The sequence below is a fragment of the Acidovorax sp. BL-A-41-H1 genome, assembly GCF_051942715.1.
Genome location: NZ_JBPVJQ010000004.1, coordinates 193,327 through 303,153 on the forward strand (window position 1 = coordinate 193,327; position 109,827 = coordinate 303,153).

Consider the following 109,827-nt stretch of genomic DNA (forward strand, 5'->3'; position numbering starts at 1 on the left):
GGCCAGGGCCACCAGCGCCAGCGGGCCAGCGGCCTGCGCGGGCAGCTGCAGCCACACCAGCACCCAGTACACGGCAAAGTAGGTCAGTACCGATTCGGCAATGCTCTGCACCAGCACCATCGGGTTGTGGCGGAACCAGCGCAGCGGAATGCGCCCGCCACATTCAAACAGCACCAGGGCAATGCCCAGTTCCAGCAGGAACAGGCCGATGCCCTGCAGCGGCCACACGGCCCCGCTGAACCCGGCGAGGCCTGCGGCCGTGCCCACCAGCGAGTAGCCCAGTACCTTGGGCAGGCCCGTGTGGCGCTGCGTCAGGTAGCCGGCCATGGCGGCCACCGCCAGCAGCAGCGACCATTGCACCGTGGGCAGCCCGGCCGAGGGCCGCAGCCATTGCGCCCAGAAGCTCAGGATTTCGTTCATTGGAATGGAACCTCGTATCAGACGGGCTGGCGCCCGTTGGGATTGGCAGGCAGCGCCCGGCCTTCGCAAGAAGGCGGCGTTGCCGGTTGCGCCCAAATTTACAGGTTCAAACACAGCACCCCTGTAGGACAGGGGCGTGGTTTTTCCGCTCAGTGTGCAGGGGTATCCGGCGCGTTGCGCGCGGGAACAAAGAATGACAGGGGCGCGATGCGCATGCGCCGGCGGATGGCTGCGTAGAGTTCTGATCGCTGCACGCCGCTCACGCTGTGCGCCCGCAGTGCCACGCTGAACGCTAGATAAAAGCTCACCGACACGTTGAGCACGCCCAGCAGTGGCAGCGTGGCCACAGCCCACCAGAAGGCCGGCATGTGCAGCGCTTCCATGCCCAGCGATGCCGCGGCCGCGCCCATCTGCCCGGTCGACAGCGTGACGTGGCGCACATCGAGACCCAGCCCGAAGAAGGCGGCAATCGGCGGCACCAGTCCAAGCATGAAGCCCAGCGAGATGTTGGCCGCAAAGCCCGAGATGTTCTCGCGCAGAAAGCGCGCCCAGCGGGCCGCACGCGGCGCACCCAGCAGGCGGGTGATGCGCGGGTTGTAGTGGATGGCCGAATCAAGCCGGTTCAGCACGAACCAGTTTTCCGTCCAGCCCGCGATGATGCTTGACGAGAACAGCAGCACGCCCGTGAAGGCCGCAAAGAGCACGGAGGGGCCCAGCAGGTGCAGCGACTCCAGCACATGCTCGGCCGTGTGGTGGCTGATTGCCGGCCGGTCCAGCGCCAGCGCCATCAGGAGCGACAGGCCCAGCACTGCGGGGAACACCACCAGCACATTGCCCAGCACGGCGGCCACCTGCGAGCGCACCAGGTGGGTGACTTCGTCCACAAACGACTCCACAGCACCGCTGGTGTTCAGGTCCTTGAGCTTGGCGGCCATGGCTGGTGCGGTCATCGCGGGCTGCTTGGTGGCCACCGTGAAGTGCAGCAGCTGGATCAGCACGAACGACACCGCGTAGTTCACACCCGCCCAGAAGCCCCCCCAGAAGGCCGACAGCGCCAGCGTGTACAACCCGAACTTCGCCAGCGTGGTCAGTGCCATCAGGGCGCCGCCGCCAGCGGATTTGCGGAGCATTTCGCGGTATTGGGCGCCGTTGCGGGTGATGTAGTGCTCGCCCGTCTCGGCACTGCGTTCGGCCACCTTGGCGGCCAGCAGCGACGAGTTGGAGGCCATCAGCGCGCGCAGGCTGCGGCGTTCCTGGCCGACCATCACCAGGTGCGACATCAGCAGGGCTGCGGTGACCGCAGGCTGGGGCGACAGCAGGCAGTCCAGCAGTTCGCGCACGCGCAGGATGCGTTCGCGCAGTTGCCGCAGCCGGAACACCAGGCCGACCGAAATGCCGTTGTCTTCAAAGTGCGTGTACACAGTGGCAGCGGCAGCGCGGCAGGCTTCCAGCCGCTCGCGCAGGCGCTGGGCCGCCTCGTTGAGCCGGTCGGGCGTGCGCAGGGCGTGCAGCACCTCCACGCGCAGGCTTTCCACATCGCGGATCAGGGCATGAAATGGCTGCCCTTCGCGCGTGGTCTCGCTCATGCGCAGGCGCAGCTCGGGTGCAAAGCCGGTCGACAGGATCTGGCCCGCGCAGTAGGTGATGGCGTCGAGCAGCGCCCGGTGCCACAGCGTTGCCCCGCCTGCGCTGGCGGCTTCGTTCGGCAGGGCAGGGGGCGACAGCAGGGTGACAAGCTGGTGGAGCTGCGCCTCGGACATGGCCACCAGCCACTGCGCGTCAAAGGCGGTGGGCAGCGCCAGCATGAACAGCTCGGACGCGTCGATGGTTTCGGGGCTGCCGGGCAGCAGCTTCATGCGCAGCCGCTCGGCGATTTCGCTGACCAGTGCTGTGCGGGGGGCAAAGCCGAAGTCGGCCAGCAGCGTGGTGATGTCCACATGGTCCACCAGCGTGGCCCACCAGGCCTGCAGGCGCTGTTGCAGCTCGGGCCGCGCCTGGACGACGTCGAGAAAAAGCTGCACGCGTGCAATGCACTCGGGCACCGATTCCCGTGGGCCCCGCACCCAGTCGAGCAGATGGATGAGCCACAAGTGGCGGTGCGCCAGCCCCGCATCAGGGTCCAGCCGTGCCAGCAGATCGGTCAGCTGGTCTTGCGGTGCAAGGCGCCGGCTCAATGCAGCACCCGGCCGGTCATGGGTTCGCCCGAGGGCCCGTGGCTCAGCGCCTCCAGCACAAACAGGGTTACCGGCGCGGTAAACGGTACGCCTTCCTCGGTCACGCAGTGAAAGGTGCCGTGCATGGTGCCGCTGGCCGTGCGCAGCCGGCAGCCACTGGTGTACTGGAAGGACTCGCCCGGTTTGAGCAGCGGCTGGTGGCCTACCACGCCCAGGCCCTTGACCTGTTCCGTGTGGCCGTGCGAGTCGCTGATGATCCAGTGACGCGAGATCAGCTGCGCCGGGCCGTCACCTACATTGGTGATGGTGATGGTGTACGCGAAGCTGAAAACCCCGGTTTCGGGGGATGACTGGTCGGGCAGGTATTCGGGCACCACCTGCACGTCGAACTGGTTCTTGGGCATGTCTCGAATGGTAACCGTGGCGGCACTTTTGTCGCGTATGCCCCCAGGCCGCCAACCCCCAACCGGCGCGCTTTGAGACAATCGGGGGATGAGCCGTATCTACCAAATCGCCCCTTCCATCCTTTCCGCCGACTTTGCCCGCCTGGGCGAAGAGGTGCGCAATGTCATTGCCGCTGGCGCCGACTGGATCCATTTCGACGTGATGGACAACCATTACGTGCCCAACCTGACCTTTGGGCCCATGGTGTGCCAGGCACTCAAGCCCCATGCCAAGACGCCCGACGGCAAGGCCGTTCCCATTGATGTGCACCTGATGATCCAGCCCGTGGACGCCCTGGCCGCTGCGTTTGCAGATGCGGGTGCCGACTACATCAGCTTCCACCCCGACGCATCGGGCCACGTGCACCGCAGCATCCAGGCGATCCGCGCCAAGGGCGTCAAGCCCGGCCTGGTGTTCAACCCCGCCGAGCCGCTGGATGTGCTGGACTGGGTGATCGATGACATCGACCTCATCCTGATCATGAGCGTGAACCCGGGCTTTGGTGGCCAGAGCTTTATCGACTCTGCGCTGCGCAAGATCGAGGCGGTACGCAAGCGCATCGACGCGAGCGGCAAGGACATCCGACTGGAAGTGGATGGCGGCATCAAGACCGACAACATCCGCCGCGTGGCGGATGCTGGGGCGGATACGTTCGTGGCCGGCAGCGCCATTTTCGGCAAGCCCGACTACCGCGGCGTGATCGACGCGATGCGGGCCCAGCTGGCGGGCTAAGACCAAGAAACGCAAGGTCCTCCCGGCCGGGCATGCAGGCGCGGCGGCCTCCGGCGGGGTTATTGCGGAACCGTCACCGTGGTGGTGGATTCGCGCAACACGCCACCGCCCGGAACCGAGCCGCTGGCAGGCGCGTTCTGTACGCGGCGCACGCATTCGGCCTGTTCGGCCGCATCCTTGAACACAGTACAGCGTTGCGTGGCCGCGTCACCGCCCGCCGCGCTGGTGAGCTGGCCCCTGCGTGACGCATCGAGCGCCGCACCGGCCTCGCGCAGACAGGTTGCCTGGCTGTCCTGCGTATTGCTGGTCATGCACTTTTGGCGCTCCTGGGCATAGCGCTCCTCGGCGGTGGATCCGGCGGTTGTCTGGGAAACCGCTGCGAAGGGTGCGAGCAGTGCTGCAGCGGCAAGCGCAGGGGCGGCGAGGCGGATGGCAATCTTCATGGGTGGAACTCCTGATGTAACGGGCGTCAACGGTTGCCCGCAGCGTAGACCGCCAGGGAACGCTTGCGCGTCGGACGGAGCGGACGGCTAACGTCGTCCCCTGGCGCCGACATCGCTTGGCGCACGGTTCAGGCCGATGCCGCTGTTGTCTCGGCAATGCGCTGGAACAGCGTCAGGCTCTGCGCCACCACCTGGTCCATGTTGTAGTACTTGTACGTGCCCAGTCGGCCGGTAAAGGTCACGCCCGGGGTGCGCTCGGCCAGGTCTTCGTAGCGCCGGTAGAGCGCGGCGTTTTCGGGCGCCGGCACGGGGTAGTACGGGTCGCCCTCATCGGTGGGGTATTCGCGGGTAATGCTGGTCTTGGGGTCGCTCTGGCCCGTGAGGTGCTTGTACTCGGTGATGCGCGTGTACGGCACATCCGGCGACGGGTAGTTGACCACCGCCACCGACTGGTACCAGGGGCGCTGCAGCGTTTCGTGCTCGAAGCGCAAGGACCGGTAGGGAAGTTTGCCAAAGCAGAACCCGAAGTATTCATCCACAGGGCCCGAGTAGATGAGGTGCCCGTAGTCCACCAGGCCCCGCACTTGTGCAAAGTCGGTGTGGGGCAGAAACTCGATGTTCGGGTGGTCGATCATCCGCTTGAACATGCGGGTGTAGCCCAGCAGCGGCATGAACTGGTACTTGTCCTGAAAGTAACGGTCGTCCGTGTCGGTGCGTGTGGGCACGCGCGAGGTCACGGCCTTGTCGAGCTCCGACGCATCGCGGCCCCACTGCTTGCGTGTGTAGCCTTCAAAGAACTTGCGGTACAGCTCTTCGCCCACCTGGCTCACGACGACGTCGCGCGACGTGGCGATGGTCTCCAGTGGTGTGGCACGCTCTGCCAGAAACGCCGCCGCGCCCGCAGGGTCGAGGTTCAGGCCGTACAGGCGGTTCAGGGTCGTGAGGTTGATGGGTATCGGCACCAGCTTGTCATCCACCCGGGCCAGCACGCGGTGCTCGTACGGCCGCCACTGCGTGAACTGCGAGAGATAGTCAAACACCTTGGCGGAATTGGTGTGAAAGATGTGCGGCCCGTAGCGGTGGATCATCACGCCCCCAGCGTCCTGGCAGTCGTAGGCGTTGCCGCCGATGTGGTTGCGGCGGTCAATGATCAGGACCCGCTTGTCCAGCTGGGTGGCCAAGCGCTCGGCCAGCACGCAGCCGGCAAATCCGGCCCCGACGATCAGGTAGTCATAACGGCCTTCGCCTGGCGGCTGGCTGTCGGCAAAAAGGTTGCTGGGTGGCGGCATGGGGGAGTGCTTTCGTTCAGGCGGGTTTGTGGTTGGCGCAGGGGCGGTGGCGGGGCCCTGGTATCGCACCGGGCGTCGCAAGGCCTGTCAGGCGGGCGCCACACTGGCGGGGGTTCTGCCGCCCGTGTTGCCCCTCGATGTCGCGAGCAAGGCGGGCAGCGGGTTGGCAGCGGTCGGTATCGCTGTGGTGACGGTTCCGGTGACTGCATCGGAAGCCGACACATGCATCAGCTCGGCCATGGCGCTGGCCGTGCGGTCCCAGGAGGTGCCGGCAATGATCCGGCCTGTTTCTGCAGCCTCGTGCGCCTGCTGGGCGGGCGTGCGCGCCAGGGCTTTTTCGCAGGCGGCGATGAAGGCGTCTGCCGTGTCGGCAATGGCCACGATGCCGCTGTAGGGCGTGACCACATCCCGGATGGGCGTGCTCACCACCGGCTTGCCGGCGGCCAGGTATTCCAGCGTCTTGGTGGGGCTGATGAAGCGCGTGGATTCGTTCAGCGCAAACGGCATGAGGCACACGTCCCAGCCGGCGATCAGGTCGGGCAGGTCGGCATAGTCGCGCTGGCCCAGCCAGTGCAGGTTGGGGCGCTGGGGCAGGCTGGCCGGGTCGATCTTGACGACGGGGCCCACCATCACCACCTGCCAGTCAGCGCGTGCATCGGCCATGGCGGCCACCAGGGGCAGGTCGATGCGCTCGTCGATCACGCCGAAGTAGCCCAGCCGTGGGCCGGGGATGTGGGCCTGCGCGCTGTCGTCCACGTTGCCCGTCGCTGCCCGCGCGTAGTGCGCCGCATCCACACTGCTGGGAAAGCAGTGCACATGCGGGTGTCGGTGGCGCTTGGCTTCGTACAGGCTGTGGCCGCCGGTGAAGACCAGGTCGGCCATCTGAAGCAGTGCCTGTTCGCGCTCGATCATCTGCGCGGGCGCATTGCGAAAGGCCGACAGCTCGTCCATGCAGTCGTACACCACGCCGCCGGGGTGCAGGTCGGCAGCGACCGGCAGTGCCATGGGTGTGTAGAACCATAGCCAGTAGTCGTGAATGCCTTGCTCGCGCAGGTAGCCTTTGAGCATGTGGCGCAGGGCGGGCACATGGTCGTCATGGAACCCCGGCGCATGCCCTGGCAAGTGGGGACGCAGCACTTCCACGCCCTCGCAGGGGTGCATGCGCTCCAGCACGGGGCGGGTGGCATTCAGGATGGGTTCCTCCACAAAGATGACCGGCTGGTGCTTGGCCAGCCTGGAAAGCAGCTGCTGCGGACGCTGGTAGACAAAGTCCCAGCGAAGATGTGAAAACACGATGAGAGTGGTCATGGCGGTGGTCCTGGTGGTGGGATGTGGGAAATGGGGTGGTAATGCGGCCGGGGCTGGCAGAACCTGCATCCAGTGGCGCAGCCGGTGGGCCAGGGGCGTATGCAAAACGCGCGTGGGCGGCTGCTGTGTGCCATCCGGGGCCTGCGGCGCTTGCGTGAGGTCCCACAGGCCGCTACGGTGCCAATGGGCGGGTTCTTCCCAGTCGGGCCGGTCGATCAATGGGTACAGGCAGATACCTTCCAGCGGCACGCCGCGAGCCAGGCAGCGCTGCGTTGCGCGGGCCACGTCATCCAGCCATAAAGCGCGGCCAGCACCCACATGCCCGGTTTCAGAAATGATCAGGGGCCGTCCATAGCGCTCCCAGGCGTTGGCCAGCAGGTCTTCCAGCGGACGGCGCCGCGGGTCGGCGGTATGCCAGGGCAGGGGCTCCTGCGTGGGGTGCAGCCACTGATTGCCGTGGTAGTAGTTCACGCCCACGATGTCGAGGTAGCGCGCTTTGCCCCCCAGCCCGGGTTCGAGGTCGCCGCGCAGCATGTCCCAGGCCTGGAACTGCGCCAGGCGCACTGCGTCAGCCTCGGCGCAAAGGGCGGGGTCTTCGGGTGTGGCTGGCGCCACATGGATCAGCGGGTCGGTGTGCAACATGCGCGCCTGCGGCTCGGTGGCCCAGAGCGCATCGCACCCCCGCAGCACGGCGCCCACCAGATGGCACTTGATGTCGTAGGCGCGCGCAGGGGAGTGCGGTACGTACGGATGCATGAGATGCGTGCAGCCCGCAGCCCAGCTCAGAAACGAGATTTCGTTGACCGGCTGGTACACCGTGGGCCGGTCGGTGCTTCCGCTCAGCACGCGCGCGACAGCATTGCAAAAATCGGCAAAAGCTTCGGCAAGGTTTTCCGATTCGAAACCGAGGCCCTCGGGAAGGCCGTAGTGGTGGAGTGTCCAGATGACCTGGATGCCGTGGCGCTGCGCCACCTCGGCAATGCGGCGCACATGGCGCAGGTCGGTCTGGCCGCATCGGGTGGTGGACAGCCGCCACCCGATGCTTTCGCGCACGGTGCGGATGCCGACGGCCGCTAGCCGCGCGTAGTCGGCATCCAGCGCGCCGGGCGACCAGTGGCCGTTGCTGTGGTTCAGGTGCAGCGGCGTACCGTGGCTGTTGATGTGGTCAGAGCCTTCGAATCCGCCCATCCAGAAGGACTGAAAAATGCCCCCGGCCTGGGCGTGCGGATCGTGCCTGTGCCGCGCGGCTACGGAGTCAGGTGCGAAGGAAGGTGGCATGCGGCAGGATGTGGAGACGGAGGCGTTGTCTCTCATCCATGGCAATCGGCATGCCCGACCGTCGCCGCCCGGCCCTTGGTGGGCCGTGTCGGACTTTCCTGCCTACCCCAGCCGCTGAAACGTCAGCCTGAACTCCACACCATCGCCCGTGTTGCGCGCATGGACGGTGCCACCCATCTTGGTCATGTAGGTGCGCGCTACAAAAAGCCCCTGACCGCGGTGGCTGGCCTGGCCGTCGGCTGGCGCGCTGCCCGGGTCCGATACCCCCAGCTCGAAGATCTGATCGAGCAGCGCCGGCTCGATGGTGGAACCGAGGTTGTGGATGGTGGCGCAAGCAGTGGACTCCGACGCGGTGAGGCCCAGCGTGATCGGGGTGCCTGCGGGGCGATACCGGTCGGCGTTGCGCAGGATGTGGGTGACCACGTCCTCCAGCGCGAATTCGTCGGCGCGCACGATGACCGCCGATGCGGTACCGCTGTACACCACATCGGCGATGCCAGCGAAATGCGCGTTGCCTGCCACGTGGCGCAAAAAGTCGTTCAGGTCCAACCGGCCCTGGGGCATATCTGCCGCCTGCAGGGCCTCGGCTGGTGACGCCGTGCCATACAGCACATGTACCGCCTGCTGCATGCGCTGCACATAGCGGTGGCCGGGGTCGTCCGGTCCGTGCAGCACCATCAGCGACTGCAGGGGCGACATGATCTCGTGGCCCACCGCGTGCCACATGTCGCGTTCCTGCCCGGCGCGTAGTTGCTCGCGGTGCATATCGTCCTTCACGCGCTGCAGCAGGTCGGCCAGGCCGCCCGCCAGAATGCCAAGCTCGTCCGAACCCCGCAGGTCCGATACGTCCAGGTCGCCCAGGCGCGGGCCGGTGTGCCCGGGCTGCACGTTGTACGACACGGCCGCGGCTCGCCGCGTCAGTGCTGTCACGCGGCGGATCAGCCCCACCTCGATCACCAGCCACGCCAGCCCGATGGCCCCGAGCATGGCCCCCAGGTACCACGACAGGCGCGTAGCCACCGCGGCCAGCCCCAGCTCCACGCCGCGCAGGTGGCCGGTGAAAGCCACGGTGTAGGTGCCGGTTGGCGTTTCCAGCAGCTCCTGCCTGGTCGGCGCCGGCGCAGGGGTGGCAGCCGGGCCCACGCCCGCGGCCTCCAGCGGCAGCCAGCGGATGAGGCGCAGCAGCCAGGGGGCTGAAGGCTCGGCCTGCACCTCCAGGCCCTTCAGGGTGACGGGGCCGGTACCGCCACCGCCAACCTTGTCGACCTGCACACGCTCCCCCGGCAGCAGGCTGCGCGAGAGGTCTGCCAGCGACGACGCCAGCTGGGCACCGGGCGCATTGCTGTCAAACAGGGGCTTTGCTTCTTCGCCAGGCGGCAGCATTTCCACACGCAGCCGCATGCTGGCCAGGTCGGCCGGTGGCCAGACGATGCGCTCGTCCCTGCGGAACAGCGCCTCCCGGAAAAGCTCCACGGGCAGGCGGATCGAGTAGTGGGTGCGGCGCTGGCACGTCGCGGCAGCGGCTGTTTCGCCTGCCGTATTGCTGCCAGCCATCGCGGGCGGCACATCGCGGCAGGGGCCGCTCTGCCAGAGCCATCCGCGGAAGTCGCGCACGGGCCGCGCACGCGCGTCCAGCTCTGGCGTGCCGTTGTCGACAAAGCCCGTGAGCCTGCCCCGCACGCCTGCGCTGCCCGCAGGGGGCAGCGCTTCGTAAGGGGCAATCCAGCGGTAGCTGGTGCCGCGCATGTCCAGCGCAATGCGTGCACGGTGCGCGTCTGACGGCACCAGCGCGCCGCGTTCGCGGGGCGTCAGTTCGCCAGCGTAGAAGCTCCCCACCAGGTAGATGAAGCCGCCAGCGTACGGGTTGTTGCCGATCGCGGCGCATACCGAAGCACCATCCAGATACCGCACCGAGCAACCCGCCATCTCCACCGCCTGCTGGGACTTTTGCGGGTCGTCGAAATCAATCGCAGCAAAGGGCAGCAGCAGCGGCGCCAGCGGCGTCACGGCCTGCTCCAGGTGCCCGGCGTTGAGGAGCGCGAGCTGGCCGGATGGGTGGCGCAGCCGTGCCATCACTTCTGCCTGGCTGCGTGCAAAGCCATGCTGATACGCCTGCCACGCGCGGTCTTTCTCGTCCTTGAGCACCACCACGGCCAACGCCACGGTAGCCAGGGCCAGCAGCACGAAAACCCCGCGCACCAGAATGCGCAGGCGGAACGCGGGCAGGCCCAGCCGGGGGATGTCGAGTGCCGGGGGGAGCAGGCGTTTCATTGGGGCAGTACGTGGTGCAAGCGCGTCACACAGACCGTTCGAATCGGGCGCGCGAGCCCACTCAAACGCGTGGTCATCGGCCTGTCCACCGAAAACCGCGCATGGGCACGTTCTCGATGCCTTCGAATCCCGGGTCTACCTCGCGCAGCGCTTCCCGGATGGTGCTCACGTGCTTGCGAACGTTGTCGCGGTTGCGTCCGCTTTTGACCACTTCGAACAGGTCATCGTACGAAACCACTTCGCCGCTGCGCTGGTGCAGTGTCGCCAGGATGCGCTGGGCCGTCAGCGGCAGGTTGATGCGCTCGCCGCGCCAGGTGGGCGTGCGCTGCCACAGCGGGTCCAGCACCAGGGCATCGCCGGGCGCTGGTGCAGCCGATGGAGCGGCAGCCGGCGCCGCACGCTGCGTGGTGCGCAGGATGTCGAGAAAGGTCTCGATGAAATCAGCCTCTTCAAACGTGGTTTTCTGCAGGTAGTCCCACGCATCGAGCGCCTTCATGATGCTGCGGTAGATGGCCGCTGGCATGGCCGACACCACCAGCACCGGCGTGCCATGCCCGAGCTTGTTGATCGCGTTGATCAGCGCGACGCCCGCGTGGCGTTCGCGGCCCAGTTCGATGTCCAGCACCACGGCGTCATAGCGCTCGCGTGCCAGGGCGGCCTCGGCCTCGTCACGCGTGAACCACTGGTCGATGACGATGCCGCTTTTGGCGCTGCGTATCCACCCGGCCAGCTGGTTGCTGGTGGGCAGGTCATCTTCGATCACGGCGATGCGGGTCATGGGCAGCGGGGCAGTGGTGTGGGTCGCTGGATTATCCCGGTCACCCATCCGGTGCGGTGTGAGTTTTTCTTCCGCTGCCGGAAGGCTTGCCCCGTGGTGTGACGGGAGTGGGTGTGGCGCTGCGTTGTTGCTTCCGCGGCGGATTCGAACAATCGGTCCTCAATGAGCCACCCAAGGCGGCGGCTCAGAAACCGACAACAACACCAAACCCAACCGAGAGAGAACCACACCATGAAAGCCACCTGGAACCGCATCGTGAAGACCCTGAAGGGCCGCTCTTCCAGTCCTTTGCCGCAAGCGGATGCAGAGCCCGTGCCGGACGCAGGGCTACAGGACGGTATGCGAGCCGAAGTGCGCGATACCCAAGCCTGCGGTATCGAAGCGCCGCCGCGCCTGAACTGGGCTTACCTGCTGCCCACCGCATCCACCGTGCGCTGGCTGGTGGCCGGTACCGTGGTGGCTGCTGCAGGCCTGATGGTGTATCGCAACCCGCCCGTGCAGCACCTGGCGCAAGGCGATCTGGGCGTGCGGCTGAACCAGTTCACCGGTGCGGTGAGCCTGTGGCGCGATGGCAGCGTGTGGGTGGTGCCCGGCCTGCACACGATGCGGCTGTTCTCCCTGCGTGACCAGAGCTACCGACCAGAGGCCATGCGCCAGGCCACAGGCAGCGCGCCACTGCAGTCGGTGGAAGGCCTCTCGCTGGGGCTGGACCTGAGCGTGCGCTATGCCCTCGACCCCGCCTCGCCCGCCGTCAAGGCTGGCAACCTGCCCGACAATGTGGCCGGAGACATCGTGGAGCCCGCTGTGCAGGGCCTGGTTTACAAGGTGTTTGCCCGCTATACGGTGCGCGAGATCTTCTCGTCCAGGCGTGCCGAGATTGCCCAGATCATCGAGACCGAATTGCGTGCCCGCCTGGCGGCCGATGGCGTCACCCTGCGCAGCCTCCAGATTGGCAAGGTGGACCTGCCCGCTGAATACCGCCGGGGCATGGACAGCCTGCTGGCCGAAGAGCTGGCGTCCGAGAAGATGCGTTACACGCTGGATCTCAAGGACAAGCGCGTGAAGGAGACGGAGCTCGATGCCAGCGCTGACAAGGTGCGCCGCGAGGTGGCTGCCGAGGCCGCGGCCCGCGAGCAGGTGATTGCCGCCAAGGCGCAGGAGGAAGCCATGAAGCACGTGCTGCCCTTCAAGCAGCGCCAGATCGAGCAGCGCCAGCTGGAGGCCGAAGCGGAGAAGGTCTCGCGTATCAAGGCTGCCGAGGGCAACGCCCAGGCCCGCCGCATCGAAGCCAACGGCGAAGCCGATGCCCGCCAGAAGCTGGCCGAGGCCGAGGCCTACCGCATGGACCGCATCGGCAAGGTCAACGCCGAGCAGATGGCGCGCGAAGGCGCGCTGGTGACAAAACACCCCCTGCTCATCCAGAAGACGCTGGCCGACAAGCTCTCGGACAAGATCCAGGTCATCATCGCGCCGCCGCCGACCAACGGCGACTTCATTGGTGCCGCACTGCTGGGCGGCAACCGCCATGCCGGTGCTGCGCCAGCCGCGGCCATGACCGATGACAGCGCTGCAGCCACGACCTCGGAGCAGTGAACATGGACACCACTGTTGCAACCCTGGTGCTCGCTGTGGCGAGCGCAGCCCTCACGGTGGCTGCCGAAGCCGCGCCCCTTCCTCCGGCGGCCAGCCTCGGAAGTGCCATCGTCGTGCAGCACCAGGCCAGCCTGCGTGCTGCCCCGCGCGACGGCGCCCAGCAGCAGGCCAGCCTGTGGCAGGGCGAGGTGCTGGAAGTGCGGGGCGAGCGCCTGGACTACCTGCAGGTGTGGGACCACAAGCGCGAGCGCGGCGGTTTTATCCGCGCAGCGGATGTGCGTCGTGTGGCACTTATGGAAGCCGAGGCGCCCGCGCTGCTGGCCGTGATGCGCTTTGTGCAGGAGACGCCCGGTGCCGAGGCGCTGGGCATCGGCCTTGCGGCCGCATACCTGCAGTCGGCCCCTGCAAAGGTGCTCGCGGGCGAGGAGGGCGCGCAGGCTTTCGATGCGCTGGGCACCTTTGCCGACCGGCTGGCGCGCCGTGCCTCGGTAGCGGTGCCCGGCAAGGCCTCGGGCGCCACGCTGTCGGCCCATCTGGATGTGGCCAGCGGCTATGGCGTGCGCTTTGCCACATACGAAGCCGAGGGCCGCATGCAGGTTTGCTACGAGGGCGAGGCCTTTCGCCGCCTGCTGGCCATGCCGGTGGCCGATGCCGGGCAGCGCGCCCGCGCCGCCCTGGCGCTCACCCGCCCCGAGTGCATCAACCCCGACCTGCCTGCCCACGAACGCGCCAAGGTCATCACCTGGCAGGCCGACGTGCTGGAGCGGGTGGACGTGGCAGGCCTGCCCGGTTACCTGCGCAACCGTGTACAGATGCGCCGCGCCAGCGTGTGGGGTGCCATGGCCTTCCAGCAGGCCCGCAAGAGCGCATCCGACCCCGCCGTGGCCGCTGCCGCCGCGCGAGCCCTGACGGAGTTCAGTGGCGTGAGCAAGGCCGACCTGCCGGATGAAGACCAGAGCGCCTACAACGACGCCGCCATGCGCGTGAGCGCCGTGCGCTGGGCTTTGGTTCCGGCAGCGCCAGCGGCGTCGATAGCAGGGGCGCGCCCCACGGTGCTGACCGAGCCCGGCGCACCGGGTGAAACCTGTGTACTGTTGGTGGATGCCCAGCACGGCGCCAGCGCGCCGCTGCTGCGCCGCTGCAGCTATGGCGTGGTGTGGGCGGCATCGGCCACCACCAACCGCGAAGGCTCGGCCGTGGCGCTGGCGGTGCAGCCGCTGGAAGGCTGGCGCGAGCTGTGGGTGCTGCGCAAGACGGCGGGCGGCTGGCTGGCCGATGTGTTGCCACCCGCCGCCGCCACGCCCGAAACCGGTGTGGCCGAGTGGGCTGGCTGGGTGCCTGGCGGGCAGCAGATGCTGGTGGCCCGCGAAGCCCGGGGCCAGGGCCGCTACCGCAAGAGCTTTGAGGTGGTGCGGCTGGAGGGCCTGGCCACCGAGCGGGTCACGGGCGATGTGGCGGCGCTGCCCCTGTTCCAGCGCTGGCAGGACCCGGCGTGGAAGCGGCAGACGCTGAGCCTGCGCTGAAGGAACATCGCTCGGGTTGGACCATGGCCGTGCGTGCGCGCGGCTACACTCGGCCGCCTTTTCTACGCAGCATTTCTCAGAGCCCCGACATGACAACATCCACCGAACTGACCTCCCTGCTGTCCCGTGTGGATGCCGTCATCGTGGACCTGGACGGCACCATGGTCGACACCATGGGTGACTTCAGCGCGGCCCTCAACCGCATGCTGGGTGAACTGGCGCTGCCCGGCATTGCCGCGGCAGAGGTCGAGCGCATGGTCGGCAAAGGGTCCGAGCACCTGATCAGATCCGTGCTCAATCACGTCTTGGTGCATGAATCCATTGCCGATATTGCTATCAAAACAGAAGCATTGTTCCCGGCGGCCTGGGCCAGCTACCAGCGCCACTATCTGGATATCAACGGCAGCTGCTCGGCGGTGTACCCCGGGGTGGTGCAGGGGCTGGATGCCTTGCGGGGTGCCGGCCTGCCGCTGGCGTGCCTGACCAACAAGCCCGTGGCGTTCGCGCTGCCGCTGTTGCAGGCCAAGGGGCTTGATGGCTATTTCAGCCAGGTGTTCGGTGGCGACAGCTTCGAGCGCAAGAAGCCCGACCCGCTGCCGCTCGTGCGCACCTGCGAGGCGCTGGGCACCGCACCTGCACGCACGCTGATGCTGGGCGACTCCAGCAACGACGCCCAGGCCGCCCGGGCCGCTGGCTGCCCCGTGGTGCTGGTCACCTACGGGTACAACCACGGGCAGCCCGTGCGTGGGGTCGACGCCGATGGATTCGTCGATTCGCTGGCAGAGTTGGCAGAGCTGGTGGCGTTACCGCGCCAGTAGGCGGGGCGCACCGGTACTGCCGCTGCGCGCATTGCCCAGCGAGGGCGTGTTGCGGGCTGACGGGCTCGCGCCGGCCATCGCATTGCTGCCGGTGGCCAGGCGAAACACCGCCACCGCCTCGACCAGTTGGGCGGCCTGCGATTTCAGGCTGTCGGCCGCGGCCGCGCTCTCTTCCACCAGGGCAGCGTTCTGCTGCGTGGTCTGGTCCATGTGGGTGATGGCCTCGGCCACCTGCGCCACACCCTGACTCTGCTCGCCGCTGGCGGCGCTGATCTCGCCCATGATGTCCGTCACGCGGCGGATCGAGCTCACCACTTCGCTCATGGTGACGCCGGCCTTGTCCACCAGCTGAGTGCCGCGCTCCACGCGCTCCACGCTGGCCATGATGAGACTCTTGATCTCCTTGGCGGCTTCGGCGCTGCGGCCGGCCAGGCTGCGCACTTCGCTGGCCACCACCGCAAAGCCACGGCCCTGCTCGCCCGCACGGGCGGCCTCCACGGCAGCGTTCAGCGCCAGGATGTTGGTCTGGAAGGCAATGCCGTCAATCACGCTGATGATGTCGGCAATCTTGTTGCTGCTGGCGTTGATGCCCTTCATGGTCTCGACCACCTCGGCCACCACATCGCCGCCCTGCACCGCAACGCTGGACGCTGTCATGGCCAGCTGGTTGGCCGTGCGCGCGTTGTCGGCGTTCAGGCGCACGGTAGAGCCCAGTTCCTCCATGGATGCGGCGGTTTCTTCCAGTGCGCCAGCCTGCTGTTCGGTACGGGCCGACAGGTCGTTGTTGCCCGAGGCAATCTCGGCGCTGGCGGCGGCCACGCCTTCGGCCCCCAGGCGCACGTTGCCCACGATGTTGGCCAGGCGCTGCTGCATGGCGGCCAGGGCCTGCAGCAATTGTGCGGCCTCGTCGGTACCCTGCACCGCAATCGGGTGGGTCAGGTCACCGTCGGCAATGCGTTCTGCAGCCTGCTTGCCCTGCAGCACCGGCTGCACGATGGAGCGTGTCACCATCCACGCCAGCAGCGCCCCCAGTGCCACCGCCACCAGCGTCGCAATGCCCAGCAGCATCCGGCTGCCCTGGGCCAGCGACGAGGCTTCCTGCTGGCCCTGCGCCAGCTGCGCGGCCATGGTGCCCCGCAGCACATCCAGAGACTGCAGGTACTGGTCGGCCAATGGGCGCAGGTCCTTGTCCACCATGGTCGGCACATTGGGTTCGCCGCCGCGGTGCAACTCGCGGATCTCGGCCACCTTGTCGTCGTAGGCCTTGCTGGCCTGCGCGATGGCGGCCAGCTGGCTGCGGGCCTTGTCGCTTTGCACCAGGGCCTCGATGCGCTTCACCTTCTCCTGTGTCTTCTTGGCTGTGGCCTGTGTGTCGGTGGTAAGTTTTTCCATGTAGGCCGGATCGATGGCCTTGAGGAAGGCTTCGGTACGCACCCAGTTCAGACGGATGTCCGACGCCCAGTCTTCCACCAGCGTCTGCTGCTCAATCTCCTGCGTCGCCACGCGCTCGCTTGCGGCCTGCAGGTTGCCAATGCGCCATATCCCGGTGATGGCGATCAACACGGTGATGAGCAGGATGATGACAAAGGAAATGCCGAGGCGCAGGCCCACGGAAAGGCGGCTGATATGCATGGTGTGAAGCGCGGTAAGCGGTCTGGGAAGCGGTTACAAAAACGAGGGAGCAGACGGCTCGCTTGGCTGCGCGGATAACGCATTCAATGCCGTGGCAACTGTGCAGCGGTGCTGGCACAGTGCCTTTTCGGAAGCTTAGGGTGGGCAGGTGCCGCAGGCTGTCCGTGCGGCGACAGCAGCGCCCGGCGCTGGTCGCCGGGCACGGTCGCAGGCGGGGCAACGCTCAGGCCGGCTTGCCCAGCATGGCGTCCTTAAGCTTCCAGTCGGCGGGCGCGTTGCCCAGCCAGATCCCCAGCAGCGCGTTGAAAAACTCGGGTTCCTTGAAGGGCTCGCCCTGCGGCTTGCCCTTGACGGTGATGATGGTGCCGGTGCCGGGCACCCAGTCAATCATGAACTGATCGCCTGCGGCCAGTTTCTTGTGGTCCGAGAAGATCTGGCTCATCCGCAGCACGCCCGGGATGAGTTTGGAGAATGCTGCCCGGTCCATGTTGTCCTCCATGCCGCGCGAAAACAGCTTGCCCAGCTCGGTCGAATCGATCTCGCGCAGCATGGTGATGCTGAGGCGCTTGGGTCCCCTGAGCGCCATCACCTCGGCGGTGGTGCCGGCTTTCTTTTCCAGGTACAGCCCGGCGGTGTAGACCTTGAACACCGCCTTGTAGCGCACGCCCGCGCCGTTGAGCTGCAGGGTGGAGTCAGCCACCTGCAGGGTTTCGGCGTACTTCACATCCGCCACGGTCATGGGTTGCGCCAGGGCCCCGGTGGCCAGCAGGCAGGCACCGGCCAGCAAGACGCTTCGCTGGATGAGGTTCATTGGAAGGCTCCTGATAAAAAAGAACGGTCGTGCGTTTCTGATTGTTAACTCAACCCGACGTGCTCGCAACAGGGTTTTCGAGGGTTTTGTCCCCACGGAGGGTCCGGGATGTGCGGGACCCGGTCGCGGCTTGCTGCAGATCAAGGGCGCCGGGGTGCGGTTGGTTGACTGCGCGACGCTGGCCCTGCGGTGCCCCGGGCAAGCTTTGCTACACTTTGCCCCCATGTTCATTCACCACGTGTTCATCACAGGTTGCAGCGACCGGGGAGCCTGGCCCTGGCGGTCGCCTGTCGCTTTGAACACCTGATGGCACCGGGGCCGGCAACGCCCCAGCGTGCACCACCCGTGGCCTCCTCCCTCGTTGATGCGGAGAGGCCGATTGAATGGACCGCAGCGCCCCTGATCCACTGCACAGGGATGCGCGTTGCGACAGCTGGGAGCTATCCCCGTGATCACAGAACTTGAATTCAAAAGCCTGGCCGGCGAAGGCTACAACCGCATTCCGCTGATGGCCGAGGCCTTTGCGGACCTGGAAACCCCGCTTTCGCTGTACCTGAAGCTGGCGCACACCAAGGACGGCGGCAAGCACAGCTTCCTGCTGGAATCCGTGGTGGGCGGCGAGCGCTTCGGGCGCTACAGCTTCATCGGTCTTCCCGCACGCACCCTGCTGCGCGCCAGCGGCTTTGGCGCTGCGGCGCGCACCGAGGTCGTCACCGACGGCCAGGTGGTCGAAACCGACGAGGGCAATCCGCTGGACTTCATCGAGGCGTACCAGAAGCGCTTCAAGGTGGCCTTGCGCCCCGGCCTGCCGCGCTTTTGCGGAGGCCTGGCAGGCTACTTCGGCTACGACGCGGTGCGCTACATCGAGAAAAAGCTGGAGGCCACCTGCCCGCCCGACACCCTGGGCTGCCCCGACATCCTGCTGCTGCAGTGCGAGGAACTGGCGGTCATCGACAACCTGTCGGGCAAGCTCTACCTCATCGTCTACGCCGACCCGGCCCAGCCCGAGGCCTACGCGAAAGCCAAGAAGCGCCTGCGCGACCTGAAGGACCAGCTGAAATACTCGGTCAGTGCGCCCGTGGTCAAGGCCACCGAAAGCCACCCCGCCCAGCGCGACTTTGCCAAGGCCGACTACCTGGCCGCCGTAGACCGCGCCAAAGAGCTGATTGCCGCGGGTGACTTCATGCAGGTCCAGGTAGGCCAGCGCATCCACAAGCGCTACACCGAATCGCCGCTGTCGCTGTACCGCGCGCTGCGTTCGCTGAACCCATCGCCGTACATGTACTTCTACGACTTTGGCGACTTCCATGTGGTGGGCGCCAGCCCCGAAATTCTGGTGCGGCAGGAGAAGACCGACGAAGGCACCAAGGTCACCATCCGCCCGCTGGCCGGCACCCGCCCGCGCGGGGCGACGCCCGAGAAGGACAAGGCCACCGAGGTCGAACTCATCAACGACCCCAAGGAACGCGCCGAGCACGTGATGCTGATCGACCTGGCGCGCAACGACATCGGCCGCATCGCCAAGACTGGTACCGTGAAAGTGACCGAAGCGTTTGCGGTGGAGCGCTACAGCCATGTGATGCACATCGTGAGCAATGTGGAAGGCATCCTGCACGACGGCATGACCAGCATGGACGTGCTCAAGGCCACCTTCCCCGCGGGCACGCTGACGGGCGCGCCCAAGGTGCATGCGATGGAGCTCATCGACCAGCTAGAACCCACCAAACGCGGCTTGTACGGCGGCGCCTGTGGCTACCTGAGCTACGCGGGCGACATGGATGTGGCCATTGCCATCCGCACCGGCATCATCAAGAACGGCACGCTCTATGTGCAGGCGGCTGCCGGTGTGGTGGCCGATTCGGTGCCCGAGCTGGAGTGGAAGGAAACCGAACACAAGGCCCGCGCCCTGCTGCGCGCCGCCGAGCTGGTGGAGGAGGGCCTGGAATGACGGACCACCGCACCCCCGCCATCGACCTCGTGCAGCCCTGCACCACCATGGCCGATGTGCGCCGCCACATCGATGCGCTGGACGACATCCTCGTGCCGCTGCTGGTGCAGCGCACCGGCTACATGACGCAGGCCGCGCGCATCAAGCCCAGCCCATCGCTGGTGCGCGACGAAGCGCGTATCGAAGCCATTGTGCAGCGCGTGCGCGCGGCCGCCGCCGCCCATGGTGGCCAGCCCGATGTGGTCGAAGCCATGTACCGCAGCCTGATGGAGCATTCCATCGCCTATGAACACCGCGAGTTCGCGCGCCTGCGCGCAGGGCAGGCCGATGCCGCCCAGAACCCGCCAGCGGCCCGTGACGCCGCAGGGAGCGCCGCATGAAACTCTTGATGGTCGACAACTACGACAGCTTCACCTACAACATCGTCCAGTACTTCGGCGAGCTGGGCGCCGATGTGGAGGTGTTCCGCAACGACGAGATCACCGTGGCCCAGATCGAGGCGCGCCTGACGGCCGGGCAGCTGGACCGCCTGGTCATTTCGCCCGGCCCCTGCTCGCCGGCCGAGGCGGGCATCTCGGTGGCCGCGATAAAGCACTTTGCGGGCAAGCTGCCCATCCTGGGCGTGTGCCTGGGCCACCAGGCCATCGGCGCAGCCTTTGGCGGCAACATCATCCGCGCGCAGGAGCTGATGCACGGCAAGACCAGCGTCATCACCACCACCCAAAAGGGCGTATTTGCGGGGCTGCCCGAGCAGTTCACCGTCAACCGCTACCACTCGCTGGCCATCGAGCGCGCCACTTGCCCGGATGTGCTGGAGGTGACGGCGTGGACCGATGACGGCGAGATCATGGGTGTGCGCCACAAGACGCTGGCGATTGAAGGCGTGCAGTTCCACCCCGAGAGCATCCTCACCGAACACGGCCACGCCATGCTCAAGAACTTTCTGGAGCTGCGCGCGTGAACTTCATCGACAGCCACCAGCTGGTGATGTTCATCGCCGCAGGCTGGCTGCTGAACCTCACGCCCGGCCCGGATGTGCTCTACATCGTCACCAACGCGCTGCGCTCCGGCACGCGCGCGGGCATCGTGGCGGGGCTGGGCATCACGGCCGGGTGCTTTGTGCACATCTTTGCCGCGGCCGTGGGTGTGGGCGCGTTGCTGGCCACTTCGGCCACGGCGTTCACGGTACTCAAGTGGATCGGCGCGGCGTACCTGATGTGGATGGGTGTGCGCATGCTGCTGGCAAAGCCCGGAGCCGATGGGGGCAACAGTGCAGCGCTGGCGGCTGCGCAGGCGGCCCCTGCGCCGCACACGCCGCTGCGCAAGGTGTTCCTGGGGGGCTTCTGGACCAATGTGCTCAACCCCAAGGTCGCCATCTTCTTCCTGGCCTTTGTGCCGCAGTTCATCGCGCCCGGTGCGGACAACAAGGCGCTGGCCTTTGTGCTGCTGGGCGTGCTGTTCAACATCAACGCCATTCCCGTGAATATGGGCTGGGCGCTGGCCGCGTCGTGGATGGCGCGGCGCGCTGCCGTCATCCAGCGCGGCATGCACTGGCTGGACCGCGTGGCGGGCGCCATGTTCATCGGCTTCGGACTCAAGCTGGCCCTCACAGACCAGCCCACCGTTTAAAAAATCAGGAGACTGTTTCCATGCCCATCACCGCCCAGGAAGCGCTGCAGCGCACCATCGAGCACCGCGAAATCTTCCACGACGAGATGCTGCACCTGATGCGCCTCATCATGCAGGGCGAGCTGTCGCCCGTGATGACGGCGGCCATCATCACCGGCCTGCGCGTGAAGAAGGAAACCATTGGCGAGATCACCGCCGCCGCGCAGGTGATGCGCGAGTTCAGCACCAAGGTCCACGTACCGGACAGCAAGCACCTGGTGGACATCGTGGGCACCGGTGGCGATGGCGCCAACACCTTCAACATCTCCACCTGCTCGATGTTCGTGGCCGCCGCAGCGGGCGCCAAGGTCAGCAAGCACGGCGGTCGTGGTGTGTCGAGCAAAAGCGGCAGCGCCGACGTGATGGAAGCCCTGGGCATCCACATCAACCTCAAGCCCGAGCAGATCGCTCAGTGCATCGCAGAGGTCGGCATCGGTTTCATGTTCGCGCCCAACCACCACCCGGCCATGAAGAACGTGGCCCCGGTGCGCAAGGAACTCGGCGTGCGCACCATCTTCAACATCCTGGGCCCCCTGACCAACCCTGCGGGCGCGCCCAACATCCTGATGGGCGTTTTCCACCCCGACCTCGTGGGCATCCAGGTGCGCGCGCTGCAGCGCCTGGGCGCAGAGCACGCGCTGGTGGTCTATGGCCGCGACGGAATGGACGAAGTGAGCCTGGGCGCCGCCACGCTGGTGGGCGAGCTGAAAAACGGCCAGATCACCGAATATGAAATCCACCCGGAAGACTTTGGGCTGGCCATGTCCAGCAACCGCGCGCTCAAGGTCGAGACGCCCGAGCAGTCGCGCGAGATGCTGATCGGCGTGCTCAAGGGCGAGCCCGGCGCGGCGCAGGACATCGTGTGCCTGAACGCGGGCGTGGCGCTGTATGCGGCCAATGTGGTCGATTCGATCCCGGACGGCATTGCCAAGGCGCGTGCCGCCATTGCATCGGGTGCAGCATTGGCCAGGCTGGAGCAGCTGGTCACGCGTACGCATGCACTCGCTGGCGCTGCTGCGTGAACCCAACAACCAACCAGGTTTTCCCATGAGTGACATCCTCAACAAAATCGTCGCCGTCAAGCACGAAGAAGTGGCCGCCGCCCAAAAGCGCCTGTCGCTGCCGGCCATGCGTGCCGATGCCGAAAGCCGTGTGCTCACGCGCGACTTTGAAGGCGCCATGCGCGCCAAGATCGCCAAGGGCCAGGCGGCGGTGATTGCCGAGATCAAGAAGGCCAGCCCCAGCAAGGGCGTGCTGCGCGCCGACTTCGAGCCCGCCGACATCGCGCAGAGCTACATGGAAGGCGATGGCAAGGTCAGCGCGGCGTGCCTGTCGGTGCTGACCGACCGGCAGTTCTTCCAGGGCCAGCCCGACTACCTCAAGCAGGCGCGGGCCAGCACCTTGCTGCCCGTGCTGCGCAAGGATTTCATGGTGGACGCGTATCAAGTTTATGAGTCGCGGGCCATGGGCGCCGACGCCATTTTGCTGATCGCCGCGTGCCTGGATGATGCGCAGATGGCCGACTTTGAAGCCATTGCGCGCAGCCTCGATATGGCCGTGCTGGTGGAAGTGCACGACCGGCCCGAGCTGGAGCGGGCCCTGAAGCTCAAGACCCCGCTGGTGGGCATCAACAACCGCAACCTGCGCACGTTTGACGTGACGCTGGACACCACGCTCGGCATGTTGAAGGACGTACCGGCTGACCGCCTGCTGGTCACCGAGTCGGGCATCCTGAAACCGCAGGATGTGAAGATCATGCGCGACGCCGGTGTGCACGCTTTCCTGGTGGGCGAGGCCTTCATGCGGGCAGATGACCCCGGGATGGCGCTGGCCCAGCTGTTCGCCTGAAACCACCCCCGGTATTGCTATTAAATTAATAGCTTTCAAGGCAAACAAATCAAGCGCCAGAGGCCATTTTGACCATAAACCCCGCTTCAGGAGCCGCCACGCAGCTTGCCAGCGCACACCCCGCCGACTGGCCGGTGGCGCAGGGCTGGCAGCCGCTGGTGGATGACTTCTTTGCCAGCGCCCGGGGGCAGGGGCTGCTGGCGTTCCTGCAATCGCGGCTCGATGCCGGGGCGGTCATCTTCCCGCCCCGCCCGCTGCGCGCGCTGGAGCTCACGCCGCCTGATGCCGTGCGCGTGGTCATCCTGGGGCAGGACCCGTACCATGGCCGCGGGCAGGCCGAGGGGCTGGCGTTCTCCGTCGCGCCCGGGGTGCAACTGCCGCCTTCGCTGCGCAACATCTTCAAGGAAATCCAGCGCGATCTGGGCACTGCGCCGCCAGCCTGGCCAGAGCCCGGCGGCAGCCTGGTGAAGTGGGCCAAAAACGGTGTGCTGCTGCTCAACACCGGCCTCACGGTGGAAGAGGGCCAGCCCGCCAGCCACGCAGGCAAGGGCTGGGAGCAGCTCACCGACGCTGTCATCCGCCAGGTGGCCGAGGGCCTGCGGCCCGTGGTGTTCATGCTGTGGGGCGCACACGCCCAGGGCAAGCGCGCGCTCATCCCGGCCGACCGCGGGCATCTGGTGCTCATGTCCAACCACCCCTCGCCGCTGTCGGCGCTGCGCCCACCCGTGCCTTTCATCGGCAACGGGCACTTTGGCAAGGCGCGCGAGTTCCGGGTCCAGCACGGGTACTGAACCGCTGTGCCCGGGTGCGTTCGTGTGCCAGCGCATGCAGGCAGGGGGTCTTTCACGCAAGGCGATGCCTTTCCATGACGGATGCAGAAATTGAAGAACGGATCTTTGCGCTGCTGGCGCGTCGCCAGCCCGGGGCGACCATCTGCCCGTCGGAAGTTGCCCGCGCGCTGGCGCCTTCGGGCGGCGCCTGGCGCGAGCACATGCCCCAGGTCCGGTACGTTGCCAACGCACTGGCGCAAAAGGGGCGCCTGCGCGTGACGCGCGGCGGTGTGCCGGTCGATGCGGCCACGCCTGGGGGGCCAATCCGCCTCGGCCTTCCCGGCTCGCAAGCCAGTCCATGATCCGGCCTCCAATGGCGGTGATGAAGGGCGCTGATCAAGGGCGGTAACGCCGGCGACGCGACGGGTGGTTCAGCGCGGCGGCACGACGGGCGCCAGAGCCCGTCGGGTATGCGCCTGGCGCGCTACCCGGGCGCCGGCAACCGTTCCTTGAGCAGTTCCAGAAATGCCTGCGCCGCCCGCGGCAGGCTGCGCCCGGCCAGGGTCTGCACCTCGATGTCCCGAAAATCCATGCCCTGGTCGCTGATGGGCCGCGCGGCAATGGCGCCTTCGGCCACCAGGTGGCGCACAGCGATCTCGCTGGCCACAGACAGCCCGCCGCCATGCAGCACAAAATGCACCACCGTCTTGGCATGGTTGCTGATGAGCACCGGCTGCAGCTGCAGGCCCTGCCGGCTGCAGGCAATGTCGATCATCTGGCGCACGGTGGTTTCAGGCGGGGGCAATGCCAGCGGGTGGCGGGCCAGGTCGGCCAGGGCCACGCCGGGGGCGGCGGCCAGCGGGTGGCCGGGCAGCATCAGCGCCAGCACCGGCGCGCTCTGGCGGTAGGCCACCGCAATGTCGCGCTGCGGCGCGCGGCTGAAGCACAGGCCGATGTCGGCCGCGCCGCTGCGCACTGCGTCGGGCACCTGCGCTGTGGGCAGCGATGCCACGGTGAACTGGATGCCCGCATGGCTGCGCTGGAACTCCACGCACAGGCGCGGCACCAGTTCGTTGGCAAACGCGTCGGATGTGGCCAGCCGCACCTGCCCGGCTCGCAGGCCCTGCAGCGCGCCGATCTCGCCCAGGGCACGCTCGGCGTCCAGCACGCCGCGGCGGGCATGCACCGCCAGGATCTCGCCCGCCGCGGTCAGCACCATGCCGCGCGGGTGGCGTTCGAACAGCGGGGTGCCCAGTTGCGCTTCCAGCCCGGCAATCTGGCGGCTCAGTGCCGACGCCGCCACGTGCAGCCGCGCCGATGCTTCGGTGAGCGAGCCACTCTCGGCCACTTCCAGAAAGTAGCGCAGGGCGGTGTCTTGCAGCAGGTGCGGGCGCATGGTTGGAGCCTGTTCAAAGAGAGGGGTGTTTGCCGTAAACAAGCATAAAGTATCGGCTGGTTTGCTGTAGCGGCAAAGCTGCTTGCCCAAACAGCGGTGGTCAGCGGGCCCCGGCCTTTCTAAGATGAAGCAGTGGGCCATCTACCTGTCCAGCTACCCATCGGCCCGCAGGCGCCACTGCGTCGGGGCGCCATCCGTTTCACCTTTTCAGGAGTGCTTTGTATGCGTCGTTTCTCATGGGGCCGCTGCGCCTTGGGCCTGGCCTGTCTGGTGTCCTGGGTGGCCGGTGCGCACGCGCAGGCCACCTGGCCCGATCGCCCCGTGCGCGTGATCGTGCCGTTTCCGGCCAGCGGCGCCACGGACCTGGTGGCGCGCACCGTCACGCAGCGCGTGGCGGCCGACCTGGGCCAGCAGATGGTGGTGGACAACAAGCCCGGCGCGGGCGGCACCATCGGCACGGCCGAGGCCGCCAAGGCCCCGGCGGATGGCTACACCCTGCTGCTGACCACCAGCAGCACGCACGCGATTTCGCCGCACCTGATGCCCCGCCTGGCGTACGACGCACGCAAGGACTTCACGCCTGTGGTGCACCTGGCCGACGCGCCCAGCGTGGTACTGGTCACCAACTCGCTCCCGGTCAAGACCATGGGCGAGCTGATCGCCTACGGCAAGGCCAACCCCGGCAAGCTCAACTACGCCACCAGCGGCAACGGCACCATCGTGCACCTGAACACCGCTGCGTTCATGGCGCAGGCGGGGGTGGACATGACACACATCCCCTACAAGGGCACGGCGCTGGCCATCCCCGACCTGATTGCCGGGCAGACGCAGGTGCTGTTTGATTCGCTGCCCACCGGCATGCCCCACGCCAAGGCAGGCCGCCTGCGCGCGCTCGCCGTCACCAGCGAAAAGCGCAGCGCGCTGGCGCCCGAACTGCCCACGCTGGCCGAATCGGGCCTGCCCGGCTATTCGTCGGTCACCTGGTTTGGCGTCTACCTGCCTGCCGGTGCACCGCCCGCGCTGGTCGAACGTGTGCATGCAGCGTTTTCCAAGGCCGTGCAGTCGCCCGACGTGGCTGCCAGCCTGGCCAAGCTGGGCGTGGAGCCAGCGGCGCCCAGCACCCCCACTCAGTTTGGTGCGATGGTGCAGGCAGACAGCAATCGCTGGGCGGGGGTCATCCGCCAGCACAAAATAAGTATTGATTAACCCCCCTGAGTCGCCTGCGGCGCCTTCCCCCCAGGGGGACGACACCCTCGGTGCGGGGCGGCCCTTCCTCGGTGTCTCTCGCATGCGGCCGCGCCAGGTTCAAGCAGTCCGCGCCTTGCGGGCGACAGATTGAGAACCCCATGAATACTTCCTGCCTCGACTGGTCCCTTCCCTACGCCTCCCACCGCAGCGCGGTGATGGGGCGCAATGTGGTGTCGGCCTCGCAGCCGCTGGCTGCGCAGGCGGGCTTGCGCATGCTGCTGGCGGGTGGCAATGCGGTGGATGCTGCCATTGCTGCCGCCATGGCGCTCACGGTGGTGGAGCCCACGGGCTGCGGCATTGGCAGCGACGGCTTTGCCATCGTTTGGGATGGCAAGGAATTGCACGGGCTGAACGCCTCGGGCCGCTCGCCCGCGGCGTGGACGCCGGAGTATTTCGAGAAGATCGGCGGCATCCCCGAGATAGGTTGGAACGCCGTCACGGTGCCGGGCGCGGTGTCGTCATGGGTGGCGCTTTCGAAACGGCTGGGCAAGCTGCCGTTCGCGCAGCTGGCGCAGCCTGCCATCGACTACGCGCGCAACGGTTTTCCCGTGTCGCCCACCATCGCGCGGCTGTGGGCGCTGGGCGCTGCCAAGCTGGGCGCACAGCCCGGGTTTGCCGAGTGCTTCATGCCCGGCGGGCGGGCACCGCAGGCGGGCGAGATCTTCCGCAGCGAGGGCCATGCGCGCACGCTGGAGCTGATTGCCGAAACCGAGGGCGAGGCGTTTTACCGCGGCGTGATCGCCGAGCGCATGGTGGCGCACGCGCAGGCCCACGGCGGTGCCATGACCATGGCGGACCTGGCCGCGCACCGGGCCGACTGGGTGGGCACCATCCACCAGCGCTTTGGCGATTCGGTGATCCACGAGATTCCGCCCAACGGCCAGGGCATCGCCGCGCTGATGGCGCTGGGCATGCTCGACGTGCATGGCATTGGCGCGCACCCGCTGGACAGCGTGGAAACGGTGCACGCCAGCATCGAGGCCATGAAGCTCGCGTTTGCCGACCTGCACCAGTACAACGCCGACATCGACGCCATGCACGTCACGCCCGCCGAGCTGCTGCATGCCGATTACATCAAGAGCCGTGCCGCGCTGATCGACCCCGAGCGCGCGGGCGACCCCGGCCACGGCGCGCCGCGCCCCGGCGGCACGGTGTACCTGGCAGCGGCCGACGCCAGCGGCATGATGGTGTCGTTCATCCAGTCCAATTACATGGGGTTTGGCTCGGGCGTGGTGGTGCCGGGCACGGGCATCAGCCTGCAAAACCGGGGCCACAACTTCAACCTGATTCCGGGTCACGCCAACCAGGTGGCACCGGGCAAGCGGCCCTCGCACACCATCATCCCGGCCTTTGCCATGCATGCGGACGGCACGCCGCAGATGGCATTTGGCGTGATGGGCGGCCCCATGCAGAGCCAAGGCCACACCCAGATGTCGCTGCGTGTGCTGCGCTACGGCCAGAACCCGCAGGCCGCGGTGGACGCGCCGCGCTGGCGCATCACCGGCGGCAAGGGTGTGGCGGTGGAGCCTGCCTTCGACCCCGCCGTGGTCGCCGCGCTGCGCGCGCGCGGGCATGAGGTGACGGTGGAAGAGGGCAACGGTGTGTTTGCCTTTGGCGGTGCGCAGCTGGTGCTGCGCCAGGGCGGGCACTACGTGGCAGGCTCTGACCCGCGCAAGGACGGACACGCCGTGGCGTACTGATGTGCTATTAAAACAATAGCTATTTAGGCAATTAAAACCTGGGCTTGAGGCCGGTTTGGCTCAAAAACCAGCTTGGGGGGCTGTTGGCACGCGCTCCAGCAGCATCGCATCGCCGTAGCTGAAGAACCGGTACTGCTGCGCAATCGCATGGCGGTACAGGCCCATGATGTGGGCATAGCCCGCGAAGGCGCTCACCAGCATCATCAGCGTGCTCTTGGGCAGGTGGAAGTTGGTGATGAGCAGGTCCACCACCTTGAAGCCAAAACCCGGCGTGATGAAGATGTTGGTGTCGCCCGTGGCCTGCCCCGACTGCGCCCACGACTCCAGCGTGCGCACGGTGGTGGTGCCCACCGCCACCACGCGGCCGCCGCGCTGGCGGCAGCGCTCCAGGGCGGCCAGGGTGGCCAGCGGCACCTCGTACCACTCGCTGTGCATCTGGTGCTCGGCCAGGTTCTCTGTTTTCACCGGCTGGAAGGTGCCCGCGCCCACATGCAGCGTGACGCTGGCGCGCTCCACACCCCGCGCAGCCAGTGCCGCCAGCACGCCGTCGTCAAAGTGCAGGGCGGCGGTGGGCGCGGCCACGGCGCCAGGCTTGCTGGCAAACACGGTCTGGTAGCGCTCGCTGTCTTCCGCTTCGTCGGGGTCATGGTCGGTGTTTTGCTGGCGCTCGATGTAGGGCGGCAGCGGCAGGTGGCCGTGGCGGTCCATCAGCTCCCACGGCGATTCGCCTGCGGGGCCGTGCAGCGCAAAACGGAACAGCGGGCCGTCTTCGGTAGGCCAGCGCGAGAGCAGCGTGGCGTCAAACCCGCCCGCATGGCGGCCGCCGGCCATGTGCACCGTGCTGCCGGGCAGGGGCTTCTTGCTGACCTTCATGTGGGCCACGACTTCGTTGCCCGTACCGCTTGCGGTACCTCCCGTGTCATTGCCGGCCTCGGCGGGCAGCACGCGTTCGATCAGCAGTTCCAGCTTGCCGCCGCTGGCCTTCTCGCCAAAGATGCGCGCCTTGACCACGCGGGTGTCGTTGAAGACCAGCAAGTCGCCCTCGCGCAGCAGGCCGGGCAGGTCGCGGAAGATGCGGTCCACCGGCTGCATGGCGCGGCCGTCGAGCAGGCGCGAGGCGCTGCGTTCGGCGGCAGGGTGCTGCGCAATGAGTTCGGGGGGCAGCGAGAAGTCGAAGTCGCTGAGGGTGAAGGGGCGCGCTGTGGGGGTAGCGGCGGGGGCGGCGGATGCGCCCGTAGAAAGGTCGGTCATGGTGCTTGAGGGCCGAACAGGCCCGTGCCAAGGGTTGCAGTAAAAAAGGACGGCGATTGTCCCACGGGCAGGGATGGCACTGCAGGCCACGTGCCCTGGGCGTCCCGACGGAAATATGGAGCCCGCAGCAGCGGGATCAGAGCGCCACGGGCGTCGGCACCTGCGCCAACAGCCGGCGCACATCGACCGCAGCCGCCAGCGATGTGCCGGGCGACTGCAGGGCTGCCGCCCCGGCGGCAATGCCCCAGCGCAGGGCCTCTGGCGGGGCGTCACCCCGGTCCAGCGCCCACACCAGCGCCGCCATAAAGCAGTCGCCCGCGCCCGTGGTGCCGTGCTGCGCGCCGGTGGGCAGGGCGGGCGCCTGCCATGTGCCTTCGCGCGTGGCCAGCAGCGCGCCCTGCTCGCCCAGCGACAGGGCCACCACCTCTGCCTGACCCTGCTGCACGAGCACCAGCGCAGCGCGGTGCCAGTCGGCGGGCTCGGTCAGCGGCTGCTGCAGCAGTTCGCGCAGTTCGCGCAGGCTGGGCTTGACCATCGCCACGCCCGCCTGCAGCGCGGCCGCAAGGGCGGGGCCGGACGTATCCAGTGCCAGGCGCACGCCCTGGCGGCGCGCGGTGCGGGCCAGATCGGCATAGGTGGTGTCGGGCAGGCCGGGCGGCAGGCTGCCGCTGGCCACCCACCAGCGCGTGGCGGGTGGCGTTGCGCGCTCTGCGTCGGGCGCAGCCATCAGCGCGGTCAGCGCGGTCAGCAGGGCCTGCCATTCGGAAGGTGCCACCTCCGGCCCGGGCAGCACAAAGCGGAATTCGCGCCCCGTAGAGGTCTCTACCACCGAGAGGTTTTCGCGGGTGTCACCGGCGATGGGTTGCAGGCGCGTGGGCACACCCTCGGCAGCCAGCAGGGCGCCTATCTGCGCGCCCGCTGCACCGCCCGCCAGTGCCCAGGCCTCCACATCAGCGCCCAGCCGGTGCAGGACGCGCGCCACGTTGATGCCGCCGCCCCCGGGAAACCGCTGCACAGGGCCGCAGCGCAGCTTGTGGGTGGGTGCGACCTGCGCCGTGGTGGTGGCCAGGTCCAGTGCCGGGTTGAGCGTGAGGGTGACGATGCCGGCCGGGCGCGTCTGCATCGCCGCTGTCGTCACCATGGCCGTTCGGTGAAGCCTGACCAGAGTTCGTTGAGGTCCGGAAAACGCCACTTGTCGGGGTCTTCGCGGGCCACGATCTTCTCGTTGCAGTCCGGGGCGGCCAGGTTGATGACCTCCGGCGGAATGCGCAGGTCGGCCTTGGTCGAAAAGAAGACCTTGACCATCGGCGTGGTGAGCGCCGTGGGCGATTGCTCGGTCACAACGCCGATGCGCCCTGACGTGAGCCGCACCAGCGAGCCCACGGGGTAGATGCCGATGCTCTTGACGAAGGCCTGGAACAGCCGGGGATCGAAGTGGTCCTTGGTCCACTCGGCCATGCGGCGCAGCGACTCGGCCGGATCCCAGCCGCGCTTGTAGGCGCGGTCGGATGTGATGGCGTCGTAAACGTCGCAGATCGCCGTCATGCGCGCAATGATGCTGATGGCGTCACCCTTGAGCTTGTCGGGGTAGCCCGACCCGTCAATCTTCTCGTGGTGGTGCAGGCAGGCGTCCAGTACGGCATCGGGCACATTGCCGCCCTCGCGCAGCATGTGGTAGCCCTCCACCGGGTGGCTGCGCACCACGTCAAATTCGCTGTCGGTCAGCTTGCCGGGCTTGTTGAGCACCGCCAGCGGTATGGCCGCCTTGCCCAGGTCGTGCAGCAGCCCGGCCATGCCGGCCAGCCGGGTCTGCTCGTCGTTGAGCTTGAGCTGCCGGGCCAGCGCCACCATGAGCGCACACACCGCCACCGAGTGCATGAAGGTGTAGTCGTCGGCCGTCTTCAGGCGCGCCAGGCTGATGAGTGCGCCCGGGTTGCGTGTGACCGAATCCGAGATCTCGGCCACCAGGCTCTGCGCCCCCTCGGAATCCACCGCGCGGCCCATGCGGGCCTCGCTGAACATGGACACCACCGCATCCTTGGACTTGTTGCAGATGGCGGCGGCCATGCGCAGCTCGCTTTGCATGTCGGTAGGGGCCACGTTGCGTACGGGGGGCGGTGGGGGCGGCGGCAGCGTGACCTGCACCGTGGGCAGGTCTTGCAAACGGCTGAAATCCGTGTCGATCTGCGCATCCACCTCCTCGCGCGACACCGTGGTGGTGCCGGCCGCCACGTCCAGTCCCTTGGAGGTGTCGATCCAGCACTCTGGAATGGCCGTGGACTGGATGCGGGCCAGGTCCGCGGGGTCCTTGAGCAGGAACTTGGCCCGCCAGAAGGGATGCTCCATCCACGAGCCACAGAACTCGTGCAGGTACATGCCCAGGGTCAGGTCTTTGATGTGGATACGCTTGAGCATGGTGAAAAAAAGTCGCCGATCGCCTCCGGCCCGCGCAGAATGGGAATCGGTGAGCAATGGTAACCATGGTAGCCTTTTTGATCGCCAGTAGCCGACCGGCGTTCGCGTAATTACCCCAGTCCCCTGCATGCCCGCCGCCTCGCCTTTGCCCCGTACGCCACCGGCTGCCCCTGCAGCGGGTGGGCGCAAGCGCGCAGCGTCTCCTGCCGCGCCCGGCGGCGCCACGGTGGCACAGCAGGCCTTGCACAAGCTCGGCCTGCGCCGCGACATCGACCTGGCCCTGCACCTGCCCCTGCGCTACGAGGATGAAACCCGCATCACCCCCCTGGCGAGCGCCCGCGACGGCCAGATGGTGCAGATCGAGGCCACAGTGACCGCATGCGAGATACAGCTGCGCCCGCGCCGGCAGCTGCTGGTGCAGGTAGAAGACGCCAGCGGCACCTGCGAGCTGCGGTTTTTCAGCTTCTACCCCTCGCACCAGAAGACACTGGCCGTGGGCAACCGCTTGCGCATTCGGGGTGAAGTCAAGGGCGGCTTCTGGGGGCGGCAGATGCTGCACCCGGCCTTTCGCACGGCGGGCGGCGAGCTGCCTGCTGCACTCACGCCCGTGTACCCGACCACCGCGGGCCTGCCGCAGCCCTACCTGCGGCGGGCGGTGGTGGGCGCGCTGGGTCGGGCCGACCTGTCCGATACGCTGCCCGCCGGGGTCGAGCCACCGGTAGGAGTTTCGTATCAAAACGGCCTCAAGCGCTTGTTCAGCCTGCGCGAGGCGCTCACTTTTTTGCACCATCCCACGCCGGATGTAGCGCTCTCGACACTGGAGGACCACAGCCACCCGGCCTGGCAGCGCCTGAAGGCCGAGGAGCTGCTGGCCCAGCAGCTGTCGCAGCAGCAATCGCGCCGCGCGCGCGACATGCTGCGTGCGCCCGTGCTGCGCCCGCAAAAAAATGCTGACGGTGCCCTGCCGCTGCACGAGCAGCTCATGGCCGTGCTGCCGTTTGATCTGACCGCCGCCCAGCGCCGCGTGGGCGAGGAAATCGCCGCCGACCTGGCCCGCCAGGTGCCCATGCACCGCCTGCTGCAGGGCGATGTGGGCTCCGGCAAGACGGTGGTGTCGGCGCTGGCTGCCTGCCTGGCCATGGACGCGGGCTGGCAGTGCGCGCTGATGGCGCCCACCGAAATCCTGGCCGAGCAGCACTTCGCCAAGATGATCGGCTGGCTCGAACCCCTGCTCTCCGAGCGCGGGCGCAAGGTCGCCTGGCTGGTGGGCGGGCAAAAGAAGAAGGAGCGCACCGCCATGCTGGCCCTGGTGGCCAGCGGCGAGGCCGCACTGGTGGTCGGCACCCATGCGGTGATCCAGGAGCAGGTGCAGTTCAGGAACCTGGCGCTGGCCATCATCGACGAGCAGCACCGCTTTGGCGTCGCCCAGCGGCTGGCGCTGCGCAAGAAGCTGGCTGACCACGGGCAAGAGCCCCACATGCTCATGATGAGCGCCACGCCCATCCCGCGCACGCTGGCCATGAGCTACTACGCCGACCTGGATGTGTCCGTCATCGACGAGCTGCCCCCGGGGCGCACGCCCATCGTCACCAAGCTGATTGCCGACAGCCGCAAGGATGAGGTGATCGATCGCATCGGCGCTCAGGTGGCCGCCGGGCGGCAGGTGTACTGGGTGTGCCCGCTGATTGAAGAGAGCGAGGCGCTCGATCTCTCCAACGCCACCGCCACCCATGCAGATTTAAGTGAAGCCCTGCCCGGCTGCATGGTGGGCCTGCTGCACTCGCGCATGCCCACCGCCGAGAAGAAAGCCGTGATGGCACTGTTCACCAGTGGGCAGATGGGCGTGCTGGTGAGCACCACCGTCATCGAGGTGGGTGTGGATGTGCCCAATGCGTCGCTCATGGTGATCGAGCACGCCGAGCGCTTTGGCCTCTCCCAGCTGCACCAGTTGCGCGGCCGGGTGGGGCGGGGCGCCGCGGCATCGGCCTGCGTGCTGCTGTACGCCACCAACGACAGCGGCCGCGTGGGCGAAACCGCCAAGGAGCGCCTGCGCGCCATGGCCGAGACGAACGATGGCTTCGAAATCGCCCGGCGTGACCTGGAAATCCGGGGGCCTGGCGAGTTTCTGGGTGCGCGCCAGTCGGGCGATGCGCTGCTGCGCTTTGCCGATCTGGCCACCGATACCCACCTGCTGGAGTGGGCGCGCGAGCTGGCGCCCGTGATGCTGGACCGGCACCGTGAACTGGCGGATCGGCATGTGGCGCGGTGGCTGGGTGGAAAATCGGACTATCTCAAGGCTTGACATGACCCTCACCGAACTCAAATACATCGTCGCCGTCGCCCGCGAAAAGCATTTCGGCCACGCGGCCGATGCCTGCTATGTCTCGCAGCCCACGCTGTCGGTGGCCATCAAGAAGCTCGAAGAAGAGCTGGACGTCAAGCTGTTCGAGCGCAGCGCGGGAGAGGTCACCGTGACCCCGCTGGGCGAAGAGATCGTGCGCCAGGCGCAGAGCGTGCTGGAGCAGGCGGCCGCCATCAAGGAGATCGCCAAGCGGGGCAAGGACCCGCTGGCCGGCCCGCTCACGCTGGGGGTGATCTACACCATCGGCCCCTACCTGCTGCCCGAGCTGGTGCGCCACTCGATTGCGCGCAACCCGCAGATGCCGCTGATGCTGCAGGAGAACTTCACCGTCAAGCTGCTGGAGATGCTGCGCACCGGCGAGATCGACTGCGCCATCCTGGCCGAGCCGTTTCCGGATACGGGCCTGGCCATGGCGCCGCTGTACGACGAGCCCTTCATGGCGGCGGTACCCAGCACACATCCGCTGGCGGCCAACGACACGGTCACGGCGGCCGAGCTCAAGAGCGAGACCATGCTGCTGCTGGGCGCGGGCCACTGCTTTCGCGACCATGTGCTGGAGGTATGCCCCGAGTTCGCGCGTTTTTCGAGCAATGCCGAGGGCATCCGCAAGTCGTTTGAAGGTTCGTCGCTGGAAACCATCAAGCACATGGTGGCGGCCGGCATGGGCGTGACGCTGGTGCCCCGGCTGTCGGTGCCGCGCGATGCGCTCCAGAAAGGGGTGCGCCGCCGCAAGAGCGACGAAACCTATATCCGCTACCTGCCTATCGAAGAGGCCGATGGCGGCGCTCCGCCCACGCGCCGCGTGGTGCTGGCCTGGCGGCGCAGCTTCACGCGGTACGAGGCCATTGCGGCACTGCGCAATGCCGTGTACTCGTGCGAGCTGCCGGGTGTCACGCGCCTTTCCTGATGCGCATCCCGGTGGTGGCCATTGGCTTGCCGGTAGCGGGCGCATCCTGCTGTCAGGAATTGCCTTGGGTCATCTTGCCAGTGGAGCCCTTGCGCTAAAGTGAAACCACGCCCGCCGTGCGCAAGGCACTGCCAATGCACACGGCGGATTCATCGTTTCGTCTGAGTGAAGGATTTCCCTCCATGGCCAAAGCACCCAAGAGCACCTCGGCACCTGCCATCAACATCGGCATCAGCGACAAGGACCGCGCCGCCATTGCGCAGGGGCTGTCGCGCCTGCTGGCCGACACCTACACGCTGTACCTGACCACCCACAACTTCCACTGGAACGTGACGGGCCCGATGTTCAATACGCTGCACACCATGTTCATGGCGCAGTACACCGAGCTGTGGAACGCGGTGGACCCGGTGGCCGAACGCATCCGCTCGCTGGGCCATGTGGCGCCCGGCTCATACGCGGAGTTCGGCAAGCTCGCCACGGTGCCCGACGCGCCTTCCAAGCCACCCAAGGCCCTGGAGATGGTGCGCATTCTGGTCGAGGGCCACGAAGCCGTGGCGCGCACCGCCCGCAGCCTGTTCCCTCTGGCCGACAAGGCGAGCGACGAGCCCACGGCCGACCTGCTGACGCAGCGGCTGACGGTGCACGAGCAGACCGCGTGGATGCTGCGTTCGCTGCTGGAGGAATGAACGCCCGCCCTGCCACCGGCAGCCTGGCCGGTGGCAGGGCGTTATCGGGTGCCCCCACGGGGCTCTTGTGGACAGCGCCTTGTCCTACACGGCAGCGCGCTGGATGTACGGATCATTCGCTCTTCGGTTGTGCTCTCCACCCTCGCGGGAGCGCCGTTCACCACTCCATCCATGCGAATCCTGTACGTTGAAGACAACGAAGAGCTGCGCGAGACCATCGGCATGCTGATGGAAACCGAGGACCAGACCGTGGTGTCGTGCGCCACAGCCGAAGAGGCGCTGGAACTCGATGCGCAGCAAAAATTTGATGTGCTGGTGTCGGATGTGAGCCTGCCCGGCCTGTCGGGCACCGACCTGGCCCGCAAGCTGCTGGCAGAACGTCCCGATCGCTGGGTGGTGCTCTGTTCGGGCTACGAGCTGGGCGCCTACCCGTTGTCGTGGGGGCCCAACGTGCGCACGCTCATCAAGCCGTTCGAGCTGGATGAACTGGAATCCTTGCTCAGTGATATCCGCCTTGCCGTCAGCGGCTCGCCTGCCTGACAGCGGATCGAGCCGCGGCGCCTGCGCTGGCGCCCGTTAGCGCAAGCTCCTAGCCGGCGCGGCGCTCCCTGCAAACGCGTGGCAGGTTCACCCTGAACTGGGTGATGTCATCAGCGGACGCCACCTCGATGTTACCGCCATGCGCGCGCACGATCTGGTCGGCGATGAAGAGCCCGAGCCCCAGCCCCTGGTGGCGCCCCGGGGGCCTCTCGCGCCCCCGAAACGGGTCGAAAAGATGGGGTAGCAGGTCGGGCGGAATGGTTCCGTGGTTGCGCACCGTAACCGCTACCGTGCCCGCCTGCGTGCCGTCGGCCAGAATGTTCACCGGCTGATCGGCGGCTCCGTGGTGCACGGCATTGCCCACCAGGTTGATGAGCACCTGGCACATGCGTTCGGTGTCCCAAGTGCCCTCCAGGTCACCGTCCAGGTCGGTCACGATCTGGCGGTCCGGAAACCCGGTCTGCAGTTCTTCGGCCGCGCGCTGGACGATGCCATGCATGTCGGCCATGCCCAGCTGCAGCGACAGCCCGCCCGCCTGCCGGATGCGCGTGAGGTCGAGCAGGTCCTCGATCATGCGGCCCATGCGCGAGCTGCTGCGCAACACCCGGTCCACCATGTTGGCTGCCTTGTCGGGCGGCAGGCCCCGCTTGAGCACGCTGGCCGCTGCCGTGATCGACATCAGCGGTGTGCGCAGGTCGTGGCTCAGCACAGCCATGAACATCTCGTTGATGCGCAGGGCTTCGGTGCGCTCCTGCAGCTCTTGTGCCAGCGCCTGCCGGCGGCGGTGCAGCTCGAAGAACACGGTGGCCTTGCTGGTCAGCATGTGCGGGTCGATGGGCTTGTACAGAAAATCCACCGCACCGCTTTCGTAGCCGCGGAACTGCCAGTTCTGCTCACGCGTGCCGGCCGTCATGAAGATCAGCGGAATGTGCCGCGTACGCTCGCTGCCGCGGATCAGCTCGGCCAGCTCGAACCCGTTCATCTCGGGCATCTGCACATCCAGCAGGGCCAGCGCCACATCGCCGTGTTCTAGCAGCAGCTCCAGGGCCTCGCGCCCCGAACTGGCCTTGAGCACCTCGATGTCGTCATGCTGCAGCAGCGCCTCCAGGGCCACAAGGTTCTCTGCAATGTCGTCAACGATCAGGCACTTGATGCGGGCGGTGGGGTGCATGGAGGGCAAGGGCGATGGCATGCCGTGCGCGGGCAGCGCGTCTGTGGCGGGGATAAGCCGGGGTGTGGTCGTCATAACTGCCCCTTGCGGTGCAGGTCGGCCAGCAGTGCGCCCACGGCGGGGGGTGCCAGCACGTGGTGCACCGTGACGCGCGCGAGCCCGGCCAGGGGCATGGCAGGCATGGGGGCGCTGTCGGGCGCCTGGACGATGGTCAGCCCGCCCGCCGCATGCACCGCCGCCAGCCCGCGTGCACCGTCGTCGTTGGCGCCCGACAGCAGCACCGCCACCACGCGGTCGCCGTACAGGTCGGCGGCAGACTCGAACAGCACGTCGATGGACGGGCGCGAGTAGTGCAGGGGCGGGTCGATCGACAGCGCCACGCGGGGCCCGGCATCCACCAGCAGGTGGTAGTCGGGCGGGGCAAAGCAGATGAGGGGCCGGTTCAGCCGCACGCCATCGCTGGCCTCCTGTACCGGCAGCGCGCAGCGCTGGCGAAAGATGTCGGCCAGCAGGCTGCGCCGGTCACGCGGCAGGTGCATCACGACCAGCACGCACGCGTGCAGCGTGGCCGGCAGCGCGGGAAGAATGGCGCCCAGCGCGTCGATGGCGCCCGACGAGCCTCCGATCACGATGGCGTCGTAGGCAGGCACCGCTGCGTGGGCCGACCCGGCACTGCCGCCCTGCGTGGGGCCGGCCTGCAGGCGGGCAGGCGATGGTGGTGGCGGTGCGATGCCGGTGTCTGCCATCACAGCCCTGCCTTCTTGCGGTAGATGCGGTCTTCCACCACGAAGTCCTCGAACGCTTCGGTCTGGTCTGAAAACCGCAGTGACTCCTTGGAGCCCAGCCCCAGAAAGCCGCGGTGGCACAGCGCCTCGCGGAACAGGCCCAGCGCCCGGTTCTGCAGGTCGCGCTCAAAGTAGATCAGCACGTTGCGGCACGACACCAGGTGCATCTCGGCAAACACGCTGTCGGTGGCCAGGCTGTGGTCCGAGAAGACCATGTGCTCGCGCAGCGACTTGTCGAACACCACGCGGCCGTAGCGTGCGGTGTAGTAGTCCGACAGCGAGCTGCGTGCACCCGAGCGTGCGTGGTTTTCGGTAAAGGCCGCCACCCGCGCCATGTCAAAAATGCCCGACTCGGCCGCGCGCAGGGCGTGGGGGTTGATGTCGGTGCCGTAGATCAGCGTGCGTTCCAGCAGGCCTTCTTCGTGCAGCAGGATGGCCAGCGAATACACCTCTTCACCCGCGCTGCAGCCGGCCACCCACACCTTGAGCGACGGGTAGGTGCGCAGCAACGGGACGACCTCGGTGCGCAGTGACTGGAAGTAGCCCGGGTCGCGGAACATGTCGCTCACCTGCACCGTGAGGTATTCGAGCAACGCAGGGAACACCATGGGCTCGTGCAGCACACGGTCCTGCAGCTGCGACAGGGTGCGGCAGTCAAAGCGGATCAGCGCCGCGTTCAACCGCCGCCGCAGCGACGCCTGCGCGTACCCACGAAAGTCGTAGTGGTAGCGGTGGTAGATGGCTTCGATCAGCAGGCGCTGTTCGAGGTCTGCCGTACGCACTTTCCGGTGGCTGGGCGGGGAGGGGGGCTGCATGGCGCTGGGCGGGTACTGCGGTGGGGGCGGGGGCAGGGCGGTGGCTCCGTCGGTCTTGTGGGCTACTTGGGCATCCACACCCGCACCAGCGACAGCAGTTTTTCCACGTCGAGGGGTTTGGAGATGTAGTCGTTGGCGCCGGCTGCCAGGCACTTTTCCTGGTCGTCCTTCATGGCCTTGGCCGTGAGCGCAATGATGGGAAGGCGGCGCCATTCGGGCCGCGCACGGATCTCGCGCATGGCGGTGTAGCCGTCCATCTCCGGCATCATGATGTCCATCAGGACCAGGTCAACGCCAGGGCTGCCGGCGTTCCCCGCGCGGGACAGGGTTTGCAGCGCCTCGCGGCCGTTGCGGGCAATCTCCACCCGGATGCCGGTGGGCTCCAGGATGCTGGAGAGTGCAAACACGTTGCGCACATCGTCTTCCACCACCAGCACGGTGCGGCCTTCCAGGGTACTGTCGCGGCTGCGGGCCTGCTGCAGCATGCGCCGGTGTTCGTCCGACAGCTCGGACTCCACCTGGTGCAGGAACAGCGTGACTTCATCAAGCAATCGCTCGGGCGAGCGCGCGTCCTTGATGATGATGGAGCGCGAGAAGCGGCGCAGCTGCTGTTCCTCGTCGCGCGACAGCGCCCGGCCGGTGTAGACGATGACGGGCGGGAACGACACGCCGTCTTCTTCCGTCATCTCCTGCAGCAGCTCATAGCCGTTCTGGTCGGGCAGGTTCAGGTCCATCACCATGCAATCGAACGTGGAGCCGCGCAGGTGCGTGAGTGCGGCTGCGGCCGTGCCTGCGCAGACGATCTCCACGTCGTCGCGGCTGAGCAGGTGGCGCACGCTTTCGCGCTGGCGTTCGTCGTCTTCCACCACCAGCACCCGGCGCAGGTTCTGCGTGAACTTGGCTTCCAGCCGCTGCAGGGCCTCCACGAGTTCTTCGCGCGCCACGGGTTTGAGCGCATAGCCCACGGCACCGCGGCCCATGGCCTCCTGTGCGTAGTCGGCCACCGACACCACATGCACGGGAATGTGGCGCGTGGCCGGGTTGCGCTTGAGCTGGTCGAGCACGCCCAGGCCCGAGAAATCGGGCAGGTTCACGTCCAGCACGATGGCACTGGGCAGTGTCTGCGCAGCAATGGCCAGGCCATCGGCCGCGTTGGCGGCCAGGTGGCATTCAAAGTCCATCTCGCGCGCAAGGTCCTGCAGGATCTGCGCGAACCGGTAGTCGTCCTCGATGACGAGGATGCTGCGGGCCCCTGCGGGCCGCGGCATGGGATTGCCCGCCACCGCTGCTGCGTAGCCCGCCGGTGCAGGCGCCAGCGCACTGGCCGGGGCTGCGTCGCGAGCGGCAGCCGGGCTCTCCGCCCTGGAGGCGGCTGCTGCAGACAGGGCGGCGCCAGGACCAAAGCCCACGGTGCCCTCTGCGGCTGTGCCGTCCGTTTCCGTCTCGGCCTGCGGTTCCAGCCGCGCCGGGATCACCAGGGTGAACACGCTGCCTTCGCCGGGCGTGCTCTGCACCGATATCTTGCCGCCCAGCAGCTGCGCCAGGTCGCGCGAGATCGACAGCCCCAGCCCCGTGCCTCCGTACTTGCGGTGCGTGCTGCCATCGGCCTGCCGGAAGGCCTCGAAGATCAGGTCCTGCTGGTGCGCCGGGATGCCGATGCCGGTGTCCTTCACGGCAAACGAGAGTGTCTCGTCGGGGTTGCGCGACACATGCAGCGCCACCGTGCCCTTTTCTGTGAACTTTATGGCGTTGGACAGCAGGTTCTTGAGCACCTGGCCCAGGCGCTGGGGGTCGGTTTCCATGCCGGCGGGCACATCGGGCGCCACAGACACGTCGATCACCAGCCCCTTGTCTGCGGCCAGCGGGCGCAGCGGGTCTACCAGCGCCTGCAGCGCCTTGGCAATGTTCACCGGCTCCACCGACACCGTGGCCTGGCCGGCCTCGATCTTGGAGAGGTCCAGGATGTCGTTGATGAGCGCCAGCAGGTCGTTGCCCGCGGCGTAGATGGTCTGCGCGTATTTCACCTGGTCGGCGCTCAGGTTGCCGGCCTTGTTGTCAGCCAGCAGCTTGGCCAGGATGAGCGTGGAGTTCAGCGGGGTGCGCAGCTCGTGGCTCATGTTGGCCAGGAACTCGCTCTTGTATTCGCTGGCCATCTCCAGCTCGCGCGCCTTGTCGGTCAGCGCGCTCTGGGCGCGCAGCATCTGCTCGCGCTGGTACTCGAGCTGCTGGGTCTGCTCTTCCAGGTGGGCGTTGGTCTGCTCCAGCTCGGTCTGCTGCACTTCCATCTGGGCCTGCGATTCCTGCAACACGCGGCTTTGCTGCTCCAGCTCCTCGTTGTTCACGCGCAGCTCTTCCTGCTGGGTCTGCAGCTCTTCGGACTGGCGCTGGGTTTCCTCCAGCAGGTCCTGCAGGCGGTTGCGGTCGATGCCCGAGCGGATGGCCACCGCCAGCATTTCCGATGCCCGCTCCATCAGCGTGCGCTCGGCCTCGCTGATCGGGCGGTTGAAGCCCAGCTCGATCACTGCGAACACTTCGCGGTTCTCGATGGCAGGCGCCACCAGAAGCTCCACTGGCGATGCTTTTCCAGTCCCGGACGACACCGCCAGATAGCCCGCCGGTACGTCGCGTACATGCAAGAGCTGGCGCGAGCGCGCGGCTTGCGCCACCAGGCCCTCGTCGGCCAGCAGCTTGTCGGCCAGGCGCTCGCGCGGCAGGGCGTAGCCGCCAATCAGCGAAAAGCCGCCGCCGCTGTCGGCCACGTAGCCGGCCCCCACGGCCGCCCGGAGGTAGCTGGCCAGGTATTCCAGCGCCAGCGCGCCCGTGTCTTCCAGCCGGTGGTCGCCCTGGATGCGCTGGCCCAGGCCGTTGAGCCCGGCCGATATCCACGACTGGGTGGCCTTGGCGCGGTACTCGCGGGCGGTAAGCCATGCCGAGATGGAGATCAGCGCCAGCAGCAGCAGCGAGCCAACACCCGAGTAGACGTTGGAGTCGGCGGCGGCATCGACCCACTCCTGGCGGCGGTTTTCCAGAAGCAGGTTTTGCTGCGCGCGCAGGTTTTCCACCAGGTCGCGGATGCGCTCGGTGTTGGCCTTGCCGGCTCCACTGTGGATGATGGCCATCGACCCCACGGCGTCGCCGCTTTTGCGCATCCCCGTGGTTTCGGTCAGCTCGCGCTGTTTTTGCCGGGTCAGGTTGTCCAGCTGCACCACCAACGGCCCCATCCCGGGGTATGCGCTGGTGCTGTCCTTGAGGCCCTCAAGGTGCTGCTGCATGGTGGCCAGCGCGGTTTCATAGGGCTGTATGTAGGTTTCGTCACCCGTGAGCAGGTAGTTGCGCTGACCCAGCTCCGCGTCCTTGATGGCGGCACTGAACAGGTTGAGCTGGCGCATGGAATGCGAGGCGCGGTCCATGGCACGCACTGCATCGGCGCGCGCTTCGGCAGCGCGGTAGTTGACGACCGCGATCACAAGGGTGGCAAGCGCGGCCACCAGGAAACCGGCCGCCAGGGTGCGGGGGATGGCGAACCGGGCGGTGCGCCGAAGGCTGGGCGTGGCGGTCATGGGGCGACAGTTCCGGATCAGGCGAAGCGAACGACTGTACCTTTTTGTACCCCCTGGACAGGGCCCCGCGGCCGGTCAGAAGTGCCGCGTTTTGTAACCAACTGCTGCATGGGCGCTGCTACATTCGGGCCCTCGCGCCTTGGCTGTCATGGCGCGCTCTTTTCTTCCTACACGCCTCTTGCCGCCCGCATGCCGACCAACCTGCCCCGCAGCCGCCTTGCCCTGTATCTGGACCTTATCCGCTGGGACCGGCCCGCCGGCTGGCTGGTGTGCCTGTGGCCCACGCTGAGCGCGCTGTGGGTTGCTGCGGACGGGTTTCCGGGGTGGCACCTGCTCATCGTGTTCGTGCTGGGCACCATCCTCATGCGCAGCGCGGGCTGCTGCGTGAACGATGTGGCCGACCGCGACTTCGACAGGCACGTCAAGCGCACGGCGCAGCGACCGGTGACCACCGGCGCCGTGAGCGTGAAGGAGGCGCTGGCGCTGGGGGCGGTGCTGGCGCTGGTGTCCTTCTGTCTGGTGCTCACCACCAACGCCGCGGCCATTGCGTGGTCGGTGCCCGCGGTGCTGGTGGCAATTGCCTACCCGTTCACCAAGCGCATCATTGCCATGCCACAGGCCGTGCTGGGCATTGCTTTCAACTTCGGCATCGTGATTGCGTTCGCCGCGGTGCAGGGCAGCGTGCCCGCAGTGGCCTGGTGGATGTGGCTGGGCAACCTGTTCTGGGTGCTGGCCTATGACACCGAGTACGCCATGGTGGACCGCGACGATGACCTCAAGATCGGCATCAAGACCTCGGCCATCACGCTGGGGCGGCTGGATGTGGCCGCCATCGTGGCCTTTTACCTGCTTTTTCTGGCTATTTGGGCGGTAGCGCTAGAGCCATATGCTCTGGGTGCTATATTTTATATAGCAATTGGGGTGGCCCTGGCCCAGGCCGTGTGGCACTTCACGCTCATCCGCACCCGCACGCGCGAGGGCTGCTTCAAGGCGTTTCGCATCAACCATTGGCTAGGCGCCACGGTGTTTGCGGGCATTGCAGGCAGCTATCTGTGGCGTGATCTGCTCATGAAGTGATAGCTAAAGGTGCTTGCGATCAAAGGACCTCAAGGCGATTTGGCTCTTAAACCGGCAGGGGCCGCTCTTCGCGCAGCGTGCGGCCAGCCTGGTCCGTCCAGGTGAAGACGGCGGGCCCCGTTGCTGGCGCTGGTTGCAGCAGAAACCGCAGGTAGGGGTTTTCGGAGGTGCCGGTCTGAAAGCGCGCCGTCAGCACCGGGCGCTCGCCCAGCCGCAGCGTGAAGTCGCGCACCAGGTTTTGTGCCAGCAGCTTGCCATCCGCGCCGGGGCGCAGGCCGGTTTCCATGGGGTGCTGTACCAGTGCCTTCACCTCGATAGGGCCACCCGCCTTGGTGGGCCGTGCCAGCGCAATGCGGGGCGCGCGCAGGCCCTCGCTTTGTGCGGCCTCCCCACCGCCCAGGCAGCCGCTCACGGTGACCTGCACCTTGCGCTGGGCGACCCAGGCGCTGTTCTTGCTGCCCAGCGCTACGGCGATCACGGTCTGGCTCTCGGCCAGGCGTACGCGGGTGGCAAAGTCGGGCAGCACCCGGTCACCGGGCAGATCGAAGCTCAGTAGGCCGGGGTTGGGGTTGCGCGTGGCCAGGAGGTGGATGGCCACGATGGTTTCGCCCGCAGGCAGCGTGCCGCGAAAGGCCACGCCCAGCGGCACGGCCCCGCCGTTTTCCGACAGCGCGGGCACGTCCAGCTCCAGCCCCGCAGCCTGCACCGTGCGCCCGCGCAGCAGTTGCTGGGCGGGGGCAAAAGTATTGGCGGTGGCGTCTTGTGCACTGGCCGTGCGTGCGGCCAGCAGTGCGCCCAGGGTCAAAAGGCAGTTTCTTCGGTGCATCGCGTCATTGTCCTTGATGGGTGGTGGTGCGCCCCGCCAGCCAGGTGCCCGCCACGATGCCCGCCAGCGCGGGGTAGGTGCTCAGGGCCAGGGTCGAAAAACCCGTCAGGCCCTGGCCGATGGTGCAGCCCAGCGCCAGCACGCCGCCCGCGCCCATGAGCACGCCACCCGCCATCGAGCGGCCTGTCTGCGCTGCGCTGGTGAACCCCTGCCACTGGAACTCGCGGCGCAGCAGTGCGCTGGCCCATGCGCCTGCCAGCACGCCGGCACACAGCACCACGCCATGCCCCAGGGCGACGCCCGTGGACAGCTGCAGGTACTGCAGCGCCTGGGCCACCGGGGCCACAAAGGTGATGGAGGTCAGGGGCACGGGCTCGAAATCGTCGGCGCCCAGGCGCCCGGTGATCCACCAGCCCAGCGGCACCAGCAGGCCGATCAGCACGCCCGGCAGGAGCGTGCGCCAGGGCGATGACGAGGCGGATGCCGCACTGGTATCAGAGGCCGTCGTCCTGTCCCGGCGCGTGAACGCCCAGCCCAGCAGGCCCGCCACGAGCAGCGCCACAATGCCCCACCGCGCCGCCGCGTCGGGTATCGACACCAACCCTGCCAGCAAGTCAGGCAGCGTGGTGGCAGCCAGCGGGGTTGGGGTGGCTTCGGTCAGGCGAATGCGCAGCGGCGCCAGCACACCCGTGAGCGTCGCAGACGCGCCTACCGCCAGGCACAGCAGCGTCACCAGCGAGCGCAGGTTGCCGCTGCCCAGCAGCACCAGGCTGCGCGCCCCGCAGGCATTGGCCAGCGCCATGCCGTATCCAAACAGCACGCCGCCCAGCGCCACCATCACCCACGAAACCCGGCTTTGCGCATACAGCGACTGCCGCAGATCCACATCGGCGGCCACCGATAGCCACTGGCTGCCCAACAGTGCCGCGGCCATGGCCACCGCAAACAGGCGCAGCGGTGCGTGCCGGGTGCGTGCAAAAGCCGCCTGTACGGCGCGCAGGAAGCAAAACCGGCTGCCCTGTGCGAGCACGCCGTAGGCCAGGCCCATCGCGGCCGTCGCCCCCAGCACCCAGGCTTCGCGTTGCTCTGCCGGGATGGCGTTCCAGTCGATCATTGCGGCCTTCGCACAGGTTCTCAGGCCGGGCGCGGTGTGCCCCAGGTGTCCTGGCTGATGGCCTGGTACCAGCCCTGGGCATAGGCGGCCTCGGTGCGGCGAATGCTGTCGTCGGCATTGGCGCTGCTCAGGCCGCCCGAGTTGGGGACGCTGATGATCTTGTCGTTCTCGACCCGGAACACGCCCGCCACCGTGACGCCGTAGTCGGGCGCGGCCAGGCTGTAGCAGGTGTTCACCCACAGGGCCTGCGCAGGTGTGCTGCCGTCCAGCGATGCCACGATGGCGGCCGCGGCCACCTTGGCCTGTGTGTTGGCCGTGAAGCCCGATTTGGGCATGGGCGCAGCAATCGTGGCGTCGCCCACCACGTAGATGTCCTTTTGCTGGCGCGACTCGAAGGTATTGGCGTGCACCGGCACCCAGCCCGAGGCGTCGGTGACGCCCGCGCGCTCGGCGATGAAGCCGGCCTTCTGGGGCGGCACCACGTTCAGCACGGCGGCTTTGTGGATCGTGCCGAATTCCGTCTGCACTTCGCGCCGCGCCGCATCCACGCGCACCACGCGGCCGTCCTTGGACAGGCCCACCCACTCGATACGGTCGCCGTACAGCTTCTTCCAGGCGGCCTGGAACAGGCCCTGCTTGGAGAAGTTGTCCTTGGCGTCCAGGATCAGCACCTTGGAGCGGGGCTTGTGGCGGCTGAAATAGTGCGCGATCAGGCTGGCCCGCTCGTAGGGGCCAGGCGGGCAGCGGAAGGGGTCTGGCGGCACGCTGAGCACAAACGTACCGCCGTCCTCGATGCTTTCAAGCTGGCGGCGCAGCAGCGTGGTCTGCGGCCCGGCACGCCAGGCATGGGGGGCCAGCTCCGACGCGCGCTCGTCATACCCCTCGATCGCGTTCCAGCGGAAATCAATGCCGGGCGACAGCAGCAGGCGGTCGTATTCCAGCACCGTGCCGGTAGACAGGCGCACGGTGCGCGCCGTCGGGTTCACGTCTTCGGCCCGGGCATGCACCACGCGCACGCCGTAGGTGCCCTGCAGTTCGTCGTAGCCGTGCGAGATCGAGTCCATCGTGCGCTCACCTGCCAGCACGAGGTTGGACATGGGGCAGGTGTGAAAGCGCTTGTTCGGCTCCACCAGCACCACATCCACGGCCGGGTTGGCGCGCTTGATGTACTTGGCTGCTGTGGCGCCGCCAAAGCCTCCACCCACCACGACCACGCGGCCTGCGGAAGCGCGACCGATGGTGGGGGCAGAGCAGGCGGCCAGCACGGGCAGCATGGACGCGGCGCCCAGGCCGTGCAGGAACCGGCGGCGCGAGGAGGTGGTCGGCGCACCGATGTTGTCGATGACAGATTGGTTCTGAATCATGGTGGCCCCCTTCACTTGCGGATCGATGAGAAATGCGAGGCCAGCGCGCGCAGTTCCTCGTCGGTGTAGCCCTTGGCGATGCGGTCCATCACCGTGGTGCCCGCAGGGGCACGGTGCTTGTAGTTGAGCAGTTGCATCGACAGCACATCGGCCGGACGCCCTGCAATGGCGGGAATGGGGCCTGCAAAGCCGCCGTCCGTGCCATGGCAGCTGGCACAGGTGGCTGCCAGCAGTTTCACCTGCTGCTGGGACAAGGGAGGAGGGGTCTGGGCCAGTGCCGTGCTGGCGCCCAGCAGCGCCAGAGCGCCGCACAGGGTTTGGAGCAGGCCGGAGGGCTGCCAACGCGGGGCCAGGGGAGTGAGGTTGCGCAGGTTCATGTGGATGCCTTGGGACCGAAGAGCAGGAGGTACGACCTTGGAGGGATCACCATGCAGGAGCACAACGCGTGGCAGTGCGACATGGCAGTGACGGATCGCCGGGACAAAGGTGTGTGTACGCAGCCGCCGTCCGGGGCGATCTCCGCAGCGAGTTTAGACAGATCCGTGTTCAGGTGTAACAACTATCACGGCATATGCATATGAGCAAAAGCGAGCAAGCCGTGCCGTACACGGCGTTGCAGTGCTGTCAAATAGCATAGCAACCAAGCCTTGTATGGCAAGCGCTATAGCCCGAAATCATGCTCCAAATTCGTCGCCCAGCTCCTGCGCCCGGCGTTCGGCCGCCTGCATCGCCCGCACAAAAGCCTCTCCCACGGCGTCGTGCTCCAGCGACGTGATGGCCGCATGGGTCGTGCCGCCCTTGGAGGTCACGCGCTGGCGCAGCAGCGCGGGGGCCTCATCCGAGCGGCGTGCCAGTTCGGATGCGCCCACAAAGGTGCCCACGGCCAGCTTGTGCGCCTGCGATTCGCTCAGCCCCATGCCCATCCCGGCGCGGGTCATGGCCTCCAGGAAATAGAACACGTAGGCCGGGCCCGAGCCCGACAGCGCCGTCACCGCATCCAGCTGCGTCTCGGTCTCGACCCACAGGAAATCGCCGGTGGAGGCCATGATGGCTTCCACGCTCTGGCGCTCTGCGCCACTCACTGCCGGGCGGGCGTACAGCGCACTCATGCCCTTGCCCACCAGCGCCGGCGTGTTGGGCATGGTGCGCACGATGCGCTCGCTTCCCAGCCACTGGGCAATGCTGTCCGAGCGGATGCCCGCCGCCACGCTCAGGTGCAGCGCCGCCCCGGTGTGGGCGCGCGTGGCGGCTGCGGCGTCCTTGAAGGTCTGGGGCTTGACGGCCCACACCACAATCTGTGCCCGTTGCAGCGCCGCGGTGGGCGCCGCCTGCGCGGTGATGCCATAGCTCTGCTGCAGAGCTGCGCGCGTCGGCTCATAAGGTTCGACCACTTCGATATCGCTGGCAGCGTGCCCCTGGCGGATCAGCCCGCCGATGATGGCACTGGCCATGTTGCCCCCGCCGATGAAGGCGATGGTGGGAAGGCTGGGGGAGGCGGTGGTCTGGCTCATGGTGCGGGCAATCAATAGAGGGTGGTCAACGCAGGGATGCGATGGTATCCGCCCGGCATGGCGAGCCCGGGCGTTGGGGACATGCCGGAGGCAAGGCTGCTCCATAGCAGGCCGGGTAGTCTGGTTCGTTCACCGGGCTGCGATCTGGGCGCGGCCCCAGACGCGGGCAGCCAAGCAAGGGCCGCCCCGCAGCGAGGGCTGCGTCCCCCTTCCCGAATTGCGCAGCAATTCGAGAGAAGGGGTGAAGGCGCGCAGCGCCTCAGGGGGATGGCCGCTATGCGGCTACGGTTTGCCGCACCGCATGCTCCCAGTTCGCCATCAGCTCCTGCGCCCGGGCATTGCTGAGCGTGGGTACAAACCGGCGGTCGGCGCGCCACAGTTGCGAGAGTTCATCCGTGCCGCGGTACACGCCACTCGACAGCCCGGCCAGGTAGGCCGCGCCCAGGGCGGTGGTCTCGATCACGGCGGGGCGCACCACCGGAATGCCCAGCAGGTCGGCCTGGAACTGCATCAGCAGATCGTTGATGCACGCGCCGCCATCCACGCGCAGCTCGCTCACCGGGGCGCCGCCAGCGGCCACGGCGTCGCGGCTCATGGCCAGCAGCAGGGCGGCGCTCTGGTAGGCGATACTCTCCAGCGCGGCGCGGGCAATGTGGCCCAGCGTAGTGCCGCGCGTCAGGCCCGTGATGGTGCCGCGCGAGTCAGGCTTCCAGTACGGGGCGCCCAGGCCGGTGAAGGCCGGCACCATCATCACGCCGCCCGAATCGGGCACGCTCTGCGCCAGCGATTCGACCTCGCTGCTGCTCGTGATGGCGCGCAGGCCGTCGCGCAGCCATTGCACCACGGCGCCACCCACAAACACGCTGCCTTCCATGGCGAACTCGGGTGTGGCAGATGCCTGCGCGGCGCTGGTGGTGAGCAGGCCGTTCTGGCTGGTCTGGAAGGTGCCGCCCGTGTGCATCAGCATGAAGCAGCCGGTGCCGTACGTGTTCTTGGCCATGCCCGCCGTGAAGCAGGCCTGGCCGAACAGTGCGCTCTGCTGGTCGCCCGCCACCCCGCCAATCCGGATGGCGTGGCCCAGCAGATCGGCCGCCGTATCGCCAAAGTGGGCGGCCGAGGGCAGCACCTCAGGCATCAGCGCGCGGGGTATGCGCAGCAGCGCCAGCAGGTCATCGTCCCACTGGTTGGTGTGCACATTGAACAGCATGGTGCGCGAGGCGTTGCTCACGTCGGTCACGTGCACCTTGCCGTGGGTGAGCTTCCACATCAGCCAGCTGTCCACCGTGCCAAAGGCCAGCTCGCCGCGCTCGGCCGCATCGCGCGCGCCGGGCACGTTGTCCAGCATCCACTGCAGCTTGGTGCCCGAGAAGTACGCGTCCACCAGCAGCCCGGTCTTGGCCTGGATGGTGGCGGCGTGGCCCTGTTCACGCAGCCGCGCGCAGGCGGGTTCGGCGCGGCGGTCCTGCCAGACGATGGCGTGGTGCACGGGTTGGCCTGTCTTGCGGTTCCACAGCACCGTCGTCTCGCGCTGGTTGGTGATGCCCACCGCGCGCAAGGCGCTGGCGGCAATGCCCGCCTTTGCCAGCGCATCCCGCGCGGTGGCCAGCTGCGTGCGCCAGATCTCCAGCGGGTCGTGCTCCACCCATCCGGGCTGCGGGTAGATCTGCGGAAGCTCCAGCTGCGCCTGCGCGACGATGTGGCCGCGCTCGTCAAAGACGATGCTGCGGGAACTGGAAGTGCCTTGGTCGAGTGCGAGCAGGTAGGTCATGGCGGGGTCTCGGTATTTCTTGGATCTATTGTGTGTCCGCTGCGGTCAGTTCGTACGCGGCCCAGGCCGGTGGACGCCGAGCAAGGGCCGCCCCGCAGCGAGGGCGTCGTCCCCCTGGGGGGATGGCGCCGCAGGCGACTCAGGGGGAGTCGTCAGGCCGCCACGGTGCAGATGACTTCGGCATCCTGCAGCAGTGCCGGAAAGGGCTCGGGCGGCGGCGCATCGGTGAACAGCCGGTCGATCTGCTGCAGCGTGGCCAGCTGCACCATGGCCGGGCGGTTGAACTTGCTGTGGTCTGCCGCGAGCCACACCTCCCGGGCCTGCGCAATGATGGTCTGCGCCACCTTCACCTCGCGGTAGTCAAAGTCGCGCAGCGAGCCGTCGGGCTCGATGCCCGAGATGCCGATGAGCGCAATGTCCACCTTGAACTGGCGGATGAAATCCACCGCCGCCTCGCCCACGATGCCCCGGTCGCGCGAGCGCACCACGCCGCCCGCCACGATCACCTCGCAGTCGGGGTTGCTGCTCAGCGTGGCGGCCACGTTCAGGTTGTTGGTGATGACGCGCAGGCCGCGGTGGTGCAGCAGCGCCTTGGCAATGGCCTCGGTGGTGGTGCCGATGTTGAGGATGAGCGAGCAGTCGTTGGGTACCTGCTGGGCCACGGCGCGCGCAATGCGGGCCTTGCCTTCGGCGTTGAGTGTTTCGCGCTGGGTGTGTGCCAGGTTCTCCACCGTGGAGCTGGGCACGCGCACCCCGCCATGAAAACGCGTGAGCAGCCCGGCCTCGGCCAGGCGCTGCACATCGCGGCGCACCGTTTGCAAGGTCACGCCCAGGGTGTCGGCCAGCTGCTCCACCGTGGCGGATTTGCGCGTCCGTACTTCTTCGAGCAGCAGGAGTTGTCGGGGGTTCGTATTCACGCGAATGCTCGGTGTCTGGGGGTGGGTCTACTTTAAATCGAACGAAAAAGAACTTTTTAAGGGTTAACCTTGATTCGACATGATCAAAAACGAACAAAAATAATCTAAATCGAAACGCGATGCCGCGCACTTGCGCAACTGCATTGCACCCACCGGGCCCCCGCGGGCCGCACAAGAAAGGCAAGCGTGATGCAGCTGGCACTGGACAGCATCAGCAAAAAGGTCGGGCCAGAGACCTGGTTGCATGACATGAGCCTGGCGCTGCAAAGCGGCGCCGTGACGGTGCTGCTGGGCGCCACGCAGGCCGGCAAGACCAGCCTGATGCGCATCATGGCCGGGCTGGATGTGCCCACGGGTGGCCGCGTGATGGTGGACGGCGCCGACGTGACCGGCATGCCCGTGCGCGACCGCAACGTGGCCATGGTCTACCAGCAGTTCATCAACTACCCCTCTATGAAGGTGGCGGCCAACATTGCCTCGCCCCTGAAATTGCGCGGCGAAAAGAACATCGACGCCCGGGTGCGCGAAATTGCCACCCGCCTGCACATCGACATGTTCCTCGATCGCTATCCGGCCGAGCTGTCGGGCGGGCAGCAGCAGCGCGTGGCGCTGGCACGGGCCCTGGCCAAGGGCGCCCCGCTGATGCTGCTGGACGAACCCCTGGTGAACCTTGACTACAAGCTGCGCGAGGAGCTGCGCGAGGAGCTGACCCAGCTGTTTGCCGCAGGCCAGTCCACCGTGGTGTACGCCACCACCGAGCCGGGCGAGGCGCTGCTGCTGGGTGGCTACACCGCCGTGCTGGACGAAGGCCGGCTGCTGCAGTACGGCCCCACGGCCGAGGTCTTCCACGCGCCCAATTCGCTGCGCGTGGCCCGGGCCTTCAGCGACCCACCGATGAATCTGATTGCCGCTGCCGCCACCGCGCGCGGCGTGGGGCTGCCCGGCGGAACCGAACTGGCGCTGGACCTGCCGGCCGGCGTGGCCCATGCGGCGGGCCTGACGGTGGGGGTGCGCGCCAGCGCGCTGCGCCTGCAGGCCCGCCCTACCGACCTGAGCGTGGCCGGCACGGTAGAGCTGGCCGAAATCTCGGGCTCCGACACTTTTGTGCACGCATCCACCCCCTGGGGCGACCTGGTGGCTCAGGTGACGGGCGTGCATTACTTTGAACTGGGCACATCGATCACCCTGCACCTCGACCCGGCGCAGGCCTATGTCTTCGGTGCCGATGGCCGCCTGGCCTGGGCGCCCCCGCGCCCGAACGTTGCACAGGGAGGGCGTTGAGATGGCCCGCATCAGTCTGGACCTCGCACACTCGTACAAGCCGAACCCGCAGCAGGACAGCGACTACGCCCTGCTGCCCTTGAAGATGGAGTTTGAAGACGGCGGCGCGTATGCGCTGCTGGGCCCCTCGGGCTGCGGCAAGACGACCATGCTCAACATCATGTCGGGGCTGCTCGTTCCCTCGCATGGCAAGGTGCTGTTTGACGGCCGTGATGTGACCCGCGCGAGCCCTCAGGAGCGCAACATTGCGCAGGTGTTCCAGTTCCCGGTGATCTACGACACCATGACTGTGGCCGAGAACCTGGCGTTTCCGCTCAAGAACCGCAAGGTGCCGGAGGCGCAGATCCAGCAGCGCGTGGGCGCCATTGCCGAGATGCTGGAGATGAGCCACCAGCTGAACATGCGCGCCGCAGGCCTGTCTGCTGACCAGAAACAAAAAATTTCGCTGGGCCGGGGCCTGGTGCGCTCGGATGTGGCGGCGGTGCTGTTTGATGAGCCGCTCACGGTGATCGACCCGCACCTGAAGTGGCAGCTGCGCCGCAAGCTCAAGCAGATCCACCATGAACTCAAGCTCACGCTGATCTACGTCACGCACGACCAGGTGGAAGCGCTGACCTTTGCCGACCAGGTGGTGGTGATGACGCGCGGCAAAGCCGTGCAGGTGGGCTCGGCCGATGCACTGTTCGAGCGGCCCCAGCACGTGTTCGTGGGGCACTTCATCGGCTCGCCGGGCATGAACTTTTTGCCTGCCGAGCGAGATGGCGCGGAACTGTCCGTGGCGGGTCACCGCCTGGCCGCCCCGCAAGGGCGCGCACTGCCCGCAGGGCCGTTGCAGGTGGGCATTCGCCCCGAATACCTGTCGCTGGCCACCGCGCAGCAGCCGGGCGCACTGGCCTGCAGCGTGCTGCAGGTGCAGGACATCGGCACCTACCTGATGCTGACCGCCAAGGTGGGTGAGCACACGCTCAAGGCCCGCTTCAGCCCCGAAACGCGGCTGCCGTCGGCAGGCGACACGGTGTGGCTGCAGGTGCTGGGCGAGCACACCTGCTACTACCAGAATGAGGAGCTGCTGGCATGAGCACCACGACCAAACCCGTGAACCAGAAGGCCTGGTTCCTGATCCTGCCGGTGATCATCTGCGTGGCCTTCTCGGCCATCCTGCCGCTGATGACGGTGGTGAACTATTCGGTGCAGGACATCATCAGCCCCGAACGCCGCGTGTTTGTGGGCACCGAGTGGTTTGCCGCGGTGATGCGCGACGAAGAGCTGCACGCCGCGCTGCTGCGGCAGATCACGTTCTCGCTGGCGGTGCTCGCGGTGGAGATTCCGCTGGGCATCCTGCTGGCGCTGTCCATGCCCGCCCAGGGCTGGAAGTCTTCGGCGGTGCTGGTCACGGTGGCGCTGTCGCTGCTGATCCCGTGGAACGTGGTGGGCACCATCTGGCAGATCTACGGCCGGGCCGACATCGGGCTGATGGGCCGCATGCTGCAGGAGATGGGCATTGAATACAGCTACACCGGCAACGCCACGCAGGCGTGGCTCACGGTGCTGCTGATGGACGTGTGGCACTGGACACCGCTGGTGGCGCTGCTGGCCTTTGCCGGGCTGCGCTCCATCCCCGATGCGTACTACCAGGCCGCGCGCATCGATGGCGCGAGCAAGTTCGCGGTGTTTCGCTACATCCAGCTGCCCAAGATGCGCGGCGTGCTGATGATTGCCGTACTGCTGCGCTTCATGGACAGCTTCATGATCTACACCGAGCCCTTCGTGCTCACGGGTGGCGGGCCGGGCAATGCCACCACCTTCCTCAGCCAGTACCTCACCACCAAGGCGGTGGGCCAGTTCGACCTGGGGCCTGCGGCTGCGTTCTCGCTGATCTATTTCTTCATCATCCTGCTGCTGTGCTTCATCCTCTACAACTGGATGCAGCGCGTGGGCACCGCCACCAAGGAAGGGGCTGGCCATGAATGAAAAGCGCTTCCAGAAGCGGTCGATCTTTCTGATCGCGTACCTGGTCTTTGCCGTGTTGCCCATCTACTGGATGATCAACATGAGCTTCAAGACCAACGCAGAGATCCTGTCCACGTTCTCGTTCTTTCCGCAGAACTTCACGTGGGACAACTACAAGACGATCTTCACCGACGAGTCCTGGTACTCGGGCTACATCAACAGCCTGATCTACGTCAGCATCAACATGGTGATCACGCTCACCGTGGCCCTGCCGGCGGCCTATGCGTTCTCGCGCTACAGCTTCTTGGGCGACAAGCATGTGTTCTTCTGGCTGCTGACCAACCGCATGACGCCGCCGGCCGTGTTCCTGCTGCCGTTCTTCCAGCTGTACACCACCGTGGGGCTGATGGACACGCACATTGCCGTGGCGCTGGCGCATCTGCTGTTCAGCGTGCCGCTGGCGGTGTGGATTTTGGAAGGCTTCATGAGCGGCATCCCGCGCGAGATTGACGAGACGGCGTACATCGACGGCTATAGCTTCCCGCGGTTCTTCCTCACCATCTTCCTGCCGCTGATCAAGGCGGGCGTGGGTGTGGCGGCGTTCTTCTGCTTCATGTTCAGCTGGGTGGAACTGCTGCTGGCCCGAACGCTGACCAGTGTGGACGCCAAGCCCATCGTGGCCACGATGACGCGCACCGTGAGTGCATCGGGCATGGACTGGGCCACGCTGGCTGCGGCCGGAGTGCTGACCATCGTGCCCGGCGCCATCGTGATCTGGTTTGTGCGGCACTACATCGCAAAAGGTTTTGCGATGGGCCGGGTGTGAGGGTGCTCCCGTTGAGCCAGTCTTCCGCGCTCCCGGCACAGCACGCCGCGGTGCCTACAGAAAGGAACGCTTCAAATGTTTAACTGGATGGCCTGGACCACCCCGGTGGCCGTGTTTTTCATCTGCATCGTGCTGATGCTGATCGGCATGACGGTGTGGGAGATCAAGTCGCCCACGGTGATGCGCAAGGGATTTTTGCCGCTGGCCACCACGCGGGGCGACCGCCTGTTCATCGGCCTGCTGTCGGCCGCATATGTGAACCTGATTTTTGTGGGCCTGAGCGGCCGCATGGCCGAGTGGCTGGGCCTGGCCGCCGAGCCCTCGATCTGGATCAGCTTTGTGCTGTCGATGGCGCTGCTGCTGCTGATCCTGCGCAAAGGCTGATTGCTATAAAAATAATAGCTTTGCCGGTTTATTTTTATTGGGCTTGAAGGCAAAAAGGCTTCAAAACCCCGGCGGGTAAGCCTGAATGCCGCCAACGCTGACGACGACAAGCGCCGCTCCTATTTCCCCCGGGAGCGGTGTCCATCCACCAAGGGGGTTCCATCCGAGGAGACAGCAATGAAGATGCAGTTCACGGCGATCGCTTTCGCCGCCGCAACCCTGGCGTTGGGCCAGGCTGCCTGGGCCGGCGAGGCCGAGGCCAAGAAGTGGATCGACAGTGAGTTTCAGCCCTCCACGCTGAACAAGGACCAGCAGATGGCCGAGATGAAGTGGTTCATCGACGCCGCCAAGAAGCTGCAGGCCAAGGGCGTGAAGGAGATCTCGGTGGTGTCCGAGACCATCACCACGCACGAGTACGAATCCAAGACGCTCGCCAAGGCGTTCGAGGAAATCACCGGTATCAAGGTCAAGCACGACCTGATTCAGGAAGGCGACGTGGTCGAGAAGCTGCAGACCTCCATGCAGTCGGGCAAGTCGATCTATGACGGCTGGATCTCCGATTCGGACCTGATCGGCACGCACTACCGCTACGGCAAGATCCTGAATCTGACCGACTACATGACGGGCAACGGCAAGGAGTGGACCAACCCCGGCATCGACATCAAGGACTACATCGGCACCAAGTTCACCACGGCGCCTGACGGCAAGATGTACCAGCTGCCTGACCAGCAGTTTGCGAACCTGTACTGGTTCCGCGCCGACCTGTTCGACCGCAAGGACATCAAGGACAAGTTCAAGGCCAAGTACGGCTACGACCTGGGCGTGCCGCTGAACTGGTCAGCCTACGAAGACATCGCCGAGTTCTTTACCAACGACGTCAAGCAGATCGACGGCAAGCCGATCTATGGCCACATGGACTACGGCAAGAAGGACCCGTCGCTGGGCTGGCGCTTCACCGATGCCTGGCTGTCGATGGCGGGCACGGCTGACATCGGTGCGCCCAACGGCCTGCCGATCGACGAGTGGGGCATCCGCGTAGCCGACGACAAGTGCACCCCGGTGGGCGCATCCGTGTCGCGTGGCGGCGCCACCAACTCGCCTGCGGCCGTGTACGCACTGACCAAGTACGTGGACTGGATGAAGAAGTACGCGCCCAAGGAAGCCACCGGCATGACCTTCGGCGAAGCCGGCCCCGTGCCTGCGCAGGGCCAGATCGCCCAGCAGATCTTCTGGTACACCGCATTCACGGCCGACATGACCAAGCCCGGCCTGCCCGTGGTGAACGCCGACGGCACCCCCAAGTGGCGCATGGCCCCCGGCCCGAACGGCCCCTACTGGAAGCAGGGCATGCAAAACGGCTACCAGGACGTGGGCAGCTGGACCTTCTTCAAGGACCACGACGCCAACAAGACGGCAGCCGCCTGGCTTTACGCGCAGTTCGTGACGGCCAAGACCACATCGCTTAAGAAGACCATGGTCGGCCTGACCCCGATCCGCGAGTCCGACATTCAGAGCAAGGCCATGACCGACATGGCGCCCAAGCTGGGTGGCCTGGTGGAGTTCTACCGCAGCCCCGCCCGCGTGGCATGGTCGCCCACCGGCACCAACGTGCCCGACTACCCCAAGCTGGCCCAGCTGTGGTGGAAGAACGTGGCCCAGGCCGTCACGGGTGAGAAAACGCCCCAGGGCGCCATGGACACGCTGGCCGAGGAAATGGACCAGGTGATGGCCCGTCTGGAACGTGCCGGCATGGCGCACTGCGCCCCCAAGCTCAACAAGAAGGAAGACCCGAAGAAGTGGCTGTCGGACAAGCAGGCCCCATGGGCCAAGCTGGCCAACGAGAAGCCCAAGGGCCAGACCATTGCCTATGGCACGTTGCTGCAGGCCTGGAAGGACGGCAAGGCACGTTGAGGACCTGAGCGGTCTCCTCTTCATGCGATGACCCCATCGGCAGCCAGCACTCACAAGGTCGCTGGCTGCTTTTTTCATTGAACGACAACAACGGGTCGCGGCGGGACGGGCGAGATCCCATCCCACCGCTCTCAAGAATTAAAGGGTAAACCCTTAATTTTTGTGACACCCATGGACAATCACCCCATGACCTCAGCCTCGCCTTCCCCCCTGCCCACGCGACGGGCCGACCTGCTCGCCCGCCTGGCCCAGCCCATCCAGTACGACCTGGCGGTGATCGGAGGAGGCGCCACCGGCCTCGGGGTGGCGGTGGACGCGGCCGCGCGTGGGTTTTCCGTGGTCCTCATCGATTCGCACGATTTCGCCAAGGGAACGTCCTCACGCGCCACCAAACTGGTGCACGGCGGCGTACGCTACCTGGCCCAGGGCAACATCGCCCTGGTGCGCGAGGCGCTGCACGAGCGCACCACGCTGCTGCACAACGCGCCGCACCTGGCGCAGCCGCTGCCGTTCGTGATGCCGTCCTACCGTTTCTGGGAGACGCCTTTCTACGGCATCGGGCTCAAGATGTACGACGCCCTGGCTGGCAAGGCCGGCCTCGGTGCCACCGAATTCCTGGGCAAGGAAAGCACGCTCAAGTGCCTGCCCACGGCGCGCGCGGCGGGTCTCAAGGGTGGCGTGAAGTACTGGGATGGCCAGTTTGACGATGCCCGCCTGGCACTGGCGCTGGCGCGCACAGCCGCCAGCCTGGGTGCCCTGGTGGTGAACTATTGCCCCGCCACCGCGCTGGTGCACGACGAAGGCAAGGTGGCCGGTTTTGTCTGCCGCGACGCAGTGGGCGGCCAGGAATTCACGGTGCGCGCCCGTGCGGTGGTCAATGCCACCGGTGTCTGGGTGGATGGCCTGCGCCAGATGGATGGCGAGGCTACGGGCCGCCCCGTGCAGGCCATGGTGGCACCCAGCCAGGGCGTGCACATCGTGGTGGACCGCGATTTTCTGCCATCCGACCACGCACTGATGGTGCCCAAGACGGCGGACGGACGCGTGCTGTTTGCTGTGCCCTGGCTGGGCAAGCTGATTCTGGGCACCACCGATAGCCCCCGCCAGGACGTGGTGCGCGAGCCCCTGCCGTTTGCCGAGGAAGTCCGCTTCATCCTCGAAGAGTCTGCGCGCTACCTCAGCCGTGCCCCGGGCGTGGAGGACATCCGCAGCATCTGGGTCGGCCTGCGCCCGCTGGTCAAGCCGCAGGACGACGACGGCGACAACACCAAGAGCCTGAGCCGTGAGCACACGGTTCTGGCCAGCCGTAGCGGACTGGTTACGGTAACGGGCGGCAAATGGACCACCTACCGGGCCATGGCCGAAGATGTGTTGCAAAAATGCTTCACTTGTGGACTGTTGCCGGAAAAGGCGGCCGGGATCACCAATTCGCTGGCAGTGGTGGGCGCGCCCAAGGGCGCCATCACGCACCGCATCAGCGACGCGCAGGGCATGCACTCGTACGGCAGCGATGCCCCCTTTGTGCAGGCCCTCCCGGGGCAGTCTGCAGAGCTGGGCGGCGGCCTGACCGAGGCCATGGTGCGCTTTGCCGCGCGGTACGAATACGCCTGCACCGTGGAAGATGTGCTCGCCCGCAGGTCGCGCATGCTGTTTCTGGATGCCCGCAAGGCCATCGAGCTGGCCCCAGCGGTAGCCGCCATCCTGCAGGACGAGCTGGGCGCCGACCCGGCGCTGGAAGCATTTCTGGCGCTCGCACCCCAGTATTTGCACGTGCCGGCCTGAACGGCACTTGACACGGCAAATACGCTTTGCAATAATCGAGGGCTTCGCGTTTCCTGCGTGAAGTTTCTGCCCAGCGGGAAGTGCTGCAAATGGTTTGCGGTGCGGACGACGGGCCCAAGACTGACTGGCTGATCTGCAGCCCTTGAGAAGTTCTCTGGGGCTGTTGTCTTCTGGTGCAAGTTGGGAATATTGAAATGATCCAGACAGAATCTCGGTTAGAGGTTGCCGACAATACCGGCGCCAAGTCCGTCCTTTGCATCAAGGTGCTGGGTGGCTCGAAGCGTCGCTATGCAAGCGTTGGCGACATCATCAAGGTGAGCATCAAAGAAGCCGCTCCACGTGGCCGCGTCAAAAAAGGCGAGGTTTACAGTGCAGTGGTCGTTCGTACCGCAAAGGGCATCCGCCGCGGTGATGGCTCGCTCGTCAAATTCGACGGCAACGCAGCAGTGTTGCTCAACTCCAAGCTGGAGCCTATTGGCACCCGCATCTTCGGACCCGTGACGCGTGAACTGCGTACCGAGAAGTTCATGAAGATCGTGTCCCTGGCTCCTGAAGTTCTCTGAGGACGCGCCATGAACAAGATTCGCAAGGGCGACGAAGTCATCGTGCTGACCGGCCGTGACAAGGGCAAGCGCGGCACTGTCTCGCTGCGCAAGGATGACTCCTACATCGTCATCGACGGTATCAACCTGGTCAAGAAGCATGCCAAGCCGAACCCCATGAAGGGTACGACCGGCGGCATCGTGGAAAAGGCCATGCCTATCCACCAGTCCAACGTGGCCATCTTCAATGCGGCTACCGGCAAGGCTGACCGTGTGGGCATCAAGGTGCAGGCTGACGGCACGCGCGTTCGCGTGTTCAAGTCCAGCGGCGCTGAAATCAAGGCGGCCTAAGGGGTAAACATGGCACGACTTCAAGAAGTTTTCCGCGACAAGATCGCTCCCGAACTCACCAAGCAGTTCGGTTACACCTCGCCGATGCAGGTTCCGCGTCTGACCAAGATCACCCTGAACATGGGCGTGAGCGAGGCAGTTTCGGACAAGAAGGTGATGGACAACGCTGTGGCCGACCTGACCAAGATTGCTGGTCAGAAGCCCGTGGTGACCAAGGCCAAGAAGGCTATCGCCGGTTTCAAGATCCGCGAAGGCCAGGCCATCGGTTGCATGGTGACCCTGCGCGGTGTGCAGATGTATGAGTTCCTGGACCGTTTCGTGACCGTGGCACTGCCCCGCGTTCGTGACTTCCGCGGTATCTCCGGTCGCGCCTTTGACGGCCGCGGCAACTACAACATCGGTGTCAAGGAACAGATCATTTTCCCTGAGATCGAGTACGACAAGGTTGACGCTCTGCGCGGCCTGAACATCAGCATCACGACGACGGCCAAGACCGACGAAGAAGCCAAGGCTCTTCTGGCTGGTTTCCGTTTCCCGTTCAAGAACTGAGGCGAAGCATGGCTAAAGTAGCTTTGATCCAGCGCGAACTGAAGCGCGAAAAACTGGCGGCCAAGTACGCAACCAAGTATGCGGAACTGAAGGCAATTGCTGGCGATGCCAAGCGCAGCGACGAAGAGCGCGATGCAGCCCGTCTGGGCCTGCAAAAGCTCCCACGCAATGCCAATCCCACGCGCCAGCGCAACCGTTGCGAAATCACCGGTCGTCCACGTGGAACCTTCCGTCAATTCGGTCTGGCTCGTGCCAAGATCCGCGAACTGGCTTTTGCAGGCGACATCCCCGGTGTCACCAAAGCCAGCTGGTAAGCAGTCAGGAGATTAAACATGAGCATGAGTGATCCCATCGCTGACTTGCTGACCCGTATCCGTAATGCACAGATGGTCTCCAAGGCCACGGTTCTGGTGCCTTCTTCCAAAGTGAAGATCGCCATTGCCCAGGTGCTGAAGGACGAAGGTTATATCGACGGTTTCCAGGTCAAGACCGAAGCCGGCAAGTCCGAACTCGAAATTACCCTGAAGTACTACGCAGGCCGTCCCGTGATTGAGCGCATCGAGCGCGTCAGCCGCCCAGGACTGCGTGTTTACAAAGGCCGTGATTCCATTCCACAAGTCATGAACGGTCTGGGTGTGGCAATTGTCACGACGCCCCAGGGCGTGATGACCGATCGCAAGGCGCGCGCTACCGGTGTCGGTGGCGAAGTGCTCTGCTACGTGGCCTAACCCGCGGCATTGAGGAGAAACTGAAATGTCCCGAGTAGGAAAAATGCCCGTGACCATCCCCGCAGGCGTGGATGTGTCCGTGAAAGATGACCAGATCTCTGTAAAGGGTTCTGGCGGCTCCTTGTCGCTGGCGCAAAACGCGCTCGTGAAGGTGTCCTCGAACGAAGGCAAGCTCAGCTTTGAGCCTGCCAATGATTCCCGCGAAGCAAACGCCATGAGCGGCACCATTCGCCAGTTGGTCAACAACATGGTGGTCGGTGTGAGCAAGGGCTTTGAGAAGAAGCTGAACCTGGTCGGCGTGGGTTACAAGGCCGCGGCCTCGGGCTCCAAGCTGAACCTGGCTGTCGGCTATTCGCACCCGGTCAATATCGAAATGCCCGCCGGCATCACGGTTGCCACGCCCACCCCCACGGAAGTGGTGGTCAAGGGTGCTGACCGTCAGCGCGTCGGTCAGATCGCTGCTGAGATCCGTGCTGTTCGTCCACCCGAGCCCTACAAGGGCAAGGGCATCCGTTATTCGGACGAAAAGATCACGATCAAAGAGACCAAGAAGAAATAAGGAGCTGCAACATGTTGACCAAGAAAGAGCAGCGTCTTCGTCGTTCGCGTCAGACCCGCATCCGCATTGCACAGCAAGGCGTGGCGCGTCTCACGGTGAACCGCACGAACCTCCATATCTACGCCAGTGTTATCTCCGGCGACGGCAGCAAGGTGCTGGCATCTGCCTCCACGGCAGAAGCCGACGTGCGCAAGTCGCTCGGCGGTTCGGGCAAGGGTGGCAATGCCGCTGCAGCCCAGATCATCGGCAAGCGTATCGCTGAAAAGGCGAAGGCTGCTGGTGTCGAGAAGGTTGCATTTGATCGCGCAGGTTTTGCCTACCACGGTCGTGTCAAGGCCTTGGCCGACGCAGCCCGTGAAGCCGGCCTGCAGTTCTAAGCGGAGCGGAATACAAAATGGCTAAATTTCAACCCAAAGTGCAGAGCGAAGGCCAGGACGACGGTCTGCGCGAAAAAATGATCGCGGTCAACCGCGTGACCAAAGTCGTGAAGGGTGGCCGTATTCTCGGTTTCGCCGCACTGACGGTGGTTGGCGACGGTGACGGCCGCGTTGGCATGGGCAAGGGCAAGTCCAAGGAAGTGCCTGCTGCCGTGCAGAAGGCAATGGAAGAAGCCCGCCGCAACATGGTCAAGGTCTCGTTGAAGAACGGCACCATTTTCCATAACGTGACGGGTCACCATGGCGCTGCTGTCGTGATGATGGCTCCGGCCCCCAAGGGTACCGGCATCATCGCTGGTGGCCCCATGCGCGCCGTCTTCGAAGTTCTGGGCGTGACCGACATCGTGGCCAAGAGCCACGGTTCGTCCAACCCCTACAACATGGTTCGCGCCACGTTCGACGCACTGGTCAACTCGACCACGCCATCGAATGTTGCGGCCAAGCGCGGCAAGACGGTCGAAGACATCTTCGCCTGAACCGGAGCCTGAAAATGACAACGCAACAAACCGTCAAGATTCAACTGGTGCGCAGCCCTATTGGCACCAAGGAATCGCACCGCGCCACCGTTCGCGGCCTGGGTCTGCGCAAGCTCAACAGCGTGAGCGAACTGCAGGACTCGCCCGAAGTGCGCGGCATGATTAACAAGATCAGCTATCTGGTCAAAGTCCTCTGAGAGATAGATCATGGAACTCAATAGCATCAAGCCCGCAGACGGCGCCAAGCATGCCAAGCGCCGCGTAGGCCGTGGTATCGGCTCCGGCCTGGGCAAGACCGCTGGCCGTGGTCACAAGGGTCAAAAGTCGCGTTCCGGTGGCTACCACAAGGTAGGCTTCGAAGGCGGTCAAATGCCTCTGCAACGTCGCTTGCCCAAGCGCGGCTTCAAGTCGCACCTGCTCAAGTTCAATGCAGAAGTGACGCTCACAGCGCTGGACCAACTCGGCCTGGCCGAAGTGGACGTGCTGGCGCTCAAGCAGGCAGGCCTGGTGGGCGAGCTGGCCAAGGTCGTCAAGGTCATCAAGAGTGGTTCCCTCACCAAGGCTGTGAAGCTGACGGGCGTGGGCGCGACCGCTGGTGCCAAGGCAGCCATCGAAGCCGCTGGCGGCAGCATCGCCTGAGTTTGGCGCTGAAGGAAGACATCTGTGGCTACTAGCGCGGCTCAAATTGCAAAAACCGGCAAGTTCGGCGACCTGCGTCGTCGACTGGTTTTTCTGCTGCTTGCGCTGGTCGTGTATCGCATCGGGGCGCACATCCCGGTTCCTGGTATCGATCCAGCCCAGCTGCAACAGTTGTTCAGTGGCCAGCAAGGCGGAATCCTGAACCTGTTCAACATGTTCTCGGGTGGGGCGCTTTCACGCTTCACAGTCTTCGCTCTGGGGATCATGCCGTACATCTCGGCATCGATCATCATGCAGCTGATGACCTACGTGGTTCCCACGTTCGAACAGTTGAAAAAGGAAGGCGAAGCCGGTCGCAGGAAGATCACGCAGTACACCCGTTACGGGACGCTTGGCTTGGCACTTTTCCAGTCGCTCGGTATCGCCGTGGCACTGGAAAGCTCTGCAGGTCTGGTTCTGAGCCCTGGTTTCGGTTTCCGAATGACCGCGGTGGTCAGCCTTACGGCCGGAACGATGTTCCTGATGTGGCTGGGCGAGCAGATTACCGAGCGCGGTTTGGGTAACGGCATCTCGATCCTGATCTTTGCAGGCATCGCAGCCGGGCTGCCTAGCTCCATCGGTGGGCTGCTGGAATTGGTGCGTACAGGTGCGATGAGCATTCTGGCGGCGATCTTCATCGTCATCGTGGTGGGTCTGGTGACCTACTTCGTGGTGTACGTCGAGCGTGGCCAGCGCAAGATCCTGGTGAACTATGCACGGCGACAGGTCGGCAACAAGGTGTATGGCGGTCAATCGTCACATCTGCCTCTGAAGCTGAACATGGCGGGCGTCATCCCTCCTATCTTCGCATCGTCGATCATCTTGCTGCCGGCGACGGTTGTGAACTGGTTCAGTGCGGGTGAGTCGATGCGCTGGTTGAAGGACATTTCTGGTGCGTTGACCCCTGGTCAGCCCATCTATGTGATGTTTTATGCTGCAGCGATCATCTTCTTCTGCTTTTTCTACACGGCACTGGTTTTCAACAGCCGCGAGACTGCAGACAACCTGAAGAAGAGCGGTGCATTCATCCCCGGGATTCGTCCTGGTGAGCAGACGGCGCGCTATATCGACAAGATTCTGGTTCGCCTGACGCTGGCTGGTGCGGTGTACATCACATTTGTGTGTCTGCTGCCGGAATTCCTCATCCTGAAGTACAACGTACCGTTTTACTTTGGTGGGACATCCTTGCTGATCATTGTGGTCGTGACCATGGACTTCATGGCCCAGGTCCAGAACTACATGATGTCCCAGCAGTATGAATCGTTGCTGAAGAAGGCGAGCTTCAAGGGCAACACAGGCGGTTGAGGCAGAGGAGTCACTGCCAGGCGAAAGCCTGACAGTGCGCCGAATGGATAACGGTTGAATTGGCGCCCCACGGTTTCGCGGGTACAGATTGTGTTCCGTGCGAAACAGCCGGGACGGATGGAAAAGTTTTAGGAGAATGCAATGAGAGTTTCGGCTTCGGTCAAAAAAATCTGCCGCAACTGCAAGATCATCCGCCGCAAGGGTGTGGTGCGCGTGATCTGCACGGACCTGCGTCACAAGCAGCGCCAAGGTTGATTGGAAAGTATTAGAGGACGCATATGGCACGTATCGCTGGCATTAACATTCCGCCGCACAAGCACGCGGAAATCGGTCTGACCGCCATTTTTGGCATTGGTCGCACCCGCGCTCGCAAGATTTGCGAAGCAACAGGTATCGCTTACAGCAAGAAGATCAAGGATCTGACTGACGGCGACCTGGAAAAAATTCGTGAGCAAATCGAGCAGTTCACCATCGAAGGTGACCTGCGCCGTGAGACCACGATGAACATCAAGCGCCTGATGGACATCGGTTGCTACCGTGGCTTCCGCCACCGTCGCGGTCTGCCAATGCGTGGTCAGCGTACGCGTACCAATGCACGTACCCGCAAGGGCCCGCGCAAGGGTGCGGCTGCACTGAAGAAATAAAGAGATTGAAAGATCAACATGGCTAAATCTCCTGCCAATAACGCAGCTCAGCGCGTCCGCAAGAAGGTCCGGAAGAACGTTTCGGACGGCATTGCCCACGTGCACGCTTCGTTCAACAACACCATCATCACGATCACCGATCGCCAGGGCAATGCCCTGTCGTGGGCCTCGTCGGGTGGCCAGGGCTTCAAGGGCTCGCGCAAGTCCACTCCATTCGCTGCCCAGGTAGCATCGGAAGTGGCTGGCCGCGCTGCGATCGACCAGGGCATCAAGAACCTGGACGTCGAGATCAAGGGTCCCGGTCCAGGCCGTGAATCCTCGGTGCGCGCTCTGGGCGCACTGGGCATCCGCATCACGTCGATCTCTGACGTGACGCCAGTGCCCCACAACGGCTGCCGCCCTCAAAAGCGCCGTCGTATCTAATTTCTCTCTAAGCCCACCGCCGCCTGTGCACGCGCAAGCGCCTCAGGCGGCTCCCGCAATGGTTTGCGGCAGATGACACAAAGGAAGCTCAAGTGGCACGTTACCTCGGCCCCAAGGCCAAACTCTCCCGCCGTGAAGGCACCGACCTGTTCCTGAAGAGCGCCCGTCGCTCGATCGCGGACAAGTCGAAGTTCGATTCCAAGCCAGGCCAGCACGGTCGTACTTCGGGCGCTCGTACGTCCGACTACGGTCTGCAACTGCGTGAAAAGCAGAAGGTCAAGCGCATGTACGGCGTACTGGAAAAGCAATTCCGCCGCTACTTTGAAGCTGCTGACGGCAAAAAAGGCAACACTGGCGCCAACCTGCTGTTCCTCCTGGAATCGCGTCTGGACAACGTCGTGTACCGCATGGGCTTCGGCTCCACGCGCGCAGAAGCACGCCAGCTCGTATCGCACAAGGCCATCACCGTGAATGGCAAGTCGGTCAACATCGCGTCTTACCTCGTTAAGGCCGGCGATGTGGTGGCTGTTCGCGAAAAGTCCAAGAAGCAGAACCGTGTGGTGGAAGCACTGCAACTGGCCGCGCAGGTTGGCATGCCAGCGTGGGTTGAAGTGAACGCCGAGAAGGCCGAAGGCATCTTCAAGAAGGTGCCGGACCGTGATGAGTTCGCTGCCGACATCAACGAATCGCTGATCGTTGAGTTGTACTCGCGCTAATAGCCAGTACGTATTTCGAGAAAACCGTCCCTACACCGCGAGGCATCGCGGTGTAGGCGCTTCACCAGCCTTACCGGTGTAACGAGCTGGGGGTATTGAGAGGAAGTCTGAATGCAAACCAATTTGCTGAAACCCAAGGCTATCAATGTTGAGCAGCTTGGCCACAATCGTGCCAAGGTTGCACTGGAGCCGTTCGAGCGTGGCTACGGTCACACGCTGGGCAACGCCATCCGGCGCGTCCTGCTCTCGTCCATGGTGGGTTACGCAGCGACGGAAGTCACCATTGCGGGTGTCCTGCATGAGTACTCCTCCATCGATGGCGTTCAGGAAGACGTGGTCAACATCCTGTTGAACCTCAAGGGTGTGGTGTTCAAGCTGCACAACCGCGACGAAGTCACTCTGAGCCTGCGCAAGGACGGAGAGGGCGTGGTCACGGCCCGTGACATTCAGACTCCGCACGACGTCGAGATCGTCAATCCCGATCACGTGATTGCCAATCTGTCGGCGGGTGGCAAGCTGGACATGCAGATCAAGGTCGAAAAAGGCCGTGGCTATGTGCCAGGCAACCTGCGCCGCTATGCGGATGAGTCGACGAAGTCGATCGGCCGCATTGTGCTGGATGCATCGTTTTCGCCCGTCAAGCGCGTGAGCTACACCGTGGAAAGCGCTCGCGTCGAGCAGCGTACCGATCTGGACAAGCTGGTCGTGGAAATCGAGACCAACGGTGCCATCACGGCAGAAGATGCGGTGCGTGCCTCGGCAAAGATCCTTGTCGAGCAACTGGCCGTGTTCGCCCAACTGGAAGGCGGCGAACTGGCAGCCTTCGACGCACCGGCAGGCCCACGTGGAAACGCGACATTCGATCCGATCCTGCTGCGTCCCGTCGATGAGCTCGAACTGACCGTCCGTTCTGCCAACTGCCTGAAGGCTGAGAACATCTATTACATCGGTGATCTGATCCAGCGCACCGAGAACGAGTTGCTCAAGACCCCAAATCTGGGTCGCAAGTCGCTCAACGAGATCAAGGAAGTGCTTGCTTCACGCGGCCTGACCTTGGGTATGAAGCTCGAGAACTGGCCGCCAGCCGGTCTCGACAAGCGTTAAGTTATAATTTTTGGTTCCCCAGCGGGACCAGTGCCTCGGGCAGTACCTGATACGGCTGCCTGATTTAATTACATAGACAGTAGAAAGAAAGCACCATGCGCCACGGACACGGCCTTCGCAAACTCAATCGCACCAGCTCGCACCGCCTCGCGATGCTGCAGAACATGATGAACTCGCTCATCGAGCACGAGGCCATCAAGACCACGGTTCCAAAGGCAAAAGAACTTCGCCGTGTGATCGAGCCCATGATCACCCTGGCCAAGGAAGACTCCGTCGCGAACCGCCGTCTGGCGTTTAACCGCCTGCGTGACCGCGATAGCGTTACCAAGCTGTTCAATGACCTGGGCCCCCGCTTCAAGGTCCGTCCCGGCGGCTACACCCGCATTCTGAAGATGGGTTTCCGCGTGGGTGACAACGCGCCCATGGCACTGGTTGAACTCGTCGACCGCGCTGCAGAAACCGAAAATAATTCGGCCGCAGCTGAATAATAGGGTATAATCTACCTCTTACCGCGCGATGGAGCAGTCTGGTAGCTCGTTGGGCTCATAACCCAAAGGTCGGAGGTTCAAATCCTTCTCGCGCAACCAACAAGGGCAGCAATGCCAATCGAAACGCCCACTTGATAGTGGGCGTTTTTGTTTTTGGGGTACTGCCCGTCGTATGCTACGGCGTCACTGCGTTGGTGATCGGGCAGGAATTCCAACAGCGGTAACGGGACCGCCAGTGGTTCGCCTCCGCTTCGAAACCGCGCAAGGCGTGGATGGGCTCAGGGACTAAACATCTCCTTGGCTGCACGGGCGCTACTAGGCGTAAGGACCTGACCCATGCGTCGCACCTGAATCGTCTCCAAACGCCAGCGTCGGCTTAACCCGAGTTCTTCCCGAACAAGTCGACCTTGGCGCTGCGGGTGATTGCCGCAACGCAGGGATGCGTGATTCGCCTCTCGACAGAGATGGCAAAGAATTCCTCTACCAGATCGGTGGATCGACCGATCACTTCCACGCCGTACTGAGCCGTGGTCTCCGCATCAAGCACGGTGGGCGAGGTGAAGACGCCCCGTCCTTCTCTCCCGAATGCGTTCATCAATGCACTGTCGTCAAACTCGCCCACGACCCGTGGACGCAGCTGGTGCTTATTGAGCCAATGATCCAGCTGCTGGCGGACTGAAGACATCGGTCCCTGAATCAGCATGGGGGCACCCTGCAGGCACCCGGGGAAATCGCCAGACAATTGCTGTCGCAACGCTGGCGCGCACAGAAAGCTCATACCGCTGACGCCAAGTTGATGGTTGAACGCTTTCACGCCAATCTTCTTCGAAACTGGCTCGTCCGCCAGTACAAGGTCCAGGCGGTTCAGGCTCAGCTGGGCAATCAGCTCGGGAAACTTGCCTTCCTGACAGACCATGTGCACGGGGCGCGCAAGATCGAGCCCGAGTGCGGGCTCCAGCAGGTGATAGGCGACCGACTTCGCCACGGAATCCGCAACACCCACGCGGAACTCCAGGGGACGTGCCTGGTTGCGTGCCAGCCTTACGGACTGCTCCAGCTCATCACCCAATGCGAAGATCTGCTCGGCGTAACCGAGCGCGACGCGGCCCTCGCTGGTGAGCTCCAGCCCACGTCCCCGTTTGCGGAAAAGGTCGTGTCCCAGCCATTCCTCCAGCAAACGGATCTGCCCAGACAACGTCTGGGGAGTGGTGTGCAATTGTTCCCCGGCACGGACGACGCCCCCCGCCTTCGCCACCGTCCAGAAATAGCGCAAATGCTTGAAGTTCATGCCGACACCACCTTAAACACTTCGGTAAATGCGATGTATTGATCGCAAATAATCGAATGTACGCGAAGTGTTGAATGCCCTACATTGGGTGCTGGTACCGGTCTGAGACGACCGGCCTCAACAACTTCACAAGGAGTAGCAACGATGCGAATCACCACACGAGGTCAACTGGCGGTGTCGGCAATCACCGATCTGGCGGTGCGCCAGCAGTTGCGGCCCATTGCGCTCTCGACCATCAGCACACGGCTTGGCACGTCGCTTTCGTACCTGGAGCAACTGTTCAGCGCCTTGCGCCGCGCAGGGCTGGTGGAAAGCACCCGTGGACCTGGCGGCGGCTACACGCTGGCGCGCCATCCGCGCGACATCTCCGTGGCCGACATCATCCTCGCTGTGGAGACGCTGTCGGACGACGGCGTGGCAAGTGCCAACGCAGGTCAGGCGGCGCGCGTGAAGTCGATGACGGGTGAACTCTGGTCTACCTTCAACGTCCGGGTCATGGAATACCTGCAGTCGGTCTCTTTGCAGGAACTGGTTGCGCAGCAGCGCGCCAAGGGTGTGCCCGTGGATGATCCGGAGCCGGCCGCCGTGGTCCGCAAGCTGGCCCCCAAGCCACGTCCGCTGATGGCCAAGGTGGGCGTGCCGAACTCGGTGTTTGCACTCGGCGCGATGCCAATCCTGCGACGCCGCTAAGGTGCTGTAGCCGCGGCCTCTGGGCTGCCACCCCGGGGGCGGGCCGTCGATGTGGGCGCACGAACTCGCCCGGCGGCGCTTAAACGCCTCAGGGTTTTGGTACACGCCCAATGCGGCAGCCGTGCAGGGCAAATCCATCGGCGTCCAGTCCACGCCGGGTCTTCACGCGTACGCGCGACGATCGGTCAACCAACTAACCTGTTCGGTGCAGTTGCGGCGGCTCAGGGCCGTGTGGCAACAGCGCTCAGGTCGCGTACACCGTTTCCATCGACGCAAAGCCCTTGAATTCAAGTGGATTGCCGCTGGGGTCGTGAAAGAACATGGTCCATTGCTCGCCGGGCTCGCACGCAAAGCGCACCTGCGGTTCCAGCACGAACGGCACCCCGGCCGCGCGCACACGCGACGCAAGCGCATGCCACTCGGGCAGTTCAAGGATGGCGCCGAAGTGCGGCATGGGGACCAGATGGTCGCCGACATGCCCGGTCCGCGCGGTCGCGAAAGGCTCGCCCAGGTGCAGCGAGATCTGGTGCCCGAAGAAGTCAAAGTCCACCCAGGTGTCAGTGCTGCGGCCTTCGCGGCACCCGAGCACGCCTCCGTAGAAACGGCGCGCCGCATCCAGATCGGTCACATGAAAGGCTAGATGAAAAAGGCTGCTCATGCTACCAAGGATAGCAGCCTGATTTGCCCCGGCGCGACGATAGCGCGGCTGTGGGCTGGTCCCGGGCAGCGCAGCGCATGCGGCGCCCAAGGCATCAGTTCATGGACGGATCAGCCGCCATGTTGTCGAACTTCCTAAAGTACTGGCGGGCCATGGCCACCAGCTGAGCGTCGCTCGGGTGATCAGCGGCCACCGAATCCACCACCACCTTGGCAATCGCCGGGCGCTGCTTGGCACACCAGTCGCGGAATTCGTTGCGTGCCAGCCCGGGGCCGGCCAGCAGCACTTCACGGGTATCGGCCAGGGCATCGGCCACCGCGGTGAAAAACGGGGCGGCATCCTCTGCCTTGCCCTGGTGCTTGTGGTGGCTGCGCGAGCGGATGCGCTGCGTTTCGGCGTGCTCGCGGTCGAACATCACCACATGGGCTTCGGAATGGTCCATCCAGACGACTGCGTGAAAAGTGCTCATTGAAAGAATCTCCGGTAGGAAGGTTGACGAAAAACGGCGTGCGCGAACCCATCAGCCAGCATGGGCCGCGCAGCGGAAGGTCAGAGGGCGGCGCAGGCGCGCGATACGCGATCAGCCCGGACGGCGCTGGTGCTCCACGCTGTCCTGGCAGGCAAGGCAGCGGGACGCTTCGGGCGCCACCTGCAGGCGGCCGATGGCGATATCGGCCCCGCAGTCGGTGCACTCGCCGTAGGTGTCGGCCGCAATGCGTGACAGCGCTGCGTCGATGGCGGCGAGCTGTTCCGTTTCGTGGGCGTCCAGCGCGAACTCCAGCTCCCGGTCGGTCGCCACCTGTGCGCGGGAGTCTTCTGGACGTCCGAAGTGCTCGGCCGCCGCTTCGGCGCGGCCGATGGTGCCGCCGCGCTGCGCCGCCAGCTGGGCCAGCACGGCGCGTTGCTGCGCCAGCAGTTGTTCGCGAAAGACGGCGGTCTGTGTTGCATCCATGGGGGCTCCGGTTCCTGTTGATTGCCTCCATGGTGCGCCGGGCACTGGGTGCGTGCCTTGAGTAATGTCAACACCTGCTCGACCGTGGCGGGCGTGGTCCTGGTCGCCGCCCGGATGGGCCAGCACGCAGGCTCGGGCGGGTGACCCGACAGGCAGCGCGTTGCGATCGCCGGTTGAAGAAGTCCGCGACCCCTGAGCCTGCACGAGCTCGAAGCACTACCCCAATTTAAATGTCTAGGCCAAGGCGCATCGGCGCAGCAATGCCATGCTGCCCCCGGTAAACCGGGTGCACGGGTAATGCATGGCCATCGCCATACGGAAAACGCCAAGGGCCGTGTCGCGCAGCCCCTGGCACCCCAACGTGGCGAATGGAACGCAGCGGCCACATCCGCGCCGCCCTGCAGGCGCACCCCTGATAGCGCGGTTTGCCTCTGTTGTCACTTCCAGGCAGCCTCGGCAAGACACTCGCGAGACCACGTAGACGCAGTCCGCGCGAGCCCATGCGGAGAAATTTCGTATCACTTCTTCGGCCGTGCCAGCATCTCCGCCGTGTTCGTCTTGCGGTCGGCATTTACGCGCTGCACGTGGGGGCGCTCAGCCATGCGGGCCAGATACTCGCGCACCGGAAGGTCCGCCAGAAAATCCCGGCCATAAACGATCTTCGTGGCCGAGCTCACAAGCGGAAGGTGCACGATGGCGGCGCAGTCGGCCAGGGTAAAGCTGCTGCCGGCGATGAACGGATCGAAGCGCGTCAACTTGCCGAATGCGGCAATGTTCTTTTCGAGTTGCGCTCCCACCTTCTCGCGCGCTGATTCGCTCACGGTGCCGCCAAAAAAAGCCTGCGGGTACAGGTTGCGTGCGACCAGTTCCAGGTGCAACTCAAGGAAAGTGACGAGTTCGCGGACCTTGGCCGCGCCGTACGCGCCTGCGGGCAGCAAGGCTGGCTCCGGATGCAGGGCCTCGATGTAGTCGGCCATCACGGCCGACTCGCACAGCGGGCCTTCGGGCGTGAGCAGGTAGGGCACCTTGCCCAGTGGTGTGGCGGTGCGGTCGGTCTCGCCCACCCAGGCCAGCTGTTCCTCAAAAGGCAGGCCCTTTTCGAGCAGTTGCAGCTTGACCTTGTTGTAGTAGTTGCTGGCAGAAAAGCCGCAGAGTGTGAGCATGGTGCATGTCTCCGTTGTCAGTGAGGGGGCGATGGTCAGCGGCATCGTAGGGCCGCCGCCGCAGGGCACGGGTCACGCAGATGACGCAGATGAGCCCCGTGCCGGGCTGTGTGCCACACCGGCGCATCCACGGGCCAGTGACCCCTACAATCTGCGCTCCATGCCAACCCGCCCCCTGCACACCCTCCGCCAGCTCCGCTGGCTGGCACGCCTGGTCCTTGCGTGGTTTGTGCTGTCCATCGGCGTGGCGGTGGCATCCCCGCTGGTGAACCCGCAGGCGATGGAGCTGATCTGCTCCGGCTCCGGCGTGATCAAGGTGGTCGTCAAGACCGACGACGGTGCGAAGGAACTGCCCAGCCACACGCTGGACTGCCCCCTGTGCGCGCATGCAGGCGCGCCGCCGCCCGTATCCCGGGCGCAAATGCCCGTGGTTCAACCCCTGGCGCACGCCTTGCGCCCCATCCACGCCGCACACATTGCGGCGCGCACTGCCGCGCCATTGCCGCCGCGCGGACCTCCGGCCCTCTCCTGAAATCGCTATTCATTAGATAGCTGCCCGTGCTTATTCCATAAGCGCTTGCCGCTTTTTTAGATCGATATTCAGGAGTTCTCATGCGCCCACCCGCATGGCATTGGCCTTGGCCATTGCCGCACGACGGGCTGCCTCTGCGCACTCGACTAACTCACCGCTGCGGGCGCCACCGCATCTCCGGCCACCACCTGTGCGGGCCCGGGCTGCTCTTGGCCTCCGAGCGCCCGCCAGCCATGCCCGCAGCAGAGCGGCGTCAACAGCCGCGCACTCTGCATACGCAGAACGCCAACCTATCAAACACCCAGGAAACACCATGTCTTCAAACACTATTAAAACAATAGCAACGAGTGCAATATTTGCCTGCGCTACAGCCCTGTCAGGCCACGCATCCGCCCATGTGGTGCTCGAATACCAGGTCGCTCCGGCGGGGGCCAGCTACAAGGCCACCTTCAAGGTGGGCCATGGCTGCGGTGCATCGCCCACGCGGCAGGTCGTGGTCGATATCCCTGACGGATTCCGTGGCGCACGCCCTCAGCCCAAGCCGGGCTGGACGCTGGACGTGCAGCGCGGCAAGCTGGCCACGCCCTACACCAGCCACGGCCGCAACGTGACCGAAGACACCACACGCATCACCTGGACAGCCCGCACCGCCGAAGACGCGCTGCCCAGCGCCCACTATGATGAATTCGTACTGGTCGGCCAGACGCCCGAACAGGCCGGAATGCTGTACTGGCCCGTGCGCCAGATCTGTGCCCAGGGCCGCAACGACTGGACCGAAGTGCCCCAGCCCGGACAAAAGCTGCACGACCTCAAGAGCCCCGCAGCGGCGCTGGAGGTGCTGCCTCAAGCCGGCGGCTCTGCGCACCAGCACTGACATGCTGCAGCACCCCCTCGCCACCTTTCCCGCCTTGTACCGAATTGATTGATCCAGGAGTTACACATGCAACAGCTTTCCACCACCCTGCGCTTGGGCACCTTCGCGCACGTCCGCAACACCGCCTTGGGCCTCGCGCTGGCAGGCGCAGCCGCCGCGTCCGCCCTGGCGCAGACGGCCCCCGTCAAGATTGAAGGCGCCTGGGCCCGCGCCACCGTGCAGGGCCAAAAGGGCACGGGCGCCTTCATGAAGCTCACCGCCCCCGAGGGCGCCAAACTGGTCGGAGCGTCGTCGCCCGCCGCCGGCGTGACCGAGGTGCACGAGATGAAGATGGAAGGCGACGTGATGAAGATGCGTGCCGTGCCCGCGCTCGACCTGCCCGCGGGCAAGACGGTGGAGTTCAAGCCCGGTGGCTACCACGTCATGCTGCTGGACCTGAAGGCGCCGCTGGCCAAGGGCACCACCGTACCGGTCACGCTGGTGTTCCAGGACGCCAAGGGCGCTGAAAGCCGGCTCAACCTGTCGGTGCCCGTGGGTACCACGCCGCCCGGCGGCGCCACAGCCGGCAGCATGATGGACGGCCACAAGCACTGAGCGGCCTGCGGGCCGGCTGGCCTGCCACCAACGGTCACAAGCGCCCGCGCCGCACCGGTGCAGGCGGCGCTTACCGGCATTTGCCCCCTCACCACGCGCCGGGCATTGGGGTAAGCTGTGCTTTTACCCCCCTACCCACCTCGTCCACCTCTTGCGGAGCGGCCATGAGCGACTCATCCAACAACTTCGGTTTCGGCAAATTCGTGCCCGGTTTTGACTTTCTGCAAAGCCTGGCCAAGGGCGCGAGCAGCAACATCCCGCAGCTGCCCAGCCTGTCCAACTGGGTGGCTCCCACCATCAACGTGGAAGAGCTGGAAAAGCGCATCGAAGAGCTCAAGGCCGTGCAGTTCTGGCTGGAGCAAAACTCCCGCGCCCTGTCGGCCACCATCCAGGCGCTCGAAGTGCAGAAGATGACCCTGGCCACGCTCAAGGGCATGAACTTCAGCATGGGTGACGTGGCCAACGCCTTCAAGCTCAAGACCGCCGACACCGTGATGGGCGGCGTGCAAAAGGCGGCATCGGCCGCCGGTGACGCGGCCGATGCCGTGGCCAGCGCCGCAGCGCGCATGGCCGGGCGTGCCCCTGCTGAAGACCAGCAGCCCGAGGCCGCTGCCCCCGAGGCACGCGCAGAAAAGGCCAAGCCGAGGAGCAGCAGCAAGGCCGCAGCGCCCGAAACCCCCGTGGTCGACCCGATGCAATGGTGGGGCGCGCTCACCAGCCAGTTCCAGCAGATCGCCGCCACGGCGATGAAAGACGCGGCCAAGCAGACCGCCATCGACACCACCAAGAACATGGCCACCGGCCTGGCCAAGGAAGCCATCAAGACCGCCACCGGCATGGCCAACCAGTTTGCCGCCAAGGGCATGCAGACGATGCGCGGTAGCGCCGCAGCGGCCAAAAAGCGCACGCCCGCCGCCGCGCCTGCACCCGCTCCCAAGGCGGTTGCAGCCAAGAAGGCCCCCGCCCGCAAGAGCCCGGCCGCCACGAAATCCACCGCCCGCAGCGCACCGCGCAAGACCTCGCGCTGACGGGCAGGGCTGCATCAAGGCGGTGGGCGCCACACGCCAGCGGCCTTACCGCACCAGACACCATGAAACTCTTTCCTTCCGGCCATGCCACGCACCCGCAGTGGCGCATGGCGGCGGCGCTGGTCGTTGCACAGCTGCGCGCCCAGATGGCCTCGCCCGACCATGCTTCGGCCCCCACGCTGGGCCTGGTCTACATCACCGACTACTACGCCAACGAAGCGCCTGCGCTGCTCGAATACCTGAGCGGTGAACTGCCCGGGGTGACCGACTGGAGCGGCACGGTGGGCGTGGGCGTGTCGGCCAACAATGCCGAGTACTTTGACGAGCCCGCGCTGTCGGTGATGCTGCTCGATGTACCGGCCGACCAGTACCGCGTGTTCTCCGGCGTAGCGCCGCTGCCCACGCACCCCGATGCCACCACCAGCGGCTTTGCTGCGCACACGGCGCTGGTGCATGCCGATGGCCAAACGCCCGAGCTTTCCGAGCTGCTGGCCGAGATGTCCACGCGCACGGACACCGGCTACCTGTTTGGCGGCCTTACCGCCAGCCGCACGGCCAGCGCGCAGTTTGCGGTGGGTGGCAACGGCAACGTGGCCGGGCAGGGCGCGGCCAGCGGAGTGTTTGACGGCGGCCTGTCGGGCGTGGCGTTTGCGGCCGGGGTCGGCATGGTCTCGCGCGTCACGCAGGGCTGCCAGCCGGTGGGTGCCCTGCACACCATCACCGCGGCGCAAGACAACGTGGTGCTGGAGCTCGATGGCGAGCAGGCGCTGGATGTGCTGCTCGATACGCTGGAAGTCACGCTCGAAGGCGACCCCCAGCCTGCGCTGCGCAAGGTACGCGCCACACTGGCCGGGCTGGTCAATGCAGGTGAGCAGCCGCAAGGCCAGCGCCGCACGGGCCACTTTGGCACCGACACGCGCGTGCGCCACATCGTGGGGCTCGATGGCACGCGGCGCGGCGTGGCCCTGGCCGACCATGTGGAGCCGGGCATGCACCTGGCGTTCTGCCAGCGCAACGTGGCTGCCGCGCGGGCGGACCTGATGCGCATCTGCGCCGAGATCCGTGAAGAGCTGTCGCCAGAGGATCTGGAGCCGCTGCCCAACGCTTTTATGGCGCCCTACGGTACGGCGGGCCACACCGGTGGTGGCCATAGCCAGGGCAGTGGCAGCGTTGCCGGTTTTGCACCGGCTCCCGGCGGCGAACCCCAGGCGCAGCGGCGCATCTGCGGCGCGATCTATGTCAGCTGCTCGGGCCGCGGCGGCCCCCACTTTGGCGGGCACAGCGCCGAGCTGCAGATCGTGCGCCACGCACTGGGCGATGTACCGCTCACCGGTTTTTTTGCAGGCGGCGAAATCGCGCACCACCACCTGTACGGCTACACCGGCGTGCTCACGGTGTTTGTGGCGGGCGAATGAATCAGCGGGTTCTTGCCCGCGTGATACCCGCCCGCTGCACCGACGGCACAGGCCGGCGCCTGGCACTCAGCCCGTCGCGTCGTCTTCCGACGCTGCCCGTTCCTCGGGCGTGAGCCGGCGGGCCAGGATCTTGTCGATGGTCTTGCCATCCATGTCCACCACCTCCAGCTTCCAGTCTTCCCACTGCACGGTGTCGGTGACCTTGGGCAGCCGGCCGGTCAGCAGCATGATCATGCCGCTCAGTGTGTGGTAGCGGCCGCGCTCTTCTTCGGGTACGGTGGCCAGGTTCAGGCGGTCCTTCAGCTCGGGCACGGGGATGTGGCCGTCCAGCAGCCAGCTGCCGTCGTCGCGTTGCAGCGCCCATGATGTCTCGGGGTCGCGGGGCTGGAACTCGCCGGTGATCGCCTCGATCAGGTCCTGCAGCGTGACGATGCCCTGCACCTCGCCGTACTCGTCGATGACGAAGGCCATGTGCACATCCGACAGGCGGAAGTTGTCGAGCAGTTCCATGCCGGTGATGGTTTCGGGCACATACAGCGCCGTCTGCAGCGGCTGCTCGGCCAGCGTGCGCGAGCGGTCGCGGATGGCACGCGACAGCCACTGGCGCGCATTCACCACGCCCAGGATGTCGTCCATGCCGCCCCGCACCACCGGAAACCGCGCGTGGTTCGATTCCTCGATGCACTGGAGGTGCTCCTCAAAAGGTGCATCCACATCCAGGCACACCACGTCGCCACGCGGCACCATCAGCGAGCCGATCTGCCGGTCGTCCAGACGGAACACGTTGCGCACCATGGTGTGCTCGTGCGACTCGATCACACCGGCCGTGGTGCCCTCGACCAGCATGGCGTGGATCTCTTCCTCGGTCACCGGGCTGCCGCTGGTTTCCTTCACGCCCATCAGGCGCAGCAGCGTGCGGGTGGAGGTAGACAGCAGCAGCACAAACGGCTTGGTCGCCAGCGCCAGGAAATTGATGGGCCGTGCCACCAGGCGTGCAAACGTCTCGGGGTACGACTGGCCGATGCGCTTGGGCACCAGTTCCCCGACCACGATGGAGAAATACGTGATCAGCACCACCACCAGGCCGGTTGCCAGATAGCTGCCCAGCGGCATGGGCACGCCCAGCGTTTCAAGCCATACGGCAAGCGGTCCGGCCAGCGCGGCCTCACCCACGATACCGTTGAGCACGCCGATGGACGTGATGCCGATCTGGATGGTGGACAGGAATCGCGTGGGGTCTTCGCCCAGCTTCACGGCGGCGGCTGCGCCGCTATCGCCCTCATCGATCAGCTTTTGCAACCGTGCCTTGCGCGCCGTGACCAGCGCAATCTCCGACATGGCGAAAAGCCCGTTCAAAAGGATGAGGGCGAAGAGTATTGCTATTTCCATACAAAGGGCGCCCGTTGCGCCCTTGGGTGTTGATCAACGGGGCATTGTAAGAACCTGTGGCGGCAGGGGCTTTGGGGCGGGCTGCCGGCACCGCCGTTCCCGGCGCCCGGTGTCGGGTCGGGTCGGCCTGTGCCCTCTTCCGGGGCTGCACCAAAGAAAGTGCCCGCATGCAAGGCTGCAAGCGGGCACGATGGATCGTGTGATGGGCTGCTGACGCCCGTTTTATAAGCTTCTTAAGCTATTAAAAGAAGAGCAAACGGATCAACGCACGCCTTGTGCGCTGAGCACTGCCGGGGCGGCTGGGCGGGCCATGCCGGTGAAGTCGAAGTCCAGCTCGGGGGCCAGGCCGCTCACGATGCGGGCAATGGACTTGCCCGAGCCGCAGGCGTGCGTCCAGCCCAGCGTGCCGTGGCCGGTGTTGAGGAACAGGTTGCCCACTTTCGTCTTGCCGATCAGCGGCACGTTGCTGGGGGTGGCAGGGCGCAGGCCGGTCCAGAACTGGGCCTGCGTGGTGTCGCCCGCACCGGGGAAGAGCTGTTCCACCCGGCGCACGATGGCGTCGCAGCGCACCTGGTTCAGGTTGCGGTCATAGCCGTTGAGCTCGGCCGTGCCCGCAATGCGCAGGCGGTCGCCGCGCTCGCTGGTGTAGCGCGAGAACACCAGCTTGAACTCGTCGTCCGTCAGGCTGACCTGGTGGGCCATGCTCGCGTCCTTGACGGGCATGGTCACCGAGTAGCCCTTGGCCGGGTAGATCGGTAGGCTGATGCCCAGGGGCTGCGCCAGCAGGGGGCTGAACGAGCCCATGGCCAGCACAAACGCATCGCCACGCACGCGCTCGAAGCGGCCTTCGGCGTTGGTCACTTCCACATGGTCAATGCGGCCTGCCACTTCGCGCAGGGCCGTGATGTGGTGGCCCATGCGGAACTGCACGCCCGCGGCTTCACACAGCTTGGCCAGCTCGCGCGTGAACTGGTTGGCGTCGCCCGATTCGTCTTCGGCCGTGAAGGTGGCACCGGCCAGCTGCGGGCGGATGTGGGCCAGGGCGGGCTCGATGCGCACAGCCTCGTCGGCGCTGATCACCTGGCGCTCGCAGCCCAGCGCGCGCATCTGCTCGGCGGGGGCCAACGCACCGTCGAATTCCTTGGCGTTGGTATAGAAGTGCAGGATGCCTTGCGTGCGCTGGTCGTACTGGATGCCGGTGGCAGCGCGCAGCTGCTGCAGCGTGTCGCGGCTGTAGGTGCCCAGGCTCACGATCTGCTCGATGTTGTGGCGCGTGCGGGCGGGTGTGCAATTGCGCAGGAACGACAGGCCCCACAGCCACTGGCGCATGTCGGCGCGCAGGCGGAACAGCAGGGGAGCGTCTTCCTTGCCCAGCCACTGCAGCACCTTCAGCGGCGCGCTGGGGTTGGCCCAGGGTTCGGCATGGCTGACCGAGATCTGCCCGCCGTTGGCAAAGCTGGTCTCGGCGCCGGGCGCGCCCTGGCGGTCGATCACGGTCACTTCGTGGCCGAGTTGCGAGAGGAAGTAGGCAGAGGTCACGCCGAGCAGGCCGGCACCCAAAACGATAACGCGCATGATTTTCAAGCCTTTCAGGGCTCTGGCGCTTGATGGGTGTGCGGGTGCAGCTATTGAATCAATAGCATGATAAAAGCAACCGGCGCACATCCGCCAAGCTGCCGCTCCCCCTGTCCTTGGTACCTGAGAGATTCACCGCCATCCCACCCGGGCTGCGGCTTGCTCCTTCGGTGCGCTGCAGACCCTGTGGCGGGTTGCAGCGGCTCTCCAGACGGCTTTTAAAAATGGTGCAGTACGGAACCTGAGCGTGTATGGGAGTTTGCGCCTTCGGTGCAGTGGCTGCCGGTGGGGCGGGCCGCTGCTCTCCTGCTGAGCGCGATTCTAGGCGGGGCGGCGCGCTAATGAACCGCAATCCTTGCTGATGGAAGCCCGCCCCCCGTAATGGAGGGCGCGGCAGGGGCGCCCGGTCAGTAGCGGTACGGGTTGTCGGGCCGGCGGTCGTTGCGGTTGCGCACGCCGTCGCCGTCGCGGTCCCGGTCGTGCCGGTTGGCCACACCATCACCGTCGCGGTCCCAACGGCCGGGCTCGGCGTACCAGCGACCGTCGCGCTCCTGCCACTGGTGGGCGCGGTAGTGGTAGCCAGGCCGCGCCTTCACCCAGTAGCCCGACATCCACACATGGCGGTGGCCGCGCCACTCCCAGTGGCCGGGTACCCATGCCATGCCGCGCCGCGGGTGCGGCACCGCTTCGTACCGCGGTGGTGGTGGCGCACCGTATTGCACGGGCACGGGTGCCGCGTACCCGTAGTGTTGCGGGCTGCCCGCCTGCACGACGATGGTGGCGCTGGTCTGCGCCTGCGCCACGGCGGTGGTGCCCAGCGAAGCGAGGGCGATGGAAACTGCAACAAGAGCATGGCGTGCCATGGTGAACTCCTCGGAAAGCGTCCCTTGCGGAACCGGAGCCTTGATGCTGAACAGCCGCCGTCAAGCAGGCGTAGGGCCTATGCGAAGTCTTGTGAAGTTGTGTGTCCTGGTGCAGGAGATCAACGCGGATTCGGCGACGGGGCTGGTACCCTTTGCAGCATGCCGATGTCGCCACCGCTGACCCTTGCCGTCGTGCTCCTCAACGGCCTTGCTGTGCTGGGCGGGGTGGTGCTCATCGGCCTCGGGACTCTTTATGTGCCCGACGATTGGGACATCGACAGCACGCTGATGGTGGTGGTCGTGCTGTTCCCGTGCCTCGCTGCTCTCGCGGCGTCGCGCAGGCAGGCGTCCCGCTTTGCAAGGTCCGTTGCCGTGGGGTCGGCCGCCTGCTGGCTGGCCGTCATCGTGCTGGCGGGCGCTGTGGTCTCGACTGGGGTCGGGGGCCTTGCAGGCACGTTGTTGTTGATGGTTCCGGGGGCCGCGCTGCTGCTCCTCAACTGTCTCGCTCTCAAGGCCTAGAGACCCGCTGCACTAATCCGTCGGCCCACGTCTTGGGCACGCTCCGCCACAACCATCAACCAAGGACTTCGGCGGCTAGCGCCACCACACCAGGGCGGCCACCACCAGCAGGGCCGCCCAGCCGGGGTGCCGCGCGCGGGTTGCGTACAGCACCAGCATCCCGCCGGCCAGTGTGACCAGGCCCGCGACATCGGCCACCCAGACAGCCAGCGCGGCATCGGAGGGCACAGTCCCCAGGCGCCACAGCACAGCGGCCAGGGCCCAGCCGAGCAGCGTGACCAGGTGCCAGGTGGCCCACACGATTCCCAGGTGCTCCCGGGGCAGCGCAAGCGCCCATGGCGCCACGGGCGAGGGGGCGCCGCCCTCGTTGTGACGCATGCCGCGGGCTGCCATGCCTTGCCTTCGCAGCGCGCGGAACACCATGATCTCGCCCAGCACCGAATGCACCAGCCCCACCAGTGCCAGCCCTACGGCGGCAGCCATCAGCAGCGGGTTCATGGGCATCCCTTATGCCGCCCTATGCACACTGCCACGCATCCGCCTGCGCCCGCGATACGGCCTGCCTTGGATGCCGCGGCGCACGGGTAGCAGTGCAGGGCCCATGGGTGCGTCATGGCCCACCCCCGTATGCCAGCATCACGTCTGCCCCTGTGTGCACCCGCGCACCCAGCCGCGTGAGCAGGTGCATCAGCCCCATCCACATGCGCTCGAATCCCGGCATCTCGCCAGGCACATGGGACAGGTGCCGCCCCAGCACGCGCTGGTGGTCGGCGCGGGTGATGGGCGGCGGGCGCTTGGTGCCAAAGTCGAACACCGCTTGCGTGAAAGGCTCGATCTGCCACGCCTGCATGTCGGCCAGTGCGGGCGCCATCTCGGCGGCGTATTGCTGCGGCGTGATGACAGGGCTGATAAGCCCGAGCAACTGGTAGGCAGCCAGCACCCCGGCGCTGCGCGCGGGGTCGGCTTCGGGCCGCAGCAGTGCGGCCCAGGCTTGCGCGACGCCTGCACGGAACGCGGGCGAAAGCTGCTGCGTGCAGCCGAAATCCAGCACACCTACGCGGCAACCGCGGTCAGCCGCTTCGGCGGGCATGAACAGGAAGTTGCCCGGGTGCGGGTCGGCATGCACCCGGCCCAGTACCCAGATGCAGTGCATGAACCAGTCCCACAGTGCCTGGCCCGCTGCGTCGCGCGCATGCTGCGTGGGGCCGGTAGCAAGCCAGGCATCGATGTGCAGCCCGGGCAGGTGCTGCTGCGTAAGCACCTGCGCCCGCGTGTGCGACATCACCGGCTGCGCCATCACGATGCCCGGCAGGGCTGCGTGCTGCGCAAACCATTCCATTGCTTCGGCCTCGCGCAGGTAGTCCACTTCGCGCAGCAGCGTAGCTTCGATGCCATCCATCACGCTATCGACCACGGCTGGGGCGGGTACGGGCATGCCGGTGTGGCCCAGTGTGGCCAGCGCGGCGCGCATCAGCTTCATGTCGCTGCCGATGGTGGCGGCAATGCCGGGGTATTGCACCTTGACGGCCACGGTGCCGTGGCCTGCCAGCTCGGCGCGGTGCACCTGGCCCAGGCTGGCTGCGGCAAAGGCGGTGGGCTCGAAACGGCTGAACAGCGCCTCGGGTTCGGCGCCAAAGGCCTGGCGGAACACGCGGCCCACCAAGGCGCGGTTGAGCGGCGTGGCCTGGTGCTGGGCGCGCGCCAGTTCGCGGCGCACGCCTTCGGGCAGCACATCGGGGTGCATGCTCAGCAGCTGCGACACTTTGAGCGCCGTGCCGCGCAGCTGGCCCAGTGCGGCGAACAGGATGCGGCCCACGGCGGCTTCGTGGTCTGCCTGAGCCTGGGGTGTGTGCTGCCGCACGCGCTGGCCCAGCTCGGCCATGCCGATGCGTGCCGCCGCCAGCCCGGTGATGGCGCTGCGGGCCAGCCGGCCCGTGCGCGGTGCGTCAGTGCTGCCCATGGCCGGACATGCGTTGCGTGAGGCTGCGTGCAATCACCCGGTGAAACGGCGTGATCACCGCCATGTAGGCATGGCCGAGCGCGTTGTGGATGTGCACCACGGTGGTCAGCACCAGGGTGGGCGCCGCGCTGCCCTCGACGTGTTTCAGGATGGACACCTGCACGTCGAGGTGGCGATCGTCCTGACCCAGGATGACCTCGCGATCACTCAGGAAACGGATGCGGAAGATGCCCACGCGGTCGCCCACGGCGTAGCTGGTGGCATCGTTCAGGGCCTTGCCGCTGGCAGGAGGGTAGCCATCCTGCAGCTGGCCCACGTCCTTCAGTCCGACCAGGCGCACGGCCTTGTTGCGCACCAGCATCAGCGCGCGAATCCACGCCGGCGTCTGCGCGGCCACGTCCAGCCAGGCTTGCAGGGCGGGGCGGTCGGGGTGGTGATCGGGCACCTCGTAGGCGTCGTGGAAGTCCGACCCGTGCAGCGTGGCGTGGATGGCGGTGCCGGGCGGCACTGCGATGGCGCGTGCGGTGGGCAGAACGCCGGTGTGGGCGGTGGTGGAGGCGGGGTGGCTCATGGCGTGGCTTTCTTGGCGCGTGCAGTGGTCCGGGCGGGGGCTTTGGTGGCGCTGGCATCGTTGGGAGCAGCTGCCGTGGGGGTACGCGGCTTGCGTGTAGCCGGGGCGGGCTTTGCGGTGGCGTCGGGCCCGGTAGCAGCGGGCGCTGCGCCGCGCTGTCCTGCGGTGGGCACCGCGCCCAGCGCGCCGCGCGCCATCTGCAGCATGCCCAGCAGCCCGCTGCCGTGCTGTGCCATGCGGGCCATCTGGCTGCGCAGCACAAAGCCGCCCAGCTGCAGCACGCGGTTGACCAGCCCGCTGCGCAGCGCCTGCACCAGCACGCCCAGCGACAGGTCCACCAGCTGCGTGGTGTCGGCAAATTCATCCGATGTATCGGCCAGCCAGTAGCCGACCACGCCCACCAGATAGTCGGTGTACAGGCTGCCTGCCAGGTTCTTGAAGTCGCACGGCTCGATCTCGCCTGCGGCCTCGGCCGCTTCGAGAAAGCTGGCCACCGCCTCGCGCAGCGCCTGGCGCGCGGCCAGCGGCTCGGCCAGCATCGACAGCGGCGAGCGCCCCGCCAGCCCGCGCACCTGCGCGGCAAACTCGCGGTCGGGCAGCAGGCGCTCCAGCACCGCATCGGTCAGGCGCTGCAGCTTTTCCTGCAGGCCGTAGTCGGTAAAGCCGGGCGTCTGCAGTGTGTCGGCCAGGGCGCTTTGCACCACCTCGTCAAGGTAGCCCAGCACGATGCGGTCCTTGGTGGGGAAGTACTTGTAGATCGTGGCGTCGCCAATGCCGGCGGCGCGGGCGATGTCCTTCATCGTCGTGCCGTCAAAGCCCTGGCGGGTCATCAGGTCCACCGCGCTGGCCACGATCTGGCGGCGCGTGGCGTCTTGCTGCTGGCGGGTGGTTTTCATCGCTATTCTTTAAATGATTAAAAAGTTCATTTAAAGAATAGTAGTTTCCGTTTATGCGGTCAAGCACGGCGGTGCGGCACCAGAAAGCGACATTTGAGGCGCTTTTGGCCTCAAGTCCAGGTTTTGATTGCCTGGGTTGCTATTAAATTAGTAGTTAAAGCTTTGCGGGCGGGGCGGGGCGGGGCGTTGCATTGGCGGCGCAGTCGCCCGGGCAATGCCCGCCTGCGCTGGTGCTCCAGCCGCGTGTCAGGCGCTCACTTGCGCATGTTGGCAAAGGCCTCGAACTCCCAGCTGCGCATGGCCAGCAGCAGGGTGTAGCCCTCGCGCTCGCGTTCGGGCAGCTTCTGGTCGGCCAGGTGCTGCTGGGCAAAGTCCTGGGCCACGCGCTGCATGCGTTCCATGAAGGCGGGCGCCAGGCCACGGCTGATGTTGCCGTGCACCAGCAGCACGCCTTCGCCCGCGCCATCGAAGCCGCCTGCAAAGTAGTCGAGCAGCGCATGCTCGCGAAAGTAGTTCATCACCGGGCCATGCGGGCGCCACCGGAAGGTCTTGGCCAGCTTCAGGCGGTAGCGGTTGAGCGGGCGCAGCTCGATGATGCCGATGCGGTCAAGCTGCGCCAGATAGCGGATGCCCTCGGCCTCGGTGAGCCGGTAGTTGGTGGTCACCTGCTCCAGCGTCCACTGGCTCAGCACGCAGATCGCCATCAGCAGCAGCTTCTTGTCGGCCACCACGGCCTTTTCCTGCTCGTGGGTCAGCTCTTTCAGCAGGGGCTGGTCGTCGGCCACGCGGCGGGCCAGGTCGGCAAAGTCCAGCGCCAGCGCGCGGCAGATGGCGTCGATGCGCGACAGCGGCATGTCGCCCTTGGCCAGCATGCGCTTGACGCTGGACTCCGCCATGCCCAGCGCCTGCGCCAAGTCTGCGTAGGTCATCTGCGCGGTCTTGAGTTCCTTCTTCAGGGCGGTGACGAGGTCGGCGGTGGTGCTCATGTCGGTGGGGCTCCTTGGTATCGATTATCAATACTGGCGGGATCTTGGGTAGCCCCCTGAGCGACTTTTTGCGGTGTTGCGGGCTGCGCACTTCCACACTGCGCCTCACCCGTCACCACCGACACAGGAGCTCTCGAATGACCCACCGTCCCGTTCCGTCCCGCTCGAGGACACCCGCCGCATTGCGCACCGGTACCGCCGCGCCCGGGCTCCACCGCGGCCCCTTGCTGCGCACGGAAATCGCGCTGCTGTGCGTGGCGCTCGCCCTGCTGGCGCTGGCCTGCCTGGGGCCTGTACTGCCCGCCAGCCTGCACCAGCACGACTTTGCCGATGGCCGTACGCTGTGGGGCATCCCGTGCGCCATGGATGTGCTGAGCAACCTGCCCTTTGCCGTCGCTGGCCTGTGGGGCCTGCTGGCCCTGCGCCGCGTGCGGCAGGGCGCGCTGGATGCGGCATCGCGTGGCTGCGCATACCTGTTCTTTGGCGGGCTGGTCGCCACTGCCGCGGGCTCTGCGGTGTACCACTGGGCGCCGGGCGATGCGGGCCTGGTGTGGGACCGCCTGGGCATGGTGCTGCCGTTTGCGGGCCTGCTGGGGCTGGCGGCCGCGGGCCGCGTGAGCGAGCGGGCGGGTGCGCTGGCCGCTGCTGCCGTGCTGCTGGCCGGGCCCCTGGCGGTGGGCTGGTGGGCGCGCACCGGCAACCTGATGCCCTGGGCCGTGGTGCAGATCGGCGGCATGCTCGTGGTGGCACTGCTGGCGGTGCCGGCGCTGTTCCCGCTGCGCCGGCGTGCGCTGGCGGTGCACCTGGGCGCCGTCATCGGCCTGTATGCGCTGGCCAAGCTGTTTGAGGCGGCCGACCATTCGGTGCTGGACGCCACGGGCTGGGTGTCGGGCCACACGCTCAAGCACCTGGCCGCTGCGGCTGCCGCGTGGCCCGTGCTGCTTGCCGTGCGCAGCCTGGGGGCGAGAGCGCCATACGCTGCGCGCACGGCGCACATGGGCCTGCCGCAAACCATGGCGTGGGGGCAGAATGGCGCCCACAACGGGGTCGCTGGGGGGCTCTGCACAAATCAAGCGGTAAGTGAGCGCTGCGGATCGGGACGGGCTGCAAGGCGCAAAACGCAGCAATAGCCGCAGCAATAGCCGAGCTATTGCGAGTATTTGCAACGCGGCAGACCGCCCGAGGCCACAGAGCACACGGCGCGCTGATTCGTGCAGAGGCTCCCCAGGTGTGTCACCAGCAAGTCACGCCACTGACCCGCCTTGCGCTTACAACACCACAAAACACACAGGGTGCCCACGGCGCCCGAGGGAAACGAGGAGAAACGCATGACGACCGACACCCGCACCCCACCCGCGGCCACTGGGCCTGCGCCCACGCACCACGAAGACCCCAACCAGTTCGCGCTGCTGCGCCAGCGGCGCTTTGCGCCGTTCTTCTGGACGCAGTTCTCCGGCGCGGCCAACGACAACCTCTTCAAGTTCGCGTTCACCGTGATGGTGACCTACCAGCTCAGCGTGTCGTGGCTGCCGCCCGCGATGGCAGGGCTGGTGATTGGCGCGCTGTTCATCCTGCCGTTCCTGCTGTTCTCGGCCACCTCGGGGCAGCTGACCGACAAGTACGACAAGACCAGGATGATCCGGTTCGTGAAGAACATGGAGATCGCCATCATGCTGGTGGCGGCCGGTGGCTTCATGACCGACAACGTGCCCATCCTGCTGCTGTGCACCTTTCTGATGGGCGTGCATTCCACGCTGTTTGGCCCGGTCAAGTTTGCCTACATGCCGCAGGTGCTGAGCGAGCGGGAACTCACGGGCGGCAACGGCATGGTCGAGATGGGCACCTTTGTGGCCATCCTGCTGGGCAACGTGGCCGGTGGCCTGCTGGTGGCTATTCCGGGCATTGGCCACACCACGGTGGCGGTGGCCTGCGTGGTGGCTGCGTTGGCCGGGCGAGCGGTGGCGCAGTTCATTCCGTCGGTGCCCGCCACCGACCCGGGCCTGGTCATCAACTGGAACCCGTTCACCGAAACCTGGCGCAACCTCAAGCTGGCGCACGGCAACATCGTCGTGTTCCGCTCGCTGCTGGGTATCAGCTGGATGTGGTTCTTCGGTGCCGTATTCCTGAGCCAGTTCCCCAGCCTGGCCAAGGAGGTGCTGCATGGCAACGAGCAGGTGGCGTCGCTGCTGCTGGTGGTGTTTTCCATCGGCATCGGCATCGGCTCGCTGCTGTGCGAGGTGCTCTCGCGCCGCCATGTCGAGATCGGCCTGGTGCCGCTGGGTGCCATCGGCATGAGCGTGTTTTCCATCGACCTGTACTTTGCCGCCCGCAGCCTGCCGCCGTCCGAAATCATGGGCCTGGCGGCCTTCATGGCCCAGGGCGCGCACTGGCGCGTGATGCTCGATCTGCTGCTGTTGAGCCTGTTCGCAGGCCTGTACAGCGTGCCCATGTACGCGCTCATCCAGATGCGCAGCCAGCCCACGCACCGCGCACGCATCATCGCGGCCAACAACATTCTCAATGCGCTGTTCATGATCGCCAGTTCGCTGATTGCCGGCGCCCTGCTGGGCGCGGGCTTCACCGTGCCGCAGATCTTTTTGTTCACCGGCATCGCCAACGCGGTGGTGGCGTTCTACATCTTCATGCTGGTGCCCGAGTATCTGCTGCGATTTATTGCGTGGGTGTCTTCGCGCTTTGTGTACCGCTTCAAGGTGCAGGGCGACGAGCACCTGCCATCGGCCGGCGCGGCCATCCTGGCCTGCAACCATGTGAGCTTTGTGGATGCCGTGCTGCTGATGGCTGCCAGCCCACGGCCCATCTACTTCGTGATGGACCACCGCATCTTCCGCGTGCCGGTGCTGGGCTGGCTGTTCCGCCTGGCCAAGGCCATTCCCATCGCGCCCTACAAGGAAAACCCCAAAACCTACGAAGCAGCTTTTGAGCGCGCCACGCAGGTGCTGCGCGAAGGCGACCTGCTGGCCATCTTCCCCGAGGGTGGCATCACCAAGGACGGGCAGCTGCAGGAGTTCAAGGGCGGCATCATGAAGATCATCGAGCGCGCCCGCGCAGAGGGTATCGAGGCCCCGGTCATACCCATGGCGCTGACCAACCTGTGGGGCTCGTACTTCAGCCGCATCGAGCAGGGCGGTGCCATGGTGCGGCCGTTCCGCCGCGGGTTCTACAGCCGCGTGGGGCTCAACGTGGGCGAGGCAGTGGCGCCTGCGGCGGTGCAGCCTGCGCTGCTGCGGGAGCGGGTGGAAAAGCTGCTGGCCGCCTGATGGAGGTCACCCCCCTGAGTCGCTTCGCGCCTTCCCCCCGCTCTCATCACGCTGCGCTTGGCGGGCAGGGGGACGCCGCCAGCGCGGCGGGGCGCCCTTGCGCGGCGGCTGCTGGCCTGGTGCAGCGCCTATGTGAGCGCCGTGCCTTGGACAGGCAAGAGCCCGTCAGATCAGCGAGAGCCCCGCCACCCGTGCCAGGCGTTCCTGCTCCTCGCGCGCGGAGGGCTGATTCGCATCAGCCGTTGCGAAAAAGAAAGCTGTAGGCGTTCAACGCCGGCACCCCTCCCAGGTGCGCGTACAGCACGCGGGAGCCTTCGGGAAACTCGCCGTTGCGCACCCTATCGATCATGCCGTGCATGGATTTGCCTTCGTACACCGGGTCGGTCAGCATGCCCTCCTGCCGCGCGCACAGGCGGATGGCTTCCAGCGTGCCTTCGTTGGGCAGGCCGTATTCGGGGCCGCCGTAGCGCGTGTCCAGCACCACGTCTTCGGCGGTGATGGCCTGACTCAGCTCCACCAGCTCGGCGGTGTTCTGTGCGATGCGCAAAATCTGCGCGTGGGTCTTTTCGGGCTTGGCCGATGCGTCAATGCCAATCACCTTGCGCGCACGGCCATCGGCCGCAAAGCCCACCACCATGCCCGCCTGCGTGCTGCCCGTGACCGAGCACACGACGATGTAGTCAAACTGAAAGCCCAGCTCTTTCTCCTGCTGGCGCACTTCCTCGGCAAAGCCCACAAAGCCCAGGCCGCCGTACGGGTGCTCTGAGCAACCAGCAGGAATCGGAAAGGGCTTGCCACCGGCCTTCCGCACATCCTCCATGGCCTGCTCCCAGCTGGGGCGGATGCCAATGTCAAAGCCCGCTGCATCCAGCCGCACGTCGGCGCCCATGATGCGGCTCATCTCGATGTTGCCCACGCGGTCGTACACCGCGTCGGAGTAGTTGACCCAGTTCTCCTGCACCAGCACGCACTTCATGCCCAGGTGTGCGGCCACGGCGGCCACCTGCCGCGTCTGGTTCGATTGAATACCGCCGATCGATACCAGCGTGTCGTAGCCGCCCGCGATCGCTTCGGGGATGAGGTATTCGAGCTTGCGCGTCTTGTTGCCGCCAAAGGCAAGGCCGCTGTTGCAGTCCTCGCGCTTGGCATACAGGTGCACCTTGCCGCCCAGGTGGGCCGACAGGCGCGGCAGCGGCGTGATTGGCGAGGGCCCGAAGGTGAGCGGGTGGCGGGCGAATTTCTGCAGGTTCATGGCGGTTTTCCGGTCGATGTTTCGGGGGCAGCAAGCGGTGGCTTGCAGTGCTCTCATCGTAGAAAAACACCTGCGTAAAGTGGTTGCGTAATTGGGCTGTTTTTCAGTTTTTCGTGTTGCTCAAGCACAATGCATGCATCCAATATTTCTAAATAACAGCCATGTGCGCAACAAAAGTTCGTGCAAAGAATGTGCCGCAGGTTGATGTGTCTGCCGACCTGGACCGCACCGACAAGGCCATCCTGCGCCAGCTGCAGCGCGACGCGTCCCTGTCGAACGTGGCGCTGGCCGCAAAGGTGCACCTGAGCCCGCCCGCCTGCCTGCGCCGCGTGGAGCGCCTCCGGCGCCTGGGACTCATCGGCAAGGTCGTGGCGCTGCTCAACCCGCAGGCGGTGGGCGCGGGCATGCTGGTGATGATCGGCGTGGTGCTGGACCGCTCCACGCCCGATTCCTTTGCCGCGTTCGAAAAGGCCGCCGCCAAGGTGTCGGGCTGCATGGAATGCCATGTGGTCACCGGCGAGTTCGACTACTTCATGCTGGTGCGCACGCGCGACAACGACAGCTTCAACCGCCTGCACGCCGAGCAGTTGCTGTACCTGCCGGGTGTGCGCCAGGTGCGGTCGTTCATGGTGCTGCGCAACGTGCTCTCCACCACCGAGCTGCCGCTGGCGGTGTAGTCGCGCTGCAGGGCCGGTTCACTGCGCGGCGCGCAGCCGGCCCATCACGGCCGACCACAGCGGGCCGCCGAACACATTGACCACCAGCCCCGCCATCAGCAGCCCGGCGCCCGCAAAGTGCACGGGCCGCAGCTGTTCGCCAAACACCACCCAGCCGGTGGTGAGCCCCACCACGGGCACCAGCAGGGTGAAGGGGGCCACGCGGTTCACGGGGTAGCGCGACATGAGGTACGTCCACAGCCCGAAGCCGAGCAGGGTCGAAATCCAGGCGATGTAAGCCACGGCGGCCATCGATTGGAACGACAGGTGCTGCACGGCAGACCACACCATAGCGGGGCCGTCGAGCAGCAGCGACAGCGCCACAAAAGGCAGTGGCGCCACCACGCTGGACCACACGATGAAGGCAAACTGGTTCATCGGCCCGTGCCGCCCCACTGCGCGCGTGACGAGGTTGCCGCAGCCCCACATGCCCGCGGCGGCCACCGTGAGTACAAAGCCCGCCAGCGGCATCGATGCGCCGTGCGCGCTGCCAATCAGCACCAGCCCCACGCCCGCCAGGGCCAGGCCTGCCACCTGGTTGCCCTGCCACTGCTCGCGCAGCAGCACCACGGCCAGCAGCAGCGTGAAGAACGACTGCGACTGCAGCACCAGCGACGCCAGCCCCGAAGGCATGCCGATGTGGATGGCCGTGAACAGCAGCGCAAATTGCGCCACGGCCATGGTCATGCCGTAGAGCAGGTACAGCTTGAGCGGCACCTTGGGCGGCCGCACGAACAGCAGCGCCGGAAACGCCGCCAGCAGGTAGCGCAGCGCGCCCAGCAACAGGGGCGGCATGTCGGCCACGCCGACCTTGATGACTGCGAAGTTCAGACCCCACACCACGATGACCAGAAGGGCCAGGGACAGGTCGCGCGGGGTGAGGTGGGTGTTCATGTGCAGCAGGGGGCGTATGGCTGCATTGTGGTCGGCGGCAGGCCCGCTGGCCGCTCAGATGCGGACGGGCTTGCGGCAAAAACGGACGCATCCGGGCGGTGGCGCTGCGGCTTTTGCCCAGGCTGCTGCTGCGCACCGTGCGGGGCGCAGCAGCATGGCGTCACGCCTCGATGGCGAACGTCAGTCCTGCATGGGCCTGCAGCCGGTCGATAAGGGCGTCGCCCATGGCGGGCGCGGGCGTCCAGATGCCGCCAGCCGTGTCTTTGGCATCCTGCAGCAGGCACACGGCAGCCTCGGTGATCATCTTGGAGGTGGAGCCGTAGCCCGGGTCGCGGTCGCCCTTCACGCCTACCCGCACTGCGTTGCCCGCATCGTCGGTGCCCAGAAACAGCACGTCATAGAAACCGTTTTCGCGCTCCTCGCGCGAGGGGCCTTCGCCCGGCTTGGGGCCCGTGTCGGAGCCCAGCGACTTGTCACCCGCCACCGCGTTGGCGATGGCCTCGCCCTTTTCGCCGGCGCCGGTGATCAGCATCTCGTCGTACACAAAGTCGGTGCCGTAGGCGTGCTGCAGCAAAAAGTTGGAGCGGTGCACATTGCGGGTGTTGATGGCGGCCATCACGAACGGTGCCACCCACACGCCTTCGCCCAATGCCTCATCCACCATGGGCTTGTTGCCCGATGGCTGGCGCGGGCCTTCAAAGCCGGGGGTGAGCGAGAACGGGTTTTTCAGCAGGTCCAGCACACCCGGCGTGGTGGCTGCTGCTGCCATGGTGGCCTTCAGGCTGGCGGCGGTGCCGCCCGAGAAGGTGCCCTTCATCTTGCGCACGCGGCCACGCACACGGTTGGCGGGGTGCGCGTGGCGGTGGCGGAATTCCTTTTGCAGCAGGAACACGCCCAGGTCGAACGGGATCGAATCGAACCCGCACGAGAACACGATGCGCGCGCCGCTGGCCTTGGCCGCGGCCTCGTGCGCGTCGATCATGTGGCGCATCCAGGCGGGTTCGCCGCACAGGTCCACGTAGTCCACACCGCTGGCGGCGCAGGCGGCCACCATCTCGTTGCCGTACAGCTGGTAGGGGCCCACGGTGGTGAGCACCAGGCGCGTGCAGTCCATCAGCGCCTGCAGGCTGGCGGGGTGGGTGGTGTCGGTCACCACCAGCGGGGTGTCGGCGGGGGCACCGACTTCATCGCGCACTGCCGCCAGCTTCTCGGCGCTGCGGCCGCCCATGGCCCAGCGCAAGCCGCTGCCTGCGGGGTACTGGCGCAACAGGTACTCGACCACGAGCCGGCCCGTGAAGCCGGTGGCGCCGTGCACGACAAGGTCAAAGGGTTTGGTCATGGTGTGGTCTCCGTCTGGAATGGTGGGGCGGGCAGGGTGCGATTGCCCGGGTGGCGCATTGTCTGCGGGCAGCCGGGCGGGCCGTGTCACACAGGTTCCGCAGGGGCACCGCCCGCCTCGCAATCGAACAGGCGGGGGCATCGTGGGAACCAGACCACACCTGTACGTACGAAAAGTATCGCCTGGCGATACCGGGCAGCCGGTGGCCAGCCACTGTTACGGTTCAACGCAGACACGCAAGTTACGTCTGGGCACGATGCGTTCCGTGTTCAACCAAAGCCCTCACGGGCACCCCACCCAAATGTCCTCCTCCCCCATCGTTGTTCAGCGTGACACCCGGGCCTGGCAGTTCCAGGTGTGGATCTCGTTCGGCATCGCGGTCTTCCTGTGCGCCGTGGGCCTGGCCTGGCTGCCGGGCCAGCAGCTGGAGCAGGCCTTCATGGTGATGGGCTACGTGTTCTGCCTGTCGGCAGCCTTCGTGCTGGCCAAGTTTGTACGCGACAACGACAGCGCGGCCCGCCGCGGTGCTGGCGACACGCCGCTGTGGAAGCTGGTGGTGTGGGGCGGCTTTGCGGTGGCCATGGGCCTGACCGGCTGGGGCCTGCTGGGCATGGACATCAACGTGACCTACAAGGCCTTTCTGGGTGTGAGCTGGCTCTACCTCATCACCACGGCCTTCACGCTGGCCAAGATGCTGCGTGACCGCCATGAGGCCGACCTGCTCGAAGCCCGCCTGCAGGGCCGCCGCGAAGCTGCGGCAGCCGCCCGCGCCGAGTAAGCAAGCCTTCGTCCGGCCGGTTCCTCCATTCCCATCGTCATCCCGGGGCTGGCCCTTGCTGGCCCAGTTTCAGGAGTCTTTTCATGCATCTTCATCACACCATCCGCAGCGGCTCCACGCGCCGCTCCCTCATCCCCGCCCTGATGCTGGCTGCCGGCCTGCTGTGCGCAGCAGTGGCACTGCCCGCCCGTGCGCAGAGCGAGGCATCGGCCGCGCTGTCGCTGCTGCCCGTGGCGTCGGTGGTGGGTACGGCCTCGGTGGCGTCGGCTGCCGCGGGTGCCGTGGTCACTGTGCCGGTGGCGCTGTCGGTGGGCGGCGCGGTGCTCACCGTCAAGGCGGTGGAGGCATCGGCCGTCGGTACCGTGTACCTGCTGGAGCGCGCCTCTGACGGCGCCCAGGTGAGCGTGGAGGTGGCTGGGCGCGGCGTGGCGGGCTCGGCCTATGCCGTCGGCACCGTGGTGACCTGCAGCGTGATCGGTACGGGCGTGGTGCTGTCAGTGGCGGGCGAGGCGATTGCGTTTGTGCCCAACGCCATCGGCCGCGCGCTGCTGCACAACGAGCGGCTGTGACATGAAGTACATCCCCCTGTGCCGCTACGCGGCTTCCCCCTTCTCTCTGCGCGCTGCGCGCGCCGGGAAGGGGGACGATGCCCTCGCTGCGGGGCGGCCCTTGCTTGGCATCCCTGGCCTGGGTCGCGCCAGTTTCGTGGGCCGCGGGCTCACGGTGCTGACAGCTGCCTTGCCGCTGATCCTCATGGCCCCCGCCCACGCAGGCCGTTCGTGCGAGGGCAAAAAACCCACCGCGCAGGTGATCGAGCGCGGCATGAAGCTGGCCGAGCAGACCTCTGCCGCGCTGGATGCCGAGCACGCCAGATCCGGCACGCGCGTGGTGGTGCTGGGCCGGGCGGGGCAGGACCTCAGCAAGTACGGCCTGCGCTATTCGCACCTGGGCTGGGCCTACAAGACGCCCGAAGGCCCGTGGCGCGTGGCGCACAAGCTCAACGAATGCGGCACCGCCGTAGGCCACCTGTACCGCCAGGGGCTGGGTGAATTCTTTCTGGACGACCTCTGGCGCTACGAGGCCGTGTATGCCGTGCCCACGCCCGAGGTGCAGCAGCGCATGCTGCCCGTGCTGCAGGACACGGCCCGCGTGCGGGCGCTGCAGCACGCGCCCTACAGCATGGTCAGCTACGTGTGGGGCCGCAAGTACCAGCAGTCGAACCAGTGGGCGCTAGAGACGCTGGCCACAGCCATGGAGCCCGCCACCGTGCAAACGCGCGACCAGGCCCAGGCGTGGCTGCAGTTCAAGGGCTACACGCCCACCACGCTCAAGCTCGGCCCGCTCACCCGCATGGGCGGCCGCGTGGGATCGGCCAACATTGCGTTTGACGACCACCCGGGCGACAAGCGGTTCTCGGACCGCATCGAGACGGTGACCGTGGATTCGGTGCTCGCCTGGATGCAGCGCACGCAGCTGGCAACAGCGCCCGTGGTAGTCGTGCTGCGGTGAAAAAAAGCGGCGGCGGGCCATTTTTGAGCGATATTGGCCGGTAGCCCTTTTATTATCTTGCCTGATAGCTATCAAATAAATAGCATTGGCGCGCCATGCGCCAGGTTGTTACCCGAGGAGAACCGCATGAGCAAATCCCTGCGTCTGTCTGAAAAATGGTTTCGCCGCGGCCTGTGGCTGGTGGCGTTCGTGTTTGCCGGCTTCCTGATCGGGCTGGGCGGCACCATCGTGGGCGATTTGCCCAAGGTCGAGGCGCCGCTGCAGCTCGATGACTTTCTGGACCGTAACGCGGCGCAGGCATTGCGCGATCAGGTCAGGGCCGCACGCAAGGCCGAGCAGGACGCCCAGACCGCGCTGGAGCAGGCCAGCCTGCAGCGCAGCAAGGCCGCCAGCGAAAGCCGGGCCGAGCGCGAGACCTACAGCAACTGGCTGTCCACCCGCAGCGCCACCCAGCGCAGCGACCAGGATCCCGAACTCATCCGGCGCACGCAGCAGCTTGATGCCTTGAAGCAGGTGGAGGTGACCGCCCAGCGCGCGCTGGAGCAGCAGCAACAGGCCGCGCTGGACGCGCGCCAGAGCGCTGCCGCCATGCAGGGCCGGCTCAACGAGCTGGAGGCCGATGGCTACGTGAAGATGTCCGCCGAGCGCCGCAAGGTCGAGCTGCGCGTCTTCCTGTACCGCCTGGCGCTCACGCTGCCGCTGCTGGCCATTGCCGGCTGGCTGTTCGTCAAGCAGCGCAAGAGCACCTACTGGCCGTTTGTCTGGGGCTTCATCTTCTTTGCGCTGTTTGCCTTCTTTGTGGAACTGGTGCCCTACCTGCCCAGCTACGGCGGCTATGTGCGCTACGTGGTGGGCATCGCCATCACGGCCGTGGTGGGGCGCTATGCCATCCTGGCGCTCAACCGCTACCTGGAGCGCCAGAAGCTGGCCGAAACCCTGCCCGACCAGGAGCGCCGCAAGGAGCTGAGCTACGACGTGGCCCTGGCCCGCCTGGCCAAGAGCGTGTGCCCCGGCTGCGAGCGACCCGTCGACCTGAAAAACGAAAAGATCGATTTTTGCCCGCACTGCGGCATCGGGCTGTTTGACCACTGCGGCGCGTGCAGCACGCGCAAGAGCGCGTTTGCGCGGTTCTGCCATGCGTGCGGAACAGGGGCCGGGGTCAAGCTGGCCAGCGAGTAGCGGGGCTGCGAGACCGACAGGGAAGGAGGCGTGCGGCGGGCACCCGCCAGTGCCTTTGGGTGGCTTGGTTAAGTCGGGTGCTGGAGCGCTGAGGTCGCCGCCGTCCGCGCAGTGCGCTGCCGCGTTGTGCGGCCTACCCCTGCCCCTGCGGCTAGCGCGTACGGCGCCGCCAGATCCGCACCCACTGCCTGCGCAGGACTCTTGCCACACGCCACGCCCAGGTGGCCCGCGCACGCTCCAGCACGGCGTGCTTGGCGCGTGTCCAGCCGGCGTACAGGGCGGCAAACCAGGGCAGCTGCATCAGCGCCGGCTGCGTGAGGGTGAACAGCCGCGCCACCACCGCCGTGCCCACCAGCTTGGCCAGCACGATGATGGCCATGCCCAGAACCACATGACCATGCCCGATGGCCCACAGCGCCAGCAGCTTCACCGGCAGCAGCAGCGCGGTGGGCAGCGCAAACACGGCCACCGCGGCCCAGGGCGGCAGGCTGCGCACCCAGCCCTCCACCCAGCGCAGCCCCGGCCAGCGGCCGATGCGGGCCAGCAAGTGCTGCAGGGGCTCCCAACCCCATTCCTCGAACACGATGACGAGCGCCAGCAGGCCGCTGGCCGGCCCCGCCAGCATGCGGCCGGGCCAGCGCAGCAGCTTTTGCCACCAGTTTGGAGTCATTTTGGGTGCTGGCGCTTGATTCAATTGGTCCGGTAGCTATCAATAAAATAGCAATCAGGCATGGGCCGCGGGGTGCTGCCGCCCGGGGCATGAGCCCTGCGCCAAGGCATGCCGGGCGCTCTCATGCCGCGGCCTTGCGGGCCAGCTCTTCGCACAGCGTGGCCAGCCCCATCGCCTGCACGCCGTGGCCGAGCGGAAAAGTCTCGTCGCCCGGGTACACCACCAGCTTGCGCGCCGGCTGCAGGTCTTCGCAGGCGGTGTGAAACCCGCGCTCCACCTTGGGTGCCAGGCCGCGCTTGACCTCGATGGCCCAGCTTTCTCCGCCGGGCCAGTGCAGCAGCAGGTCGATCTCGGCTCCCGCGGCAGTGCGGTAGAAGTGCGCGCTGGCCTCCTGGCCGGCGGCGGTGATCAGGTTTTCGATCACAAAGCCCTCCCAGCTGGCGCCCACGGCGGGGTGGCCCAGCAGCGCTTCGTCGTCGGGCAAGCCCAGCAGCGCGTGCAGCAGGCCGCTGTCGCGCACATAGAGCTTGGGCGACTTCGTCAGGCGCTTGCCCAGGTTGGCGTGCCAGGGCTCCAGCCGCCGCACCAGAAACATCTCCACCAGCAAGTCCAGGTAGCGGTTCACCGTGCGTGTGTCTGCCGCCAGGCTGCGCCCCAGCACCGAGGCATTGACCAGCGCCCCTTGCTGGTGGGCCAGCATGCCCCACAGGCGGCGCAATGCATCGGGCCCCACGCGGCCGCCAAACAGCGGGATCTCGCGCTCCACATAGGTGCGGATGAAATCCTGCCGCCAGCGCAGGCTGGCGGCGGCGGTGCGGCCCAGATAGCTTTCGGGGAAGCCGCCGCGCAGCCACAGCCGGGTGTGGTCGGCAGTGGGGATCTCCAGCGCGTTCAGCGGCGTGAGTTCGCGGTAGGCCACCCGGCCCGCCAAGCTTTCGCCGGCCTGCTGCAGCAGGTCGAGCGAGGCCGAGCCCAGCAGCAGGTACAGGCCGCTGCGCCGCCCCTGGCGCCGGGCGCTGTCAATGAGGCCGCGCAGGATGGGAAACAGGCCGGGCACGCGGTGCACTTCATCCAGCACCACCAGCCGGTCGGTCCGCTCCGACAGGTACAGCTCGGGCGATGCGAGCTTGGCGCGGTCGAGCTCGGATTCGAGGTCCAGGTAGATGTGATCGGACTGCCGTGCCAGTTCCAGCGCCACCGTGGTCTTGCCTGCCTGGCGCGGGCCCAGCAGGGCCACGGCAGGGTTGTGGGCCAGGTCCTCGCGCAGGCTGGCCATGATGTGGCGCTCAAACATCCTTGCATTTTATGCATCTCAATGCCAAAAATGCAAGGATGACTGTGGGTGGGGCACGCTGAATGGCGGGTGCGAAACCGGTGGATCTCGGCCCGTGGCAAGGGCGCAATCGCCACGATAGGGGGGGCCGTGGCGCCTGTGGCTTCGATTCGTTCCACGGCCCGGGCTGTTGGCATGCGCGCCGGGCAAAACACCGTCATTTGAATGCTCGTTGGCAAAAAGTACCGCCTTATGCTACCCAACGATACCTGGGGCGCCACCGGTATAAAAATTAGCCTCTGCCTGCCCGCACTGCCCCCACCATCGGACTCACAAGCATGTGCTTGGGACCCAAGGAACCCCATGGTTGCCTCCATTTCCTCTTCGATCCGTCGCCGCGCTGTGGCGGCACTGGCTGTGTGCGCCGCCGTCGCAAGCCTCAGCGGCTGTTATGTGGCTCCCCTCCACCCCGCGCCCGTGGTGGTGCATGCGCCGGCCGCCATGCCGCCAGCGGTGCCAATACCCGTCACGCTGTCAGCCCGCCTGTATCCGGCCAACGAGCAGGCCAGCGCGCTGGGCGTGGTCTATGCCGTGGTGACCAATGACCTGCATGGCCGCGGCACATTCCAGGCCACGATCCAGGGGGAGAGCTTTGCCGGGGAAGCGACGCGCAAGGCAGGGTCTTCGCGCGAGGGCCTGGCCAGCGGCGCAGGCACCCGGGGTAGCTACCTGAGCTGCCAGTATTCGATGAACTCGCCATCGATGGGAACAGGCACCTGCCGCCTGTCCAGCGGCGCGCTGTTCACGATGCACGTGGGCGGCTGACGCTGCCCGTCAGGGGCTGGGCTGCCCGGTGGCGGCAATGTCCGTCATCAGGTACCCGCCCTTGAGATGCCCCACGTACTGCAGCGCCTGCTTGATCTGCACCGACGGCACGTCGCCCTCGCGCATGTGCAGCAGGTCGGCGGGGCTGATCAGCAGTGCCGACGCATCGGTGAGCGGCAGGTTGGCTGCGCGGTAGGTCTCCAGCACCAGTTGGGAGCAGAAGAACCGGTCGTTGCGCGCCGCGCCGAGCTGGATGGCGGCGATGCCGCGGATGCAGGCGTCGCGGACGGCGCCGGGCACCAGCGGAAGCTCACAGTACTTGCGCTGCAGCGTGAACGGCGCCTGCAGCACGATGCCGGCGGTGTTGTACTTCTTGCCGTCCTGTGCCTGCGCAAAGGCGCGCATGGCCACGGCGTGCTCGTCGGTGATCCCTGGGTGGCGAAAGGCCACGATGGTGGCCTCGTCGGCCATGAACTCAGCCGTGCTGCGGATGCGCACGCCCGAGCCCACCGCCTCTATGATTCGGCCGTTGCCCAGGTAGAGCGCCGCATGGCTCACTGGCGAGAGCGTGATGGCGCGGATGCCCAGCGAGTTGATGCCGTGCGTGGCCGACAGGACGATGTCCCCGGCGCGCAAGTCCCCGCTGTCGATGGATTGGCCGCCGTTGCCCGGCATGAGCAGGCTGCTGTTTTGCACCTGCAGGGTGGGCAGGCCACTGTCGGCGTCGCGGCCCATGCGTGTGGCGCAGCCGGTGGCGGCCGTGGCCATCACCGCAGCGAGGAGTGCGGCCCTCCACCGCGGCGTACCTATGGGGCAATTGGCCATCATCGGTGCGGCGCCTTAGACGCCGCGCGCCCGGTCGGCCTTGAACTGTGCGCGGAACTGGCTGAACGTGCCCGCATCCAGCGCCTCGCGCACCTCGCGCATCAGGTTCAGGTAGTAGTGCAGGTTGTGCACGGTGGTGAGCATGGGGCCCAGCATTTCGCCGCAGCGGTCCAGGTGGTGCAGGTAGGCCCGGCTGAAGCCGCCGCGGCCGCCCGCGTCCCAGACCACGCCGTCCTTGCCCGCGCAGGCGTAGCAGGTGCAGCTGGTGTCCATGGGCTGGTGGTCGGCCTTGTGGCGCGCGTTGCGGATCTTCAGGTCGCCAAAGCGGGTGAACATGGTGCCGTTGCGCGCATTGCGCGTGGGCATCACGCAGTCGAACATGTCCACGCCATCGGCCACGCCCTGCACCAGGTCTTCGGGCGTGCCCACGCCCATCAGGTAGCGCGGCTTGTGGGCCGGCAGGCGGTGCGGCGTGTGGGCCATGATGTCCAGCATCTCGTCCTTGGGCTCGCCCACGCTCACGCCGCCCACGGCGTAGCCGGGGAAGTCCATTTCCACCAGCGCTTCCAGCGACTCCTGGCGCAGGTTCTTGAACATGCCGCCCTGCACGATGCCGAAGAGGGCGTTGGGGTTGCCCAGCCGCTCGAACTCGGCCTTGGACCGCACGGCCCAGCGGCGGCTCATCTCCATCGATTTGCGCGCCTCGGCCTCGGTGGTGAGGTGCCCCTTGGTTTCGTACGGCGTGCACTCGTCGAGTTGCATCACGATGTCGGAGTTGAGCGTGGTCTGGATCTGCATGCTCACCTCGGGCGACATGAAGAGCTTGTCGCCATTGACGGGGCTGGCAAACGTTACGCCTTCTTCGGTGATCTTGCGCATGGCGCCCAGGCTCCACACCTGAAAGCCGCCCGAGTCGGTCAGGATGGGCTTGTCCCATTTTTCAAAGCCGTGCAGGCCGCCAAAGCTCTGCATCACATCCAGGCCCGGGCGCATCCACAGGTGAAAGGTGTTGCCCAGGATGATCTGTGCGCCCATGTCGTGCAGGCTTTGCGGCATCACGCCCTTGACGGTGCCATAGGTGCCCACGGGCATGAAGATGGGGGTCTGCACCACGCCGTGGTTGAGCGTGAGCGTGCCGCGCCGCGCGTGGCTGGCGGGGTCGGTCTTGAGGAGGTCGAACTGAAGCATGGGCGGGATTGTCCCAGACGCACCGCCGACCCCGTGCCACGTCGATCCACCCTGACTTTCATCAAGGGAATGGGCTGGCGCTGCGGCGCCGCGTGGCTACACTGAACCAAAGTGCCCCTGGGCCCGCGAACCACACTCCAAGGAGAACACCATGCTCAAGATCTTCATCGCCGTGGACGGATCGGAACTCTCGCTCGACGGGGTGCACCACGCGCTGTGGCTGGTGCGCCACGGCCTGCAGGCGCAGGTGGTGCTGGGCCATGTGCAGGAGCCCGCCACCCTGTACGAAATGGTCACCGCCCGCGACCCCGACCTGATCGCCGCCGCCAGCCTGGAAGCTGGCGAGCACCTGATGGCACCCGCGCGTGCGCTGCTCGAAGCTGCCGGCGTGCCCTGCGAAACCGAAGTGGGCGTGGGCGACGAGGCCCACACGCTGGTGGACATGATCGAGCGCACCGGTTGCGACATGGTCATCATTGGCGCGCGCGGGCAGGGCGCGTTGTCGAGCGCGCTGCTGGGTTCGGTGTCGCAGGAAGTGGCCCATGCCAGCCCGGTGCCGGTCACCATCGTGAAGCACGGCGAGGCATTTGCTGCCACCGAAGGTGGCACGGTCGAAGACCTGGAGGCCTGAGCAAGCCTCGCGCCTTGTCAGCGCCCACAAAAAAGCCGCCCCTCGGGGCGGCTTCGCGTTGTGCACGGCCGTCAGGCCGGTGCGGTTCAGTCCAGCGAGATCTTCTGCTCGCGGATCAGCTTGTGCCAGCGCTGCACTTCGGTGCGGATCAGGTCGCCATATTGCTGCGGCGTGCTGGCCACGGGCTCGATGCCAAAGTCCACCAGCTTCTGGCGGATGGCGGGCTGGTTGATGGCGGTGGCCACCTGCTTTTGCAGGGCGGCCACCACATCGGCTGGCGTACCGGCCGGGGCCACGATGCCGACCTGGGCCGAGGCTTCCACGCCCTTGAAGCCGAGTTCGGCAAACGTGGGCACATCGGGCAGCTGAGGCAGGCGCGTGGCGTGGGCCACGGCCAGGGGGCGCACCTTGCCACCCTTGATGAAACCGGCACCTGCGGCCAGGTCCACCATCATCGCGTTGACCTGGCCGCCTGCCAGATCGGTCAGGGCCGGTGCCGCGCCGCGGTAGGGGATATGCACCATGTGCAGGCTGCTGTTGACCTTGAGCAGCTCCATCGCCAGGTGGTGCGGGCTGCCCGCACCGGCCGAGCCGTAGCTGAATTTGCCGGGCGAAGCCTTGGCCTTGGCCACAAAATCCTTGGCGTCGCGCACGTCGGAGTTGGGGCCCACGACCAGGATCATGGGAAAGCGCCCCATCAGCGTGACGGGCACCAGGTCTTTTTCAGGGTTGTACGAGAGCTTGCTGTACAGCGCGGTGTTGAACACCATGGTGCCGTTGTCGGCCGACAGGATGGTGTAGCCGTCTGCGGGTGAGCGCGCCACGTCCGATGCCGCGATGGCGGTGTTGGCGCCGGGCTTGTTCTCCACCGTCACGGTCTGGCTGATCTGGGTGGACAGCTGCTGGCCGATCGTGCGCGCCAGAAAGTCCGAGCCGCCACCCGCAGGGTAGGGCACTACCCAGCGGATGGGCTTGGCGGGGTAGCTCTGGGCAAACGCCACAGACGGGCCCGCCAGAACGGCCAGGGCCGCAAGCAGCCCGGTGGCGCAACGACGATTGAGCATGGTGTCTCCTGAAATAGGTCAAACGATTTAAGATTTGGCAATGATATTACGCAATGCGTAATGAGTTTCTCCGCGATTGCCCTTACAGACTCCTCCGCATGCCGACCTCTGCATCTGCCCCTGCCGACACCTCCACCAAACGCCGCCAGCGCGTGCAGTCGGCCGAAACCGGCATGACCATCCTCAAGGCCCTGGCCCGGCTGGGCGGCGCGGCCAGCCTGACGGCCATCGCGGCCGAATGCGGCGAGAGCGCCGCCAAGGTGCACCGCTACCTCAGCAGCCTGACCAGCGAGGGCCTGGTGGCCCAGCACCCCGCCACACAGCACTACCACCTGGGGCCCGAGGCCGTGCGCATCGGCCTGGCGGCGCTGCGCCAGTGCGACCCGGTGCGCATGGGCGAGGCCGCGCTGCTGCGCCTGCGCGAATCGCTGCAGGTGACCTGCTTCATCGCCGTGATGGGCAACATGGGCCCCACGGTGATGCGCATGGAAGAGCCCTCGCTCCCGGTCACCGTCAACATCCGCCCGGGCTCGGTGCTGCCCGTGGTGTGGTCAGCCAGCGGGCAGGCGTTTCTGGCGTTTTCACAGGATGCCGACCTGCGCACCCGTGCCGAAGCCGAGCTGGCCGCCGCCACGCCCGAGCAACGCGCGATGCTGGGCGGGGCCGACCCCGTGCAGGCCCTGTGCCACCGTGCACGCGCCCAGGGCTGCGCCACCGTGCAAGACATCCTGCTGGCTGGCATCAGCGCCATTGCCGCGCCCATTTACGACGCACGCGGCCATGTGGCAGCGGTGCTCACTTCGCTCGGAGCCAGCAATGGCTTTGACGCACGGCCCGACGGCCGGGTGGGCCCGAGCGTGGTGCAAGAGGCGCAGGGCATCAGCGCGGCTATGGGGTTTTCGGCCACCGGACAGCCGCCACAAGCCTGACAACGCGGCCCTGCGCACGGGGCGTGGCTTGACCAATGTTTGGATAATTACGCAATGCGTAATAGCATTGCGCAAAACATTTGCGAGTTGCGCCATGACTTTGCCCCCGCTTTCCACGCCGTCCCCCACTGCCAGTCGCTGCCCGGTAGATCACCACGCCCTGGCAGGTGCGGCTGCCGCCCTGGCCCCCAACGGCTGCCCCATCAGCGCCCGCGCCGCCGCCTTCAACCCGTTCGAGCCCGCCTACATGCAGGCCCCCGGCGACTACCTGCGCTGGGCGCGCGAGGAAGAACCCGTGTTCTGGAGCCCCGAGCTGGGCTACTGGGTGGTTACGCGGTACGAAGACGTCAAGGCGGTGTTCCGCGACAACATCCTGTTCTCGCCATCCGTCGCACTGGAGAAGATCACCCCCGCATCGCCCGAGGTGCTGCAGATCCTGCAGGGCTACGGCTTTGCCATGAACCGCACCATGGTCAACGAAGACGAGCCCGACCACATGGCCCGCCGACGCCTGCTGATGGACGCCTTTCTGCCCGAGCGGCTCATCACGCTCGAACCCATGGTGCGCCAGCTCGCGCGCCAGACGATGGATCGCTTCATCGACAAAGGCCGGGCCGACCTGGTGGCCGAGATGTTCTACGAGATTCCGCTGACCATTGCGCTGAAGTTCCTGGGCGTGCCCGATGAGGGCGCCGAGCAGCTGCGGCAGTTTGCGGTGGCGCACACCCTGAACACCTGGGGCCGCCCCACGCCCGCCGAGCAGATCGAGATCGCGCATAACGTGGGCCGCTTCTGGCAGACCGCGCAGCGCATTCTGGACACCATGCGTGCCCAGCCCGACGGTGAAGGCTGGATGTACGAAACCATCCGCCAGCACATCGCCCACCCCGACGTGGTGCCCGAGTCGTACCTGCGCTCGATGATGATGGCCATCCTGGCCGCCGCGCACGAGACCACCTCCAACGCCACGGCCAACGCCTTCCTCACGCTGCTGTCGCACCGCAAGGCGTGGGACGACATCTGCGCCAACCCCGCGCTCATCCCCAACGCGGTGGAAGAGTGCCTGCGCGTGGCCGGCTCCATCATTGCGTGGCGGCGCGTGGCCACGGCCGATGCGGTGGTGGGCGGCATGTCCATCCCCAAGGGCAGCAAGCTGCTGCTGGTGCAGGCGTCGGCCAACTTCGACCCGCGCCACTTCGAGAACCCCGAAGAGGTCGACGTGTACCGCGAAAGCGCCGTGGAGCACATGACCTTTGGCTACGGCGCGCACCAGTGCATGGGCAAGAACATCGGCCGCCTGCAGATGCGTGTGTTCATCGAAGAGTTTGTGCGCCGCCTGCCGCACATGCGCCTGGTGGAAGGGCAGCACATCGACTACCTGTCCAACACCTCGTTCCGGGGCCCGTCCGAGCTGTGGGTGCAATGGGACCCTGCGCGCAACCCCGAGCGCCTGGCATCCTCGCCGTCTGCGGCAACTCCCGCCACCTTCACCATCGGCCCCCCCGCCAAGGAAGGCATCACCCGCACCGTGGTGCTGCAAGCCCGCGAGCCCGAGGGTGACGGCCAGTGGCGCCTGGTGTTTGCCAGCCCCGACGGCGCCCCGCTGCCTGCATGGTCCGCCGGCGCGCATGTGGATCTGGTCGCAGGCGGCTACCGCCGCAAATACTCGCTGTGCGGCCGCCCGGAAGACCGCCACACCCTGCAGGTGGTGGTGCAGCGCGAGGCCGCAGGCCGCGGCGGCTCGCGCCACTTTTGCGATGCACTGGCACTGCCCGTGGGCAGCACGCTGCAGCTGGCCGGCCCCAAGAACATGTTCCGCCTGGATGAAACCGCCCAGCGCTACGTGCTGATCGCGGCGGGCATCGGCATCACCCCCATGCTGGCCATGGCCGACCGCCTGAAGGCTCTGGGCAAGCCCTACACCCTGCACTACGCAGGCCGTGCCCGCGCGCAAATGGCGCTGCTGGCGCGTCTCCAGCAAGACCACGCCGCCCACCTGCACCTGTACATCAAGGCCGAAGGCCAGCGCATGGATTTGCCCGCGCTGCTGGCCCACATCACCCCACAAGACCGCGTGTACGCCTGCGGCCCCAGCCGCCTTCTGGACGAGCTGGAAGCCCTGGCCACCGCCTGGCCCGAAGGCGTGCTGCACTACGAACACTTCAGCGGCGAAGGCGCCGCGCTGGACCCGGCCAAAGAGCACGCCTTTGTGGCCGAGCTGCGCGACTCCAACCTGCAGGTGCATGTGCCGCCCGACCGCACCCTGCTGCAAGCCCTGCAGGCCGCCGGTGTGGACGTGCCCTGCGACTGCAACGAAGGCCTGTGCGGCACCTGCGAGGTGGCTGTGATCGACGGCGAGGTGGACCACCGCGACAAGGTGCTGACGCACAGCGAGCGGGCGGCCGGCAAGCGCATGCTGGCGTGCTGCTCGCGGGCGGTGGGGGGGCGGGTGGTGCTGGCGCTGTGAGGTGCTGTGAATTGCTGGTGTGCTATCAACTCAATAGCAATCAGGGATGAATCAGCGGGGGCTACCGGCTCATTTTGCTCAGAATTTGCCAGGAAGTCGCTCCGTGGCGAGCCTGACTTGGTGGGGATGCCGTGGTGACAGCTCCGTCGTAGCCCCAGCAAAGGCTTGCGTTGGACGACGCGCCGCAGGCAGGCAGCTATGGCAGCGCCAGCGCATCCAGCGGGCTGGCCGTACCACCCGCTGCCACCTTGAGCACATGGGTGTAGATCATGGTCGTCGAGACATCCGAGTGACCCAACAGCTCCTGTACCGTGCGGATGTCGGTGCCAGCTTGCAGCAGATGCGTTGCAAATGAGTGCCGCAAGGTGTGGACAGACACATGCTTGGAAAGGTCGGCCTCCACCACTGCCTTTTTCAGTTGCCGGTTCAGCCGTTCCTCAAACAACTGGTGTCGGCGCTCTACGCCTGTTTGCGGGTCTACAGACAGTTTCGCTGCCGGAAACACCCAGAACCACGCCCAGCTCTCGCCTGCTCTGGGGTATTTGCGCTCTAACGCATGGGGCAGGTACACACCTCCGCGCCCTGTGGCCCGATCTTGCCCCCACAAAGAGCGCGCCTGCATCAGCTGCGCTTTCAACCGAGCCGCCAGCGTCCGAGGCAGCATCACAACCCGGTCTTTGTCGCCCTTGCCGCTGCGCACAATGAGCGCGTGGCGGTCGAAATCCACATCCTTGACCCGCAAGCTCAGCGCCTCCCGCAAGCGCAACCCGCTGCCGTACAACAGGGCAGCCAACAGGGCCTCGGTGCCAGCCATGTGCGAAAGCAGCGTCTGAACCTCTGCCACCGTCAGCACGACCGGAATGCGCTTGCGCTCTGGCGGGCGGCCAATCTGCTGCAGCCATGGCAGCTCCATACCCAGCACCTGCCGGTACAAAAACAACAGCGCATTCAGTGCTTGCCGGTGCGTGGCGGGCGCTACCTTCTTCTCGGTCGCCAGCATGGTCAGAAAACCTTCGACGTCCGCTTGCCCCATTTCGCGATGGTGCCGAAATGCCCCCTGGGTTCGTGCTGCCCATAACACGAATGCCTTGGCCCAATAGACGTAAGCCTTTTCGGTCTGTAGGCTGTAGTGCAGGTAGCGAACCCTCTCGCGTACCTGATCCAGCAGCTTGACGGACCGTGGAGGAGCCCAGTCAGGTTTGTCGGTTTTGTTATGCCTGTTCATACATACAGTATGCTGCGCTACAGAACTGATTTCAAACACTTTTTTGGACTGATATGCGACTTTGTTTAACGACCACGATTGTGGGTACCCTTCGTCTGGTCAGATAAACCATAAGTTAACTTTCATGGATTCCACACTCTTTCAGTATCTCGTGCCGCCGCTTTGGTTTTCGTTTGCGGCGACGGTTTTGTACTTTTTGGCTTGTGTTTATGCTCGTCTTTTGATTGCCCTTGAGGGACGAAGCGTTGTGGTGAGAGTCGTATTTGGTGGGTTGCTTTGGTTAACCTTTGGTGGAATCTTCGTGGCTCCACTATTTGGCTGGATCGCGCTCGAACGCTCCAATTTCCCGTTGTTTATGGAGGCCCCGGCGATGCTCTTGCCACTTCTGTGTTTCGGCCTTTGTTTCTTCGCCGTCCATCGCGCGATGAAGCCACGTCTCCGGCAGCTCCAATCAGCAGGCTTTTTCCTCAAATGACAGTTAACAATTCGCTCGGCGCGGACACGCAGCAGCAGGATGCCGCTTCGCGGCGTGTGCTGCGTGCCGGGCAGCTTTGACGTTAGCCGACATGACACACCAAACAACCCTCCGCTACAGCGAGACTTTGCTGCGTCGGTCCGTGTTTGCCTTTTGGCGACGAACTGTTGGCCTTGGTTTTGTTGTTGCGCTCGTCTTTGTTGGGGGTGGCCTTGCGCAGCTTTTGTATAAAGGCGACACATCCTGGATTGTTGGAGCGCTTGCTGTGGCTTTAGTCGTAGGCGTTTCGTTCATCGTGGTTATCTATGTAGTTCACTTTCGAAACGCAATGCAAAAATTTCGCGACATGGGTACACCGGAGGCGTTGCTGGTCGTCGAAGACAAGGCATTCACGCTCACATCGGGAATTGGAAGTACTTCGCTTGCGTGGTCGTCTATTGCCGAGGTGTGGTGCTTCAAGGACTTCTGGCTTTTGCTGTTCTCTAAAGCCCAGTTTTCGACGATACCCCTCGCAAATGTCTCACCTGAAATGCAGACATTCGTTTTGCAGCGTGTCCGTTCTGCGGGGGGCAAAATTGTCGGCTAACAGGTTGCTCGTCGCGGACACGCAGCAGCAGGTTGCCGCTTCGCGGCGCTTGCTGCGTGCCGGACAGCGCCAACGTTAGACATCGCAGGAACATCCACCGGTCCGCGCGAATGAAGCATCGTGTAGCCTTGAGTTTCATTCGCAACCAGCGAGGACCATCCGTTGACCTACTTTCCAGCACTCCTCGGGCTCGTAACCATCATTGCGCTTCTCGTCTTCTTCTGGAAGCGCAGTGGCTTCGGGTCGAGCCGCAACCTCGCACATGGCATCGCGAAGCACATCGGCATCCAAAGAGGCTTGTTCTACTCCATCCTTGATCACGGAACCATGGACTCGTCGAGAAAGCTCCTCGCCTCGCTCGCCAGATCCGAGATGGGTGTGGAGGCAGCGAGCGTCGAATTGGGACCGACTCTCCTCAAGGGAGTTGAGCGGCTTGAAGCTCACTTTGGCGTGCAAGATTCGGTCACCGACGCGAG

Annotated in this window: 111 protein-coding genes, 1 tRNA gene and 1 riboswitch (2 of these 113 cut by a window edge); of the genes, 65 read left to right on the top strand and 47 right to left on the bottom strand. The window is 66.0% G+C overall.

Annotated elements, in window-relative coordinates; genetic code table 11:
• The 3 genes from ACTPOI_RS09905 to apaG all read right to left on the bottom strand — a co-directional run.
• Positions 1–420, bottom strand: partial view of a cation:proton antiporter gene (locus ACTPOI_RS09905; RefSeq protein WP_440108457.1) — the start only. Its footprint begins 840 nt before the window's first position; only the first 420 of its 1,260 coding nucleotides appear in the window; the start codon lies at positions 418–420; the stop codon falls past the left edge of the window.
• A 149-nt stretch (positions 421–569) separates the two neighbouring features.
• Positions 570–2,594: a site-specific recombinase gene (locus ACTPOI_RS09910; protein ID WP_440108458.1), complete on the bottom strand. Its 2,025-nt coding sequence runs from the start codon at positions 2,592–2,594 to the stop codon at positions 570–572.
• Positions 2,591–2,998 (bottom strand): Co2+/Mg2+ efflux protein ApaG, encoded by a 408-nt coding sequence (gene apaG, locus ACTPOI_RS09915; RefSeq protein WP_440108459.1) that lies wholly within the window; start codon positions 2,996–2,998, stop codon positions 2,591–2,593. Before apaG ends, ACTPOI_RS09910 begins: the two co-directional genes overlap by 4 nt.
• An 88-nt stretch (positions 2,999–3,086) precedes the next feature.
• Here apaG and rpe point away from each other — a divergent pair, with 88 nt between their 5' ends.
• A complete protein-coding gene (rpe, locus tag ACTPOI_RS09920) occupies positions 3,087–3,770 on the top strand; it encodes a ribulose-phosphate 3-epimerase (protein ID WP_440108460.1) in 684 nt (227 codons plus the stop codon).
• 59 nt (positions 3,771–3,829) lie between these two features.
• Here rpe and ACTPOI_RS09925 read toward each other — a convergent pair whose 3' ends face one another.
• From ACTPOI_RS09925 to ACTPOI_RS09945, 5 genes are all read right to left on the bottom strand, one after another.
• On the bottom strand, positions 3,830–4,213 hold the full coding sequence (locus ACTPOI_RS09925) for a hypothetical protein (protein ID WP_440108461.1): 384 nt from the start codon (positions 4,211–4,213) through the stop codon (positions 3,830–3,832).
• A 128-nt stretch (positions 4,214–4,341) separates the two neighbouring features.
• Positions 4,342–5,502 carry a UDP-galactopyranose mutase gene (glf, locus tag ACTPOI_RS09930; RefSeq protein ID WP_440108462.1) on the bottom strand — a complete coding sequence of 387 codons (1,161 nt, stop codon included), beginning with the start codon at positions 5,500–5,502 and terminating at the stop codon, positions 4,342–4,344.
• An 87-nt stretch (positions 5,503–5,589) separates the two neighbouring features.
• The gene (locus ACTPOI_RS09935) at positions 5,590–8,088 is read right to left on the bottom strand and encodes a family 1 glycosylhydrolase (protein WP_440108463.1); all 2,499 of its coding nucleotides are present in this window, start codon (positions 8,086–8,088) and stop codon (positions 5,590–5,592) included.
• 102 nt (positions 8,089–8,190) lie between these two features.
• A complete protein-coding gene (locus ACTPOI_RS09940; protein ID WP_440108464.1) occupies positions 8,191–10,359 on the bottom strand; it encodes a sensor histidine kinase in 2,169 nt (722 codons plus the stop codon).
• A 73-nt stretch (positions 10,360–10,432) separates the two neighbouring features.
• A complete protein-coding gene (locus ACTPOI_RS09945) occupies positions 10,433–11,137 on the bottom strand; it encodes a response regulator transcription factor (RefSeq protein WP_440108465.1) in 705 nt (234 codons plus the stop codon).
• A gap of 231 nt (positions 11,138–11,368) precedes the next feature.
• Between ACTPOI_RS09945 and ACTPOI_RS09950 the strand changes: the two genes are divergently transcribed.
• The 3 genes from ACTPOI_RS09950 (at position 11,369) to ACTPOI_RS09960 (ending at position 15,071) form a co-directional block, all read left to right on the top strand.
• On the top strand, positions 11,369–12,730 hold the full coding sequence (locus ACTPOI_RS09950) for an SPFH domain-containing protein (RefSeq protein ID WP_440108466.1): 1,362 nt from the start codon (positions 11,369–11,371) through the stop codon (positions 12,728–12,730).
• 2 nt (positions 12,731–12,732) lie between these two features.
• Complete coding sequence (locus ACTPOI_RS09955; protein WP_440108467.1) at positions 12,733–14,253, top strand: hypothetical protein; 1,521 nt, start codon at positions 12,733–12,735, stop codon at positions 14,251–14,253.
• 89 nt (positions 14,254–14,342) lie between these two features.
• Complete coding sequence (locus tag ACTPOI_RS09960; RefSeq protein WP_440108468.1) at positions 14,343–15,071, top strand: phosphoglycolate phosphatase; 729 nt, start codon at positions 14,343–14,345, stop codon at positions 15,069–15,071.
• On the opposite strand, the gene ACTPOI_RS09965 is transcribed toward ACTPOI_RS09960, so the two are convergent.
• Together ACTPOI_RS09965 and ACTPOI_RS09970 are read right to left on the bottom strand one after the other, a co-directional pair.
• The gene (locus ACTPOI_RS09965) at positions 15,057–16,703 is read right to left on the bottom strand and encodes a methyl-accepting chemotaxis protein (protein ID WP_440108469.1); all 1,647 of its coding nucleotides are present in this window, start codon (positions 16,701–16,703) and stop codon (positions 15,057–15,059) included. The two genes, ACTPOI_RS09960 and ACTPOI_RS09965, sit on opposite strands and share 15 nt — an antisense overlap.
• Positions 16,704–16,926: 223 nt before the next feature.
• Complete coding sequence (locus ACTPOI_RS09970) at positions 16,927–17,514, bottom strand: chalcone isomerase family protein (protein WP_440108470.1); 588 nt, start codon at positions 17,512–17,514, stop codon at positions 16,927–16,929.
• Positions 17,515–17,962: 448 nt separating this feature from the next.
• On the opposite strand from ACTPOI_RS09970, the gene trpE reads away from it, so the two are divergent.
• The 8 genes from trpE to ACTPOI_RS10010 all read left to right on the top strand — a co-directional run bounded on the left by trpE (position 17,963) and on the right by ACTPOI_RS10010 (position 24,110).
• Positions 17,963–19,462 carry an anthranilate synthase component I gene (gene trpE / locus ACTPOI_RS09975; protein ID WP_440108471.1) on the top strand — a complete coding sequence of 500 codons (1,500 nt, stop codon included), beginning with the start codon at positions 17,963–17,965 and terminating at the stop codon, positions 19,460–19,462.
• Positions 19,459–19,842, top strand: coding sequence for a chorismate mutase (locus ACTPOI_RS09980; protein ID WP_440108472.1), 384 nt, complete (start codon positions 19,459–19,461; stop codon positions 19,840–19,842). The genes trpE and ACTPOI_RS09980 overlap by 4 nt, the downstream gene beginning before the upstream one ends.
• Positions 19,839–20,423 carry an anthranilate synthase component II gene (locus ACTPOI_RS09985; protein ID WP_440108473.1) on the top strand — a complete coding sequence of 195 codons (585 nt, stop codon included), beginning with the start codon at positions 19,839–19,841 and terminating at the stop codon, positions 20,421–20,423. The genes ACTPOI_RS09980 and ACTPOI_RS09985 overlap by 4 nt, the downstream gene beginning before the upstream one ends.
• 26 nt (positions 20,424–20,449) lie before the next feature.
• Positions 20,450–21,091, top strand: a complete 642-nt coding sequence (locus tag ACTPOI_RS09990) for a LysE family translocator (protein ID WP_440108777.1) — start codon at positions 20,450–20,452, stop codon at positions 21,089–21,091.
• A gap of 20 nt (positions 21,092–21,111) precedes the next feature.
• A complete protein-coding gene (gene trpD, locus ACTPOI_RS09995) occupies positions 21,112–22,152 on the top strand; it encodes an anthranilate phosphoribosyltransferase (protein ID WP_440108474.1) in 1,041 nt (346 codons plus the stop codon).
• A 25-nt stretch (positions 22,153–22,177) separates the two neighbouring features.
• A complete protein-coding gene (gene trpC / locus ACTPOI_RS10000) occupies positions 22,178–22,978 on the top strand; it encodes an indole-3-glycerol phosphate synthase TrpC (protein ID WP_440108475.1) in 801 nt (266 codons plus the stop codon).
• A 68-nt stretch (positions 22,979–23,046) separates the two neighbouring features.
• Positions 23,047–23,769: a uracil-DNA glycosylase gene (locus tag ACTPOI_RS10005; RefSeq protein ID WP_440108476.1), complete on the top strand. Its 723-nt coding sequence runs from the start codon at positions 23,047–23,049 to the stop codon at positions 23,767–23,769.
• Between the two features lie 74 nt (positions 23,770–23,843).
• Entirely contained in the window at positions 23,844–24,110 is a 267-nt protein-coding gene (locus ACTPOI_RS10010; RefSeq protein WP_440108477.1) for a DUF3253 domain-containing protein, read from the top strand.
• Between the two features lie 122 nt (positions 24,111–24,232).
• Here ACTPOI_RS10010 and ACTPOI_RS10015 read toward each other — a convergent pair whose 3' ends face one another.
• On the bottom strand, positions 24,233–25,144 hold the full coding sequence (locus ACTPOI_RS10015) for a LysR family transcriptional regulator (RefSeq protein ID WP_440108478.1): 912 nt from the start codon (positions 25,142–25,144) through the stop codon (positions 24,233–24,235).
• 222 nt (positions 25,145–25,366) lie between these two features.
• Here ACTPOI_RS10015 and ACTPOI_RS10020 point away from each other — a divergent pair, with 222 nt between their 5' ends.
• Entirely contained in the window at positions 25,367–26,350 is a 984-nt protein-coding gene (locus ACTPOI_RS10020; RefSeq protein ID WP_440108479.1) for a Bug family tripartite tricarboxylate transporter substrate binding protein, read from the top strand.
• A gap of 140 nt (positions 26,351–26,490) precedes the next feature.
• A complete protein-coding gene (locus ACTPOI_RS10025) occupies positions 26,491–28,092 on the top strand; it encodes a gamma-glutamyltransferase family protein (RefSeq protein ID WP_440108480.1) in 1,602 nt (533 codons plus the stop codon).
• A 60-nt stretch (positions 28,093–28,152) separates the two neighbouring features.
• Here the strand turns inward: ACTPOI_RS10025 and queA are convergent, their stop codons facing one another.
• From queA to ACTPOI_RS10040, 3 genes are all read right to left on the bottom strand, one after another.
• A complete protein-coding gene (gene queA, locus ACTPOI_RS10030; protein ID WP_440108481.1) occupies positions 28,153–29,343 on the bottom strand; it encodes a tRNA preQ1(34) S-adenosylmethionine ribosyltransferase-isomerase QueA in 1,191 nt (396 codons plus the stop codon).
• Between the two features lie 136 nt (positions 29,344–29,479).
• Positions 29,480–30,466 (bottom strand): 1-phosphofructokinase family hexose kinase, encoded by a 987-nt coding sequence (locus tag ACTPOI_RS10035; protein WP_440108482.1) that lies wholly within the window; start codon positions 30,464–30,466, stop codon positions 29,480–29,482.
• A gap of 11 nt (positions 30,467–30,477) precedes the next feature.
• Positions 30,478–31,758, bottom strand: a complete 1,281-nt coding sequence (locus tag ACTPOI_RS10040) for an HD-GYP domain-containing protein (protein WP_440108483.1) — start codon at positions 31,756–31,758, stop codon at positions 30,478–30,480.
• 127 nt (positions 31,759–31,885) lie between these two features.
• Between ACTPOI_RS10040 and recG the strand changes: the two genes are divergently transcribed.
• From recG to ACTPOI_RS10060, 4 genes are all read left to right on the top strand, one after another.
• The gene (recG, locus tag ACTPOI_RS10045; RefSeq protein WP_440108484.1) at positions 31,886–34,060 is read left to right on the top strand and encodes an ATP-dependent DNA helicase RecG; all 2,175 of its coding nucleotides are present in this window, start codon (positions 31,886–31,888) and stop codon (positions 34,058–34,060) included.
• A 1-nt stretch (position 34,061) separates the two neighbouring features.
• On the top strand, positions 34,062–35,027 hold the full coding sequence (locus tag ACTPOI_RS10050; RefSeq protein WP_440108485.1) for a LysR substrate-binding domain-containing protein: 966 nt from the start codon (positions 34,062–34,064) through the stop codon (positions 35,025–35,027).
• A gap of 182 nt (positions 35,028–35,209) precedes the next feature.
• Complete coding sequence (locus ACTPOI_RS10055; RefSeq protein ID WP_440108486.1) at positions 35,210–35,713, top strand: Dps family protein; 504 nt, start codon at positions 35,210–35,212, stop codon at positions 35,711–35,713.
• A gap of 171 nt (positions 35,714–35,884) precedes the next feature.
• A complete protein-coding gene (locus ACTPOI_RS10060) occupies positions 35,885–36,253 on the top strand; it encodes a response regulator (RefSeq protein ID WP_440108487.1) in 369 nt (122 codons plus the stop codon).
• A 49-nt stretch (positions 36,254–36,302) separates the two neighbouring features.
• On the opposite strand, the gene ACTPOI_RS10065 is transcribed toward ACTPOI_RS10060, so the two are convergent.
• The 4 genes from ACTPOI_RS10065 to ACTPOI_RS10080 all read right to left on the bottom strand — a co-directional run bounded on the left by ACTPOI_RS10065 (position 36,303) and on the right by ACTPOI_RS10080 (position 42,584).
• Positions 36,303–37,424 (bottom strand): hybrid sensor histidine kinase/response regulator, encoded by a 1,122-nt coding sequence (locus ACTPOI_RS10065; RefSeq protein ID WP_440108779.1) that lies wholly within the window; start codon positions 37,422–37,424, stop codon positions 36,303–36,305.
• Between the two features lie 71 nt (positions 37,425–37,495).
• Positions 37,496–38,170: a chemotaxis protein CheB gene (locus ACTPOI_RS10070; protein ID WP_440108488.1), complete on the bottom strand. Its 675-nt coding sequence runs from the start codon at positions 38,168–38,170 to the stop codon at positions 37,496–37,498.
• Positions 38,170–39,024, bottom strand: coding sequence for a CheR family methyltransferase (locus ACTPOI_RS10075; RefSeq protein ID WP_440108489.1), 855 nt, complete (start codon positions 39,022–39,024; stop codon positions 38,170–38,172). Before ACTPOI_RS10075 ends, ACTPOI_RS10070 begins: the two co-directional genes overlap by 1 nt.
• A 62-nt stretch (positions 39,025–39,086) precedes the next feature.
• Positions 39,087–42,584 carry a response regulator gene (locus tag ACTPOI_RS10080; RefSeq protein WP_440108490.1) on the bottom strand — a complete coding sequence of 1,166 codons (3,498 nt, stop codon included), beginning with the start codon at positions 42,582–42,584 and terminating at the stop codon, positions 39,087–39,089.
• Positions 42,585–42,773: 189 nt separating this feature from the next.
• Here ACTPOI_RS10080 and ubiA point away from each other — a divergent pair, with 189 nt between their 5' ends.
• Positions 42,774–43,661 (top strand): 4-hydroxybenzoate octaprenyltransferase, encoded by an 888-nt coding sequence (ubiA, locus tag ACTPOI_RS10085; RefSeq protein WP_440108491.1) that lies wholly within the window; start codon positions 42,774–42,776, stop codon positions 43,659–43,661.
• 46 nt (positions 43,662–43,707) lie between these two features.
• On the opposite strand, the gene ACTPOI_RS10090 is transcribed toward ubiA, so the two are convergent.
• The 7 genes from ACTPOI_RS10090 to ACTPOI_RS10120 all read right to left on the bottom strand — a co-directional run bounded on the left by ACTPOI_RS10090 (position 43,708) and on the right by ACTPOI_RS10120 (position 51,161).
• A complete protein-coding gene (locus tag ACTPOI_RS10090) occupies positions 43,708–44,487 on the bottom strand; it encodes a thiosulfate oxidation carrier protein SoxY (RefSeq protein WP_440108492.1) in 780 nt (259 codons plus the stop codon).
• Positions 44,488–44,491: 4 nt separating this feature from the next.
• Complete coding sequence (locus ACTPOI_RS10095; protein WP_440108493.1) at positions 44,492–45,601, bottom strand: YeeE/YedE family protein; 1,110 nt, start codon at positions 45,599–45,601, stop codon at positions 44,492–44,494.
• 20 nt (positions 45,602–45,621) lie between these two features.
• Positions 45,622–46,965, bottom strand: a complete 1,344-nt coding sequence (locus ACTPOI_RS10100) for an FCSD flavin-binding domain-containing protein (RefSeq protein WP_440108494.1) — start codon at positions 46,963–46,965, stop codon at positions 45,622–45,624.
• An 11-nt stretch (positions 46,966–46,976) separates the two neighbouring features.
• Positions 46,977–47,342 (bottom strand): c-type cytochrome, encoded by a 366-nt coding sequence (locus ACTPOI_RS10105; RefSeq protein WP_440108495.1) that lies wholly within the window; start codon positions 47,340–47,342, stop codon positions 46,977–46,979.
• Between the two features lie 297 nt (positions 47,343–47,639).
• Entirely contained in the window at positions 47,640–48,476 is an 837-nt protein-coding gene (gene proC / locus ACTPOI_RS10110) for a pyrroline-5-carboxylate reductase (RefSeq protein WP_440108496.1), read from the bottom strand.
• Between the two features lie 274 nt (positions 48,477–48,750).
• The gene (gene glpK, locus ACTPOI_RS10115) at positions 48,751–50,244 is read right to left on the bottom strand and encodes a glycerol kinase GlpK (RefSeq protein ID WP_440108497.1); all 1,494 of its coding nucleotides are present in this window, start codon (positions 50,242–50,244) and stop codon (positions 48,751–48,753) included.
• 152 nt (positions 50,245–50,396) lie between these two features.
• Positions 50,397–51,161 carry a DeoR/GlpR family DNA-binding transcription regulator gene (locus ACTPOI_RS10120; RefSeq protein ID WP_440108498.1) on the bottom strand — a complete coding sequence of 255 codons (765 nt, stop codon included), beginning with the start codon at positions 51,159–51,161 and terminating at the stop codon, positions 50,397–50,399.
• Between the two features lie 189 nt (positions 51,162–51,350).
• Between ACTPOI_RS10120 and ACTPOI_RS10125 the strand changes: the two genes are divergently transcribed.
• The 25 genes from ACTPOI_RS10125 to ACTPOI_RS10245 all read left to right on the top strand — a co-directional run bounded on the left by ACTPOI_RS10125 (position 51,351) and on the right by ACTPOI_RS10245 (position 68,394).
• Positions 51,351–52,442 carry an ABC transporter ATP-binding protein gene (locus tag ACTPOI_RS10125; RefSeq protein ID WP_440108499.1) on the top strand — a complete coding sequence of 364 codons (1,092 nt, stop codon included), beginning with the start codon at positions 51,351–51,353 and terminating at the stop codon, positions 52,440–52,442.
• A 1-nt stretch (position 52,443) separates the two neighbouring features.
• Positions 52,444–53,520 (top strand): ABC transporter ATP-binding protein, encoded by a 1,077-nt coding sequence (locus ACTPOI_RS10130; protein ID WP_440108500.1) that lies wholly within the window; start codon positions 52,444–52,446, stop codon positions 53,518–53,520.
• Positions 53,517–54,413: a carbohydrate ABC transporter permease gene (locus tag ACTPOI_RS10135; RefSeq protein ID WP_440108501.1), complete on the top strand. Its 897-nt coding sequence runs from the start codon at positions 53,517–53,519 to the stop codon at positions 54,411–54,413. Before ACTPOI_RS10130 ends, ACTPOI_RS10135 begins: the two co-directional genes overlap by 4 nt.
• Positions 54,406–55,218, top strand: a complete 813-nt coding sequence (locus tag ACTPOI_RS10140) for a carbohydrate ABC transporter permease (protein ID WP_440108502.1) — start codon at positions 54,406–54,408, stop codon at positions 55,216–55,218. Before ACTPOI_RS10135 ends, ACTPOI_RS10140 begins: the two co-directional genes overlap by 8 nt.
• A 75-nt stretch (positions 55,219–55,293) precedes the next feature.
• Complete coding sequence (locus tag ACTPOI_RS10145) at positions 55,294–55,602, top strand: DUF2160 domain-containing protein (protein WP_291515796.1); 309 nt, start codon at positions 55,294–55,296, stop codon at positions 55,600–55,602.
• A gap of 177 nt (positions 55,603–55,779) precedes the next feature.
• Positions 55,780–57,513, top strand: coding sequence for an ABC transporter substrate-binding protein (locus ACTPOI_RS10150; RefSeq protein WP_440108503.1), 1,734 nt, complete (start codon positions 55,780–55,782; stop codon positions 57,511–57,513).
• A 186-nt stretch (positions 57,514–57,699) separates the two neighbouring features.
• Complete coding sequence (locus ACTPOI_RS10155) at positions 57,700–59,295, top strand: FAD-dependent oxidoreductase (RefSeq protein WP_440108504.1); 1,596 nt, start codon at positions 57,700–57,702, stop codon at positions 59,293–59,295.
• Positions 59,296–59,489: 194 nt separating this feature from the next.
• Complete coding sequence (gene rplN, locus ACTPOI_RS10160) at positions 59,490–59,858, top strand: 50S ribosomal protein L14 (protein ID WP_069103891.1); 369 nt, start codon at positions 59,490–59,492, stop codon at positions 59,856–59,858.
• 9 nt (positions 59,859–59,867) lie between these two features.
• Complete coding sequence (gene rplX / locus ACTPOI_RS10165; RefSeq protein ID WP_069103890.1) at positions 59,868–60,188, top strand: 50S ribosomal protein L24; 321 nt, start codon at positions 59,868–59,870, stop codon at positions 60,186–60,188.
• Between the two features lie 9 nt (positions 60,189–60,197).
• Positions 60,198–60,737, top strand: coding sequence for a 50S ribosomal protein L5 (gene rplE, locus ACTPOI_RS10170; RefSeq protein ID WP_069103889.1), 540 nt, complete (start codon positions 60,198–60,200; stop codon positions 60,735–60,737).
• 8 nt (positions 60,738–60,745) lie between these two features.
• Positions 60,746–61,051 (top strand): 30S ribosomal protein S14, encoded by a 306-nt coding sequence (gene rpsN / locus ACTPOI_RS10175; protein ID WP_007861712.1) that lies wholly within the window; start codon positions 60,746–60,748, stop codon positions 61,049–61,051.
• Positions 61,052–61,069: 18 nt separating this feature from the next.
• On the top strand, positions 61,070–61,465 hold the full coding sequence (rpsH, locus tag ACTPOI_RS10180) for a 30S ribosomal protein S8 (protein WP_291515788.1): 396 nt from the start codon (positions 61,070–61,072) through the stop codon (positions 61,463–61,465).
• Between the two features lie 25 nt (positions 61,466–61,490).
• Complete coding sequence (rplF, locus tag ACTPOI_RS10185; RefSeq protein WP_440108505.1) at positions 61,491–62,024, top strand: 50S ribosomal protein L6; 534 nt, start codon at positions 61,491–61,493, stop codon at positions 62,022–62,024.
• 11 nt (positions 62,025–62,035) lie between these two features.
• Positions 62,036–62,401, top strand: coding sequence for a 50S ribosomal protein L18 (gene rplR, locus ACTPOI_RS10190; protein WP_005793639.1), 366 nt, complete (start codon positions 62,036–62,038; stop codon positions 62,399–62,401).
• A 17-nt stretch (positions 62,402–62,418) separates the two neighbouring features.
• Positions 62,419–62,937: a 30S ribosomal protein S5 gene (gene rpsE / locus ACTPOI_RS10195; RefSeq protein ID WP_069103887.1), complete on the top strand. Its 519-nt coding sequence runs from the start codon at positions 62,419–62,421 to the stop codon at positions 62,935–62,937.
• 14 nt (positions 62,938–62,951) lie between these two features.
• Positions 62,952–63,134, top strand: a complete 183-nt coding sequence (gene rpmD, locus ACTPOI_RS10200; protein ID WP_007861725.1) for a 50S ribosomal protein L30 — start codon at positions 62,952–62,954, stop codon at positions 63,132–63,134.
• A 10-nt stretch (positions 63,135–63,144) separates the two neighbouring features.
• On the top strand, positions 63,145–63,576 hold the full coding sequence (gene rplO / locus ACTPOI_RS10205) for a 50S ribosomal protein L15 (protein ID WP_069103886.1): 432 nt from the start codon (positions 63,145–63,147) through the stop codon (positions 63,574–63,576).
• 24 nt (positions 63,577–63,600) lie between these two features.
• A complete protein-coding gene (gene secY / locus ACTPOI_RS10210; protein ID WP_440108506.1) occupies positions 63,601–64,920 on the top strand; it encodes a preprotein translocase subunit SecY in 1,320 nt (439 codons plus the stop codon).
• 141 nt (positions 64,921–65,061) lie between these two features.
• A complete protein-coding gene (gene rpmJ / locus ACTPOI_RS10215) occupies positions 65,062–65,175 on the top strand; it encodes a 50S ribosomal protein L36 (protein ID WP_005793651.1) in 114 nt (37 codons plus the stop codon).
• Between the two features lie 23 nt (positions 65,176–65,198).
• Complete coding sequence (gene rpsM / locus ACTPOI_RS10220) at positions 65,199–65,564, top strand: 30S ribosomal protein S13 (protein ID WP_008906516.1); 366 nt, start codon at positions 65,199–65,201, stop codon at positions 65,562–65,564.
• Between the two features lie 18 nt (positions 65,565–65,582).
• Positions 65,583–65,987: a 30S ribosomal protein S11 gene (rpsK, locus tag ACTPOI_RS10225; protein ID WP_005793662.1), complete on the top strand. Its 405-nt coding sequence runs from the start codon at positions 65,583–65,585 to the stop codon at positions 65,985–65,987.
• Positions 65,988–66,079: 92 nt separating this feature from the next.
• Positions 66,080–66,703 carry a 30S ribosomal protein S4 gene (gene rpsD, locus ACTPOI_RS10230; RefSeq protein WP_069103884.1) on the top strand — a complete coding sequence of 208 codons (624 nt, stop codon included), beginning with the start codon at positions 66,080–66,082 and terminating at the stop codon, positions 66,701–66,703.
• Between the two features lie 111 nt (positions 66,704–66,814).
• On the top strand, positions 66,815–67,807 hold the full coding sequence (locus ACTPOI_RS10235; protein ID WP_005793666.1) for a DNA-directed RNA polymerase subunit alpha: 993 nt from the start codon (positions 66,815–66,817) through the stop codon (positions 67,805–67,807).
• 95 nt (positions 67,808–67,902) lie between these two features.
• The gene (gene rplQ, locus ACTPOI_RS10240; RefSeq protein ID WP_063462385.1) at positions 67,903–68,295 is read left to right on the top strand and encodes a 50S ribosomal protein L17; all 393 of its coding nucleotides are present in this window, start codon (positions 67,903–67,905) and stop codon (positions 68,293–68,295) included.
• Between the two features lie 22 nt (positions 68,296–68,317).
• Positions 68,318–68,394 (top strand) — tRNA-Met (locus ACTPOI_RS10245).
• Positions 68,395–68,671: 277 nt separating this feature from the next.
• On the opposite strand, the gene nhaR is transcribed toward ACTPOI_RS10245, so the two are convergent.
• Positions 68,672–69,583 (bottom strand): transcriptional activator NhaR, encoded by a 912-nt coding sequence (nhaR, locus tag ACTPOI_RS10250; protein WP_440108507.1) that lies wholly within the window; start codon positions 69,581–69,583, stop codon positions 68,672–68,674.
• A 144-nt stretch (positions 69,584–69,727) separates the two neighbouring features.
• Here nhaR and ACTPOI_RS10255 point away from each other — a divergent pair, with 144 nt between their 5' ends.
• Positions 69,728–70,273, top strand: a complete 546-nt coding sequence (locus ACTPOI_RS10255) for an Rrf2 family transcriptional regulator (RefSeq protein WP_069103882.1) — start codon at positions 69,728–69,730, stop codon at positions 70,271–70,273.
• Between the two features lie 244 nt (positions 70,274–70,517).
• Here the strand turns inward: ACTPOI_RS10255 and ACTPOI_RS10260 are convergent, their stop codons facing one another.
• The 4 genes from ACTPOI_RS10260 to ACTPOI_RS10275 form a co-directional block, all read right to left on the bottom strand.
• Complete coding sequence (locus ACTPOI_RS10260) at positions 70,518–70,931, bottom strand: VOC family protein (protein ID WP_440108508.1); 414 nt, start codon at positions 70,929–70,931, stop codon at positions 70,518–70,520.
• A gap of 94 nt (positions 70,932–71,025) precedes the next feature.
• Positions 71,026–71,400, bottom strand: coding sequence for a hypothetical protein (locus ACTPOI_RS10265; RefSeq protein ID WP_440108509.1), 375 nt, complete (start codon positions 71,398–71,400; stop codon positions 71,026–71,028).
• Positions 71,401–71,511: 111 nt separating this feature from the next.
• Positions 71,512–71,883, bottom strand: a complete 372-nt coding sequence (locus ACTPOI_RS10270) for a TraR/DksA family transcriptional regulator (RefSeq protein ID WP_440108510.1) — start codon at positions 71,881–71,883, stop codon at positions 71,512–71,514.
• Positions 71,884–72,401: 518 nt separating this feature from the next.
• Positions 72,402–73,046: a glutathione S-transferase gene (locus ACTPOI_RS10275; RefSeq protein WP_440108511.1), complete on the bottom strand. Its 645-nt coding sequence runs from the start codon at positions 73,044–73,046 to the stop codon at positions 72,402–72,404.
• Between the two features lie 160 nt (positions 73,047–73,206).
• Between ACTPOI_RS10275 and ACTPOI_RS10280 the strand changes: the two genes are divergently transcribed.
• The 5 genes from ACTPOI_RS10280 (at position 73,207) to ACTPOI_RS10300 (ending at position 77,489) form a co-directional block, all read left to right on the top strand.
• On the top strand, positions 73,207–73,578 hold the full coding sequence (locus ACTPOI_RS10280; protein ID WP_440108512.1) for a DUF2946 family protein: 372 nt from the start codon (positions 73,207–73,209) through the stop codon (positions 73,576–73,578).
• 313 nt (positions 73,579–73,891) lie between these two features.
• The gene (locus ACTPOI_RS10285) at positions 73,892–74,452 is read left to right on the top strand and encodes a YcnI family copper-binding membrane protein (RefSeq protein WP_440108513.1); all 561 of its coding nucleotides are present in this window, start codon (positions 73,892–73,894) and stop codon (positions 74,450–74,452) included.
• Positions 74,453–74,518: 66 nt separating this feature from the next.
• Positions 74,519–75,046, top strand: coding sequence for a copper chaperone PCu(A)C (locus ACTPOI_RS10290; protein ID WP_440108514.1), 528 nt, complete (start codon positions 74,519–74,521; stop codon positions 75,044–75,046).
• A 164-nt stretch (positions 75,047–75,210) separates the two neighbouring features.
• Positions 75,211–76,074 carry a PhaM family polyhydroxyalkanoate granule multifunctional regulatory protein gene (locus tag ACTPOI_RS10295; protein WP_440108515.1) on the top strand — a complete coding sequence of 288 codons (864 nt, stop codon included), beginning with the start codon at positions 75,211–75,213 and terminating at the stop codon, positions 76,072–76,074.
• Positions 76,075–76,136: 62 nt separating this feature from the next.
• Positions 76,137–77,489, top strand: coding sequence for an FIST signal transduction protein (locus ACTPOI_RS10300; RefSeq protein WP_440108516.1), 1,353 nt, complete (start codon positions 76,137–76,139; stop codon positions 77,487–77,489).
• A 66-nt stretch (positions 77,490–77,555) separates the two neighbouring features.
• Here ACTPOI_RS10300 and ACTPOI_RS10305 read toward each other — a convergent pair whose 3' ends face one another.
• The 3 genes from ACTPOI_RS10305 to ACTPOI_RS10315 form a co-directional block, all read right to left on the bottom strand.
• Positions 77,556–78,878, bottom strand: coding sequence for a hemolysin family protein (locus ACTPOI_RS10305; protein ID WP_440108517.1), 1,323 nt, complete (start codon positions 78,876–78,878; stop codon positions 77,556–77,558).
• 261 nt (positions 78,879–79,139) lie between these two features.
• The gene (locus ACTPOI_RS10310; RefSeq protein WP_440108518.1) at positions 79,140–80,453 is read right to left on the bottom strand and encodes a D-amino acid dehydrogenase; all 1,314 of its coding nucleotides are present in this window, start codon (positions 80,451–80,453) and stop codon (positions 79,140–79,142) included.
• A gap of 100 nt (positions 80,454–80,553) precedes the next feature.
• Positions 80,554–80,674, bottom strand: a riboswitch (glycine riboswitch).
• Positions 80,675–80,860: 186 nt separating this feature from the next.
• Positions 80,861–81,316 (bottom strand): YXWGXW repeat-containing protein, encoded by a 456-nt coding sequence (locus ACTPOI_RS10315; RefSeq protein WP_440108519.1) that lies wholly within the window; start codon positions 81,314–81,316, stop codon positions 80,861–80,863.
• Positions 81,317–81,481: 165 nt separating this feature from the next.
• Here ACTPOI_RS10315 and ACTPOI_RS10320 point away from each other — a divergent pair, with 165 nt between their 5' ends.
• Positions 81,482–81,835, top strand: a complete 354-nt coding sequence (locus ACTPOI_RS10320; protein WP_440108520.1) for a hypothetical protein — start codon at positions 81,482–81,484, stop codon at positions 81,833–81,835.
• A gap of 75 nt (positions 81,836–81,910) precedes the next feature.
• Here ACTPOI_RS10320 and ACTPOI_RS10325 read toward each other — a convergent pair whose 3' ends face one another.
• The 5 genes from ACTPOI_RS10325 to ACTPOI_RS10345 form a co-directional block, all read right to left on the bottom strand.
• Entirely contained in the window at positions 81,911–82,333 is a 423-nt protein-coding gene (locus ACTPOI_RS10325) for a hypothetical protein (protein WP_440108521.1), read from the bottom strand.
• A 112-nt stretch (positions 82,334–82,445) separates the two neighbouring features.
• Positions 82,446–83,795: an ABC1 kinase family protein gene (locus ACTPOI_RS10330; protein WP_440108522.1), complete on the bottom strand. Its 1,350-nt coding sequence runs from the start codon at positions 83,793–83,795 to the stop codon at positions 82,446–82,448.
• The gene (locus tag ACTPOI_RS10335) at positions 83,782–84,366 is read right to left on the bottom strand and encodes a DUF2867 domain-containing protein (RefSeq protein ID WP_440108523.1); all 585 of its coding nucleotides are present in this window, start codon (positions 84,364–84,366) and stop codon (positions 83,782–83,784) included. Before ACTPOI_RS10335 ends, ACTPOI_RS10330 begins: the two co-directional genes overlap by 14 nt.
• The gene (locus ACTPOI_RS10340; protein ID WP_440108524.1) at positions 84,363–85,262 is read right to left on the bottom strand and encodes a TetR family transcriptional regulator; all 900 of its coding nucleotides are present in this window, start codon (positions 85,260–85,262) and stop codon (positions 84,363–84,365) included. Before ACTPOI_RS10340 ends, ACTPOI_RS10335 begins: the two co-directional genes overlap by 4 nt.
• Positions 85,263–85,516: 254 nt before the next feature.
• Positions 85,517–86,248 (bottom strand): helix-turn-helix domain-containing protein, encoded by a 732-nt coding sequence (locus ACTPOI_RS10345; RefSeq protein ID WP_440108525.1) that lies wholly within the window; start codon positions 86,246–86,248, stop codon positions 85,517–85,519.
• Positions 86,249–86,385: 137 nt separating this feature from the next.
• On the opposite strand from ACTPOI_RS10345, the gene ACTPOI_RS10350 reads away from it, so the two are divergent.
• Both ACTPOI_RS10350 and ACTPOI_RS10355 read left to right on the top strand, forming a co-directional pair.
• Positions 86,386–87,378, top strand: coding sequence for a hypothetical protein (locus ACTPOI_RS10350; protein ID WP_440108526.1), 993 nt, complete (start codon positions 86,386–86,388; stop codon positions 87,376–87,378).
• Between the two features lie 198 nt (positions 87,379–87,576).
• Positions 87,577–89,526 carry an MFS transporter gene (locus ACTPOI_RS10355; protein WP_440108527.1) on the top strand — a complete coding sequence of 650 codons (1,950 nt, stop codon included), beginning with the start codon at positions 87,577–87,579 and terminating at the stop codon, positions 89,524–89,526.
• Positions 89,527–89,761: 235 nt separating this feature from the next.
• Here the strand turns inward: ACTPOI_RS10355 and ACTPOI_RS10360 are convergent, their stop codons facing one another.
• A complete protein-coding gene (locus tag ACTPOI_RS10360) occupies positions 89,762–90,778 on the bottom strand; it encodes a 1-aminocyclopropane-1-carboxylate deaminase (RefSeq protein WP_440108528.1) in 1,017 nt (338 codons plus the stop codon).
• Positions 90,779–90,939: 161 nt separating this feature from the next.
• Here ACTPOI_RS10360 and ACTPOI_RS10365 point away from each other — a divergent pair, with 161 nt between their 5' ends.
• Positions 90,940–91,455, top strand: coding sequence for an Lrp/AsnC family transcriptional regulator (locus ACTPOI_RS10365; RefSeq protein ID WP_440108529.1), 516 nt, complete (start codon positions 90,940–90,942; stop codon positions 91,453–91,455).
• An 18-nt stretch (positions 91,456–91,473) separates the two neighbouring features.
• Here ACTPOI_RS10365 and ACTPOI_RS10370 read toward each other — a convergent pair whose 3' ends face one another.
• Both ACTPOI_RS10370 and ACTPOI_RS10375 read right to left on the bottom strand, forming a co-directional pair.
• Entirely contained in the window at positions 91,474–92,388 is a 915-nt protein-coding gene (locus tag ACTPOI_RS10370; RefSeq protein WP_440108530.1) for an EamA family transporter, read from the bottom strand.
• Between the two features lie 160 nt (positions 92,389–92,548).
• Positions 92,549–93,727: a saccharopine dehydrogenase family protein gene (locus ACTPOI_RS10375; RefSeq protein WP_440108531.1), complete on the bottom strand. Its 1,179-nt coding sequence runs from the start codon at positions 93,725–93,727 to the stop codon at positions 92,549–92,551.
• Positions 93,728–94,028: 301 nt separating this feature from the next.
• On the opposite strand from ACTPOI_RS10375, the gene ACTPOI_RS10380 reads away from it, so the two are divergent.
• The 4 genes from ACTPOI_RS10380 to ACTPOI_RS10395 all read left to right on the top strand — a co-directional run bounded on the left by ACTPOI_RS10380 (position 94,029) and on the right by ACTPOI_RS10395 (position 97,193).
• Entirely contained in the window at positions 94,029–94,505 is a 477-nt protein-coding gene (locus ACTPOI_RS10380; RefSeq protein WP_440108532.1) for a YiaA/YiaB family inner membrane protein, read from the top strand.
• A 143-nt stretch (positions 94,506–94,648) separates the two neighbouring features.
• Positions 94,649–95,074: a hypothetical protein gene (locus tag ACTPOI_RS10385; protein WP_440108781.1), complete on the top strand. Its 426-nt coding sequence runs from the start codon at positions 94,649–94,651 to the stop codon at positions 95,072–95,074.
• A 1-nt stretch (position 95,075) separates the two neighbouring features.
• Positions 95,076–96,014, top strand: a complete 939-nt coding sequence (locus ACTPOI_RS10390; protein ID WP_440108533.1) for a DUF2145 domain-containing protein — start codon at positions 95,076–95,078, stop codon at positions 96,012–96,014.
• Positions 96,015–96,140: 126 nt separating this feature from the next.
• Positions 96,141–97,193, top strand: a complete 1,053-nt coding sequence (locus ACTPOI_RS10395) for a serine endopeptidase (RefSeq protein WP_440108534.1) — start codon at positions 96,141–96,143, stop codon at positions 97,191–97,193.
• A gap of 151 nt (positions 97,194–97,344) precedes the next feature.
• Here ACTPOI_RS10395 and ACTPOI_RS10400 read toward each other — a convergent pair whose 3' ends face one another.
• Together ACTPOI_RS10400 and ACTPOI_RS10405 are read right to left on the bottom strand one after the other, a co-directional pair.
• Entirely contained in the window at positions 97,345–97,863 is a 519-nt protein-coding gene (locus ACTPOI_RS10400; RefSeq protein WP_440108535.1) for a hypothetical protein, read from the bottom strand.
• 121 nt (positions 97,864–97,984) lie between these two features.
• On the bottom strand, positions 97,985–99,157 hold the full coding sequence (locus tag ACTPOI_RS10405; RefSeq protein WP_440108536.1) for an ATP-binding protein: 1,173 nt from the start codon (positions 99,155–99,157) through the stop codon (positions 97,985–97,987).
• 342 nt (positions 99,158–99,499) lie between these two features.
• Between ACTPOI_RS10405 and ACTPOI_RS10410 the strand changes: the two genes are divergently transcribed.
• Positions 99,500–99,961: a hypothetical protein gene (locus ACTPOI_RS10410; protein ID WP_440108537.1), complete on the top strand. Its 462-nt coding sequence runs from the start codon at positions 99,500–99,502 to the stop codon at positions 99,959–99,961.
• Between the two features lie 9 nt (positions 99,962–99,970).
• On the opposite strand, the gene ACTPOI_RS10415 is transcribed toward ACTPOI_RS10410, so the two are convergent.
• Both ACTPOI_RS10415 and tgt read right to left on the bottom strand, forming a co-directional pair.
• A complete protein-coding gene (locus tag ACTPOI_RS10415) occupies positions 99,971–100,789 on the bottom strand; it encodes a YiiX/YebB-like N1pC/P60 family cysteine hydrolase (protein WP_440108538.1) in 819 nt (272 codons plus the stop codon).
• A 12-nt stretch (positions 100,790–100,801) separates the two neighbouring features.
• Positions 100,802–101,974, bottom strand: a complete 1,173-nt coding sequence (tgt, locus tag ACTPOI_RS10420; protein ID WP_440108539.1) for a tRNA guanosine(34) transglycosylase Tgt — start codon at positions 101,972–101,974, stop codon at positions 100,802–100,804.
• Between the two features lie 151 nt (positions 101,975–102,125).
• On the opposite strand from tgt, the gene ACTPOI_RS10425 reads away from it, so the two are divergent.
• A complete protein-coding gene (locus ACTPOI_RS10425) occupies positions 102,126–102,605 on the top strand; it encodes a universal stress protein (RefSeq protein ID WP_069103854.1) in 480 nt (159 codons plus the stop codon).
• An 86-nt stretch (positions 102,606–102,691) separates the two neighbouring features.
• On the opposite strand, the gene ACTPOI_RS10430 is transcribed toward ACTPOI_RS10425, so the two are convergent.
• On the bottom strand, positions 102,692–103,669 hold the full coding sequence (locus ACTPOI_RS10430) for a Bug family tripartite tricarboxylate transporter substrate binding protein (protein WP_440108540.1): 978 nt from the start codon (positions 103,667–103,669) through the stop codon (positions 102,692–102,694).
• Between the two features lie 98 nt (positions 103,670–103,767).
• Between ACTPOI_RS10430 and ACTPOI_RS10435 the strand changes: the two genes are divergently transcribed.
• Both ACTPOI_RS10435 and ACTPOI_RS10440 read left to right on the top strand, forming a co-directional pair.
• The gene (locus ACTPOI_RS10435) at positions 103,768–104,598 is read left to right on the top strand and encodes an IclR family transcriptional regulator (protein WP_440108541.1); all 831 of its coding nucleotides are present in this window, start codon (positions 103,768–103,770) and stop codon (positions 104,596–104,598) included.
• Between the two features lie 94 nt (positions 104,599–104,692).
• Positions 104,693–107,065, top strand: coding sequence for a cytochrome P450/oxidoreductase (locus ACTPOI_RS10440; protein ID WP_440108542.1), 2,373 nt, complete (start codon positions 104,693–104,695; stop codon positions 107,063–107,065).
• Between the two features lie 196 nt (positions 107,066–107,261).
• Here the strand turns inward: ACTPOI_RS10440 and ACTPOI_RS10445 are convergent, their stop codons facing one another.
• Positions 107,262–108,329: an integron integrase gene (locus ACTPOI_RS10445; RefSeq protein ID WP_440108543.1), complete on the bottom strand. Its 1,068-nt coding sequence runs from the start codon at positions 108,327–108,329 to the stop codon at positions 107,262–107,264.
• Positions 108,330–108,414: 85 nt separating this feature from the next.
• Between ACTPOI_RS10445 and ACTPOI_RS10450 the strand changes: the two genes are divergently transcribed.
• The 3 genes from ACTPOI_RS10450 to ACTPOI_RS10460 form a co-directional block, all read left to right on the top strand.
• On the top strand, positions 108,415–108,765 hold the full coding sequence (locus ACTPOI_RS10450) for a hypothetical protein (protein ID WP_440108544.1): 351 nt from the start codon (positions 108,415–108,417) through the stop codon (positions 108,763–108,765).
• A 91-nt stretch (positions 108,766–108,856) separates the two neighbouring features.
• Complete coding sequence (locus tag ACTPOI_RS10455) at positions 108,857–109,351, top strand: YcxB family protein (RefSeq protein ID WP_440108545.1); 495 nt, start codon at positions 108,857–108,859, stop codon at positions 109,349–109,351.
• A gap of 162 nt (positions 109,352–109,513) precedes the next feature.
• A protein-coding gene (locus ACTPOI_RS10460) for a hypothetical protein (RefSeq protein ID WP_440108546.1) crosses the window boundary here: on the top strand, positions 109,514–109,827 show its 5' portion. Its footprint extends 64 nt past the window's final position; only the first 314 of its 378 coding nucleotides appear in the window; its start codon is at positions 109,514–109,516; its stop codon lies off the right edge, out of view.

Coding starts and splice junctions, on each gene's coding strand:
- apaG (WP_440108459.1), bottom strand. CDS start 2,998: ATGCCCAAGAACCAGTTCGACGTGCAGGTGGTGCCCGAATACCTGCCC.
- rpe (WP_440108460.1), top strand. CDS start 3,087: ATGAGCCGTATCTACCAAATCGCCCCTTCCATCCTTTCCGCCGACTTT.
- ACTPOI_RS09925 (WP_440108461.1), bottom strand. CDS start 4,213: ATGAAGATTGCCATCCGCCTCGCCGCCCCTGCGCTTGCCGCTGCAGCA.
- glf (WP_440108462.1), bottom strand. CDS start 5,502: ATGCCGCCACCCAGCAACCTTTTTGCCGACAGCCAGCCGCCAGGCGAA.
- ACTPOI_RS09935 (WP_440108463.1), bottom strand. CDS start 8,088: ATGCCACCTTCCTTCGCACCTGACTCCGTAGCCGCGCGGCACAGGCAC.
- ACTPOI_RS09940 (WP_440108464.1), bottom strand. CDS start 10,359: ATGAAACGCCTGCTCCCCCCGGCACTCGACATCCCCCGGCTGGGCCTG.
- ACTPOI_RS09945 (WP_440108465.1), bottom strand. CDS start 11,137: ATGACCCGCATCGCCGTGATCGAAGATGACCTGCCCACCAGCAACCAG.
- ACTPOI_RS09950 (WP_440108466.1), top strand. CDS start 11,369: ATGAAAGCCACCTGGAACCGCATCGTGAAGACCCTGAAGGGCCGCTCT.
- ACTPOI_RS09955 (WP_440108467.1), top strand. CDS start 12,733: ATGGACACCACTGTTGCAACCCTGGTGCTCGCTGTGGCGAGCGCAGCC.
- ACTPOI_RS09960 (WP_440108468.1), top strand. CDS start 14,343: ATGACAACATCCACCGAACTGACCTCCCTGCTGTCCCGTGTGGATGCC.
- ACTPOI_RS09965 (WP_440108469.1), bottom strand. CDS start 16,703: ATGCATATCAGCCGCCTTTCCGTGGGCCTGCGCCTCGGCATTTCCTTT.
- ACTPOI_RS09970 (WP_440108470.1), bottom strand. CDS start 17,514: ATGAACCTCATCCAGCGAAGCGTCTTGCTGGCCGGTGCCTGCCTGCTG.
- ACTPOI_RS09980 (WP_440108472.1), top strand. CDS start 19,459: ATGACGGACCACCGCACCCCCGCCATCGACCTCGTGCAGCCCTGCACC.
- ACTPOI_RS09985 (WP_440108473.1), top strand. CDS start 19,839: ATGAAACTCTTGATGGTCGACAACTACGACAGCTTCACCTACAACATC.
- ACTPOI_RS09990 (WP_440108777.1), top strand. CDS start 20,450: ATGTTCATCGCCGCAGGCTGGCTGCTGAACCTCACGCCCGGCCCGGAT.
- trpD (WP_440108474.1), top strand. CDS start 21,112: ATGCCCATCACCGCCCAGGAAGCGCTGCAGCGCACCATCGAGCACCGC.
- trpC (WP_440108475.1), top strand. CDS start 22,178: ATGAGTGACATCCTCAACAAAATCGTCGCCGTCAAGCACGAAGAAGTG.
- ACTPOI_RS10010 (WP_440108477.1), top strand. CDS start 23,844: ATGACGGATGCAGAAATTGAAGAACGGATCTTTGCGCTGCTGGCGCGT.
- ACTPOI_RS10015 (WP_440108478.1), bottom strand. CDS start 25,144: ATGCGCCCGCACCTGCTGCAAGACACCGCCCTGCGCTACTTTCTGGAA.
- ACTPOI_RS10020 (WP_440108479.1), top strand. CDS start 25,367: ATGCGTCGTTTCTCATGGGGCCGCTGCGCCTTGGGCCTGGCCTGTCTG.
- ACTPOI_RS10025 (WP_440108480.1), top strand. CDS start 26,491: ATGAATACTTCCTGCCTCGACTGGTCCCTTCCCTACGCCTCCCACCGC.
- queA (WP_440108481.1), bottom strand. CDS start 29,343: ATGACCGACCTTTCTACGGGCGCATCCGCCGCCCCCGCCGCTACCCCC.
- ACTPOI_RS10035 (WP_440108482.1), bottom strand. CDS start 30,466: ATGCAGACGCGCCCGGCCGGCATCGTCACCCTCACGCTCAACCCGGCA.
- ACTPOI_RS10040 (WP_440108483.1), bottom strand. CDS start 31,758: ATGCTCAAGCGTATCCACATCAAAGACCTGACCCTGGGCATGTACCTG.
- recG (WP_440108484.1), top strand. CDS start 31,886: ATGCCCGCCGCCTCGCCTTTGCCCCGTACGCCACCGGCTGCCCCTGCA.
- ACTPOI_RS10050 (WP_440108485.1), top strand. CDS start 34,062: ATGACCCTCACCGAACTCAAATACATCGTCGCCGTCGCCCGCGAAAAG.
- ACTPOI_RS10055 (WP_440108486.1), top strand. CDS start 35,210: ATGGCCAAAGCACCCAAGAGCACCTCGGCACCTGCCATCAACATCGGC.
- ACTPOI_RS10060 (WP_440108487.1), top strand. CDS start 35,885: ATGCGAATCCTGTACGTTGAAGACAACGAAGAGCTGCGCGAGACCATC.
- ACTPOI_RS10065 (WP_440108779.1), bottom strand. CDS start 37,424: ATGCACCCCACCGCCCGCATCAAGTGCCTGATCGTTGACGACATTGCA.
- ACTPOI_RS10070 (WP_440108488.1), bottom strand. CDS start 38,170: ATGGCAGACACCGGCATCGCACCGCCACCACCATCGCCTGCCCGCCTG.
- ACTPOI_RS10075 (WP_440108489.1), bottom strand. CDS start 39,024: ATGCAGCCCCCCTCCCCGCCCAGCCACCGGAAAGTGCGTACGGCAGAC.
- ACTPOI_RS10080 (WP_440108490.1), bottom strand. CDS start 42,584: ATGACCGCCACGCCCAGCCTTCGGCGCACCGCCCGGTTCGCCATCCCC.
- ubiA (WP_440108491.1), top strand. CDS start 42,774: ATGCCGACCAACCTGCCCCGCAGCCGCCTTGCCCTGTATCTGGACCTT.
- ACTPOI_RS10090 (WP_440108492.1), bottom strand. CDS start 44,487: ATGCACCGAAGAAACTGCCTTTTGACCCTGGGCGCACTGCTGGCCGCA.
- ACTPOI_RS10095 (WP_440108493.1), bottom strand. CDS start 45,601: ATGATCGACTGGAACGCCATCCCGGCAGAGCAACGCGAAGCCTGGGTG.
- ACTPOI_RS10100 (WP_440108494.1), bottom strand. CDS start 46,965: ATGATTCAGAACCAATCTGTCATCGACAACATCGGTGCGCCGACCACC.
- ACTPOI_RS10105 (WP_440108495.1), bottom strand. CDS start 47,342: ATGAACCTGCGCAACCTCACTCCCCTGGCCCCGCGTTGGCAGCCCTCC.
- proC (WP_440108496.1), bottom strand. CDS start 48,476: ATGAGCCAGACCACCGCCTCCCCCAGCCTTCCCACCATCGCCTTCATC.
- glpK (WP_440108497.1), bottom strand. CDS start 50,244: ATGACCTACCTGCTCGCACTCGACCAAGGCACTTCCAGTTCCCGCAGC.
- ACTPOI_RS10125 (WP_440108499.1), top strand. CDS start 51,351: ATGCAGCTGGCACTGGACAGCATCAGCAAAAAGGTCGGGCCAGAGACC.
- ACTPOI_RS10130 (WP_440108500.1), top strand. CDS start 52,444: ATGGCCCGCATCAGTCTGGACCTCGCACACTCGTACAAGCCGAACCCG.
- ACTPOI_RS10135 (WP_440108501.1), top strand. CDS start 53,517: ATGAGCACCACGACCAAACCCGTGAACCAGAAGGCCTGGTTCCTGATC.
- ACTPOI_RS10140 (WP_440108502.1), top strand. CDS start 54,406: ATGAATGAAAAGCGCTTCCAGAAGCGGTCGATCTTTCTGATCGCGTAC.
- ACTPOI_RS10145 (WP_291515796.1), top strand. CDS start 55,294: ATGTTTAACTGGATGGCCTGGACCACCCCGGTGGCCGTGTTTTTCATC.
- ACTPOI_RS10150 (WP_440108503.1), top strand. CDS start 55,780: ATGAAGATGCAGTTCACGGCGATCGCTTTCGCCGCCGCAACCCTGGCG.
- ACTPOI_RS10155 (WP_440108504.1), top strand. CDS start 57,700: ATGACCTCAGCCTCGCCTTCCCCCCTGCCCACGCGACGGGCCGACCTG.
- rplN (WP_069103891.1), top strand. CDS start 59,490: ATGATCCAGACAGAATCTCGGTTAGAGGTTGCCGACAATACCGGCGCC.
- rplX (WP_069103890.1), top strand. CDS start 59,868: ATGAACAAGATTCGCAAGGGCGACGAAGTCATCGTGCTGACCGGCCGT.
- rplE (WP_069103889.1), top strand. CDS start 60,198: ATGGCACGACTTCAAGAAGTTTTCCGCGACAAGATCGCTCCCGAACTC.
- rpsN (WP_007861712.1), top strand. CDS start 60,746: ATGGCTAAAGTAGCTTTGATCCAGCGCGAACTGAAGCGCGAAAAACTG.
- rpsH (WP_291515788.1), top strand. CDS start 61,070: ATGAGCATGAGTGATCCCATCGCTGACTTGCTGACCCGTATCCGTAAT.
- rplF (WP_440108505.1), top strand. CDS start 61,491: ATGTCCCGAGTAGGAAAAATGCCCGTGACCATCCCCGCAGGCGTGGAT.
- rplR (WP_005793639.1), top strand. CDS start 62,036: ATGTTGACCAAGAAAGAGCAGCGTCTTCGTCGTTCGCGTCAGACCCGC.
- rpsE (WP_069103887.1), top strand. CDS start 62,419: ATGGCTAAATTTCAACCCAAAGTGCAGAGCGAAGGCCAGGACGACGGT.
- rpmD (WP_007861725.1), top strand. CDS start 62,952: ATGACAACGCAACAAACCGTCAAGATTCAACTGGTGCGCAGCCCTATT.
- rplO (WP_069103886.1), top strand. CDS start 63,145: ATGGAACTCAATAGCATCAAGCCCGCAGACGGCGCCAAGCATGCCAAG.
- rpmJ (WP_005793651.1), top strand. CDS start 65,062: ATGAGAGTTTCGGCTTCGGTCAAAAAAATCTGCCGCAACTGCAAGATC.
- rpsM (WP_008906516.1), top strand. CDS start 65,199: ATGGCACGTATCGCTGGCATTAACATTCCGCCGCACAAGCACGCGGAA.
- rpsK (WP_005793662.1), top strand. CDS start 65,583: ATGGCTAAATCTCCTGCCAATAACGCAGCTCAGCGCGTCCGCAAGAAG.
- ACTPOI_RS10235 (WP_005793666.1), top strand. CDS start 66,815: ATGCAAACCAATTTGCTGAAACCCAAGGCTATCAATGTTGAGCAGCTT.
- rplQ (WP_063462385.1), top strand. CDS start 67,903: ATGCGCCACGGACACGGCCTTCGCAAACTCAATCGCACCAGCTCGCAC.
- nhaR (WP_440108507.1), bottom strand. CDS start 69,583: ATGAACTTCAAGCATTTGCGCTATTTCTGGACGGTGGCGAAGGCGGGG.
- ACTPOI_RS10255 (WP_069103882.1), top strand. CDS start 69,728: ATGCGAATCACCACACGAGGTCAACTGGCGGTGTCGGCAATCACCGAT.
- ACTPOI_RS10260 (WP_440108508.1), bottom strand. CDS start 70,931: ATGAGCAGCCTTTTTCATCTAGCCTTTCATGTGACCGATCTGGATGCG.
- ACTPOI_RS10265 (WP_440108509.1), bottom strand. CDS start 71,400: ATGAGCACTTTTCACGCAGTCGTCTGGATGGACCATTCCGAAGCCCAT.
- ACTPOI_RS10270 (WP_440108510.1), bottom strand. CDS start 71,883: ATGGATGCAACACAGACCGCCGTCTTTCGCGAACAACTGCTGGCGCAG.
- ACTPOI_RS10275 (WP_440108511.1), bottom strand. CDS start 73,046: ATGCTCACACTCTGCGGCTTTTCTGCCAGCAACTACTACAACAAGGTC.
- ACTPOI_RS10280 (WP_440108512.1), top strand. CDS start 73,207: ATGCCAACCCGCCCCCTGCACACCCTCCGCCAGCTCCGCTGGCTGGCA.
- ACTPOI_RS10285 (WP_440108513.1), top strand. CDS start 73,892: ATGTCTTCAAACACTATTAAAACAATAGCAACGAGTGCAATATTTGCC.
- ACTPOI_RS10290 (WP_440108514.1), top strand. CDS start 74,519: ATGCAACAGCTTTCCACCACCCTGCGCTTGGGCACCTTCGCGCACGTC.
- ACTPOI_RS10295 (WP_440108515.1), top strand. CDS start 75,211: ATGAGCGACTCATCCAACAACTTCGGTTTCGGCAAATTCGTGCCCGGT.
- ACTPOI_RS10300 (WP_440108516.1), top strand. CDS start 76,137: ATGAAACTCTTTCCTTCCGGCCATGCCACGCACCCGCAGTGGCGCATG.
- ACTPOI_RS10305 (WP_440108517.1), bottom strand. CDS start 78,878: ATGGAAATAGCAATACTCTTCGCCCTCATCCTTTTGAACGGGCTTTTC.
- ACTPOI_RS10310 (WP_440108518.1), bottom strand. CDS start 80,453: ATGCGCGTTATCGTTTTGGGTGCCGGCCTGCTCGGCGTGACCTCTGCC.
- ACTPOI_RS10315 (WP_440108519.1), bottom strand. CDS start 81,316: ATGGCACGCCATGCTCTTGTTGCAGTTTCCATCGCCCTCGCTTCGCTG.
- ACTPOI_RS10320 (WP_440108520.1), top strand. CDS start 81,482: ATGTCGCCACCGCTGACCCTTGCCGTCGTGCTCCTCAACGGCCTTGCT.
- ACTPOI_RS10325 (WP_440108521.1), bottom strand. CDS start 82,333: ATGAACCCGCTGCTGATGGCTGCCGCCGTAGGGCTGGCACTGGTGGGG.
- ACTPOI_RS10330 (WP_440108522.1), bottom strand. CDS start 83,795: ATGGGCAGCACTGACGCACCGCGCACGGGCCGGCTGGCCCGCAGCGCC.
- ACTPOI_RS10335 (WP_440108523.1), bottom strand. CDS start 84,366: ATGAGCCACCCCGCCTCCACCACCGCCCACACCGGCGTTCTGCCCACC.
- ACTPOI_RS10340 (WP_440108524.1), bottom strand. CDS start 85,262: ATGAAAACCACCCGCCAGCAGCAAGACGCCACGCGCCGCCAGATCGTG.
- ACTPOI_RS10345 (WP_440108525.1), bottom strand. CDS start 86,248: ATGAGCACCACCGCCGACCTCGTCACCGCCCTGAAGAAGGAACTCAAG.
- ACTPOI_RS10350 (WP_440108526.1), top strand. CDS start 86,386: ATGACCCACCGTCCCGTTCCGTCCCGCTCGAGGACACCCGCCGCATTG.
- ACTPOI_RS10355 (WP_440108527.1), top strand. CDS start 87,577: ATGACGACCGACACCCGCACCCCACCCGCGGCCACTGGGCCTGCGCCC.
- ACTPOI_RS10360 (WP_440108528.1), bottom strand. CDS start 90,778: ATGAACCTGCAGAAATTCGCCCGCCACCCGCTCACCTTCGGGCCCTCG.
- ACTPOI_RS10365 (WP_440108529.1), top strand. CDS start 90,940: ATGTGCGCAACAAAAGTTCGTGCAAAGAATGTGCCGCAGGTTGATGTG.
- ACTPOI_RS10370 (WP_440108530.1), bottom strand. CDS start 92,388: ATGAACACCCACCTCACCCCGCGCGACCTGTCCCTGGCCCTTCTGGTC.
- ACTPOI_RS10375 (WP_440108531.1), bottom strand. CDS start 93,727: ATGACCAAACCCTTTGACCTTGTCGTGCACGGCGCCACCGGCTTCACG.
- ACTPOI_RS10380 (WP_440108532.1), top strand. CDS start 94,029: ATGTCCTCCTCCCCCATCGTTGTTCAGCGTGACACCCGGGCCTGGCAG.
- ACTPOI_RS10385 (WP_440108781.1), top strand. CDS start 94,649: ATGCTGGCTGCCGGCCTGCTGTGCGCAGCAGTGGCACTGCCCGCCCGT.
- ACTPOI_RS10390 (WP_440108533.1), top strand. CDS start 95,076: ATGAAGTACATCCCCCTGTGCCGCTACGCGGCTTCCCCCTTCTCTCTG.
- ACTPOI_RS10395 (WP_440108534.1), top strand. CDS start 96,141: ATGAGCAAATCCCTGCGTCTGTCTGAAAAATGGTTTCGCCGCGGCCTG.
- ACTPOI_RS10400 (WP_440108535.1), bottom strand. CDS start 97,863: ATGACTCCAAACTGGTGGCAAAAGCTGCTGCGCTGGCCCGGCCGCATG.
- ACTPOI_RS10405 (WP_440108536.1), bottom strand. CDS start 99,157: ATGTTTGAGCGCCACATCATGGCCAGCCTGCGCGAGGACCTGGCCCAC.
- ACTPOI_RS10410 (WP_440108537.1), top strand. CDS start 99,500: ATGGTTGCCTCCATTTCCTCTTCGATCCGTCGCCGCGCTGTGGCGGCA.
- ACTPOI_RS10415 (WP_440108538.1), bottom strand. CDS start 100,789: ATGATGGCCAATTGCCCCATAGGTACGCCGCGGTGGAGGGCCGCACTC.
- tgt (WP_440108539.1), bottom strand. CDS start 101,974: ATGCTTCAGTTCGACCTCCTCAAGACCGACCCCGCCAGCCACGCGCGG.
- ACTPOI_RS10425 (WP_069103854.1), top strand. CDS start 102,126: ATGCTCAAGATCTTCATCGCCGTGGACGGATCGGAACTCTCGCTCGAC.
- ACTPOI_RS10430 (WP_440108540.1), bottom strand. CDS start 103,669: ATGCTCAATCGTCGTTGCGCCACCGGGCTGCTTGCGGCCCTGGCCGTT.
- ACTPOI_RS10435 (WP_440108541.1), top strand. CDS start 103,768: ATGCCGACCTCTGCATCTGCCCCTGCCGACACCTCCACCAAACGCCGC.
- ACTPOI_RS10440 (WP_440108542.1), top strand. CDS start 104,693: ATGACTTTGCCCCCGCTTTCCACGCCGTCCCCCACTGCCAGTCGCTGC.
- ACTPOI_RS10450 (WP_440108544.1), top strand. CDS start 108,415: ATGGATTCCACACTCTTTCAGTATCTCGTGCCGCCGCTTTGGTTTTCG.
- ACTPOI_RS10455 (WP_440108545.1), top strand. CDS start 108,857: ATGACACACCAAACAACCCTCCGCTACAGCGAGACTTTGCTGCGTCGG.